Consider the following 112,549-nt stretch of genomic DNA (forward strand, 5'->3'; position numbering starts at 1 on the left):
ATCACGGCCGGTTCGGTGACGTACTGGAGCCCGGACGGCAACTACCGCCCGTACGTGCAGGGTCTGCTGAACCACGACGACTCGGGTCTGACGCTGAAGGCCGGTGACACCACGGTGACGCTGGAGAACTTCGTCGTGAACCCGGGCTCGTCCAAGCTCTACGGTGACGTCCTGGTCAACGGTGAGGTCGCCGCGTCGAACGCGTACCTGTTCTCGCTGCACGGTGGCACGCTCAAGCCGCTCCAGCTCGAGGGTGACAACGCGATCCTGACCGGCACCACCGTCCACGTCTCCGACGACGCTGCGGGCCTGCTGAACCAGACCTTCAAGACCGACGCCGTCAAGGGCGGCCTCCTGGTCGGCACCGCGACCATCACCGCCCAGATCAAGTAAGCGCAGATCGGGTAACACCCCCGCGGGACACCACCGCACCCCACGACGCGAAGGCGCCGCCCCCGACCACGGGGACGGCGCCTTCCGCGCGTCGTGCGGGGCGTGCGGGTCAGGCCCGACGCCACCACCGACGCGGCCGTGCCGCCTGCTCCGCAGCCGCGCGGTCGGCAGCCGCGCGCTCGTCCGCGGCACGACGGGCGTCCCGCCGCTCGCGCCAGCGCTCGACCTCGGCGTCGACGTCGCGCATCGGCGTGACGACCGGCGGCCCGCCGAGCAGCTGCCGCCGCGCCTCCTTCACTCGGGCGTTGAAGTCCACGAGCACCGCACGGACGTCGTCCTCGGTGGTGAGTGCGTCGAGGTGGTCGTCGAGCTCGGCGTCCTCGGTCCGCAGCGCGAGGGCCGGAGGAGCGATGCCGCGGATGTCCTCGCGCTCGATCTTGGCCTTGATCCACCAGTCCGGGTCGTGCCGTCCGTCGTTGCCCGGCAGCGGCTTGCCGTGGTAGGGGTTGCCCTCGAAGACCCCGCGGCGCTCGGCCTCCTCGATGCGGGCGCGGGCGTGGCGCTCGACGTCCTGCAGCCGGAGCAGGCGGCGTTCCTCGCGGACCTCGTCCGGGTCGAGGGAGCCGCGTTCGATCTCGCTGTCCACCAGCTGCTGGTACCGGTACCGGGCAGCTCGTCGCAGCCGGTCCATGCGTGCGTCGACGTCGTTCATCGCACGTCCATGATGCCCCCGACCGCCGACGCGGTGCCCAGGAGCCGGGCCGCGGCGCGTGAGGTCGTCGTGTCGGACGAGCCGTTCGGCGCACGCCTCGGAGCGTCCCCGGGTGCCGGGGGCCACGGTCGGTGCATGGGATCGCTGCCGCTGTGGGCGCTCGTCCTGATCTTCGTGGCCGGAGCCGCGGTGATCTGGGTCGCGGGCATCCAGCTCTCCAAGACCACCGACGTCCTCGACGACCGACTGCACCTCGGCAGCGCGCTCGGGGGGCTCATCGTGCTCGCGGTCGCGACGAACCTACCCGAGATCGCCATCACGGTGAGCGCGGGCCTGTCGGGCAACATCGAGGTCGCCGCGGGCAACATCCTCGGCGGCATCGCCCTGCAGACGGTCGTGATCGCGATCCTCGACGCCTTCGGCAAGCGGGGCAAGGGGGTGCGGCCGCTCACCTACCGCGCTGCGTCGCTGACCCTGGTGCTCGAGGCGATCGTCGTCGTGGCGGTCCTCGCCGTCGTCGTCGCGGGGAGTCAGCTCCCGCCGGACCTCGTCGTCGCGCGGCTCACGCCGGACGTGGTGCTCATCGCGGCCATCTGGGTCGTCGGGCTCCTGCTCGTGCAGCGCGCCGGCAAGGGCCTGCCCTGGCACGAGGACGGACGCGCCCCGGATGCCTCCCCGCACACCGCGGGGCACCGGACCCGGAAGCAGGACCCGCCACGGATGAGCACGAGGAAGGCGGCGATCGTCTTCACGGTGTCCGCCCTGGCGACGCTCGTGGCCGGTGTCGTCCTGGAACGCGCCGGCGACGCCGCCTCCGAGCAGATCGGGTTGTCCGGCGTGCTCTTCGGTGCGACGGTGCTCGCCCTCGCCACGAGCCTGCCGGAGATCTCCACCGGCATCCAGGCCGTCCGCCAGGGCGACGACAACCTGGCCGTCTCGGACATCTTCGGCGGCAACGCCTTCCTGCCGGTGCTGTTCCTCGTCGCCACCGTGCTCTGCGGCAAGGCCGTGCTGCCGCAGGCGAACGCGAGCGACGTGTACCTGACGGCGCTGGCCGCGCTGTTGACGCTCGTCTACGCGGTCGGACTGGTGTTCCGACCGAGGCGGCGCATCATCGGGATGGGTGTCGACTCGTTCGTCGTGGTCGTGCTCTACCTGGTCGGCGTGGCGGGTCTCGTGGCGATCACCCTCGGCTGAGCAGGGCGCGCGACCGTCGCGTCGAGCGGGTGGCCCGACCCGCTCACCCTGGCCCCAGCCAGCTCAGGACTCGGCCGCGACCTCCTCGATCGTCAGCGCTGCCTGGATGAGCGCGAGGTGCGACAGGCCCTGCGGGATGTTGCCCATGAACTCGCCGGTCTCCGCGCTCAGCATCTCGCTGAACAGGCCGACGTCGTTCGCCTGCGCCACCATCTCGTCCATCAGCGTCCGGGCGTCGTCCACGCGTCCCGTGCACGCCATCGCCGCTGCGAGCCAGAACGAGCAGGCGACGAACGGTGACTCCTCCTGGTCCATGCCCGTGTACCGGTAGACCAGGGGGCCGTGCTGCAGCTGCTCCTCGATGGCGCGGATGGTCGATGCCATGCGCGGCCCGCGGTCGAACGACGACATCGCGTGCAGCAGGATCGACGTGTCCAGCGCGTCGGAGCCCGGGTACATCACGTAGTGCCCGCGTTCCTCGTCCCACCCGTGCTCGGCCACCCACTGCTCGATGAGTTCGCGGTTCTCGATCCACTTGTCCCGCGGACCGTCGATCATGCCCTTGTCGTGGAGCTCCACCGCGGCGTCGAGGGCCTGCCAGCAGCCGATCTTGCTCGTCACGTAGTGCTGCGTGTCCGTCAGCTCCCACATGCCGGAGTCGGGTTCCTCCCACCGGTGGCAGGCGTCGTTCGCGAGTCGCTCGAGCACCGAGGCCGTCTGGCGGTCGAGCACGTTGCCCGCGACGACGTACTGGCGGAGGATCTCGAAGACGTCGCCCCAGACGCCGAGCTGCAGCTGGTCGCCCGCGCGGTTGCCGATCGTCACCGGGCCGATGCCCTTCCAGCCGGGGACGTCGCGTTCCTCGACGTCGTCGGTCTTCGAGCCGTCGAGCTCGTAGAAGATCGGCATCGTCTCGTCGTGCTCGGCGATGGTCCGCATCACCCACGACACCGCCGCGTGCGTCTCCTCGCGGAGCCCGAAGCGGGTGAGGGCGTGCACCGTGTACGACAGGTCGCGGACCCAGGCGAACCGGTAGTCCCAGTTCTTGCCGCCCGTCCGGTCCTCGGGCAGGCTCGTCGTCGGTGCCGCCGCGATCGCACCCGTGGGCGAGTAGATCAGCAGCTTGAGTGCGAGCGCACTGCGCTGCACGGCGTCCGACCACGGGCCGTCGTAGGAGAACTCCTCGGACCACGTCGCCCAGTTGGCGATGGTGCGGTCGACCGCGTCGAGCGTGCGCTCCGGCTCGGGCAGGAAGATCGGTTCGTTCTCGGTGCCGACGATCGTCAGGATCGACTTCGAGCCCTCGTTCGTGGTGAAGCGGCCGGAGAAGCGCGGCCCGTCGTCGTGCACCGGCTCGAAGCCGTGCTCGACGATCGCGATCGTGACCCCGTCGATGCCGATCACGGCACCGTTGCCGGTGTCGAGGCGCTTCGGCTCCGCGGTGTTCAGCAGGGTGCCGGGGACGACGGCCCACTCCATCTCCACCGTGCCGGAGACGCCCTGCACGCAGCGGCCGATCTCGGCCCACGGCAGACGACCGGCGACACCGGTGACCATCGCGTCGGTGACCGTGCAGGAGCCGGCATCGGTCGTCCACGTCGTGACGAGGACGTTCGTGCCCGGCAGGTACTCGCGCTCGACACTGGCGTCACCGATGGGACGCAGCGCGATGTGTCCCCCGTGCTCGGCGTCGAGGATGCTCGCGAACACCGGCGGTGAGTCCATCGACGGGATCGGCAACCAGTCGATCCGGCCGTCGCGGGCGACGAGCGCGACCGTGCGACCGTCACCGATCGCTCCGTAGGAACGGAGCGGGACGTAGCCGTCGGTCCGTTCCTCGTTGTCGGTCGCGTCGGGGGTGTCGCGGGTGCGCTCGGTCATACCACCAGCCTGCACGGGGGGACGAGGCGACCATCAGCCGGACGTACCCCGCTGTGGATCGGTGAGCCGCGCCTCCCCACCGTGCAGGAGCGACCGCAGGGGTGACCGCCGGAGCCCGCAGGAGCGCCCGCAGGGGCGACCCCGGAGACGCGCGTCACCGGCACCGCGGACGACGCGACACGCCCGGGTGACTTGTGCGGCCCGGGCGTGTCGCACTACTGTCGGTCCTCCTGCCCGACGGGCGGGACCGCCCGCCCCGGGCACCCGTGGAAGGACCGCGATGCGCGCCCAGCAGCACAGCAGCCGCACCGAGCACCAGCTCGATGCGCTCGTCGTGCTGCCCGCGCTGCAGTACGCGAATCAGTCCCTCCGCGAACCCGCGTAGGCACGCCGCCGTCTCCCGACGCTCCGTGCCCACCCGGCCCGGGGCGTCCCTCCCGTCGTTCCTCCACAGGTGCACCGCACCGGGTCGGAGGCGCAGGACCCGTCCGCCCCGGACCGTCACCACGACGGCCACCGGCCGTCACCGCGACGGCCACCCGGCCGTCGTCGACCGTCACGACGAAGGACGAACACCGTGGAGAAGATCACCGACCGATTGCTCAGCTGGGCCTCGATGCTCGAGGAGAACACCGAGCAGCAGGCCCGCACGACGGCCCGGATGCCGTTCGTGTTCCCGCACCTCGCACTGATGCCCGACGCGCACCTCGGGCTCGGCGCCACCGTCGGGTCCGTCATCCCGACCCTCGGTGCCGTGATGCCGGCCGCCGTCGGCGTCGACATCGGCTGCGGCATGATCGCCGTGCGCACGCAGTTCGGGAAGGCCGACCTGCCCGACGACCTGCAGCCCCTCCGCGAGCAGATCGAGCGGGCCGTCCCGCTGTCCGCGGGGGCCTCGAACCGGAAGATCGTCGCCACCGCCGCGCCGCGGATCGCCGAGCTCGAGACGATGGCCGAGGCCGCCGGCTTCGACCCCGCCGGAGCACACGGCGGCTGGCGGAACCAGCTCGGCACGCTCGGGTCGGGCAACCACTTCATCGAGGTCTCGCTCGACGAGCAGGACCGGGTCTGGCTCTTCCTGCACTCCGGGTCGCGCGGCGTCGGCAACAAGATCGCCCAGCGGCACATCACGGTCGCCAAGCGGATGATGCAGCGGTGGTGGATCGAGCTGCCCGACCCCGACCTGGCGTACCTCGTCGAGGGCACGCCGGAGTTCGACCGGTACATCGCCGAGCTCCGGTGGGCGCAGCACTTCGCCCTGCTCAACCGCGAGGAGATGATGGACCGGGTCGTGCGGCAGCTGTCCGAGGTGCTCGGCCGGCCCGTGGACGAGCAGGAGCGGATCAACTGCCACCACAACTTCACGCAGCGCGAGACGCACTGGGGCAAGAGCGTCTGGGTGTCCCGCAAGGGCGCGATCCAGGCGAAGGAGGGGCAGCCCGGCCTCATCCCCGGATCGATGGGCACCGCCTCGTACGTCGTCGAGGGGCTCGGCAACAAGCCGTCGCTCGAGTCCTCGCCGCACGGCGCCGGGCGACTGTTCTCGCGGTCCGCTGCCCGGCGGACCTTCACGCACGAGCAGCTGCGCGAGGCGATGGCGGGGATCGAGTACCGCGACACCGACGCGTTCCTCGACGAGATCCCCGCGGCGTACAAGCCGATCGACCAGGTCATGGCGGACGCCACCGACCTGGTGACGATCCGCCACACGCTGCGGCAGGTCGTCAACGTCAAGGGCGACTGACGGCGGACGGGAGGCGCGTGGCCGGGTCCGCCACGCGCCTCCCGTCCGACGCTCGTCCCGACACGCGGTGCGCCCCGCTGCGGACAGCGGTCCGTGCGTCGGGCACGCTCGAGGGGATGAGCGACCAGGCGGAACGAGCAGCACGCGAGACCGGACGACAGGCGAAGCGTGTCGCCGACAGCAGGTGGTTCGAGCTGACCGCGCGGGCCGGGTACGTCGGCAGTGGTGTGGTGCACCTGCTGATCGGGTACCTCGTCGTGCTCCTCGGGTTCGGGAACGCGTCCGGGGGCAGCGAGACCGACCAGTCCGGAGCGCTGCAGCAGCTCGCGGAGGTCCCCGGAGGCGTGGCCCTGCTCTGGGTCGTCGCCGTCGGGACCGCGGCGCTGGCCCTGCGGCTCCTGCTCGAGGCGGTCGTCGGCGGTCGGTCCGACAGCGCCCGCGCCTGGGCGGCACGGGCCAAGGACGTCGGCAAGGCGGTCGTCTACGGCGTCGTGTCGTACACGGCCGGGTCGTTCGCGCTCGGAGCCGGCAGGAGCTCCAGCGGGTCGACCCGGAGCGCGGCGGCGCAGGCCCTCGCGACGCCGGGTGGGGTGTTCCTGCTGATCGCCGTCGGTGCGGTGGCGATCGCGATCGGTGCGGCCCTGGTCGTGCAGGGGTGCCGTCGCTCCTTCTGGAAGCAGCTCGTGCGTCCGCGGCAGCCGCTCGACCGTGCCGTGACCGTGCTCGGGACGGTCGGGTACGTCGGCAAGGGGATCGCCGTCGCGGTCGTCGGGGTGCTGATCGTCGTCGCGGGCGTCCGCAGCGACCCGGACCAGGCGACGGGGCTCGACGGGGCGTTCGACGCGCTGCGCGACCTGCCCGCCGGGTCGGTGGTGCTCGTCGCGGTCGGCATCGGGTTCCTGGCCTACGGCGTCTACAGCTTCTTCCGGGCCCGGTTCGCGCGCCTCTGACGCCGAGACGCCGGCGTCCTGACCGATCCACACGGCCGCGAGACGCCGGCGTCAGCGCGAGACGCACCGAAGTCGCCGAGACGCCGCTGAATTCGAGGGCGTCTGGCGGCGATGACGTCGTCTCGCGGCGATGACGTCGTCTCGCCGCGACGGTGTCGTCTCGCGGCGACGGCGTCGTCTCGATGCGACGCCGGCGTCTTCGTGCACCGGGTCGCTGGTAGGTCGTGCACGCCGGCCCCGGTAGACGGGAGGGCATGACCACCGACGCCGTGACCGGGCCCGTGACCGTCTTCTGCGACGAGCAGGCGGTGCTCGCGGAGAGCATCGTCTGGGACCCGACCGCCGAGCGGCTCCGCTGGACGGACATCACCCTCGGGCTGCTCACCACCGCCCGCGCGGACGGCACGGTCGAGTCGAGCGTCGCACTGCCGCCGCCCCTGGCGAGCTTCCAGCCCCGTGCTGCGGGCGGGTTCGTCGCGGCACTCGGCGACACGGTGGTGCTCACCGACGACCGCGGCGTGGTGGAACGCGAGCTGGTCCGGGTGCACCACGCGACCACCGAGATGCGGTTCAACGAGGGCAAGTGCGACCCGTTCGGCCGGTTCCTCGTCGGCAGCATGGACCTCTCCGACCAGGACCCGGCGGGAGCGCTGTACTCGGTCGAGCCCGACGGCACGACGCGTGTGCTCCGCGGCGGCTTCGGCGTGACGAACGGCATCGAGTGGTCGGCCGACGGCAGCGTCATGTACGTCACGGACACGAGCACCTCGACGATCTACCGCGGCGCGTACGGCCCGGACGGCGAGCTCGGTGAGCTCGAGCCCTTCGTCAGCGGTGCCGCGCACGACGGGCTGGTCCGCGACGACGAGGGCTGCTTCTGGACGGCGGTCTACGGCGCCGGTCGCGTGGAGCGGTGGGACGCCGAGGGCCGGCACCTCGAGACCGTCGAGGTACCGGCACCGAACGTGACGTCCGTGGCGTTCGGCGGCCCGGACCTGTCGACGCTCTTCGTCGGCACCGCGCGTGAGAACAGCACCGAGGAGCAGCTCGAGCAGTACCCGCACTCCGGCGCGGTCTTCGCGGTGCCGACGCGGGTGCACGGCGCTCCCGCTTCCGCGTTCGGCGGCTGAACGGCGGGTACCGTGGGAGGTCGCCGATCCCAGGAGGCCCCGTGACCGAACAGGACGAACAGGACGACCGGACCCCGCCGCCCGCTCCCGACCCCGCCGGTGCGCTCGCGCGGGCCGAGGACGCCGACGTGCAGGTCGAGGTCGACCGGATCGCCGTCGACGGCACCTACGTCCGGGTGAGCTCGATCGGGCAGCCGGGCGACCGCGCGTTCGTCCTCGTCGCCGGGCTCGGGATCGCCGCGACCTACTACGAGCGGCTCGCGCCGCACCTCAACGAGAACGGCCCGGTGCACGCCCTCGACCTACCGGGCTTCGCCGGGGTCCCGCGGTTCCGCGGTGCCGTGTCGATCGAGCGGTACGCGGACGCGGTCGAACAGGTCATCCGCGAGCTCCGGCTCGAGGACCCGGTGCTCGTCGGGCACTCGATGGGCACCCAGGTGGTCACGGAGGTCGCCGCACGGAACCCGCACATCCGCGACCTCGTGCTCATCAGCCCGGTCGTCGACAGCCGCGCGCGGAGCATCCCGACCTCGGCGCTCCGCTTCCTGCGGTCCGCGCTGCACGAGCCCGCCGCGGTCCGGTGGCACGCCGTCACCGCGTACGCGCTCTGCGGGTGGCACTGGTTCCGGAAGGTGCTGCCGCAGATGATCGCGTTCCCGATCGAGGACCGCGCTGCCGAGGTGCAGGCCCGCACCCTCATCGTCCGCGGGGAGCACGACGCGATGGTGCCCCGCGACTGGGTCCGGTCCCTGGCGCGGGTGTTCCCGCACGCGGTGCTGCGCGAGGTCGTCGACGGTGCCCACTCCGTCATGCACGCGCAGGCGGACGCGGTGGCCCGGCTCGCCGTGGCGCTCGTCGACGGACGGATCACCGACCGTGGCGTGAGCTCCCTGCAGCGGGTGCGCGACGACACCACGTCGTCCGACCTGGCCCGGCTCGGCCCGAAGGACGCCTGGCTGGTCGTCAAGTCGCGCTTCATCGAGCTGTTCGGCATGGCGAAGGGCGACGACGAACAGCTGGAGCGGGCGAAGTCCGCACACGCGGTCGCGATGGCGGACGGCGACGGCATCCCCGTGGACCCGGACGACCGCCGTGCGGTCGTCGACGACGTCGCTCCCGAGGTGCGCGACCAGCACTGACGGCGCGCCCCGCGCACAGGGTGACGGCCTGGAGGCGCGACCCGACCCGTCAGGTCGGGCCGCGCCTCCAGGCCGTCGCGTCAGGACCCGCGCGTCAGGACCCGCGCGTCAGGATCCGCGCGTCAGGGTGTGATGCGGCCCGGCAGCATGTCCCGCGTCAGGCCGTGCGCCTCGGCGAGCACCTTCCGTGCCTCGTCGGTCTTGTCGGGGACGTTCCAGAGCAGCACGCCACGCACCGTGTCGTCGTCGTCCAGGTAGTAGACGACGCCGGTGGACAGCGGTTCCTGCCAGTCCTCCACGGTCTGCAGCTCGGTCGACACCTGGCCGACGGCCTCGTAGCCCGTGTCGAACACGTTCGAGTAGAACATCGGCGTGTGGTCGTACGTCTCGTCCGCGTCCGCCAGGTTCCGGCCGACCTGCCGGCCCTGCTCCTTCGCGTTGTCGACGTGCTCGACCCGACGCGTGCCGAGGATCCGGTCCGGGTACTCGGCGACGTCACCGGCGGCGAACACCGACTCGTCGTCGGTCACCAGCGTCGACGAGACCACGATGCCGTCGCGCACCGTCAGACCGGCGTCGGCGGCGAGCTGCGTCTGCGGCTCGATGCCGAGCCCGGCGACGACCGCGTCGGCCTCGAGGACGGACCCGTCGTCGAGCGTCAGGCTGACGCCGCCGTCCGACTCCGTGCCCTGTTCGACCCGTCGTCCGGTGCGGAGCTCGACGCCGTGGTCGACGAAGCGCTGCTGGAAGGCGTGCGCGAGGTCGTCCGGGAACATGTGCCCGCCGAGGACCTCGTCGGGCGTCACGAGGGTCACCCTGGCGCCGTTCTGCACGATGCCCGCGGCGATCTCGGTGCCGATGTAGCTGCCCCCGACGACGGCGACGTGCGCACCGGCATCGGCGAGCTCCCGCAGCCGGCGGTAGTCGTCGGCGCTGCGGAAGTCGAGGACCCGCGACGAGGGCGACAGACCCGGCAGGCTGCGCGGCTTCCCACCGGTCGCGAGCAGCAGGCGCTCGTACCCGTGGGTGTCGCCGGCCGAGGTCGTGACGGTCCTCGCCTCGCGGTCGATCGACGTCACCACGGTCCCGAGCACGAACGTCGCCCCGGTCTCCTCGGTGTGCAGGTCGACCTTCTCGTCCCAGCTGAACTCCGGGTCGGTCCAGAGCTTCTTGGACAGGGCCGGTCGGGCGTAGGGGCGGTCGGTCTCCTCGCTGACGATTCCGATCGAGCCGTCGGTGTCGATCTGCCGGATCCCGCGGGCAGCGGCGTCGGCCACCATCCCGCCGCCGACGATCAGGTAGCGGAAGTCGGTCATGGTCCTCCTAGATGGTGGCGACCGAGCCGGAGTCGACCCGGTAGTTCGACCCGTTGACGAAGCTCGCCAGGTCGGAGCAGAGGAAGGCGACGACGTTCGCGACCTCCTCGGGCTCCCCGCGGCGACCGAGCTCCATGTACGGACGCTGCTCGTCGAGGAAGCTCGAGATCGCCTCGTCGAACGAGGTCCCCTGCTCCTTCGCCCGCTCGTCCATCATCGCGTCGGTCATCGGGGTGTGGATGAAGGCCGGGCTCACGGTGTTCACGAGCAGGCCCTCGGACGCGTAGGACCGCGACAGGCCCTTCGCGAAGGAGAGCACGCCGGCCTTGGCGGCGCAGTACGGCAGTTCGTCGTCGTAGGGCTGGGATGCGTCCTCGGAGACGAGGTAGACGATCCGGCCCCACCCGCCCTTCCGGAGGTCGCCGATGAACTCGCGCGTGATGCGCACCGGGCCCATCAGGTCGACGTCGATGGTGTCGAGCCAGCCCTGCTCGTCGATCTCGTGGAACATCCCCTGGGCGCCCGTGATGCCGGACGACTGCACGAGGATGTCGATCTCACCGACGGCGTCGCGCACGCGCTCGTGCAACGTGGCGAGGCTGTCCGCCTTCGTCACGTCGGCGGCGAAGGCGAAGAGCTTGCCGTGCGGTGCCTCGAGCTGGTCGGCGCTCGTGTCGAGGCGGCCCTGGTCGAGGTCGGTGACGACCACGGTCGCACCCTCCGCCAGGAGGATGCGAGCCGTGTTCCAGCCGATGCCGGAGTCGCCACCGAAGACGAGCGCGACCTTGCCGGTGATGCCGAGGTCCACGTGTCGTCCCTACTCGTGCTCGGAGGCCTCGGCGACGGCCGGGGTCGTGGCGGCAGCCAGCGGGGTCCGCGGCTCGCGGTTCTCGGCGGAGACCATCCAGGCGAGCTGCTCGAGGCGCTCGATGAAGCCGTGGAGCAGGTCCGCGGTCGTCGGGTCCTCGTCGTCGACCTCGTCGTGCACGTCGCGCATGGTGCCGGTGGTCTGGTACAGCCGGAGCGTGATGGCGTCGATGGCGTCGTGCGTGTCGATCTCGCCGTCCGGGAAGGCGTCGAGGTGCGTGCCCGCAGCGACCGTGGCCGAACGGCCGTCCGGGATCGCGTAGAGCGCGCGCATGCGCTCCGCGGTGTCGTCGGCGAACTCACGTGCGGCGTCGACGATCTCGTCGAGCTGCAGGTGCAGGTCGCGGAAGTTGTGTCCGAGGATGTTCCAGTGGGCCTGCTTGCCCTGCAGGTGCAGGTCGACGAGGTCCACCAGGACGGCCTGGAGGTTGGCGGCGAGCTTGTCCGATGCGTGCATGATCGGCTCCTTTCGCGGTCGGTGACCCTTCTGGTCTACGCGGTCGCGTGGACGACGCTCTCAGTGCACGTGCACCCGGGCGTCCCCCGTGGGGCCGACGGTCGTGCTCCGGCGCCGACCGTCAGTGCTCGGGCGCGGGGTCCACCTGGTCGACGGCGTCGCGCATCCGCTCGAGGAAGGACGCGACGATGCGGGCGTCGTCGGCGGACAGCCCCTCGGCGATGGACATCATCCGCCGGTGCATCACCCCGAGGGTGGCGCGGACCTCGTCGTCGGTCTCGGTCGTGGGGGTGATCACGAGCGCGCGACGGTCGGTCGGGTGCGGGTCACGACGGACGTGGTTCGACCGCACGAGCCGGTCGATCAGGATCGTCGTCGAGGCCGACGAGATCTTCAGGTAGGCGGACAGGTCCTTCGGCTTGACCGTGCGACCGGCACGCTGCGCCTGCAGCAGGTAGCGGACGGCGAGCAGGTCGGTCTCGCCCATCCCCATCGAGTCGCGGGTCCGTCGCCGCATCGCGGTCTCGGCCGCCCGGTAGCGACGCAGGGCGTTCAGCACGGCGACGCCGCGCTGCGTGGCGTCGTCGTCGGGGAACCAGTACCCCGACGCCTCCGTGATCTCCTGCGTCGACATGCCGTTCAGGGTAACCCGTCTGGTATCTCGGTGGTCTAGCCGATCCGGATCCTGTGGACGGGTCGTCGCGGCCGTGCAGGACGGCCTGGAGGCGCGGCACCGTCCGGCACCGCGCCTCCAGGCCGTCTCGTGGTCACCGGGTGGCGACCCGGTCGCTCAGGCCGCGACGCGCGCGTCCGCCGCGTCCGCCAGGGCGCGGAGCGCGCCCTGCACGAGCTCGACGACCTCGGCGTCCTCGCGCGGGTGGGTCTCCGCGAACCGGACGACCGACTGCGGGATGGCGACCTTGACGTCCTCCAGGACCGTCGCGCCCGCGATGCCCGCGGACTTGCGGGCGTCGTCGTGCGCCCACACGCCGCCGTACTGGCCGAAGGCCGAGCCGATCACGGCGAGCGGCTTGCCCGACAGGGGCGACGAGCCGAACGGACGCGAGCCCCAGTCGAGCGCGTTCTTCAGCACGGCCGGCATCGTGCCGTTGTACTCGGGGGTGACGAGCAGGACGGCGTCCGCGGCGGCGACGGCGTCGCGGAAGGCGACTGCTGCGGCCGGCGGGGTGTCGCCGTCGATGTCCTCGTTGTAGAAGGGCAGGTCGACGATGCCGTCGAAGGTGGTGAGCGTGATCCCCTCGGGGGCGTGCTGCTCGGCGGCCTCGGCGAGCTTCCGGTTGATCGAGCCGGCGCGCAGGCTGCCGACGAGAGCGAGGACGTTCGTCATGGTGGTTCCCTTCTGTCCGTGACCGTTCGGTCACAGATGGTGTCAGGGACAACCAATGCGGACCCTGGACGCTGCATTCCCGGTCCGGAGCGGCTGGGTAGGTTGGCCCGGTGAGCACCCCTCGGACGCCCGCCAGCACCCCGCGCACCACCGACCCGGACTGGTGGCGCCAGGCCGTCGTGTACCAGGTGTACCCGCGGAGCTTCGCGGACACCGACGCGGACGGCCTGGGCGACATCGCGGGCATCACGAGCCGCGTGCCGTACCTGGCGTCGCTCGGCGTGGACGCGGTGTGGCTCTCGCCCTTCTACCCGTCGCCGCTCGCCGACGGCGGCTACGACGTCGCCGACTACCGTGACGTCGACCCGCGCCTCGGCACGCTCGACGACGTCGACACGTTCATCCGCACCGCGCACGAGCACGACATCCGCGTGATCGTCGACGTCGTCCCCAACCACACGTCCGACCAGCACGAGTGGTTCCGCCAGGCGCTGGCGGCTGCACCGGGGTCTCCCGAGCGTGCGCGCTACGTGTTCCGGGACGGGGCGGGGGAGTCCGGCGAGCTGCCGCCGAGCGACTGGGTGTCGAACTTCGGCGGCAGTGCGTGGACGCGGGTGCCGGACGGGCAGTGGTACCTGCACCTGTTCGCGCCGGAGCAGCCCGACCTCGACTGGTCGAACCCCGACGTCCGCGCGGACTTCGAGCACACGCTGCGGTCCTGGTCCGACCGCGGGGTGGACGGCTTCCGGGTCGACGTCGCGCACGGACTCGCGAAGGACCTGTCGACGCCGTACCGACCCTCGAACGAGCAGGCCCTGCCCCTCGACGGGTCGGACCCGCTGTACGACCGCGACGAGGTGCACGAGATCTTCGGGACCTGGCGCGCCGTGCTCGACGAGTACGACCCACCGCGTGCCGCGATCGCCGAGGCCTGGGCACCGGCGCCCCGCCGCGTGCTCTACGCCCGGCCGACCGAGCTCGGGCAGGCCTTCAACTTCGACCTGCTCGAGGCTCCGTACGACGCCCGGGCCTTCCGCACGATCATCGAGCGGAACCTCGCGATGTCGGCCGAGTCCGGAGCCTCCTCGACGTGGGTGCTGTCGAACCACGACGTGGTCCGGCACGCGACGCGGTACGGCTTGCCCGACGGTACCGACACCGACGCGTGGCTGCTGACCGACGGCACCTCGCCCGAGCTGGACCGCCGGCGCGGGGAGCGCCGGGCGCGCGCGGCGACGTTGCTGGTCCTGGCGCTGCCGGGGTCGACGTACCTGTACCAGGGCGAGGAGCTCGGGCTGCACGAGGCCCCGGCGATCCCGCACGAGCTGCTGCAGGACCCGAAGTGGATCCGCACCGGGCACACGGTGAAGGGCCGGGACGGCTGCCGTGTGCCGATCCCGTGGACGCGGACGGGCCCGTCGTTCGGCTTCGGCGACGTCGCACCGCACCTGCCGCAGCCGGAGGACTTCGGTGACTCGTCGGTCGAGGCCGAGGACGGCGACCCCACGTCGACGCTGTCGCTCTACCGCCGGGCGACGACCGCCAGGCGACGACTGCAGCAGGGTGAGGAGCTGACGTGGCTCGGTGCCGGTGACGACGTCGTGGCGTTCGCCCGGCACGACGGCTGGCGTTCGGTGTCGAACCTCGGGACGTCGCCGGTGCCGATGCCGTCCGGCTCCGTGGTGCTGGCGTCCGGACCGCTCGACGCGGGCGACGGGATGCTGCCGGGCGAGACCACGGTGTGGCTCGCCTGACCGAGGTGCGGCTCGGGTGTCCCCGGGCCATCCCTGCACAGCGTCGCTCAGAGGAGCCGTTCTCCCCAGGAGGACCCCACGGCCACTGACGAGGGTGCCCCGCTCGCGACGATCGGGGCATGACAGACACCTCGATCCCGACAACGGTCCACCCCGACGGCCGACGCCGCCACCGACGGCGCCCACGCAGCGCCCTCGTGAGCGGCCTCGTGGCCCTGACCGTCCTCGCGGCGCCGGCGCTCCTGCCGTCGAGTTCCTCCGCGGACGACCTCGCGTTCCCGTACGTGGACCGCTTCGACTCCGCGGCCGGCGGCACCCTGAGCGGGGATGCGCAGGTCGTCGGCGGGCGACTCCGGCTCACGGACCAGACGACCCACCAGGCCGGCGCCTGGTCGACGGACGACACCTTCCGGTCGGACCTCGGCCTCGACATCGAGTTCGCGTACTCGATGCACAACGACACCGGGGTGCCGGGGGCCGACGGGCTGCTGCTCTTCCTGGCGGACGGCCGTGCACAGCAGGGCGTCGGTGCCTACGGCGCAGCGCTCGGGTACGCCTGCCGGTCGAACGCCACCCAGGGCGGCGGGCCGCCGTGCGACCTCCCGGGGGTCCCGGGCGGGTTCGCGGCCGTCGCGGTCGACCACTACGGCAACTTCTCGCAGGACATCAACGGCTCGGGTCCGGGGCGTCGACCGGACTCGATCGTCGTGCGGGGGTCCGGTGACGGCACCACCGGCTACCGGTACGTCGAGGGGGTGCCGGCGCCGGGCGGCACACTCACCCAGGGGTCCGGGACGCGGCGGGTCCGGGTCAGCCTCGTCCCGGGGGCGAGCGGCGAACTGTTCATGACGGTCCGGCTCGAGGTCGACGGCGTGCTGCAGACCGTCCTCGACGGCGTCCCGCTCCACGGCCAGGGGCAGGCGCCGCTGCCGGACACGCTGCGACTGGGGTTCTCGGGCGCGACCGGTGACTACGCCGACGTCCACGAGATCGACGAGGTCCGGGTCTCACAGCCCGTCGACCTCGGCGTCGTGCAGGACCTCCCGGCGTCGGCCCGACCCGGAGACCCCTTCAGCTACACCGTCACCGCGTCCGACGCCGGTCCGAACCGATCCGACCCGAGCGCACTCCACGTGGACGTCCCGGACGGTCTGCGCGACGTGACGTGGTCCTGCAGCGCGACCGACGGGTCCGCGTGCGGCGCGGGTACCGGCACGGGCGACGTCGACGTCGACGTCGCGCTCGACCTGCTCCGGGACGGCACGGCCACGGTCACCGTGACGGGCACCGTCGCGGACGACGCCGTCGGGTCGCTCGAGAGCACCGCCACCATCACCCCGCCGGCGTCCCTGGCGGACGTCGACGAGTCGGACAACCGGTCCGTCGCCTCGAGTCGTCTGGACGCTGCACCTCGTCCCGAGGCGCAGCTCGAGACCGACAAGGCGGTGTCGCCCTCGACGGGCGTGGCACCGGGGGACGAGGTCGAGTACCGGGTGACGGCGCGGAACCGCGGGCCGGACGCTGCGCAGGAGGTCGGCGTGGTCGACGACCTGCCGGCGGCGATGCGGTTCGCCGGGTCCGACGACGACTGCTCTGCCGAGGGGCAGCACGTCACGTGTCGGTCCGACGAGGCGCTGGCGGTCGGCGGGACCCGCTCGTTCCGCTTCCGCGCCGTGCTCGACCCGGACTACCGGGGTGACGGCTCCGACGTCGTGAACGTGGCGACCGCGACGTCCCCGACGGACCCGGACGGCGGGGACCCCTCGCCGGAGGTGTCGATCGGCGTCACGGTACCCGGCGACGGCGACGGCGACGGCGACGGCGACGGCGACGGTGACAGCGACGGCGCGGGCACACCGCCGCCGACCCCGGTGGCGAGCGCGTCGCCCACGCCGGCTCCGGCCGCGTCGACGGGCGCCGGCGACGGACGGACCGCAGCTCGGGGGAACGGCACCGGAGCCCTCGCGTACACCGGAGCAGAGGGGCTCGTGCTCTTCGCCGCCCTGGCTGCTGCTGCTGTCGGACTCGGGGCCGGCGGATGGTGGGTCGCACGGCGCCGACGTGTGACCGACGACACCGACTGACCGACGACGCCGCCGGTCGAGGGCTGCTGGACCTCGGCCGGTGGCGGCGCTCCCGGTCGGGTCCGCTCCCGGTCGGCTCCTGGTCGGGCTCGCCTCCGGTCGGACGTCCGGGGCACCGGCGGTAGACTCGGACCACGATCCGCATGCCCGAAAGAGGTCCTGTGTCCGACTCCGTGGACGACGCCGGCCAGCGCGCGCGGTACTGGCCGATCCCCGTCCTCCGGGCCGTCCCAGCCGCGGTCGTGGCCCTCGTCATCACCTTCTCGTCCAACCACGCCGCCGGCTACGGCCTGCTGCTCTTCGGCGCGTTCGTGGTCGTCGACGCCGTCGTCCTCGGGTGGGCTGCCCTCCGCCGGATGCCCGCAGACGGGCGGTCCCGGGCGACCACGCTCGTGCAGTCGGTGGTCTCCCTCGTCTCCGGCGTCGCCGCACTCGCGACGAACGGCGTCGGGCTCCCGGCGTTCATCACGGTCGTCGTGGGCTGGGCCGTGCTGACCGGCGCCGTCGAACTGGCACAGGGCATCCGCGCGCGCGGTCGATCGCCGTTCGCCCGCGACTGGACGACGATCGGTGGCCTCACGCTGCTGCTGGCCGTGGCGTTCCTGCTGACACCGCCGGACTACTCCCAGCAGCTCGGCGGCGTCGAGCAGGTCACCGGCACCCTGGACGCCGCCGTCGTCCTGGTCGGGCTGCTCGGCGCCTACCTCGCCATCGCGGCGGTCTTCCACGTGATCGCCGGACTCTCGCACAAGTGGGGCACGACGGCACCTGCCGCAGCCCCGGACGGAGCACCACACGCATGAGCACCCCCAGCCGTCGCGACCGCCTGCGCCCCGCCGAGCTCCTCGTGATCTCGGCGGTCGTCGCGGTGTTCACCGGAGCGGTCGTGCTCTTCTCCACGCGGGAGCTCGAACTCTCCCTGGTGTTCCTCGGCGTCGCGTTCATCGTGGTCGTCGTGATCCTCGCGATGCTGCAGCTCGCGGCCTCGAGCGACCAGGACGACAACGACATGCTGGGCGGCCACCGGTCGCCGGGTGAGCGGTCCGAGGGCGACGACTTCCACTGACCCCGCTGCGGCAGTCGTCGGCGTCCGCGCCGACACGCCCGGACGTCCTGGTCCACGCCCTCCCTGTCAGGATCGGCACGCCGTCCGACACCGCTGTGTGAAGGGGGGACGACCGATGGACGTGACCGCGCAGACGGACGAGGAGATCGTCCGTGCGTTGGCGGCCGGTGACCGGGCTGCGTTGGCGCAGGTGTTCGACCGCCACGCCGCGGCGATGACCCGCTACGTCTGGGCGATCGTCGACGACCGGCACGACGTCGAGGAGGTCGTGCAGGACGCCTTCCTCCTGCTGTGGCAGCGGGCGGGGACGCTCGAGCTCCCCGCGGAGAGCCTGCTGCCCTGGCTGCTCGTCGTGTGCCGCAACCTCGCGCGGAACGCCGGGCGGAAGCGCTCGCGGCACCGCGCCGACGAGCTGCCCGAGACGCTCGCCGCCCCGGCCGAGCACGCCGACGCGGTCGAGACGCTGCGGTGGGTCCGGTCCGAGATCGCGGCCCTGCCCGAGCTCGACCGACGGATCTGCGAGCTCTGCCTGCTCGAGGGGCGCTCGTACGCCGAGGCCGCGGCGGCGCTCGGCCTGACGGTGGGAGCGGTGACCCAGCGGGTCTCGCGCAACCGTCGACGACTCGGGAAGGTGGTGATGCGCGATGGACACTGAGCCTCCCGTGGGCGACGAGCTGCAGCGCATGCTCGTCACGATGAAGCAGAGCGTGCTCGAGCACGCCGACCCTCGTCCGGACCGCCGTCGCGGGCGCACCGGGATCGTCGTCGGCGTGGTCGCCCTGCTCGCGCTGGGGACCGCTTCGGGTGCGGTGGCCCTCACCCTGACGCAGCAGGACCGCCCGGCCGCCGCTCCGGTGCCGACGCAGGAGCCCGCACCGGCGCCGTCGGCGACCACCCCGACGTCCGCGCCCATCACCGGTCGGCCGACTCCGCGCCCGGTGCCGTCCGCGACCCCCATGACCCCGGCGGTCGTGACGATCCCCACCTCGTGCCGTGCAACCGTGCCGGCGGGGGACTACGACCGGTTGTTCGGCGACACCCCGGTGCAGGAGTCCGTCGGGACGGAGGAGACGCCCGTCGGGACGGACAGCGCGGACGTGGTCGGCATCGCCCGGGCCGGCCGCGACATCTCCTGCCTGTGGATGGATCCGCGCGCGGACATCAGCGGACTCGACATGCGGATCGGACCGGCGCTCCCCGGTGCTGCTGACCGGTTGCGCGCGGGCCCGCTCGACTGCACGGAACAGGACGGCGGCCTGGTCTGCCGGATGTCGGTCCCGGCCGATCCGTACCCGGTCGACCGCGTGACGACCTGGTTCGTGCGGGACGACACCTACGTGGTCATCCGGCAGACCAACTTCCCGACCAACGGCCTCCTCGATGCCGTCGTCGGGGAGATCTGGGGGGACTGACGGCCGGGAGGCACGGGGCGGACCCGTCCCGTGCCTCCCGTCCGCCGGTGGGCTGCGTCCGAAGCCTGCAGGCCCTCAGGGCACGCGGGCCGCGACGACGTCGCGGGCCAGCGTCCGCGTCGCGCGGTTCGGCTCCGGATCGGTGCGCATCGCCAGGCCGATGCGCAGGGGCTCGACCGCGTCCTCGAGCTCCAGGACGGCGCCGTCGTGCCGGACGCCCGCGTCCGGCACGACACCGACGCCCAGTCCGGCCGACGCGAAGCGGACGACGGCGGGCATGTCGTTCATCTCGGCGACGACGCGTCGGCGGATGCCCAGCCGGTCGAGCGCCGTGTCGAGGATGGTCCGGTTGCCGAACCCGTGCGCGGTGTCGACGAACGGCTCCGCGGCGAGTTCGGCCAGCGACACCGACCGGCGACGTGCCAGGGGGTGGTCCGCCGCGGTGAAGACCCGGAAGGGCATCTCGCGCAACGGTTCGACCACCAGCCCCGACGGCACCGTCGGCAGCGCCGCGTACGCCAGGTCGAGCCGCCCGGCGACCAGGTCCTGCACGAGACCCGTCGTCCCCGTGGGTGACGTCATGAGCTCGACCGCCACGAGCGGGTGCCGCTGCCGGAACCGTCGGAGCACCCCGGTCAGGTCGACGACGTCCATGCTCGTGAAGATCCCGAGGCGCACCCTGCCCCGCAGGTCGGCGTCGTCGACGGTCGCCAGGTCCCGCATCCGATCGAGCGAGTCGAGCACGGACCGCGCGTGGGGGAGCAGGTCCTCGCCGGCGGTGGTGAGCACGAGACGGCGACCCGTGCGGTCGAACAGCCGCACGCCGAGCGCTCGTTCCAGGGACGCGATGCCGGCGGAGACGGTCGACTGCGCGGCCCACAGCCGCTCGGCGGCCCGCGTCACGCTCCCCTCGGACGCGACGGCCACGAACTGTTCCAGCAGGCGGGTCTCCACCGGACGAGTATCGACCGGATCGATGTCGATCATCAAGAGCGCCCGTTGGACTCGATGACCGGATCGGAGCACCATCGGAGCATGTCCTCGACCACCACCGCAGTCCCGGCTCCGCAGACCGGATCCCGCACCGTGCCCGCTCCGCGAGGGCGACGCGCGCACTCCCGCCGCCGCCACGGGTTCGGCTTCTGGGCCGTCGCCTTCGCGTTCCTGTCGGTGATGGCCTTCGCGACCGTCCCGGCGCCCCTCTACGTCATCTACCAGGCGCGTGACGGGTTCCCGACCTTCACCACGACGGTCGTCTTCGCCGCCTACGGTGTGGGGGTCGTCGCCTCGCTCTTCCTGGCCGGACACCTCAGCGACGTGCACGGGCGACGTCCGCTGATCCTGGTGTCGATCGCCCTCGAGCTCGTCGCAGCCGTGCTCTTCCTGCTGTGGTCGGACGTCGCCGGGCTCGTCGTGGCGCGGTTCGTGACCGGACTCGGCGTCGGCCTGCTCACCGCGACCGCGACCGCGCACCTGGGGGAGCTCCGGGTCCGTGCGACCGGCTCGTCGACGTCTGCGCAGGGAGCGAGCGTCGCCGCGGGCGCGGTCAACCTCGGCGGGCTGTCGCTCGGCGCCCTGGTCGGCGGGGCGCTCGCCGAGTACGTCGGACAGCCGCTCGTGGTGCCCTACGTGGTGTTCGTCGTCGCCCTGGTCGTCGCCTTCGCGGTGGTCCTCGCCGCGCCGGAGACCGTCGACCGTCCGGAGCAGCCGGTGCCGTACCGACCGCAGCGGATGGCTGCGCCCGACGGACAGGCCGGCGTGTTCTGGGCCGCCGGTACCGCCGCCTTCGCCGCCCTGGCGGTGCAGGGGCTCTTCACCTCGGTGGCGCCGACGTTCCTCGGCACCACGTTCCACGTCACCGACCGGCTCGCCGCGGGCGCCACCACGTTCGGGGTCTTCGCCGCGAGTGCCGTGTCGCAGATCGTCTTCGCGAAGCTGTCCCAGCGACGCCAGGTCCGGCTCGGTCTGGTGCTGCTCGTCGGCGGTCTCCTCGTGCTCGCGGTCGCCGCAGTGCTCCTGCAGGTCGCGGGCTTCATCGGTGGCGGGGTCGTCGCGGGTGCCGGTGTCGGGCTGCTCTTCCGGGCGTCGATCGCCCGAGCGGGGTCGCTCGTCGGGCCGGAGCAGCGCGGCGGCGTGCTCGCGGCCACGTTCCTCATCGCGTACGCGGGACTGACCGTGCCCGTCGTCGCCGTCGGCGCGGCGCTCCTGGTCGTGCCGACGCTCCCGGTGCTCCTCGGGTACGTGGCGTTCGTGGTCGTGCTCGCCCTGGTCGCCGGTCTGCGCCTGGCCGCCCACGCGGAGTAGCCCGCCGCGACGCGCTGTGCCGCGGAGGTCCGGCGCCGTGAAGGAGGGCACCCCTCCCGACCGGCGTCGGTGCCGCGACCGCCCGACCATCCCCTCGTGTCCCGGCATACTGGGGCGCATGTCCCAGCACCGCCGGCGCCCGGCCGTCACCGTCGTCGCCGCGGTCGTCGCGGCCGGTCTGGTCGTCGGCGGCTTCGCCCTGACGGCACAGCGCAGCGGTGAGGACCCGGTGGTCGGCGGCGGGACCCCTGCCGGCACCCCGGGCACCACCGTCGACCGCAGCGCACCCGCCGCCGACCGCAGCGCACCCGCCGCCGGTGGGACGACCCGCGACGGCACCGTCACCATCGAACGGACCGGCCCCGACCTGCCCGGCGCCGACGTGCTCGACCGCTGCGACTCCGACCGCCGCGCCGTCGTCGCCCGGTACGAGACCGCCGCCCTCGGACCGGTCGAACTGCAGTGCGGCACGTCCGGCCAGGGCTACGAGCACATCCGCGTCCGGCACACCGCCGACTGGCAGGACGTCGTCCGGGGCCACGGCTCGCGGGACTGGGACGACGCGATGCTCACCGCCGTCCGGTCCGTGCTCGAGTCGCCGCCCGACGGGTACCCGCAGGACGCCGGGGACGGCAAGGTCTGCTACGCCGCGGCAGTGCGCTTCGACGACGGGTCGCGACCGGCAGCGGAGCCGAACGTGCGGGTGATCGTGTCGGAGACGACCGACCGGGTGATCACCGCGTTCCCCACCGACGACGGCGGCTGCTGACCGCACCGCACCGCGCAGCTCGGTGCCGCGCCGTCCCTACGCGTGCACCTCGTGCTCGTGCCGCTGGTGCGACGCGGGCTCGAGCTGGAAGGTCGAGTGCTCCACCGGGACGTCGAAGTGCTCGGCGACGCACTGCTGCAACGCGTCGAGGATCCGCGGCGCGTGGGCGGTCGAGAAGCAGTGGTCGTCCACCACGACGTGCGCGGTGAGGTTCGGCACCCCCGTCGCCACGAGGGTCGCGTGCAGGTCGTGCACGGCGATGACGTGGTCGAGCTCGAGGATGTGCGCGCGCACGTCGTCCAGGTCGAGCCCGGGCGGTGTCGACTCGAGCAGCACGTTCGCCGTCTCGCGCAGCAGCCGGACCGCGCGCGGCAGGATGAGCAGCCCGATCAGGATCGCCGCGATCGAGTCGGCCCGCTCCCACCCGGTGACCGCGAGCACGACGGCGGCGGCGATGACCGCGACGGACCCGAGCGTGTCGTTGAGCACCTCGAGCCGCGCCGCCCGCGAGGTGAAGCCCTCGCCCGACGCCCGGGCGAGCACCGCGTAGGCGACGAGGTTGCCGACGAGTCCGACCACACCGAACACGAGCAGCGGGCCGGCGTGGACCTCGGCGGGGACGAACAGCCGCTGGATCGCCGAGACGACGACGAAGACGCCGACCGCGAGCAGGATGGCTGCCTGCGCCGTGGCACCGAGCACCTCGGCGCGCTGGTAGCCCCACGTCCGTTGCGCCGTCGGTGAGCGGCGCGCGAGCCGGGTGGCGACCAGCCCGATGCCGAGGCCGCCGGTGTCGACGACCATGTGCCCCGCGTCGACGAGCAGCGCGAGGGAGCCGGTGACGACCGCGCCGACGACCTCGGCGAGCAGGATCCCCGCCGAGATGCAGAACGCGACGAGCAGTGCCCGCTCCGAGGCGCCGGCGTGCCCGTGCGCGTGGTCGTGTCCCATGCCTCGATCGTAGGGAACCGTGCCGACACCGTGCCAGGATCGGCAGCGTGACCCGGTCGCCCTACGAGCTGACGACGCCGGAGGACGTGCTCGCCCGGCTGCACCCACGACTGCGCACGTACTTCGGGGCGGTGCCGTCCGGTCACGTCGGTCGCGGCGAGGGCGTGTTCGCCGTCGTCGGGACGCCACGGCGCTGGATCTGGCCGCTCCTCGCCGTCTTCGCGCGGGACGCCGTGATGTTCCCCGTGTGGGAGCGGGACGTCCCCTTCACGGTCGAGAACCGCCCGGCTCGCGTCGGCCGCGGCGCCGTGGACGGCCGGGAGGCATCGGTCGCCGTGCGCGCGCACCGCACCTTCCGCTTCCGCTCCGGGAGCCGCACGATGGTGGACGCCATCGCCGCCGGACCGCACGGACTCGTCGACCACCTCGGTCGCCGTGGGCGCGTCAGCGCCCTGCTCCGGGCGGAGGTCGACGCGGACGGGCCGGACGCGGGCGCCCTGCGCCTGGTCTCCACCCGCGTGACGGTGCGTGCGCTGGGACATGACCGGAGCCTCCCGGCCGTCGTCGCCCCGCGCGTGACGCTCGTGGAACGATTCGATGACGATGCCGACGTGCAGCGCGTGTCCCTGCGGCTCTCGGCGCCGCTGGTCGGCACGCTGTACCGGTACGAGGGCTCCTTCCGCTACCGGGTCGAGCCCGATGCGAACGGGCCGGACACCGGACCAGGCCGGACACCACGACGGGGGCAACGATGAGCGACGACACGACCGGCGCACCCAGGGGTCGCGCCGTGATCGCGGGAGCGGGCGGCTTCGTCGGGCAGTACCTGCAGCGCGCCTTCCGTGACGAGGGGTACGAGGTCGTCACGGTCGGACGCACCGGCGACGCGGTGTGGGGCAACACGCTCCGCATCCGCGAGCTCGTCGACGGCGCCGCGATCGTCGTGAACATGGCGGGGAAGAGCGTGAACTGCCGCTACGGCCGTCGGAACCGGGCGGAGATCATGCGCTCCCGGGTCGACACCACGCTCGAGCTGGCCGAGGCGATCCGCACCGCCGAGCACCCGCCGCCGCTGTGGCTGAACGCCTCGACCGCGACGATCTACCGGCACGCCGACGACCGACCGCAGGACGAGGTGACGGGGGAGCTCGGCGAGGGCTTCTCGGTGTCGGTCGCCAAGGCGTGGGAGGACGCCCTGTTCAGCGCGGACCTGCCGCACACCCGTCGGGTCGCGCTGCGGATGGCGATCGTGTTCGGCGACGGCAGCGCGCTCGTCCCGCTGCTCCGACTGGCCCAGGCCGGCCTCGGCGGGCCGCAGTTCGACGGGCCGTGGTTCCCGACGCGTGCACGGCTCCGGGCGGGTACGTACCACCACGACCGGCACACGCGTGGGCGGCAGCGGTTCAGCTGGGTGCACATCGCCGACGTCCTCGGGGTGATCCGGTTCGTGCGCGACCACGAGGACATCGACGGACCCGTGAACGTCTCGAGCCCGGAGCCGTCGGACAACCGGACCGTGATGGCGACCATCCGCGACGCGGTCGGGCGGCGCTTCGGCCTGCCGACGTGGCGGTGGATGCTCGAGATCGGGTCGTTCGCGATCCGCACCGAGACCGAGCTCGTGCTGAAGAGCCGGTGGGTCGTCCCGACGCGCTTGCTCGAGGCGGGCTACGAGTTCCGGTACCCGCACCTGCGCGGCGCCCTCGCCGGGATCATCGCGGAGCGCCGGCAGCACCGGGGCTGACCGGCTGCGGCACGGGTGTGCCGCCGGTCTCGGGCGCCCCGTCGGGCTCGGCGGTGATCGCGGCCCCGTGAGACGCCGGCGTCCTCGCGAGACGGTCCGGAGCAGCCGAGACGGTCCCGGAACCGGCGGCGTCTCGACGCGACGGCGGCGTCTCGGCGTCGGCGGCCGGCACCAGCCTCGAGGTCCGCGACGACCACAGCACGGCGACCACCACCACGGCGCCCGCCACGACCTCGACCACATCCGGCACCTCACCGAACGCCGCCCACGACGCGAGCACCCCGATCACGGGCACGAGCATCGAGAACGGCGCGACGGTGCTCGACGGGTACCTGCCCATCAGGCGCGACCAGATCCCGTAGCCGACCAGGCTGCCCGCCACGACGATGTAGAGCAGGCCGAGGTCGGCCGGCAGCGCCGACGCGGTGAACGCCGTGCCGAACGCCTGCCCGACCCGCGCCGGACCCTCGACGAGCAGCGACAGCGCGAACATCGGCACCGGCGGGACGACCGCCCACCACAGGGTCAGGTGGAGCGGGTTGACCGGCCCGGTCCGCCGCGTCGCGACGTTGCCGAGCGCCCAACCGAGGGCCCCGCAGAGCACGAGCACGACCGGCAGCAGCGCCGCGGTCTGCGCCCGGTGCACCGCGATGACGCCGAGGGCCGCGACGGCGACGGACACCCCGACGACCTGGCGCGCGGTGAGCTTCTCGCGCAGCAGCACCCCGGCGAGCACGACCGTGAACGGCGCCGACGCCTGGATCACGAGCGACGCGAGGCCCGTCGGCATCCCCGCTGCCATGCCGAGGTACAGGAACGCGAACTGCAGCACGCCGAGCGTCGCGCCGACGAGCACGATCCACCGGAACGGGACCTTCGGGCGCGGCACGAACAGGATCGTGGGCAGTGCAAGCAGGGTGAAGCGCACGGCGGCGAGCAGGAACGGCGGCCAGTGGTCGAGGGCGATCGCGGTCGCCGGGAAGTTCAGGCCCCACGCCACGGCGACGACGAGGGCGAGGATGCGGTCGCGGAAGAGCACGGATCGATCGTCCCGCACCCGACGCGGTAGCACCAGCGCACGGTCCGACAGTGTCGTTGTAGGGTCCCTGCATGGTCGGCTTCGACATCGCCCTGCTGCCGGTCCTCCGCGAGCTCGCCGAGCGCGGCAGCGTCACCGCGGTCGCCGCCGCCACGCACCGCACGCCGAGCGCCGTGTCGCAGCAGCTCCGCACCCTCCAGCGCCAGGCCGGCGTGCCCCTGGTCGAGCGGGTCGGGCGCGGTGTCCGGCTCACCGCGGACGGACGGGCGCTCGCCGACATGGCCACCGGTGTCGCCACGGCGCTCGCCACGGTGGAGTCGGCGTGGTCCGAGCACCTCGCCGGGGTGGGCGGGACGGTCGACCTGGCGGTGTTCCCCTCGGCGGCCGAGCTGCTCCTGCCGGGGCTCCTCACCCGGATGCGAGCACACCCGGGCATCGTCCTCGAGCTCTCCGACGTCGACGTGAGCGAGGGGGAGTTCGCCCCGTTGACCGCCGACCACGACGTCGTGATCGGCCACCGCCCGGACGGCGCCCGACGCGCCGATGGTGCCGCTGTCGAGACGGTCGCCCTGCTCCGAGAACCGCTCGACGTCGCCCTGCCGCTCGACCACCCGCTCGCAGGCCGGGAGCGCGTCGGCATCGAGGACGTCGTCGACGAGACCTGGATCGGCGTGCCCGAGGACTACCCGATCGACCGCGTGCTCACCGCGTTGGCGGAGGCGTCCGGCACCCCGCCGTCGGTGGCGTTCCGCACGATCCACCTGCCGGTGATCGAGAACCTCGTCGCCGCGGGACACGGGATCGCCCTGGTGCCGCGGTACACGTCGGGGACGCGTGCGGCGGGACGCTTCCGGTTGGCGACGCTCGCCGACGTGCGGGCCGGGCGGCGCATCGAGGCGCTCGCCCGGCCGGACCGCGCGGTCCGACCCGCGGTCCGCACCGTCCTGGAGGCGCTGGTCGCCGAAGCGCGCTCCGTCACCACCTGAGGTGGTGCGGTGCGCGGCGGGGCCGCCCCGCGCCTCCCGTCCGCCCCGCCCGCTCGCGCTCTCGCGGGACGCAACGTCGGCGGCTGCTCGCAGGGGTGTACCGCTGCGAGGAACCGCCGACGTTGCGTGTTGCGGAAGGGTGCGGCCTAGACGTCCAGGCGGTCGACCAGCTCGTCGGCCAGCCCCGTGTAGGTGCCGGGCGTCAGGTTCGTCAGCCGTGCCTTGGCACCCGACGAGATGTCGAGGCCGTTCACGAACGCGACGAGCTCGTCCTGGCCGATGCGCTTGCCACGCGTCAGCTCCTTGAGCATCGCGTACGGGTCCTCGATGTTCGACTGCCCGGCGGTGACCTCGGCGCGGATGACCGTCTGGATCGCCTCGCCGAGCACCTCCCAGTTGCCGTCGAGGTCCTCGGCGAGCCGGCCCTCGTTCACCGCGATCTCGCCGAGCCCGCGACGCAGGTTGTCGAGCGCGAGCAGCGAGTGGCCGAACGCGACACCGATGTTCCGCTGCGTCGTGGAGTCCGTCAGGTCGCGCTGCAGGCGGCTCGTCACGAGGGTCTCGGACAGCGTCGAGAACAGCGCCGACGAGATCTCGAGGTTCGCCTCGGCGTTCTCGAACCGGATCGGGTTGATCTTGTGCGGCATCGTCGACGACCCCGTGGCACCGGCCACCGGGATCTGCGTGAAGTACCCCATCGAGATGTAGGTCCACACGTCGGTCGCCAGGTTGTGCAGGATCCGGTTCGCGTGGCGCACCCGGTCGTACAGCTCGGCCTGCCAGTCGTGCGACTCGATCTGCGTCGTCAGCGGGTTCCACGTCAGGCCCAGGCCCTCGACGAACTCCTTCGACAGCGCGGGCCAGTCGGCCTCGGGGTCGGCGGCGAGGTGCGCCGAGAAGGTGCCCGTCGCGCCCGAGAACTTGCCGAGGTACTCGCCGTGCTCGATCTGCGTCAGGACGCGCTCGAGGCGGTACACGACCACCGCGAGCTCCTTGCCGAGGGTGGTCGGCGTCGCGGGCTGGCCGTGCGTGTGCGACAGCATCGGCACGGCGCGGAGCTGCTCCGCCATCGTGCGGAGCGTCGCCAGGACGGCGCGGTAGGCGGGCAACCAGACCTGGTCGACGGTGTCGCGCACGGTCAGGGCGTACGACAGGTTGTTGACGTCCTCGCTGGTGCACGCGAAGTGCGTCAGCTCGGCGATCGCGTCGAGCCCGAGCTCGGACAGGCGACGGCGGACGAAGTACTCGACGGCCTTGACGTCGTGCCGCGTCGTGGCCTCGATCTCGGCGAGCTCCGCGATCTGGTCGTGGCCGAACGTCTCGACGACCCGGCGCAGCGCGGCCTTGTCGTCGATGCTCAGCGGCGAGGTGGTGAACATCGCGTGGTCGGTCAGGAAGATGAGCCACTCGACCTCGACCACGATGCGCGCGCGGTTGAGGCCGGCCTCGGAGAGGTGCTCGCCCACCGTGTGCACGACCGGGTAGTACCGCCCGTCGAGCGGGCTGATCGGCTGCGGGGGAAGGGGGGTCATGGGGCTCCCTGACGGACTGCCGGTTCGAGTTGGCGGAAGAGCGCCCGGCAGGCCCGCTCGACGGTCGAGAGCACTCGGTCGAACTCGTGCCGGTCCGCGTAGTACGGATCCGGTACGTCGGTCTGCTGGGGCCAGGCGTCGTCGTACCGCAGCAGGAGCGTCACCTTGGCGGCGTCGTCCATCGTCGGTGCCCACGAGCGCAGGACGCGTTCGTGGGAGCGGTCGAGTGCGACCACCAGGTCGAGGTCCGGGAACCGGTCCGGGTCGAACTGGCGGGCGCGATGCCTGCTGCCATCGTATCCGCGCGCTGCGAGCGCCGCGATCGTCCGCTCGTCCGCGGGCTCGCCGACGTGCCAGTCGCCGGTGCCCGCCGACTCGACGACGAAGCGGTCGGCCATGCCGGCGTCGGCGGCGACCTGCGCGAAGACGATGCCGGCCATGGGAGATCGGCAGATGTTGCCGCTGCAGACGAACGAGACGCGGAACGGGGCGTCGGCGTCCGGGCTCATGTGCACATCATGGCGCACGGACGTGACGTCCGCGACGGTGGTCACGGACGTCGGCGGTCCAGCACCGGGCGCACGACGAGTCCGATCAGCCACGAGAACACGGCGAGCACGAATGCGCCGACGATGCCCCAGCCGAAGGACTCGACCTCGAGCCCGAAGCCGATCGCGTCCGAGATGCCGGCGACGATGAGCAGCAGCACGGCGTTCACAATCAGCGAGATCAGCCCGAGCGTCAGGACGTACAGCGGGAAGGCGACGATCCGGATGATCGTGCCGATGACCGCGTTCACGAGCCCGAACACGAACGCCACGAGCAGGAACGTGAGCACGACGGCGGTGGTGTCGCCGTCGCCGAACGGGGTGACGGTGACGCCGCTCACGATCAGGGTGGTGAGCCAGAGCGCGACGGCGTTGACGACGAGGCGGACGAGGAATCGCATGCCGCCATGATGCCCGTCGCACCCCGGACGGTGCCCGGTAGCCTGTGCGCGTGACTGACGAGCGCGTGCACATCCGGCCCGAGGTGGCCGTCCTCCCCGCGTACAAGCAGGGTCGGCAGGCCGCGCCCGACGCGTTCAAGCTCTCGAGCAACGAGAACCCGTTCCCGCCGCTGCCGGGTGTGGTCGAGGCCGTGCAGGCGCAGACCGCCTACAACCGCTACCCGGACGCCACCGCCCTGGCCGTCCGGGCCGTGCTCGCGAACCGGGCCGGGCTCACCGTCGACGAGGTCCACGTCGCGCCGGGCAGCGTCGCGATCCTGCACGAGTTGGCGAAGGCGACGAGCGGCCCCGGCGACGAGATCGTCTACGCGTGGCGCTCCTTCGAGGCCTACCCGGGTGTCGTGACGGTCGCCGGTGCCACGAGCGTGCAGGTGCCGAACCGACCGGACGGCGGGCACGACCTCGACGCGATGGCCGACGCGGTCACCGACCGGACCCGCATGGTGATCGTCTGCACGCCGAACAACCCCACCGGTCCGGTCGTGACGGGTGCCGAGTTCGAGGTGTTCATGGCGCGGGTGCCGTCCACCGTGCTCGTGGTGCTCGACGAGGCCTACGCCGAGTTCGTCACCGAGCCCACCGCGGTCCGCGGGACGCCGCTGCTCGAGCGGTACCCGAACCTCGTCGTCCTCCGCACGTTCTCCAAGGCGTACGGACTCGCGGGCCTCCGTGTCGGCTACGCGTTCGGGCCGTCGTACGTGCTCGACGCCGTCCGTGCCTGCGCGATCCCGTTGTCCGTGACGGCGCAGGGCCAGGCGGCCGCGCTCGCGAGCCTCGAGCGCGAGACCGAGATGCTCGACCGGGTCGCCGAGCTCGCCGCGAGCCGGGACCGCATCGTCGCCGCGCTGCGCGGCCAGGGCTGGGACGTGCCGGACGCGCAGGGCAACTTCGTCTGGCTGCCGACGGGGGAGCTGACCGCACACGCCGCAGAGCGGTTCGAAGCTGCCGGCATCATCGTCCGGGCCTTCGGGAACGAGGGGATCCGGGTGTCCATCGGGGAGCACGAGGCTGTGGAAACGCTCCTCGAAACGGCGGGGTCGCTTGTGGGGGACCTCCAGGCGGCCCGGTAGGCCCTGGCGTTACGCTGACCGACATGTCATTCCACGCCGCGGCCCCCGCGACGGCCACCGTCCGGATCCTCGACCTCGAGGGCCGGTTCGTGGAGACCGACGAGAACGCCGAGTACGCCGCCGTCGCGCGGGCGATCCCGGACGAGACCCTGCTGGCGATGCACCGCCGCATGGTGCTCACACGTCGGTTCGACCACGCGGGCCACAACCTCCAGCGCACCGGTCAGCTCGGCCTCTGGGTCCCGAGCCACGGACAGGAGGCCGCGCAGGTCGGCTCCGTCTTCGCCCTCCGTGCACAGGACCACGTCTTCCCGTCGTACCGCGAGCACGCCGTCACGATGCACCGCGGTGTCGAGCCGATGGAGATCATCGCGATGTACCGCGGCCAGACGCACGGCGGCTGGGACCCGGACGAGCGCGGCAACACGCACATCTCGACGCTGGTCATCGGTTCGCAGACGCTGCACGCGACGGGCTACGCGCTCGGTCAGCAGCTCGACGGCGACGTCGGCACCGGCGACCCCGACCGCGACGCCTGCACCATCGTCTACTTCGGCGACGGCGCGACCAGCCAGGGCGACGTGAACGAGGCGTACGTCTTCGCCGCGTCGACGAAGGCCCCCGTCGTGTTCTTCCTGCAGAACAACCACTGGGCGATCTCGGTGCCGGTGTCGGTGCAGTCGCCGACCCCGCTCGTCGACCGCCCGCGCGGCTTCGGGATCCCGAGCGTCCGCGTCGACGGCAACGACGTGCTGGCGTCGTACACGGCGTCCCTCGTGGCGACCGACCACGCCCGCTCCGGGAAGGGCCCGGCGTTCGTCGAGGCCGAGACCTACCGCATCGGCGCGCACACGAGCTCCGACGACCCGACCCGCTACCGCCTCGACGACGAGCTCGCCTCGTGGGTCGAGCGCGACCCGATCGCCCGTTCGGCCGCGTACCTGCGCAGCCGCGGCGTCACGGACGAGCAGCTCGCACGCTTCGACGAGGAGGGCGAGGACATCGCCGCCGACGTCCGGCGGGCGACCGTGGCGCTGACCCCGCCGTCGGTGGACGTCATGTTCGACAACGTGTACCGCGAGCCGCACCCGGTCACCACCGCGCAGAAGGCCTGGCTCGAGCAGTACGAGGCCGGGTACGAAGGGGGCTCCCACTGATGAGCACGACCGAGCAGCTCTTCGACTACACGCTCCGCGCCCACCCGGGTGCCGGCGAGGTCCCCAGCGAGCCCGTGCAGACCCTGCCGATGGCCAAGGCGCTCAACGCCGGCCTGGCCGCCGCCATGGCCGCCGACGACAAGGTCCTGCTGATGGGCGAGGACATCGGCCAGCTGGGCGGCGTCTTCCGCATCACCGAGGGCCTGCAGGAGCGCTTCGGCGCCGAACGCGTCCGCGACACCCCGCTCGCCGAGGCCGGCATCATCGGCACCGCGATCGGCCTGGCGCTGCGCGGGTACCGCCCGGTCGTCGAGATCCAGTTCGACGGCTTCGTCTGGCCGGGCTTCGACCAGATCACCTCGCAGCTCGCGAAGATGCAGAACCGCCTGCCGCAGCACATGTCGCTGCCGGTCGTCATCCGCATCCCCTACGGCGGCCACATCGGCGCCGTGGAGCACCACCAGGAGTCCCCGGAGGCGTACTTCGCGCACACCCCGGGTCTGCGCGTGGTCAGCCCGAGCACCCCGAACGACGCGTACTGGATGATCCAGGAGGCGATCGCGTCGAAGGACCCGGTCGTGTTCCTCGAGCCGAAGTCGCGCTACTGGCCGAAGGGCGAGGTCGACCTCGTCGACGGCCACGTCCCGATGCACACCACGCGCGTCGCCCGCACCGGCACCGAGGTCACCCTCGTCGGCCACGGTGCGATGGTGGCGACCCTCATGCAGGCGGCGGACATCGCCGAGGCCGAGGGCACCAGCTGCGAGGTCATCGACCTCCGCTCGATCTCCCCGATCGACTGGGAGCCGCTCCTGGCATCGGTCCGCAAGACCGGTCGCGTCGTCATCGCACAGGAGGCCTCCGGCTTCGTCAGCGTCGGCAGCGAGATCGCCGCGACCGTCGCCGAGCAGTGCTTCTACACGATGCAGGCGCCGCCGATCCGGGTGTCCGGCTTCGACGTCCCCTTCCCGGTGTCGAAGCTCGAACACCTCCACCTGCCGGACGCGGACCGTGTCCTCGAGGCCGTCGACCGCGCCCTCGCCTACTGACCGAACCGTCCGAACGTTCGAAGGAGCCGCAGTGCCCGCCGCCGAATTCCCCCTGCCCGACGTGGGCGAAGGCCTGACCGAGGCCGAGATCGTGCAGTGGCGCGTCGCGATCGGGGACGAGATCGCCGTCGACCAGGTCCTGGTCGAGATCGAGACCGCGAAGTCGCTCGTCGAGCTCCCGTCGCCGTTCGCCGGCACCGTCACCGGGCTGCTCGTCTCCGAGGGCGACACGGTCGAGGTCGGCAAGCCGATCATCCGGGTCGACTCGGACGTGCAGGTCGCGTCGAGCGCTCAGCCGGGAGGCCCGACCCCCGTCGCCGACAGCGTCCCGGCCTCGCCGGACGTCGCCGCCACCCCGCCTGCCGCGCCCGCCGCCCCGGCTCCCGTCGCGCAGACGCCACCGGCGCCCGCCCAGCAGGCCCCGGTGCAGCAGGCCCCGGTGCAGCAGACGCCGCCGGCCCCGGCCACCGCAGCGGCGTCCGCGCAGCCGCGGCACGCCGCACCGGTCGCGGACCACGCGACCGTCGTCGGCTCCGACGAGTCGTCCGGTGCCGTCCTGGTCGGGTACGGCTCCGCGACCACGTCCCCGTCCCGCCGGAAGCCGGGCGCCCGCCGGGCCGCAGCGCTCGCGGCCGAGGCGAGCCGTGCCTCCAGTGCGGACGCCGTCGCCGCGGCCGAGGCCGCTTCGGACCCGGGCGAGGACACCATCTCGCAGGCCGTCGGCGAGCAGGGCTCCCGACCGCGCAAGGCCGTCGTGTCGGGCATCGTCCTGGCGAAGCCGCCCATCCGCAAGCTCGCGAAGGACCTCGACGTCGACCTGACCGAGGTCGTGCCGACGGGTCTCGCCGGCGAGGTCACGCGCGACGACGTGATCCGCCACGCGAAGCAGGCCGGCGTCTTCCGCAACATCGAGACCCCCGAGTGGGGCGACGTCCGCCGCGAGACCATCCCGGTGAAGGGCGTCCGCAAGGCCATCGCGAAGGCGATGACCACGTCGAAGTTCACGGCACCGCACGTGTCCCTGTTCGTCGACGTCGACGCGACCCGCACGATGGAGTTCGTCAAGCGCCTGAAGTCCTCGCCGACGTTCGCCGGCGTCAAGGTCTCGCCGCTGCTCGTCTTCGCGAAGGCGGTCATCTGGGCCGTCCGCCGGAACCGGTCGGTGAACTCGACCTGGACCGACCAGGAGATCATCGTCCACCACTTCGTGAACCTCGGCATCGCCGCGGCGACCCCGCGTGGGCTGATCGTGCCGAACATCAAGGACGCGCAGGACATGTCCCTGTTCGAGCTCGCCAAGGCGCTCGAGGACCTGACGCTGACCGCGCGTGACGGCAAGACCACGCCGCAGCAGATGGCGGACGGCACCGTGACGATCACGAACATCGGTGTGTTCGGCATGGACACCGGGACGCCGATCCTCAACCCGGGCGAGGTCGCGATCGTCGCCATGGGCACGATCAAGCCGAAGCCGTGGGTCGTCGACGGCGAGGTCCGCTCGCGCATGGTCACGACGATCGGCGCGTCCTTCGACCACCGGGTCGTCGACGGTGACGTGGCCTCGCGCTTCGTGCACGACATCGCCTCGGTGATCGAGGAGCCGGCGCTGCTGCTCGACTGAGCACGCGTCCCGACGGTCCTGGTCCGGCCCGGTGCTGCGGGAAGCCGCAGGACCGGGCCGGATCGCGCGGACGTCGCGTGGTGTCCACCCGCTTGTCGGGGGTGCGGGTGATGATCGGAGCATGGCCCACCAGCTCCTGACCCCACAGCAGGAGATCCGGACGGATCGCCTGGTGCTGACACCGCTCACGCCCGCCGACATCGACGACGTGCACGCGGTGTTCTCCGACGCGCGGACGTGGGGGCACCTGCCCTCCGGACGGCACGCCGACCGGGCGACGACGGTCGACCTCGTGCAGCGCAAGATCGGTGGGCGAGCTCGCCACGGCCTCGGATCGTGGACGGTCCGCACGACGGACGGTGCGTTCGTCGGCGTCGGCGGCGTCGACATGACGGCTGCGGGGGTCTGGAACCTCGGCTACCGGTTGGCTCCCGCGGCCTGGGGGAACGGGTACGCCGGAGAGGTCGCGCGCGCAGCCGTGGCCGAGGCGCACCGCGTAGCCCCCTGTGCACCGGTGACCGGTCGGGTGCTGACCAACAACCCGGCGTCGGCAGCGGTGCTGCGGAAGGCCGGACTGTCGCTCGTCTGGCAGGGGCCGGCGTCGGTCGCTGCCCCGGACGGCGTGCTCCGTCAGGTGTGGACCGACCGCGAGCTCTCCGACGACCAGTTCGCCTGGCTCGTCCGCAACGCCTGAGACGCGCTCCCGTCACCCCGCTGCGGACAGCGCGTCCGCGAACGGCCCGACGTACGACCGGAACGACCACTGCACGGTGTTCCAGTCGTGACCGCTGCCCGGCGCCGACCCGATCTCGACCCGGGCCCCGGCAGCCCGTGCGGCCGCACCGAGCTTCTGCGCGTTCTCGCTGAACTCCCGGTCGGACGACCCAGCGGTCAGCCAGAGGGCGTGTCCGTCGAGCCCGTTCTCCCGCATCTGCGCGATCGGCGCCGCCGCCCGCCATGCCGCCACGGACCCGCCGAACGCCTGGTCGGCGCTGTGCTGCGGGCCCTGGTCGGTCGGTTGGAGCTCGCTCGACACGGCCAGCGCTGCGCCGAACTCCGACGGGTGTCCGGTGAGGAACTGCATCGTGCACGTGCCGCCCTGCGAGAACCCGGTCAGCCCCCAGGCCTTGCGGTCGGTCGTCACGGGCAGGTGCCGCTCGATCCACGTCGGCACGTCGTGCATCACGTAGGTCGCCACGTTCCCGAGCCGTGAGTCGACGCACATCGTGTTCTTGCCCGGCGCGGAGAGCTGGTCGACGCTGACGACGATCGGTGCCCGACCGTCGTGCGCGCGGGCGTACGCGTCCAGGGGTTCCGCCAGACGACCGGCGGTGAAGAGGTCCCCGGGGGCGCCCGGCTGCCCCGAGAAGGCGATGACGACGGGCAGCGGGCGCGGGTCGCGCACCAGGGCTGCCGGCGGCAGGTAGACGACGGCCGGCCTCGCGTCGAAGTGCGAGCGGGTACCGGGGATGCGCGCGGTGCGGACGACCCCGGCGGTGGGCATCGTGTCGAGGGGAGCGGCTGCCCGGTCGTAGGCGGGCCACGGGTCGCTCTGCACGACGGTGCCGAGCGTCGGGTACTTGCCGAACTCGACGTTGATGCCGAGCGCGGGCACGACGAGCGCTGCCGGCACCAGGACGATCGCGATCGCGCGACGCCATCGTCCGCCCTGCACCAGGCCCGTGACCGCCAGGGCGAGCGCTGCGCCGGCGAAGGCGCTCCACATCTGCGTGATCGGGCTGAGCGCGACGCCGAACAGGTCGACGACCTGCGTGGTGAACCAGCAGGCGACGAGCACGACGAGCGCGGCAGCGGCGGCGATGCCGGCGCGCAGGGCCGCCCGGCGCCACGCCTGCCGCGACCGCCACTGCCGCACCGCGGGAAGCAGGACGGCGACCGCGAGCACGGCGAACGCCAGGTCGGCCGGCACGAGCTTGTTCGGTGCCTGCAGTTGTGTCGCGAGCAGCCACTCGGAGGGGCTCACGAGCGGGTGGCCGGCTGCTTCGCCACCGGTGCGACGTGGGCCTGGCGGAGCGCCCACAGGTGCTTCGGTCGGAGCCCGGGCACGTACGCGCTGGTGAGCGCTCGGGCGACCCGGGGTGCCTGCAGTGCGCTCGGGACGACGAGCCAGAGCGGTTCGTGGCGCGCGCCGAACTTCTCCTTGAAGCGCTGCAGCGACCGGAAGCCGTACACGGGCTCGAGCGCCCGGGCGAGGAGCGCCGACCCGCGGGCCACCCACGACCCGGCGTCGGTGTGCGGTGCGAGCGGCGTGCCGGAGAGGCTGATGGTGGTGAGGCCGGCCTCGCGGGCACGCAGGGCGGTGCGGGCGATCAGGAACTCCATCACCCCGGGCATCCCGTCCTCGCCGCGCCGCATGACGTCGAGCGTGTACCCGGTCAGGGCACCGTGCTCGTACACGGGCAGCCAGCTCGTCACCGCGGTCACCCGACCCTCGGCGGTCACGGCGAGCAGCAGTCGGACGTCCGGGTCCTCGAGCTCGCGGAACCCACCGAGCGTGAAGCCCATCTCCGGCAGACGGCGATCGGCTGCCCAGCGGGTGCAGATCGCCTCGACCTGCGCGCGCTGGTCGGCGTCGAGGGCGGCGAGCGTCGTCCACTCGTCGCGCAGCCCCTCGCGGTCGGCGCGGTTCGACGCGGTGCGCAGGTCCTGGCGCTTCTTGCCGCGCAGGTCGAACGTCGTGACGTCGAGCACGGACTCCACGCCGACGGGGAAGGACGCCCACCCCTCGGCCGCGAGGATCGCCCGCACGGGCTCGTGCACGCTCGTGAACGCGGGGGTCCAGCCGTTCCGCTCGCAGGCTCGGGCGAACGCAGCGACCACATCGGCCCGGTCCGCGGCGGCGCACGCCGGGTCCGACACGGTCAGGGCGACGTCGCCGTGCACGCGGTAGGCAACGGCACCGAGCCCGTCGGGGTGGGTCCAGGTCGCGTTGCCCTGCCAGGTGCCCATGTGCCCGAGCGTGCCGGCGTCCCCGTCGCGGAGCATGCCGAGGTAGTCCTCGCCGCAGGTCGGCGTCGCACGGAAGCGGGCCCGCACCAGCTGGCCGCGGAGCACCACGATCGCCAGGAGCACGGCGGCGGGGACGGCCCAGGCGCCGAGGAGCGTGACCTGCCACTCGACCTCGTCGGTGGTCATGCCCTGCCACTGCACGAAGCCGTCCTGCAGCGGCTCGATGAGGAACACGTCGGCGAGCACGGCGGTGAGCGTCACGAGCAGGCCCGCCGCCAGGACGATGCCGGTGCGACGGCCGCGCTGGACGAGCCACGCGGCCCCGACCAGGAGCACCCCGACGAGCACGGTCGCCCGGTCGCTCATGGCACCGGCGAACGGCGACAGGACGCCGTCCGGCTCCGGCACGACGAGCGTCACCAGGGTGCCCGCACCGAGGGCGACGAGCGTCGCGACGACGATCGACCGCGGGTGGGCGGCGACGGTCCGGTCGGTGCGCGGCGCGGTCGGGGCCGGTCGGGAGGCGCGGCGCACCACGAGCGCTCCGGCGACGGTCCCGAACAGGGTCGCCAGGGCACGAGCGGTGTCGGACCCGTGGCCGGCGAACAGCACCAGGGTGAGCACCACCGTCCACAGGACGGCTCGGACGCGACGCCGACGTGCCGGCGGCATCGTGGCGGAGGCCGCGGCGAGCAGGGCGGTCGCGACGGCGGACGGGGCGAACAGCGGTTCGCCCGCGGCGGCCTCGGCGTGGGCCTCGCCCATCGCCGACCCGACCGTCACCGCCAGGAAGGTGACGCCGACGGCCGCGAGGGGGGCGCCCACGCCGACGAGGACGGTGCGCAGCGACCCGAGCGTGCGTTCGGCCAGCACCGTGACGGCCACGACGACCGCGAGGGCGGCCCAGGCGACCGGTGGGTGGTGCGGGAAGTCCGGCTCGGCGTGCGCGACGCGTGCCGTGACGGCGAGCAGGACCGAGGCGACCCCGACGCCCACGGAGACGGGGTGTCGACGGATGCTGGCGACGAGAGCTGACTGGACCACGCTGCCATCACAGCCGAACCTGCTGGGCCGGTGCATCGGGCGGTGGCGTGAACACCGGTGGCCGATCGGCCACCGGCCGTCCTCCGGAGGGCTGGCCTCCGTCGTCCACCGCCCGCTCGCCCCGTCGCTCAGGGGACGGGGGCGATCGGTCGGTGCTCGACGGGCAGGCGCAGGTGCAGCGCGAAGCCGTCGCCGGGCTGCGGGCCGGAGTCCAGCCGTCCGCCGAGGAGCGAAGCACGTTCACCGAGTCCGATGAGCCCCAGCCCGGACCCGGGCAGCTCGAGGCGGTCGGCACGTGCGGGGCCGTTCACGAGGTCGACGAGGACCTCGTCGCCGTGCAGCCGTCCGCTGATCCGGACGACGGCGCCGGGGGCGTGCTTCCGGACGTTCGTCAGGCCCTCCTGCACGAAGCGGTAGACCGCGCGCTGCACGGGCAGGGGCAGGGTGTCGGGCAGGTCGACGGCCGCCTCGGTCTCCAGTCCGCTCGCGGTGACGAGTCGCGGCAGGTCGGCGAGCACGGGCTGGGGCGCGATCTCACGGTCGGTGCCGCCGGAGGCCCGGAGCACCTGGACCATCTCGCGCAGCTCCTGCAGGGTCACGACGCACAGCTGCCGGATCGTCCGTGCGAACGCCCGCTCCTGCTCGTCGCGCCCGGCCATCTGCACGCCGCCGGCCTGCACCGCGATGAGGGTCACCTGGTGCGAGACGACGTCGTGCATCTCGCGTGCGAGCAGGGCGCGTTCGCGCGAGAGGGCGACCTCGGCGGCGCGGCGTCGTTCCTCGGCACGGGAGGCGCCGAGTTCGGCGATCCGGTCGACCAGGACGGCCCGGGTCCGCACGAGCAGCCCGATCGCGAGCGGACCGAGCGCGAAGATGAGGGCGTAGACGACGGACACGACGATCTCGTCGAGCTGCTGCGGTGGCCCGACGACGAAGCCGCTGAAGCCCACGAACTGCACGACCGCGGCGACGAGCATGAGCCACCGCCGGTCGGTGCGCTCACCGAGCGTGAAGAGGGCGATGCTCGCCGCGACGACGCCGGAGCCGATGAACAGGCCGGGCATCGTCAGCGCGAAGGTCAGGACGGGCAGGCGCCGACGGAGGACGAGCGCACCGGCAGCGACGAGCGACAGGGTGATCTCGGTCGTCGTGGCACCCGCGATGTCGAGGACGGCGTCGACGACCGCGGCGGCGAGGAAGAGCGCGTCGACCAGCCACCAGGGGGCGGGGTGGGCCCGTGCGCGACGCAGGCCGGCGTCGACGAGTGCGTCGAGCCTCCCGTCCGCCCGCACCAGCAGTCGGCGGAGGCGACCGGTCGTGGTCGGCTCAGCCATCGAGCAGCCCGGCCTCCGCCGCGCGGAGCGCGAGCTGGACGCGGGTGGTGACACCGAACGCGGCGAGGAGGGCGCGGACGTCCTCCTTGACGGTGCCGGTGCTGACGCCGATGCGCTGGCCGATCTCGGGGTTGCTGGCGCCCTCGGCGACGAGCCGCACCACGGCGTGCTCCCGGTCGGACAGCTCCGGTGCCGGCGTCGTCGGCCGGTGGGCGAAGAGCCGGGTCCGGTCCACGCCCGGCGCCAGGACGATGCCGCCGCGGGCGAGCGCCCGGACGTACTCGGCGAGTGACTCCGGGTCGGTGTCCTTGAGCAGGAAGCCGGCCGCCCCGGACTCCATCGCCCGGGCGACCACCTGGGTGTCGGTGTCGAACGTGGTCAGCATCGCGACGGCCGGGGGCTCGGGCAGCTGCCGGAGCGCGGCGAGCACCTCGAGCCCGTTCACCCGCGGCATGCGCACGTCGAGCAGGACGACGTCGGGGGCGTGCCGTTGCACGGTCTCGACGGCGTCGACGTCACCGCTCGTCGCGACGACGTCGATGTCCGCCGCTGCGCCGAGGATGAGTTCGAAGCCGTACCGGACGAGGGTCTCGTCGTCCACGATCACCACCGAGGTCACGGGCGTCATCTTGTCACGGCGTTGGCTTCTCGCACCCCGGTCGCTACTGTGAGGACGACTGGTCATGTCCGCGCAGGACCAGCTGGGCGACCACCGCCTTCGAGCCGACGAGCACCGGAGCACGAGGACCGCATGACGAGCCGCATCACCGAGGGCGCTGAGCCGAAGCACCAGCAGCTCCGGCGGATCCTGCTCGACCTCGCGACCACCCGGCTCGCCCCCGGCGCCGCGATCCCCTCGGAGCGGCAGCTCATCACCGAGTACGGGGTGTCCCGGATCACGGTGCGCGAGGCCCTCGGGCAGCTCGTCAACGAGGGCTACCTGGAACGTGTGCGCGGCAAGGGCACCTTCGTGGCGCACCGGCCCGTGCAGTCCACGCTGCACCTGGCGTCGTTCACCGAGGAGATGCGCTCGCTCGGGCACGTGCCGACGACCGTCGTGCTCGTCCGCGAGGAACGGGTCCCGCCGGCCGACACCGTGGCGGCGCTGCGGCTCGACGCCGAGGACACCGCGTACCACCTCAAGCGCCTGCGGATGGCGGACGGGGCACCGGTGTCGGTCGACGACGCGTGGCTCTCGGCGTCGGCGTTCCCGGGGCTCCTCGACCAGGACCTGTCCGGGTCGGTGTACTCGCTCGCGGCGGACACGTACGGCACGCCGATCGACCGCGCGCAGCAGACGGTGGCGGCGAAGCCCGCGGCCGACGACGTCGCGACGCTGCTCGGGACGCGGACCGGGGCGCCGCTGCTCGAGTTCGACCGGGTGTCGTACTCGGCGGACCGGCCGGTCGAGCACGCCCGCTCCTGGTACCGCTCGGACCGCTACCGGGTGCAGATGGAGGTCACCGCCCGGCGCACGGTCGCGTAGCCCGCTGGCCCGCCCGCCCGGTCGCCCGGTCGCCCCCGAGTCTCGCGTGCAGCGACGGTTCTCGCGCTGCCCCGCCCGAGATCGGTCGCTCGAGCCGAGACTCGGGCGCGGCGGCGACCGGCCCCTGCCGTCAGACCGTGTAGAGCGTGGCGCCCTCGGCCAGCGTCGTGCCCACCGTGGCCTGCTCGACCGAGTCCGGCGAGCTGCCGAGCACGACGACCGGGCAGACGGGGGAGAAGCCGGCGGCCTCGATCACGCTCGGGGTGAACCGCACGACGGGGTCCCCGGCGTGCACGGTGTCGCCCTCGGCGGCGAGCAGCTCGAAGCCCTCGCCCTTGAGCTTCACGGTGTCGATGCCGACGTGCACGAGCACGTCCGTCCCCGCCGAGCCCTGCAGCGCGAACGCGTGCGGGTGCAGCTTCACGATCGTCCCGTCCACGGGGGCGACCGCCGTGACCGCGCCCTCGACGCCCGACGGGTCGACCGCGACCCCGGCGCCGACGAGCTGCCCGGCGAACACCGGGTCGGGCACGTCGGCGAGTGCGACGACCGGGCCCGCGAAGGGGGTCCGGACCGCGGTCACAGTTCGTCGCCGTCGATCGAGTCGTTGATGTCCTGCGCGAGGTTGTCCGCGATCGGGCCGACGATGACCTGCCACCCGGTGCCTCCACCGACGACGGCCTGGGCGCCCGCGGCCTGCAGGGCGACCTTGTCCACGAGGTCGCCGTCCTCCACCTCGACGCGGAGGCGCGTGATGCAGCCCTCGACCTCGTCGATGTTGTCCGCGCCACCCAGTGCGGCGATGATGTCGGCTGCCTTGATGTCGGCCATCGTTTCCTCCTCGTTGCGGATTCCGTGCCGGGTTGACACGCATCTGGTCACCGGTTCAGACTACGGAACTGGTCATGACCGGACAGGACCGCTCCCGGCGGTACCGCCGAGGCTACCCGGGCCGTGCACGTGACTCAACTCCCCAGTGCCCCAGCTCCACCCGATGACGAGAGGAACGCCGATGAGCACCGCTGCTGCAACGGACGTGCCGGAGAAGAAGACCCCGAAGAAGCAGTCGAAGCTCTTCGCGAACGCCCAGCGCCTCGGTCGGAGCCTGCTCCTGCCGATCGCGGTCATGCCGGCCGCGGGCATCCTGCTCCGCCTCGGACAGTCCGACATGCTCGGCGCGATCCCCGGCTTCGCGCAGGGCGCGTCCATCATCGCCGCGGCCGGCAACGGTGTCTTCACCTGGCTCCCGCTCCTCTTCGCGGTGGGCATCGCGATCGGCTGGGCGAAGAAGTCGGACGGCACGACGGCGCTCGCCGCAGTGGTCGGCTACATGGTCATGTACCAGGTCTTCGCCGCGATGTCGCCGATCGTGCTCGCCGGCGTGAAGGACGCGAACGGTGAACAGGCGACCATCAACTTCGGTGTCCTCGGCGGCATCGTGATGGGTCTCGTCTCCGCCGTCCTGTGGCAGCGGTTCCACCGCACGAAGATGCCCGACTTCCTCGGCTTCTTCTCCGGCCGTCGCCTCGTGCCGATCCTGACCGCCGCCGCCGCACTGGTCATCGCCGTCCTGATGTCCTTCGTGTACCGCTACTTCGACATCGCGCTGTCCGCCGCCGGCCAGGCCGTCGCCGACAACGCCGTGCTCGGCGGTGGGATCTTCGGGTTCGTGAACCGCATGCTCATCCCCGTCGGCCTGCACCAGCTGCTCAACTTCTTCCCCTGGTTCCAGCTCGGGAGCTTCACGAACGCGGCCGGGGACGTCGTGCACGGCGACATCCCGCGCTTCCTCGCCGGTGACCCCACCGCGGGCATCTTCCAGACCGGCTTCTTCCCGATCATGATGTTCGCGCTCCCCGCCGGTGCCCTCGCCATCTGGCGCAACGCCAAGCCGCAGAACCGCAAGCTCGTCGGCGGCATCATGCTCTCGGCAGCGCTGACCTCGTTCGTCACGGGCATCACCGAACCGCTCGAGTACTCGTTCATGTTCGTGGCGTTCCCGCTGTACGTCATCCACGCGGTCCTCACGGGCACCTCGCTGGCGCTGGTCAACGCGCTCGGGATCCACGACGGCTTCTCGTTCTCCGCCGGCGCGATCGACTACGTGCTCAACTTCGGCAAGGCCGACGGGGCGATCTGGCTCATCCCGATCGGTCTGGCGTACGCGGTCGTCTACTACTTCCTGTTCAGCTTCGTCATCAAGAAGTGGAACCTGCGGACCCCGGGCCGCGAGGAGGACACGATCGCCGACAACACGATCGACGCGGCCACGAAGCCCTGACCGCCCACCTGTCGGTCTGGAGGCGCGGTGCCAGCTGGCCCCGCGCCTCCAGACCGTCGGGCGATTGATTTTGACAACCGTTATCAGCAAGCCGTACGCTCGCAGCATGCAGAACCGCCGCCTCCTCGCCCTGCCGCTCGTCGTCGGCGCCGCAGCCCTCGCACTGACCGGGTGCGCCACGTCCTCCGCCTCCGGTGACGCCTCGGGCGACGGGACGGTCCGGGTCGTCGCATCGACGAACGTCTACGGCTCGATCGCGCAGGAGATCGGCGGCGACGACGTCGAGGTCACGAGCATCCTCGACGACCCCTCGCAGGACCCGCACTCGTTCGAGTCGAGCGCGAAGACCCAGCTCGCGGTGTCGAAGGCCGACCTGCTCATCGAGAACGGCGGCGGGTACGACGACTTCATGACCACCCTGGCGAAGGCATCGGGCACGACGGCCGACACGATCAACGTGGTGGACCTCTCCGGGCTCGACAAGGGCGGCGACGCGGAGTTCAACGAGCACGTGTTCTACGACTACCCGACCATGGTGAAGCTCGTGGCCGACCTCGAGCAGCGCCTGACGAAGCTCGACTCCGCGCACGCCGACACCTTCGAGCGGAACGCGAAGGCCCTCACCACGAAGCTCGACGACCTCGAGTCGCAGACCGCCGCGGCCAAGGAGAAGGTCGACGGTCAGAAGGTGTCGTACACCGAGCCGGTGCCCGGGTACCTGTTCGACGCGATGGGCCTGGACAACGTCACGCCCGAGGCCTTCTCGGAGGCGATCGAGGAGGGCGACGACGTCCCGCCGGCGGCGCTCAACGACACCCTCAAGCTGTTCACCGAGAAGCAGGTGGAGCTGCTCGCCTACAACGAGCAGACCTCCAGCGCGGAGACCGAGCAGGTCAAGAAGGCCGCCGAGCAGGCCGGCATCCCGGTCGTCGGTGTGACGGAGACGCTCCCGAAGGGGGAGGATTACGTCTCGTGGCAGCAGGCGAACATCGACGAGATCACGGGGGCGCTCACGAAGTGACCGCGGTCCAGACCCCCTCGCGAACCGCTGCGGCCCCCGGCCGTGGCGGTTCCGCCGTGCTCGCCCTCCGCGACGCCGCGCTGTCGTACGGCTCCCGCGCGCTCTGGTCGCACCTCGACCTCGACCTGGCGCCGGGTGAGTTCGTCGCCGTGCTGGGGCCGAACGGCGCCGGCAAGACCTCGCTGCTGCGCACGGTCCTCGGGCAGCAGCGCCTGACGAGCGGGACGATGTCGTTCCTCGGGCAGCCCGTCCGGCGCGGACACCGGAGGATCGGGTACATCCCGCAGCAGCGCCTCATGGAGTCCGGCACGCCGCTGCGCGCGCGGGACATGATCGCCCAGGGGGTGACCGGCTCGCGGTGGGGCGTCCTGCCCGCCAGTCGGGCCGAACGCGCTCGGGTCGACCGGATCCTCGACGAGGTCGGTGCCACCGCGTTCGCCGACGCCCCGGTCGCCGAACTGTCCGGCGGCGAGCAGCAGCGCACCCGCGTCGGGCAGGCGATCGCCGCCGACCCCGCCCTGCTGCTCTGCGACGAGCCGCTCATCTCGCTCGACCTCCGCCACCAGCGCGGCGTCACCGAGCTCATCGACCGGCAGCGCCGACAGCAGGACGCCGCCGTGCTGTTCGTCACCCACGACGTCAACCCGATCCTCGACGTCGTCGACCGCGTCCTCTACATCGCCGGCGGACGCTTCCGCATCGGCGCCCCCGACGAGGTCCTGCGCGCCGACGTGCTCACCGACCTGTACGGCACGCCCGTCGACGTCGTCCGCACCATGGGTCGGATCGTCATCGTCGGCGCGAACGAGGCCCACGACCAGACCGGTGCGCACCACCACTGCGACCCCGACCCGCACGCCACCACCCCGGACGAAGGGCGCATCTGATGGACGTGCTGTCGACCGTCTTCTCGTTCCAGGACTACGGCGAGCTCCTCGTGCTCGTGCAGAACTCGATCTGGGCCGGCGCCGTGCTCGGCATCGTCGGCGGGCTCATCGGCCCGTTCGTCGTCGCCCGCAACATGCCCTTCGCGGTGCACGGCATCTCGGAGCTGTCGTTCGCCGGGGCCAGTGCCGCCCTGCTGTTCGGTGTGAACGTCGTCACCGGGTCGCTCGTCGGCTCGGTCGTCGCCGCGCTGCTCATCGGCCTGCTCGGCTCGCGGGCTCGGGACCGGAACTCGATCATCGCCGTGCTCATGCCGTTCGGCCTCGGGCTCGGCATCCTCTGCCTGGCGCTCTACAAGGGCCGGGCGGCCAACAAGTTCGGGCTGCTCACCGGGCAGATCGTCTCGGTCGACAACCCGCAGTTGACCTCGCTGATCGTCGTCTCCGCGATCGTCGTCGTGACGCTCCTGGTCATCTGGCGCCCACTGATGTTCTCGTCGGTCGACCCGGACGTCGCCGCCGCTGCCGGGGTCCCGGTGCGGACGCTCGCGATCGTGTTCATGCTCGCGCTCGGGCTCGCCACGGCGGTGTCCGTGCAGATCGTCGGCGCGCTGCTGGTGCTCTCGCTGCTCGTCACCCCGGCCGCCGCAGCACTCCGCCTGACCTCGCACCCGGTGGTCGTCCCGGTGCTCTCGACCGTGTTCGCGGTCGTGTCGGTCGTCGGTGGCATCCTGCTGGCACTCGGCGGTGGGCTGCCGATCAGCCCCTACGTCACGACGATCTCGTTCGTGATCTGGGTGGTGTGCCGGATCGTCGGCAGCCGCAGGGACAGGCGCGGACGCGACCGCATCGCGGACCGTGAGCAGACCGACGGGGGCGGGACGCGCCTCCAGACCGCGACCGACGCGTCGACCGACGCGACCCGCAGGGAAGGAGTCACCGCGTGAACGCCGTGCAGAAGCCGAAGCGGAACACCTGGCAGCGTGAGGCCGTGCGCAGCGCACTGTCCGGCACCGAGGGGTTCGTCAGCGCGCAGGCGCTCCACCAGCACCTGCGGGACGGCGGCTCCACGATCGGACTGGCCACCGTGTACCGGGCACTCGCCGACCTGGCGACGGAGGGCGACGCGGACTCCCTGCAGCAGGACGGCGAGTCGCTGTACCGGGCCTGCACGACCGACGCGCACCACCACCACCTGATCTGCCGGAACTGCGGCCGCACGGTCGAGATCGAGGCGGACCCGGTCGAGCGGTGGGCACAGGAGGTCGCGGCCGCGAACGGCTTCACGAACGCCAGCCACGTCGTCGACATCTTCGGAGAGTGCGCGGTCTGCACCGCGGCGCGCACCGGCGAGTAACCTCCCGCGCATGCACGTCATCCTGGTCCCGGGGTTCTGGCTCGACGCGAGCGCGTGGGACGAGGTGGCGCCCGTCCTGCAGGAGGCCGGGCACTCCGTCCAGGCGATCACGCGGACCGGTGACACGCTCGACGAGCAGGTCGCCGGGATCGTGGCGGTCCTCGACGCCGTGGCGACGCCGGACGAGCCCGTCGCGCTCGCCGGGCACTCCGGTGCCGGCCCGATGGTGCTCATGGCGGCGGACCAGCGGCCGTCGCTCGTGGCGCACCTGCTCTACGTGGACACCTTCCCCGGACCGGACGGAGCCGTCGTCAACGACGAGCTGCCCGTGGTGGACGGGGTCGTGCCGCTGCCGTCGTGGGACGTGTGGGAGCCGGCGACGATGCGTGGCATGACGCCGGAACGGCGCGAGGCGTTCGAGCGGCGGGCGGTCCCGGAGCCCGCGGCCGTGCCCACCGATCCCTTCCACTACGCCGACCCCGCACGGCACGCGATCCCCGCGACGGTGGTGTCGTGCGAGATCCCGGCGGAGGACCTCGCGGCCATGGTGGCCGAGCACCACGCGTGGACGACGGAGCTCGTCGCGGTGGAGGACCTGACGATCCTGGGGCTCGAGACCGGGCACTGGCCGATGTTCACGGCCCCGAGGGAGCTCGGCGCGCTGCTGGTGCAGGCGCTGGCGCCGCGGCCCACCGCGGGGCCGTAGACGCCAGCGCGGCTGGTCGGCTGGTCATCCGGTCGTCCGGTCGTCCGGGCTTCCGGGTGCGGTGCTGCCGAGTCGCCGGGCGGCCGGCACCGAGCGAGCACGACATGCCGTCGGTGACCCGTCCCGCGGGCAGAAAGCGTCGGTGGAGACGGTCGAGCGCGACGGAAGGTACCCACTCGGTGGGCCGACGGGCCGGACCGGAACCGGCGTGACGGGGCCGAGCCGCGCCTCCAGGCCGGTACCGGTGCGACCCGGACGGGAGGACCGGCTTGCGACACGCGCGGCCGTCCCGTAACGTTGACCCCTGGTCCGCCGCGTCCGCGTGGCAGACCCAGTTGTTCCAAGCCCTCCGACCGTCGCGTACGCCGCGGTCGCGCGGTGTCCGACGGTCCTTCGACAGGGTCAGCGGGCCTGGGCGGCGCGCACAACCCCCTCGCTGCGGTCACCTCCGGTGACGAGCGCGTGTGCGCCAGGCAAGTGACCTTGGGAGCGGCCGTCCGGTCGCTCGGTACCTCAGGAGGAAACCATGGCAGCAGTGTGCCAGGTGACCGGAGCCACCCCCGGCTTCGGACACAACATCTCGCACTCGCACCGCCGGACGAAGCGCCGCTTCGACCCGAACGTGCAGAAGAAGACGTACTACGTGCCCTCGCTTCGTCGTAACGTCACGCTCACGCTCAGCGCTAAGGGCATCAAGGTGATCGACGCACGCGGCATCGAGTCCGTCGTCAAGGATCTCCTCGCCCGTGGGGAGAAGATCTGATGGCCAAGAAGGGTCAGGACGTCCGTCCGATCATCAAGCTCCGCTCCACCGCGGGGACCGGGTTCACCTACGTGACCAAGAAGAACCGTCGCAACAACCCGGACCGCCTCGTGCTCAAGAAGTACGACCCGGTGATCCGCAAGCACGTCGACTTCCGTGAGGAGCGCTAAGCATGGCGAAGAAGAGCAAGATCGCGAAGAACAACCAGCGCGCCGAGGTCATCGCGCGCTACGCCGAGCGTCGTCTCGAGCTGAAGAAGGCCCTCGTGGACCCGAACGGTACCGACGAGTCGCGTGAGGCCGCCCGCGTCGGCCTGCAGAAGCTCCCGCGCGACGCGTCGCCGGTCCGCTACCGCAACCGCGACGCCATCGACGGTCGCCCCCGTGGCCACCTCGGTGAGTACGGCATCAGCCGTGTCCGCTTCCGTGACATGGCCCACCGTGGCGAGCTGCCGGGCATCACGAAGAGCTCCTGGTAAGCACCAGCTCCACCGAACGCCCCGTCCCTGCAGAGGGACGGGGCGTTCGTCGTCCCGGGCCGAGCGGGGTACACGGTCGCCACATCCGTCACTCGGACCCCTCCAGACCCTCGACAACCCCGGAAATCCGGGCGAGTCGGTCGTCCGCACCCCGCTCGGCTGGTAGGTTCGCTGACGGTTCCGCCGGGCGTGCTCGTCCTCGGGACCACCACGTCCAGGGCACCCCGCTCCGGGCGGGCGGGCGTCCCGACGTCCCACCGACACTGCAAGAAGTCCGAGGAGGACATCCATGGCTGACAAGTCACTGAACCGCACCGAGCTCGTCGCTGCCGTCGCGCAGGAGTCCGGCCAGAGCCAGGCCACCGTCAACGGCGTCGTCGACGCGCTGTTCAGCGTCGTCTCGTCGTCGGTCGCCGACGGCACCAAGGTCACGATCCCGGGCTGGATCGCCTTCGAGAAGACCCACCGCGCCGCGCGCACCGGCCGCAACCCGCAGACGGGTGACGCCATCGAGATCGCCGCGAGCGACTCGGTCAAGGTCAGCGCCGGCTCCAAGCTCAAGGCCGCCGTCAAGTAAGACCGCTCAGCAGCACCGGAAGGGACGGCCTCGGCCGTCCCTTCCGTCGTTCCCGGGGCCGGTGCGTCCGCCGGCCGGTCCTCCCGTACAGCCGGGAGGCACCGCCCACCGCCCACAGGTCGGCCCACCGGCGTGCCGTGGTCGGCCGGGCACCGCCTAGGCTTGTCGGGTGGACCGGATCGCACGCATCGCCGGCCCCGCCGTGCTGCTGCTCGTCGGGTTCGTCTCGCTCCTCGTCGCCCTCGTGATCGGCGGCGGGGCGGATCGTGCACTCATCGCGGACCCGGGAGCGGTCGTCCGCTTCGGCCTGCCGATCGCCCGGCTGGTCGTCGACCTCAGTGCAGCAGCGACGATCGGCGGCCTCGCGCTCACCGTCGTCGGACTGTCGCGCACGCGCCCCGAGTGGAACCGTGCGATCGACGTCGCGGCCGGTGCCGCCGGGGTCTGGACCGTCGCCGCCGCGGCCACGACCTTCTTCACGTTCCTGTCCGTCGCCGGTTCGGCCCTGAGCCTCGACGAGCAGTTCGGGCAGTCGATGGGGGTGTTCCTCACCGGGACCGACCTCGGTACCTCGTGGCTGGTCTCCGTGCTCGTCGCCGCCGCCGTGACGGTGCTCTGCTTCGCGGTCCGCGGGCGCGGCATGGTCGCGCTCACCGCCGGCATCGCGATGGTCGGGCTCGTGCCGCTCGCGCAGCAGGGGCACGCCGCCGGCACCGCCAGCCACGACTCGGCCGTCACCGCGCTCGGGCTGCACCTGGTCGGCGCCGCACTGTGGGTCGGCGGGCTGCTGCTCGTCGTGCTCCTGCGGGGCGTGCTGCCCGGTGACCGGCTGCCGCTCGTCGTCGCGCGGTACTCGAGCATCGCGCTCGGCTGCTTCGTGCTCGTGGCCGTGTCGGGAACGGCCTCCGCGATCATCCGTGTCGGCACCCCGGCGAACCTGCTCACCCCGTACGGGGTGCTCGTGCTCGTGAAGACCGCGGCGCTGGTCGGCATCGGCGTGCTCGGCGCGGTGCAGCGTCGGCGGGCGATCCGGTCGCTCACCGACGCCCCGGAGCGCCGCGGCCCGTTCTGGACCCTCGTGCTCGTCGAACTCGCCGTCATGGGGGTCGCGAGCGGGTTCGCCGCGGCACTCGGGCGCACCGCGACCCCGGTCGGCGAGGTCGCCCTCAGCAAGACCACGAACCCGACCCCCGCCGAGCTGCTGACCGACGACCCGCTCCCCGGCGACCCGGGGTCGTGGGGATGGCTCACCGCCTGGAACGTCGACCTGTTCTGGCTGATGGCCGCCGTCCTCGTCGCCGCCGCGTACGCCGCCGGCGTGGTCCGACTGCGGCGTCGCGGCGTCTCCTGGCCGCTGCAGCGCACGATCGCCGCCGCGATCGCCGTCGTGACGCTGGTCCTGGCGACGTCCGGCTCGCTGCACACGTACGACCGCTTCCTGGTGTCCGCCAACGTCGGCGCGCACGTGCTGCTCGGGCTCGTCGTCCCCGCACTCCTCTGGGCCGCGGCGCCCGTCCGGCTGATCCGGGCCGCCGTGCACCCGCGTGACGACGGGTCGACGGGCGTCCGCGAGTGGACGGGCCTGCTCGTCGACAACGGCGTCGTCCGGTACCTCGCACAGCCGTTCCCGTCGTTCGTGCTCCTGGCAGCGGTGTGGTGGGGGCTGTACGCCACCCAGGTCCTCCGGTGGTCGGTGAGCGATCCCTCCGGCCGCACCCTGGTCGACGTGGGGCTCCTGGTCGTGGGGCTGCTCGCCGTGCCCACGCTCCTGACCCCGTTCGCCGCCGGAGCCCGGACGGCGAGCACCGGTGCGGCGCTCGTGCGGATCGTCGGCGCGGTCGTCGTGGCGGCGGGCGCCGTCTCGCTCGGCCTCGCGATGCAGGGGCCGGTCGGGCTGCTCCAGGCGTCGTGGTTCGGCGCGATGGGCCGCGAGTGGGGTCCCACCCCGCTCGTGGACCAGGCACGGGCCGGCATCGTCCTCGTCCTCGCGGGGGTCGCGCTGCTCGTGACGGTCGTCGTCGTGACGCTGGTCCGACTGCGCGGTGACCACGACCCGCACGACCCGCACGACCGCGCGCCCTCGGCCGAGCCTGCCGTGGTGGGCGCCGACACCACGCCGGCGCCGGGGACGGCCGGACGGTGAGCGTCGAGCTCAGCGCCGAGCAGCGGGCGGTGTTCGAGTACATCGAGCACACCCGCGACCACGTCTTCATCACCGGTCGGGCCGGGACGGGCAAGTCGACGCTCCTCAACCACCTGTCGTGGAACACCGAGAAGCAGGTCGTCATCTGCGCCCCGACCGGTGTCGCCGCGCTGAACGTCGGCGGTCAGACGATCCACTCGCTCTTCCGGCTGCCGATCGGGCTCATCGCGGACGCCGAGCTCCGGCAGGGCCCGGAGACCCGGAAGCTCCTCAACACCATCGACACCCTGGTCATCGACGAGGTCTCGATGGTCAACGCCGACCTGCTCGACGCGATGGACCGGTCGCTCCGCAAGGCCCGGGGGCGGCAGTTCGAGGCGTTCGGCGGCGTCCAGGTGGTGATGTTCGGCGACCCGTACCAGCTGCCACCCGTGCCCGGCGACGGGGACGAGCGCGCGTACTTCACGGACCACTACCGGTCGATGTGGTTCTTCGACGCGAAGGTCTGGCTCGAGGCCGAACTGCACATCGTCGAGCTCGCGACCGTGCACCGGCAGCGTGACGACGCCTTCGCCGCGATGCTCACGGCGGTGCGGCACGGGCGGGTCACCGCCGACATCGCCGGGCAGCTCAACACCGCCGGTGCCCGACCGGCTCCGGACGACGCCATCACCCTGGCGACCCGGAACGACACGGTCTCGCGGATCAACAAGGCCGCGCTCGACCGGTTGCCCGGCAAGGTGAAGACCGCCCGTGCCGACGTCAACGGTGACTTCGGGGGACGGAACTTCCCGGCGGACGAGGCACTCGAGCTGAAGCCCGGCGCGCACGTGATGTTCCTGCGCAACGACCCGGACCAGCGCTGGGTGAACGGCACGCTCGGTGTCGTGACGGCGATCCGGGACACCGTGTGGGTCGACGTCGACGGGGAGTCGTTCGAGGTCCAGCCGTCCGTGTGGGAGAAGTTCAAGTACTCCTACGACCCGGACAAGAAGGAGCTCAAGAAGGACACCGTGGGGGAGTTCCAGCAGTTCCCCCTGCGCCTGGCCTGGGCGGTCACGATCCACAAGTCGCAGGGGTCGACGTACGACCGCGCGGTGGTCGACCTCGGCAACCGGGTGTTCAGCGCGGGGCAGACCTACGTGGCGCTCTCGCGCTTGACGTCGCTCGAGGGGCTCTACCTGACCCGCCCGCTGCGGCCGCAGGACATCATCGTCGACCTCGACGTCCGACGTTTCATGTCCGAGGCGCCGCGGGTCGTCGCGACCGAGCTCGAGGCGTCCCCGCACCCCGACGACGCCTGACGCCCGCCGGCGCCCGACGCCCGCCTGCGCTGACGCCCGCCTGCGCTGCACCGAGCGGGCCAGATCCGTCACACTCGGCGGCCGGCACCGACGGATCGCACCCGCGCGGCGGTCTACCTACGGCATGTCCTGCCCGGTCGGCGAGCGTGCAGCGACCCCGGTCGACGGCCGCGCTCGGTTCACCAGCCCGACGACCGTGCCCTACCCGCACGACGACGCCCCGCCCACCGAGCGGTGGACGGGGCGTCGAGGACGAGCAGCGGGAGCGTCAGGCGCGCTGGGCCGCCCGGATGGCACGCACGTTCTCGTGGTCCGCGCCGAAGGCGGTGAGGAGCAGGACGACGCCGATGATCGCGTGGAACAGGTTGTCCGCGAAGGTCAGCGCGAAGACGTTCGCCGAGGTGTCACCGAGCACGAAGCCGTACACCGCCATGACGACGAGCACGACGCCGACCAGACGGTTGCCGTTCCGCGCTCCGATGGTGGTGCCGAGGCTCGTGATGAGGAGCACGACGGCGAGCAGGATCCAGAGCAGGCACATCGCCGGGTTGACGCCGAACGCGTTCCAGAGCATCCCGCCCTCGCGGCTGAAGAAGCCCGGGTCGCCGTCGGCGGCGAAGAAGAAACCGAGGAAGCCCCAGAGCGCCAGGAGCGATCCGGCCGTCAGGGCGAGGCCCCGGTTCGGCGACGCCGTGATGCTGGGTTCCTTGATGGCCACTTCGGTCTCCTCCTGGTACAGGGTGGTCGCACCGGACGGACCGGCGACGGGAGCCGGAGCGCCTGCCCGTGCCGTACGGGCGGCGCGGCCGTCGGATCCTGAGGTGGCTGACCCCTGGTTCACAGGCGCGGACCGGCGGACCAACGGTATCGTGTCGGACCCCGACCGTCCGAATCGCCCACGCGGCACCAGCCGGACGAGGAGACCGATGATCGCCACACCGAGGAGGACCACGCCGGTGACCCGAACGCCCGAACGCACCGCGCCCGAGTCGCGCGGACCGTTGGTGTCGCGGCGGTTGCGGTGGGGCCTGCTGGCGGCTCTGGGGTTCGTGATCGTGCCTCTCGTCTACGCCGTCGCCGTGCTGACGCCGGTCGGGCAGCGGGTCGAGGACGCCGCGTTGGGCGGGGTCCGGGAGTCCGACCTGTTCGGGTCGGACACTGCACTGAACGTCATCTCGGTGCCGGTCATCCTGTTGCTGGTGGTCGTGATCGCCGCCGTCGCACTCGCCCGACGTCGGCTCGCGGTGGGACTCGGAGCGGGCGTCGTGGTGCTCGCGTCGGCAGCCACCTCGACGCTCGTGAAGCGTATCGCCGAGCGCCCGGAGATCGCCCAGTCGGAGACGCCCAACTCGTACCCTTCCGGGCACGCGACGATCGCACTGGCAGCACTGTTCGCCGTGCTCCTCGTGACGCCCCGGCGCTGGCGACCTGCGGTGACGATCGTCGGGGCGGGGTACGCGGTCTTCGTGGCGAACCAGACGGTCGTGTACGGCTGGCACCGGGTGAGCGACATCGTCGGCGCGTGCGCGATCGCCCTGTTCTGGCTCGGGCTCGTCCGTGCGGTCGGTCCGGTGGTCGACCGTGGTGAGCGCGGAGACCGGGACGGCCGACGGGGTCCCCGGCGGCTGGTGACGGCGCTGCTCCTGCTCGCGACCGGTGTCACCTTCCTGGTGGGGGTGGTCGCCGTGGTCGCGGGCCTGTCCGGCGTCGCCGACCTGCACGGCGCCGTGCTGGTCGCTGGCCGCATGGCCTCGAGCGTGAGCGTGCTGGCGGTCGTCACGGTCGTGTGGCTCGCCGACGGGCTCCACCACGCCGCGCAGACCGACGAGCGCGCCCTGCCGCCGCGCCGCTGAGCGCACCGACGTCACCCGACCCTGGCGGGAATGTCCGCGGCTGCGGTACGTTGTACGGAGCAAGTCGATGCAAACGCATCGAAACGGCAGTACCACCAGCCAGCACCAGGAGGCGGGCACCATGCAGTTCGGGATCTTCACCGTCAGCGACGTCACGACGGACCCCACGACCGGCACGACACCGGACGACACCACACGCGTCAAGGACATCCTGACGATCGCCGAACACGCCGACCAGGCCGGGCTCGACGTCTTCGCCACCGGCGAGCACCACAACCCGCCGTTCGTCGCGTCGAGCCCGACGACGATGCTCGGCTACCTGGCCGGTCGGACGAAGCACATCACGCTGTCGACCAGCACGACCCTGGTCACGACGAACGACCCGGTCCGCATCGCCGAGGAGTACGCGATGCTCCAGGTGATCAGCGACGGTCGCATGGACCTGATGATGGGTCGCGGCAACACCGGCCCCGTCTACCCGTGGTTCGGGCAGGACATCCGCCAGGGCGTGAACCTGGCGATCGAGAACTACGCGCTCATCCGCCAGCTGTGGGAGAACGACGTCGTGAACTGGCAGGGGAAGTTCCGCACCCCGCTGCAGGGCTTCACCTCGACCCCGCGTCCGCTCGACGGCGTCGCGCCCTTCGTCTGGCACGGCTCGATCCGCACGCCGGAGATCGCCGAGCAGGCCGCCTACTACGGCGACGGGTTCCTGCACAACAACATCTTCTGGCCGATCCAGCACACCGAGCAGATGGTGGGGCTGTACCGCCAGCGCTTCGAGCACTACGGACACGGCACCGCCGACCAGGCAATCGTCGGCCTGGGCGGGCAGTTCTTCGCCCGGAAGAACTCGCAAGACGCGTGGAACGAGTTCCGGCCCTACTTCGACAACGCCCCGGTGTACGGCCACGGCCCGTCGATGGAGGACTTCACCGCCCAGACCCCGCTCACCGTCGGCTCGCCGCAGCAGGTCATCGACCGCTACGCCACCATGAAAGACCACGTCGGGCACTACCAGCGCCAGATGTTCCTCATCGACCACGCCGGGCTGCCGCTCAAGACGGTGCTCGAGCAGATCGACATCCTGGCCGAGGACATCGTCCCCGAGCTCCGGAAGATCAACGAGGCGGACCGCCCGGCCCACGTGCCGTCCGACCCGCCGTCGCACGCCGACCGCGTGGCCGCGGCACTCGCCGCGGGGACCGCCGGCAGCGACCACGTCGCAGCCGAGGACGAGTGGACGGGCGCGTCCGTCTGATCACCTGACCCCGCGACGGACGGGAGGCGCGGTGCCGGCCGGCTCCGCGCCTCCCGTCCGTCGCCACGTGCGTTCCGGCCCATCGCACCCGACCTGGGATGCCGTTCCGCGCGAAGGAGGTCGGAACTTCCGACCCGCTACGCGCGGAAGAGTCTCCGACGCGCGGAAGTGCCTCCTACGCGCGGGATGACTGCTGCGGAGCGGTGGTGACCCCGGGCTCCGGGGTGGGGGCGGCCGGGCGGGCGGGGACCAGCTTGAGGCCGACCACGCAACCGACGATGCCGGCGATGAACAGCAGGCGCAGGAACGTGACGGGCTCGGCGCCGGTCGCCATGCCCCACAGGACGGTGAGGGCCGCGCCGGTGCCCGTCCACACCGCGTAGGCGGTGCTGATCGGGATGTGCTTCAGGACGTACCCGAACGCGGCCAGGCTCACGACGATGGTGACCGCGAAGAGGGCCGTCGGCCCGGCGACGGTGAAACCGTCACTCGCGCCGAGGGCCGTGGCCCACACGGTCTCGAGCGCGGCGCTGACGAACAGGACGAGCCACGCCATCTCAGCTCACCACCTTGAGGCCGACCACGCAGGCGACCAGGCCCAGGACGAGCGCGACGCGGGCGACGGACGCGGCCTCCTGGCGGCGGAGGATCGCCACCACGACCGTGAGTGACGCCCCGATGCCGACCCACACGGCGTAGGCCGTGCCGACCGGGATCGCCTTCATGGCGAACGCGAGTCCCACCATGCTGAGCACCATGCCGGCGACGAACACGATCGTCGGCACCACCTTCTTGAACCCGTTCGACGCGCTCAGAGCGGTGGCCCACACCGCCTCGAGCACGCCGGACAGGACGAGCACGACCCATGCCACGACGGTCTCCTTCCCTCGTCGCGAGTCGCACGACTGTGCGACTCTTGCCGGCCCGACGCTAGCACGAGTCGCACGAGCGTGCGAGTATGGCGTGGTGACCACCCGAGAGGACCTGGAGCAGCGGCGTCTCGACGTCTCGGACGCTGCGTGCCGGGTCCTCGCGCGGGACGGACTCGGTGCCCTGAGCGTCCGCGGGGTCGCAGCCGAGGCCGGCCTGCCACCGAGCACCGTGCGCTACGTCTTCCCGACCCAGGCCGCGATGCGCGAGCACACCATCACCCTCGTGTTCGACCGGACCCGGGAGCGGATCGACGCGATCCCCGTTGGGCTGCCCGACGGCGAGACCGCGCGGCGGGTGCTGCTCGAGCTGCTGCCGCTCGACGACGAACGGGTCGTCGAGCTCGACGTGTACCTGGCGCTCGGCAACGCCGCCCTCACCGACGCCGCGCTCCGGCCGGCCCTGGACCGGGTGGTCGCCGAGATGCGTGCGTGGTGCGACCGGATCGTCGCCCTCGTCGGGGTGCCCGAGAGCCTCCGGGCCGACGAAGCGTGCCGGCTCCACGCGCTCGTCGACGGGCTGGCGGTCCACGTCACCCGCCTCGCGCCGGGGGAGTCCGGCGAGTGGGCGATCGACCTGCTCGACCGGCACCTGGCAGGACTCCCCACCACCTGACAACCGTCCGCCGGACACCGGGTGCCGTGCGCCGTGTGCCGCGCGGCTCGGAGGGGGCGGGCACGCTCCTCGCCTATCCTGTCCCGGTGACGAGCGCTCCCACTCGCCCCGCCCCCACCCGCACGCTCACCGGCCCCGGCCTGGTGCTCGGTGCCGTCGTGGTGCTGCTCGGCGTGCGCGTGGTGTCACCGACCGTGGGGACGGCCGGACTCCCCGACGTCGTGCAGGACTTCCTGACGCTCGCGATCAGTGTCGTGGTCGAGTCGCTGCCGTTCGTCGTGCTCGGCATCGTGCTGTCCATCGTCGTCGAGGTCTGGGTGCCGGCCGGCGCGCTCGAGCGGATCCTGCCCGAGCGACCGATGCCCCGGCGTGCCGTCATCTCGCTCATCGGCATGCTCTTCCCGGTGTGCGAGTGCGGGAACGTGCCGCTCGCCCGTGGCCTCATGATGCGCGGGTTCACCCCGGCCGAGGCCGTCACCTTCCTGGTCGCCGCGCCGATCCTCAACCCGCTCGTGATCATCAGCACCGCGCAGGCGTTCGGGTGGTCCGGGTGGATCCTCGTCGTCCGCATCGTCGGCGGCTTCGTCCTCGCGAACCTGGTCGGGTGGATCGTCGCCGCACACCGTCGCCCGACCGAGCTGCTCCTGCCCGCGTTCGAGGCCCGGTGCCGTGCCGCCGTCGGGGCACCGCGCTCCCGCAACCGCTGGCGTGAGAGCGCATCGCAGTTCGGCGGCGAGACCGCGACCATGATGCCCGCGCTCTTCGTCGGCGCCGGGCTCGCGGCCGCGATCCAGGTCGCGGTGCCCCGGTCGACGCTCGTGGCGGTGGGCGCGAACCCGGTGCTGTCGGTCGCCGCGATGATGCTCCTGGCGATGACGATCTCCCTCTGCTCGAACGTCGACGCCTTCTTCGCGCTGTCGTTCGCCTCGACGTTCCTGCCGGGGTCGATCACGGCGTTCCTGCTCATCGGGCCGATCATCGACGTCAAGATGATCGCCCTGCTCCGGACCACGTTCCGCGCGCGCTTCCTGGTGCTGCTCGCCGTGGTCTGCGTCCTGTTCACCGCGGCGGTCGGGTTGGTGATGAATGTCCTCGTCTGAGAAGGCTCCCGCGTACCTCGGGCTCGGGTCGGTGCTCGCGGTGGCGCTGTGCACGCTGTGGCTCGCCCTGGTCGGACACCTCGACCTGTACATCAACCCGCGGTACGACCTGTTCACGGTCGTCCTGGCCGCGATCGCGGTGCCGGCCTCGGTGGCAGGACTCGTCGCGGTGGCGCGCGGGCACGGGCACGCCCACGACGACGAGCACGACCACGCGCACGCCACCCACGACGACGAGCACGCCGCGCACGCCGGCGGGCGCGACCGCTCGCGCACACCCGACGACGAGACCGCCTACGAGCACGGCTCCGACGCCGCCCGGGCCGTCCGACGCCGCGCCCCGGGAGCCGCCCGGATCACCCGCGGCGTCCTCGGCGGCATCGCGGCAGCGGCCACCGTCGGCGTCACGGTCGCCATGCTCGTGCTCCCGCCGACCACGCTCTCCGCCCGCACCGCCCAGCAGCGGAGCGTGGACACCCCGACCCTGTCGAACGCCACCGGCACCCAGGACGTCGCCCTGCTCGGCAGCGAGGGCGTGGACACCTCGGAGTACGGCGTGAAGGACTGGGCGGCGCTCATCCGCCAGACCACGGACACGACCGCGCTGGTCGGCAAGCCGGTCGAGCTCTCCGGCTTCGTGGTGCCCAGCTCGGACGGGTCCTTCACGCTCACCCGCTTCGTGATCAGCTGCTGTGCGGTCGATGCCCAGCCGGTCGGCCTCGGCGTGGTCGTCGACGGTCCCGTGCCCGACGCCGACCAGTGGGTCCGCGTCACGGGGAAGCTCGCCGCCAACCCGGACCAGTCCGCCGACGCACGGATCGTCATCCGCGCCGCGACCGTCCGCGACATCGACCAGCCGACGGACCCGTACGAGTACTGATGCCCGCCACGCCTGCACCCACGACCGCGCCCACGGACCCCCGGGGCTCCGGCCCGCTCCGCCGCCGCCCGCGCGACCGCTTCCGCCGCCGCCTGGTGGCCTCGATCACCGTGTTCGTGCTCGTCGGCGCCGTGGCCGCGGTGGTCGGCTCGCAGCAGGGCCCCCGGCTGCGGGACGTCACGTACGACGCGTCCGGGCTCGTGTCCCGACCGGCGCAGCGGGTGATCCTGACGGCGAACCAGGCCCTGCAGCGGGTCCCGGCCGAGGCCGTGACGGTGCGCCCGTCCGCCCCGCACACGGTCACGTCGAGCGGCAACACGATCGCGGTGGAGTTCGCCGGGCCGCTCGCCTACGACCGCACGTACGAGATCGCCGTCCGGGACGTCCGCGCCCCGGGGCAGCCCGCCACCTCGGAGCTCCGCACGACGATCACGACGGGCAGCACCGACGTGCTCGCCCTCGTGCCGGGGACGTCCGGGACGAAGGACCGGATCGTCCGGCGCTCCCTCGACGCCGGCGGCGCCACCACCGTCTTCGAGGCCACCGGCATCACCGAGTACGCGCGCCTCGGTCGCTCGCTCGTCGTCGTCCGCGGTGCCGACGGCCGGTCGACGGTCGAGATCGTGCCCCTCGCCGGCGGCGTGCAGGACGACCGCACCCCGGTCGAGCGCCTGACCCTGCCGAGCGCTGCCGGACGGGTCACCGCGCTGCACGTCGCCGACGACGGCGCGTCCTTCGGCTTCGAGTACGCCGACACCTCCACCGGCCAGTCGCGGAACGTCGGGCTGTACGTGGTCGACATGACCGGCACGCACCTGCCGACGGCGATCGCGGCCGACGGGAAGCCGACCACCGGTGCCGAGCCGTTGACCGTCGCGCAGTGGGCCTACGTGCCGCGCACCGAGAGCGCCCTGGTGCGCACCGGCTCCGACGACCTGGTGCTCGTCGACATGAGCGGGCGCAACGACCCCGTCCGGCTCGGCAGCGCCACCTACCTGCACGGCTTCGTCGGCAGCGGCACCACGGCGGTCGTCGAGACCGGGACCGGGATCGTCCGCCTCGACCTGACCGACGGGCAGCGCGAGGACCTGGCGGCGCCGGCGGGCAGCACCGACGCGCCCTACCTCGGCCGGATCGCCCCGCTGACCGACGACACGTACGTGCGCGTGGTGGGCGTCGTGCGGACCGACGGCACCCTCGCCCAGTCGATGGTGCGCGTCGACGCGAGCCGGGCCTCCCGGCTGCCCGTCAGCGTGCCGGAGGACGCGAGCGTCACGGCGGTGTGCCCGTCGCCGAACAGCCAGTTCCTCGCCGTGACCACGCGGTCGGCCTCGGGTGACCTGGTGAGCGTCGTGGACGCGGCCTCCGGCGCGCTCGAGGCGAGCGTGCAGGCGTCGTCGGTCGACTGGTGCGGCGCGCTGCCGTCCGGCGACGAGATCGGCTGACCGCAGGGCGACCGACGGCAGGCGCGGCCCAGGGCCGTCGGCCCGCCGCCACCGGACCGGACGTCAGCGGCGCAGCGTCTGCTTCGGGTACTCGCCGAACCGGCGCAGGTACTCACCGGAGAACCGTCCCATGTGGGTGAAGCCCCACCGTGCCGCGATCTCCGCGACCGCCACCGACCCGGGCTCCGCTCGGAGCAGGTCGTCGTGTGCCCGCCGTAGCCGCACCTCGCGCAGGTACTGCATGGGCGTCCGGTCGAGCGTCCGCTGGAACGACTCCTGCAGGCCGCGCACGCTCAGACCGGCGGCGCAGGCGATGTCGGACACCGTCAACGGCTCGTGCGCTCGCGAGTGGATGGTCTCGACGGCGGACCGCACCCGCGCGTTGCGGTGCTCACCCCAGCCGACGGGTGCCGGCTCGCCGTGGAACCGGTAGAGGTCGAGGAGCGCCCGGGCGACCTCGCGCTGGGACTCGTGCCACGCGAGCGACCCGGCCCCCTCGTCGCGGAGTGCCCGGACGGAGGAGCCCACCGACGTGCGCCACCGCTCGACGGCCGCCGCCGTGGGCGGGGTGAAGCGGTCGAAGGCGAGCGTGCCGTCGACCAGGAAGCGCTCGGCAGCGACGTCGAGGACGAGCTCGCGGTCCAGGTGCACGAGCCGCTGGTCCCAGTCGCGGTACTCCATGTCGAAGCGCTGTTCGATCGGGAAGAGCGCGGGGACGCCGGGCTGCATGCGGATCGCGTTGCGTCCGGTGTCGACGGTCGCCGTGCCGGAGTCGATCCACTGCACGACGACCTCGCCCTCGACGGCGACGTCGCCGCGCAGGGCGCCGTGCATCTGCGACCGGCGGATGCTCATCCGCTCGTCGCCGACGGCCACGTAGCGGTACCAGAAGTCGTCGTCGACGTGTGCCGAGTGCCAGGCCTTGCCGGCGTACATGCCGGCGAGGTCGGCGATCGCGCCGTCGGTGTCACTGCCGGACACCGACACCAGGGAGCGGAGTCCCTCGTTCGTCGTGTCGTCCATCGAACCAGCCTCTCCCCTCGTGCTGTGGACGCGGGCGCGCCGCGTGACGCGGACGACGCGCTCGCGTTCTGCGGACAGGACGGGACACGGTTGCATCGCTCTGACGCAGACGGGAGGCGCGGCGCCAGCTGGCACCGCGCCTCCCGTCCGACGGTCAGGCCGTCAGGCCGTCAGGCCGTCAGCCGCTCAGGCCAGCGTCGCCGTGTCGATCACGAAGCGGTAGCGGACGTCCGACGACAGGACGCGCTCGTACGCCTCGTTGATCTGGTCGGCGCTGATGAGCTCGGTCTCCGGCAGGATCCCGTGCTCGGCGCAGAAGTCGAGCATCTCCTGCGTCTCGGCGATGCCACCGATCGCGGAGCCCGCCCAGCTCAGACGGCGGGGGATGAGGGCGAACGCCGGGACGTCGAGGGGCTCGGCCGGTGCACCGACGTTGACGAGCGTGCCGTCGACCTTGAGCAGGCCGAGGTAGGCCTTCATGTCGAGCTTGGCCGAGACGGTGTTGATGATGAGCTCGAACGACTGCGCGAGCTCCTCGAACGTCGCCGGGTCCTTCGTCGCGAAGTGGGCCTTCGCGCCGTAGCGGAGCGAGTCCTCCTGCTTGCTGGTCGTCTGCGACAGGACGGTGACCTCGGCGCCGAGCGCGACCGCGATCTTCACCGCCATGTGGCCGAGGCCACCCATCCCGACGACGGCGACCTTCGAGCCGGGGCCGACCTTCCAGTGGTGCAGCGGCGAGTACGTGGTGATGCCGGCGCAGAGCAGCGGTGCCACCTTCTCGATGTCGAGCGACTCGGGGACGCGGAGCACGAAGTCCTCGTTCACGACGACGGCCTCGGAGTACCCGCCCTGCGTGATCGAGCCGTCGGCGGGGTCGACGCTGGCGTAGGTGCCGATGTTGCCCTTCAGGCAGTACTGCTCCTGCCCGGCGACGCACTGCTCGCACTCGCCGCAGGAGTTCACCATGCAGCCGACACCGACCCGGTCGCCGACCTGGTGCTTCGTGACGTCCGAGCCGACGGCCGAGACGTGACCGACGATCTCGTGACCGACGACCTGCGGGTACTGGATCGGGCCCCACTCACCGCGGACGGTGTGGATGTCCGAGTGGCAGATGCCGGCGTAGGCGATGTCGATCTCGACGTCGTTCGGGCCGAGGTCACGGCGGGTGATGGTGGTCTTGACGAGCGGCTCGGTGGCCGACGGTGCCGCGTACGCGTTGACGGTGCGCATTGGTCTCCTCGTGGGGGTGCTTCTCGGGCCGGGTGCGACCCGCTCCCCAGTGTGGTCCGGTGCCCTGGGGACAGGGAGGTTGCACCGGGGCACCCCTCGCGGGCCCGGCGGGCGTGTCGGGTGCGGTGCCCGCGCGCTCCGCCGCGTCCGGCATCGACGCCCGCCCCGGGCGCTCAGCCGACGAGCCGCGCCAACCGCTGCCCGGCGATCGTCGCGAAGCGCAGCGGGTCGCGGAGCGCGTCGTCCGGCTCCCCGGTCGTCTGCGTCGCGAGCACCTCGAGCGAGGCCGCCGCGTCGAAGTCGTCCAGCTTCGCCTCGATCGCCCCCGCGACCAGCACCACCCGAGCCGCCGGCGCGTGCTCCGTCGCGAGCGCCCGGACGACCGACGGCACCTTGCCCGCGGCACTCTGCTCGTCGAAGCGCCCCTCACCGGTGACCACGACGTCGGCACCGTCGAGCAGGACGGGCAGTCCGAGCACGTCCGCGACCGCCCGCGCTCCCGGTGCGAGCGTCGCACCCCAGGCGAGCAGCCCGAACCCGACGCCGCCCGCGGCACCCGCACCCGGTGTCGCGGGGTCGACCTCGGGCAGGCTTCGAGCCCACCCGGACAGTCGCTCCTCGAAGCCCGGCGCGGAGTCCGGTGTGATGCCCTTCTGCGGTCCGAACACCGCGACCGCACCGGCCGGCCCGAGCAGCGGCGACGTCACGTCGGACAGGACCGCCACTCCGCCCGCGGGCAGGGGCCGGAGCCCCGAGCGGTCGACCGCGCCGGAGGCATCGACGGTCAGCCCGAGCGCCTCGAGCACCGGTCGGCCGCCGTCGGTCGAGGCGCTGCCCCCGATGCCCAGCACGAGCCCGGTCGCCCCGGCGTCGAGCGCGGCGGCGATGGCCTCTCCGAAGCCACGGCTCGTCGCGGTCTCCGGGCGCAGTTCCCCGCCGAGGAGCGGCAGTCCGCTCGTCGCCGCGAGCTCCACCACGGCCCGGCCGTCGGGCAGGCGCAGCCAGTGGGTGTCGACGGGCGTGCCGTCCGGCCCGGTCACCGTCACGGGCTCGCGTGTCGCGGTCGGGTACGCCGAAACGAACGCGTCGAGAGTCCCCTCGCCGCCGTCGGCCATCGGCACGGTGACGACGTCGTCCTCCGGCCGTTCGTCGAGCCACCCGGCCCGGACCGCCCGCGCGGTGTCGGCCGCGGTCGCGGTGCCCTTCAGGGAGTCGGGAGCGATGACGACGCGCACCCGACCACCGTAGCGGGACGGTGCACGGTCAGAGGGCGAAGCGCGGGTGCGGCTCGCCTCCGGTCGCCAGGTCGGCGAGGAGTTCCCCGAGCAGCGGCGCGAACTTGAACCCGTGCCCGGAGAACCCGGTCGCGACGGTGAGCGGCCCCCGCCGGTCGATGACGAAGTCCTCGTCCGGGGTGGTGTCGTACAGACAGCTGATGAAGGTCGGACGGGTCGCGTCGACGCCCGGCACGTACCGCGCGACGTACGCCTGCAGCCGTTCGGCCTCCTCGGGCACGGGCCGCTTGTCACGGGCGTCGGGGTCGACGACCGGTCCGGTGCCGTGGAAACCGACCTTGACCCCCTCGCCCGGCGTCAGTAGTCCGTAGACGTCGTCGCCGTCGGCCCAGTGCACGAACGACGGCCAGGCCTCGTCCGGCAGGTGGCTGGGGAAGTGGGCGGGCTGCTCCTGCGTGACGCGGACGGCCGGGAGGACCGCCCCACGTCCGGCGAGCACGTCGCCCAGCAGCGTGGGGGCCCAGGACCCCGCGGCGGCCACCACGCTCGCGGTCCGGACCGCCGTGCCGTCGCCGAGGGTCACGGTGACGTCGTCGCCGTGGTCCGTGATCGCCGCGACCCGGCTGCCGAACCGGAGCTCGGCGAGGCCCGTGCGTTCCGCCAGCGTCAGGAAGAGCTCGATCGCGTCGGCCGAACGGATGCGCCCGGCGGTGGCGTGCGTCAGGACGTGCCCCTCGAACGCGATGCCGGGCCAGCGCGCAGCGGCGTCGTCCGAGGTCAGGGTCTCGTGGGGGATCCCCGCGTCCGCCAGCGCCGCGGCGATCGCGTCGACCACCTCGGGCCGGCCGTGGTCGACGGCGCCGGTCCGGTCGAGCAGCGTCGTGCCCGTCGATGCCTCGAGCGCGTCCCAGAGCGCGAGTGCCCGGGTCGTCAGCGCGACGTACTCCGGGTCGCTGTAGCCCTGCCGGAAGATCCGGGTCGCGCCGTGCGACGACCCCTCGAGGTGCCCGCGGCCGTGCTGCTCCACGAGCAGGACGCGCTCGCCGCGGGCGGTCAGCGCCCAGGCAGCGGCAGCGCCCACGACGCCGCCGCCGATCACCACGTGCCCGTCGAACCGGGTCCCGCCCGGTTGTGTCCCGTCCATCACCGCAGCGTAGTGCGGCGTGGTGACGACCCTGCGCTCAGCCGACCGGCACCGTCTCGCGTCGCTTCTGCCGCCAGGGCGTCGCCGGTACGTCCTCCCCGTTCCACACCTGCACGATGCCCCACGCCGCGGCGATCAGCGGCACGGCGAGCAGCGCACCGGTCACCCCGCCGAGCACGGTGCCCGCGGTCAGGCCGACCAGGATGACGAGCCCGTGCAGGCGCAGCGTCTTCCCCATCAGGACGGGCTGCAGGAAGTTGCCCTCGATCTGGTTCACGAGCACGACGATCGCGACGACGACGACCGCCTTCACCGGTCCGAGCGCGACGAGGGTGACGAGCGCCGCGAGCGTGCCGGCGATCGGTGCGCCGATCATCGGGATGAAGGACGTCACGAAGGCCACCACGGCCAGGGGGATGGTCAGCGGGACGCCGAGGACCGCGAGTCCGGTCCCGATCGCGACCGCGTCGAAGGCAGCGACGGCGGCCGTCCCGCGCACGTAGCCGCCGAGCGTCGTGACCACGCGGCCCCCCATCCGACGAGCGCGGTCGTACTGCTCGCCGGTGAACGGGCGGAGCAGGAACTCCCAGAGCGCCGGTCCGTCCTTGAGGAAGAAGAACAGGATGACCGCCATCAGCACGGCGCCGGTGACGACGTTCGTCACCGCGGAGATGCCGGCGATCGCACCCGCCCCGAAGCGTGCGCTCGTCACGAAGTCGACGATGCCGGACACCGCGTCCTCGATCTGCCCGTCGGTCACCCGGACGGGCAGCTCGTGCAGCAGGTCCTGCACCTGCTGGAGCCCGTCGACCGCCGAGGCCTGCAGCGTCGGCCACTGCCCGGCGAACGCGGCGACGAGCAGCCACAGGACACCGGCGAGCACCGCGAGGACACCCACGAACGCGATCGTCGTGGCGAGCACCGAGGGCACGCCGTGCCGACGCAGCCATGCCACGACGGGGTGAAGCGCCGAGGCGATGATGAGCGCGAGCAGCACGGGGATCGTGACGAGGCTCAGGGTCGTCGCGGCGGTGACGATCCCGCCGATCACCACGACGATGACGACGGTCTGCAGGCACCGCACCGCGAGCCGGCCGTACGGGTCGGTCCAGGTGCTCGGTCGGACGGTGGGTGCGGGGCGGCGGCGCAGGTGCATGACGGGGTCTTCCGGGTCGGATCGGCACGGCCGTGACCCCGTCGGCAGACCAGGGGGAGCAAGTGGAGCGAGTGACGGGAATCGAACCCGCGCTACCAGCTTGGGAAGCTGGAGTTCTACCATTGAACTACACTCGCGCATCCCGACCAGCGGGACGGAGCAAGCCTAGCGGATTCTCCGCTGGATGCCAGCCGAGTCTGCGCCGCACGCCGCGTGGCGGCGGTGATCCGTGCCTCCCGGCCGTCGCCGTGTCTCCCCTGTGAGGTCCGTGCGCCGACGGACAGCCCGTGCGGCCGTGTGTACCGTCCAGGGGGTTCCGTCGCCCCTACCCGGAGGAGGACCCGGATGGTCAGGCATCCCCTCATCGACGACGTGGTCGGCACCGCCATCGTGGTCCGCTCCGCATCGCCGGTCGTGTGGCTGACGGAGTCGCTCGCCTCGCTGCTGGGTCGTGCGTCCGAGTCCGGCCGCACGGTCGTGCTCCGCACCGACCGGGAGGCCTCGGTCACCCCCGCCCTGCGGCACGCCCTGGGCGTGCACCACGCTGCGTGGGCCGTGGACGGGCCCGACGGCAGCCTGCGGGACGGCCGCACCGGCGTCGTCGCCTCGGGGATCGAGGACTTCGTCCGCCGCGGGCCGGAGCTCACCGGTCCGCCGTCGCCGGAACACCGCGCGTCCGCGGACTCCGTGCGCCAGATCAGCATCGACCTGACCCTCCGCCACCACGCCGACCGCGCCGTGGACATCGGTGCCGCGATCGAGGCCCTGTGCGACACCGTCGGCACCTGTCCGACGCACTGGGGCACCAGTGAGCCGCTCACCATGCCGTGGGACCGCTGGGTCGTCACGCAGTACGCCAAGCACGAAGCCCCGGACGTCTCGACCTCGTACGCGCACGGCGAGGGGTTCTCGGCGACGATGACCGCGCACCTGCTCGACGGCGTCGTCGTCGAGACGATGTCGGCGGTGCTCACCATCCCCGAGGACGGCACCGACCCGGCGCTCGCGTCGCGGCTGCTCGACGCCGTGCATCGCGTCGCCGACCAGGTCGAGCCGGTGTTCGGCGTCGTGATGGAGCGCCGCGGGGACGCCGACCACCTCGTGCGCGCGGTCGCACACGAGGAGCCCACCCCGCTGGCCGTGGTCGTCGGGCCGGAGGCGGCGGAGTTCCTCGACCGCGACGGCGTGTGGCCACCGGCTCGCACGACGACGTCTGGCTTCGGCGGAGGCGGACTGGTCGTGCGGTTCGACGACGGGTGGGAGGCACTCGAGGCCTTCCTCGACCGGATCGACGAGGACCGCTTCCTGCAGCTCGTCGGCGGTGCGCCCCTCGACCCCGCGCACGACGAGGGCGCACTCGACGGCCACGACCGCGGGTCGCACGTCGCGTCCGGACGGAGCACGGGCGGTCAGGGTGCCGCGTGACGTGACGCTGCTCTGCCGCGGACCGGTCGAGACCCGGGACGTCGCGGAGGCACTGCTGCTGCACGACGAGACGTGGGGCGTCCGCGCCCTCGACGACGGACCGGTGCTGCAGGTCTGTCAGGACGCGACGCACCCGGTGATCACGGTGCTCGGTGTCCGACGGGTCGACTCGATCGACGAGGTCGCACGGATCCTGCCGGACGCTCCGACACTGTCCACACCGCTCTGGTGGGTGGACACGGTGACGCCGTTCGGGCCCGAGGGCGAGGCGGGCGTGACCGCTGCGCTCGAGGCGTCGATGGAGCTCGACGCCGTCTGCATCGTCCACGGGGACTGAGCCTCCCTCGGGACAGCGCCGATCGGACAGCTGTTCCGCCCCCAGTACGGGGGTGTCGGGCGCCGTGTCGGCGTCGTGCGAACGGGCGAGCCCTACGGTGTGAGGACCCGACGTCGACGAGCTGGGCTGCTGCTCCTGGTCGACACCCTCCTCACTGAACAGGGCTCCCTTGGCTCAACGACCTCAGGGGCGCGCCGTCGCGCGCGTCCGCAGCATCCTCACCGGCCTCGTCGTGACCGGTCTCGCCGGTCTCGCGTTCGTCGGCGCCGACGTCTCCGCGGCCGGCGCGGCGGTCCCGACGCAGACCACCTTCGCCGACCAGACCTTCCGCGGCGCCGACGCCGGGGACGGCTGGGTCCTCCCGGCGACACCGGCCGCGAGCGGCAACTCCGCCTGCCTCACCGGTGGCGACGGGAGCGGTTCCGTCCCGGCCTGCACCTCCGGGTCCGACGAGCCCGGTTCCGGCGCCCTGCGGCTCACCACCCAGGGCCAGGCGCAGATCGGCGCGGTCGGCGCGAAGCAGGCCGTCCCCACCGACAAGGGTCTCGACGCGACGTTCACGACGTACCAGTACGACGGCAGCGGCGCGGACGGGATGGTCTTCTACCTCGCGGCGACCGACCCGTACGACCCGGCCGTCCCCGCGAAGACCGGGTACACGGGCGGTGCGCTCGGCTACGCCGCGTACCCGGCCGGCGGCGTCCAGGGGCTGCAGCACGCGTACCTCGGTGTCGGTCTCGACACCTACGGCGGGTTCGCGGGCAACTACACCGGCTGCGTCGGTGACCAGAGCCGCGGTGGCGCGGACAACTCGGTCACCGTGCGCGGCGCGGGCGACGGCTTCTCCGGCTACTGCGTGCAGTCCGTCACCCCCGCCGACGGCTCGCTCCGCGGATCGGTGTTCGGCGACCGCAGCGAGGTCGCCGTGCCCGTCGAGGTCGTCGTCAACCCGACCGCATCGGCACTGACGGCGCGGCGGGCCCCGACCGTCTCGGTGCCGGCCGGCCGGTACGCCGTGGTCTTCACGAGCCTCGGCGCCGGTCAGCAGGTGGTCTTCGGTGACCTGCCGAAGCTCGACCCGTCGGGCAACGTCGCCGGCATCGACCCCTCGTGGATCGACCCGGCGACCGGCTACCCCTACAAGCTCACCTACGGCTTCACCGCCGGTACGGGCGGCGCGACCGACGTGCACGAGGTCACCGACCTGGTCGCGACGACCGCCGCCGGTGCGGTCCCGGTCCTGACCGCTCGCACGGGAGGCACGACCGACGTCGCGCACGCCGGTTCCGGCACCGTCACGGTCACCCCAACCGTCTCCGCCGACGGTGGCACCGAGACGCGCGCCGTGCGCACCACGATGACCTTCCCGGACGGCGTCACCCCGTCCGTGGACGGCGCCTCCGGCGACGGCTGGACCTGCTCCGCCTCCGGCCAGGTCGTCACGTGTGAGCAGGCCGCGGCCGACCGCGCACCGGGCACCGACCTGCCGACGCTCACGATCCCGTTCACGGTGACCGGCACGGCCCGCACCGCGACGGTGTCGACGGTCGTCTCGTCGGTCGACGCCGAGGCGATCACGGTCACCCGTGACGTCACGGTCGCCCCGCAGCCCACCACGGTCGCCGTCGACGACACCACGGTGTCCGTCGGCGAGGACGCGACGCTCCGCGCGACGGTCGCCTCGTCCGAGACCACCGACCCCAGCGTGCCGACCGGCACCGTCCGGTTCACCGACACCGCGACCGGCGCCGAGCTCTGCACCGCCGAGCTCACCGACGGGACGGCGACGTGCACGCTCGCCGCTCCCGAGGTCGGGCAGACGAGCGTCAGCGCGACGTACCTCGGTGACGCCGACCACGTCGCCGCCGAGGGCACCGGGACGCTCGTCGTGTCGAAGCTCCCGAGCGCCGTCACCGCGTCGCCGGACTCGACCGAGCCCGTCACGGTCGGCGACCCGGTCACCCTGTTCGTCGACGGACTCGGCGACGAGGACGGTCAGCCGACGCCGACCGGGACGGTCGCGTTCCGTGAGGGTGACGAGGTCCTGTGCACCGTGACGCTCCCGGACGCGAGCTGCGACGTCACGACGCTCGCCGCTGGCCGACACCGGATCGTCGCGGTCTACTCCGGCGACGCCGTGTACGCCGGGTCGACGTCGGACGCGTTCGACGTGACGGTGCAGGACGCCGTCGTCGTGCCGGTCCCGACGTCGGGTCCCACGTCGGCCGCACCCGCACCGACGTCCGCGCCGACCACACCGGCGCCCAGCTCCACCCCGGCTGCTGCGGCTGCGGCTCCCGCTGGACTGGCGTTCACCGGCTCGACCATCGCGCTCTGGACGGGCATCGCGCTCGCCGTGGCGCTGCTGGTGGCCGGGTTCGTGCTCCTGATGGTCCGTCGGACCCGGGCTGCCCGGGGGTAGTCGGGGAGTTCCCGGAACGAGAGAGCGCACCGTGCGGATCGCACGGTGCGCTCACTCGTTGCCGGCCGTCGGGCAGGCGCCCGCACCGACCTGCGGTCTCAGTCGCGCTCGCCCATCGCCGCGAGCCGCTCGTTGTACGCCTTGAGGTCGGCGTCACCGTCGCGGTCGGCCTTGCGGTCGAGTCGCTTCGCGTCGCGCTTGTCCGTCCGGACCCAGTTGCGCACGACGAGCAGCGCGACGAACACCATCGGCAGCTCGGACGCGCCCCAGGCGATGCCGCCGCCGGTGTGCTGGTCGGCGAGCAGGGCGCGGTCGTCGGTCTGGCCGAGGGCGTGGAACCAGTCGGCCGCGAACACCGACTGCGACGTCATCACGGCGACGCCGAAGAAGGCGTGGAACGCCAGGGTGGCGAGCAGCGCGATGATGAGGATCGGGTACTGCGGGCGCTTCGGCCCCGGGTCCACACCGATGAACACCCAGAAGAACAGGTACCCGCTGAAGACGAAGTGCACGACCATCACGACGTGCCACTCGTGCGACTGCATGGCGTACTGGAACGCGGGCGTGAAGTAGAACACCACGAGCGACCCGGCGAAGATGACCCCGGCGACGGCGGGCTTCGCGAGGAACTGCATCCACCGCGAGTGCGTGAAGAGCATGAGCCACTCGCGGGCGCCACGGGAGCCGTCGTTCCGAACGGGCAGCGTGCGCAGGGCGAGCAGCACCGGGCCGCCGAGGACGAGCGGCAGCGGCACGAACATCATGAGCAGCATGTGCTGGAGCATGTGCGACGAGAAGTGCACCATGCCGTAGACCGCCGGTCCGGCCGAGGTGGTCCAGACGAACAGCGCACAGCCGAGCAGCCAGGCGATGGTGCGGCCGACGGGCCACGAGTCGCCGCGCTGCTTGAGCTTGCGCACCGACAGCAGGTACCAGCCGGCACCGACGACGGCGACGGCGAGGTAGACCCAGTCGATGTGCCACTGCGTCAGGTAGGTCTGCACGGTCTGCGCCGGCGGGTACGCGAAGCCGAGCAGCCCGGACCGGGTGTCCTGCCCGGTCTCCGGCGTCTGCGGGATCGGCGGCTGCGACCGGGACACGGCGACCGAGACGCCGATCGCCACCGCCATGAAGACGATCTCGGCCAGGGCGAACCGGATGAAGAGCTTCCGGTCGAGCGGCGCGCGGAGGAGCCCGGGGACGAGCTTCCGGCGCTGGGCGACCCCGGCGAGCCCGAGCAGCACGAGGATGACCGCCTTGACCGTGATGAGCCAGCCGTAGGTCGTCGTGACGAGGTCGGCCGGTCCGGTCAGGCGGAGCGAGGCGTTGACGATGCCCGAGAAGGCGACGGCGGCGAAGGCCCAGCCCGCGAGGGTCGAGTAGCGGGCGACGACCCGACCGGTGGCACCCTTCGTCCGGGTGCGCAGCAGCAGCACGGCGACGAGCCCGCCGGCCCAGACGCACACGGCGACCAGGTGCACGGCGAGTGAGTTCACGGCGTTCGCGTGCTCGAGTGACCCGGCGGCGTGCCCGGACAGTGCGAGCGGCAGCAGTGCGAAGAGCCCGGCGACCGTGGCGACCGCGAGCGTGGTGACCCGGGTGGCGAACGCGGCGACGAGCGTCGCGACCAGGATCGCCGCGGCGGAGACGACGAGCGACTGGCCGATCTCGACCTGGAACGCGAACAGCAGGAAGTTGCGGGCGAACACCGGGCTGGTGAGCGGGACGCCGAGGGTGTTCGCGCCGGTCAGGACGATGCCGACGACGGCTGCCAGGAACCACACGGCTCCGGCCGCCGCCCCCCAGCGCGCGGCGCGGTGCTGCACGCTCGACATCGCGCCGTGGTCCGCCTTCTTGGCGGGCAGCGCGAACGCGGCGACGATGAGCAGACCGATCGTCAGGGCCGCGGTGGTGTCGTGCACCACGCGCGCGACCGGCAGGCCGTACTCGACCAGGTCGCCGGCGGAGACGAGCTGCTGCGACGGGGCGAAGGCGCCGGTCACGGTCATGCCGAGCACGGCGCACGCCACGGCGAGCGGGACGGCGATGACCAGGACCGTCGCGACGGTGGTGGAGCGCGCGGAGGTGGGGGCGGGGTCGGGTGCCGTGTCCCCGGGCTGCGTGGCGGCTGACGTGACGGTCATGACCGTCCAATGGTAGGTCGCCCGCCTGACACCCCGCTCCCGGCTCCGGACGCCCGATCGCCCGTCAGTCGCGGTGCTCCCAGATCCCCTCGCTGCCGACGCCGACGAACCCGACCGCCTCGTTCACGTCGAGCATCGGCCGGTTCTCCTCGGCGTTGAAGGTGACGATCGACGGCCGGCCCGGGAAGTCCCGCTCGACCGTCTCGATCCCGACCACCTTGAGCAGCCACCCCAGCCGGTGCCCGCGGTGCTCGCGGAGCACGAGCGTGTCCCACTGCATGACGGCCCGCTCGGGCGCATCCGGGATCTTGATCTGGCTGAAACCGGCCAGGGTGGTGCTCTCGACGTGCTCCACGGCGACCGTGAGCATCGTGTGCGGTCCGGTCGCGAGCTGCTCCTCGGACTCGCGGACGCGCTCCGCCGTCCAGACGTCCTCGGGCTCCTGCATGTCGCCCTCGGGGGCGTCGGTGCTCATCCGGGTGTGCAGCAGCGCGAGGTCGTCGAGCCACCGCTCGGGGGTCGCGCCGGTCCAGGTGTGCACGCGGTACCCCGGGCCGGCCGCCGTCGCCGCGCGCTCGTGGAGCTCCCGCACGACCGACGCGTCGGCGGGGAGCCCGAGCCGACTGATCCGGTTGACCTGCCCGAAGTGCCAGCCGCGATCGGTCAGGAACCGCACCGCCGCCTCGTCCTCGGGGACGGCCCCGGCCCCGGTCGGCGCCTGGCGGTACCCGGGACCCGTGCCGGGGCCGACCTGCCGCGAGACCGCGTACGTCTTCCACTGGGTGCGTCCCTCGGCGCGGGCGAGCTGCTCGAGGTGGTCCGCGAGCAGCGTGCCGAACCCCCGGCGCTGACGGTCGGGGCGGACGCCGAGCGACAGCCAGCAGTTCGTCGTGCCCAGCTCGGTCTTCGAGTCGTACGCGCCGGCGGCGACGACCTCGCCGGTGTCGTCGCGCACGACGAACAGGCGGCTCGGTGACCCCGGCTCGTGGCACATCGGCAGGTACTCGGCCGGGGTCCACGACAGTTCGGGCAGCCCGTGCACGGCGACCTCGGCCGCGTCGGACACCGCGAGCCAGTCGCAGAACGCCCGCACCAGCTCCGGGTCGTCGTCCATCGTCGCCGGCACGACGAGTTCCTCGACGGTGTACGTGCTCACGGTTGCCCCCTGTGGTCGGCCGGTCGGACGGCCGTCGTCCGCCGCCCGGCAGGGCAGCCTCGCAGCATATCGGTGGCCGCACCCTGCCGCTAGGCTTCTGCGCGTGCTGCTCTCCGACCGCGACATCACCGCCCAGCTCGCCGAGGGGCGGATCGGCCTCGACCCGTACGACCCCTCGCTCGTCCAGCCGTCGAGCATCGACGTCCGGCTCGACAAGTACTTCCGACTGTTCGACAACCACAAGTACCCGCACATCGACCCCGCCGAGGACCAGCCCGAGCTCACGCGCCTGGTCGAGACCGACCCGGACGAGGCGTTCGTGCTGCACCCGGGGGAGTTCGTCCTCGGATCGACGTTCGAGGTCGTGACGCTGCCGGATGACATCGCCGCCCGGCTCGAGGGCAAGAGCTCGCTCGGGCGCCTCGGCCTCCTCACGCATTCGACCGCGGGCTTCATCGACCCGGGCTTCTCGGGCCACGTCACGCTCGAGCTGTCGAACGTCGCGACGCTGCCCATCAAGCTCTGGCCGGGGATGAAGATCGGGCAGCTCTGCTTCTTCCAGCTGTCGAGCCCGGCGGAGAAGCCCTACGGCTCTGCCGAGTACCAGTCCCGCTACCAGGGCCAGCGCGGACCGACCCCGTCGCGCTCGGCGCTCAACTTCCACCGCGCGGACGTCTCGCAGCGCGACTGACAGCGGGCGCGGCCGAGCGCGTGCACGCGGGTGACGGTGCTCGGGCAGTGATGTACCACCACGGTGCGAAATGTCGCACTCTGTGTATCGTGGCGACATGGCCGAAGCACCGACCCGTGCGCCGCAGCCGGTGGTGGCGTCCGAGATCATCCGCGACGCCCGGCTGCGCGCCGGCCTGACGCAGGTCCAGCTCGCCGCGCGTGCCGGGGTCACGCAGAGCGTGATCAGCACCTACGAGAACGGTCGGCGCGAACCCTCGCTCGCGGCGCTGCAGCGACTCGTGCGCGCGGCGGGGTTCGAGGCGTCGGTCGACCTGCTGCCGGTGGACCCGCCGCTGCCGCTGCTCGACCGGATCACGGCCGTCCGTCAGGCCCTGGTCGCCGCCGTGGAGCGCAACGGCGGCGCTGCGCCACGCGTCGTGTGCACCACCGGGTCACGGCGGCGACGCGAGTCCGTCGGACTGCTCGTGGACCTCGAGCGTGGCGCCGGCATCTTCACGCTCATGCGGATCCAGGACGAGGCGGAGCGGCTGCTCGGCGTCGACGTCGAGGTGCTCGACGCCGCGTGTGCCGGCCCGGACAAGCACCACGCAGCGGTCCCGCTGTGACCGGTACGGGCGTCGGCGCGGACGTGGACGAGCGCCTCGAGGAGGTCGTGCGCGCCTGCGAGGCGATCGAGCGCTACGTCGAGGACACGGCCCCGTCGGACGTCGTGCTCGACGCGGTCCGGATGCGGCTGGTCGAGATCGGCGCGGTCGTCGCGGCACTGCCCGGCGTCCTCACCGCGGCCGAGCCCGACATCCCCTGGGCGCGGCTCGCGGGGGTGGAGGACCGGCTGACCGGCCGAGGCCGGGCGGTGAGCCCGTCGGTGCTGCTCTGGACGGCACGCACCGACGTCCCGCGGCTGCGGGAGGCGGCGGAGCGCCTCCGCTCGTCCGCGCACGCGACCCCGGCCGACTGACGGACGGGAGGCCCGTGGCGGCCGCGCCCCGTGCCTCCCGTCCGGCGCGCGCACCGTCATTCGGGACGGGGGCGTCTGCGCGAGACGCACTGCGGTCCGCGAGACGCCGCCGGAAGCGGAGGCGTCTCGCGGTCGTGGCGGCGCCTGACGGGGACGCCGGCGTCTCGCGCCTGCCTCGGGACGCGGGAAGGCCCCGTCTCGCCGGAGCGAGACGGGGCCTTCCTGTGCTGTGGTGCTGTGGTGCTGCTGCGGAGGGGATCAGCCCTTCTTGGCGAGCTCCTCGAGGGTGTCGTTGCCCTTGTAGGCCTCGACCGCGTTCTCCTTGGTGACCAGGACCGGGGTCAGCTCGACGGCCGGCACGATCTTCTTGCCGTTGTCGTTGTTCTTGTCCTCGGTGGTCTTCGGGGTCTTGCCGTCGGCCAGGTCGGAGACCAGGTCGATCGCGGCCTGCGCCTCTTCGGTGGTGTTCTTGTAGATGGTCGAGTACTGCTCGCCCTGCATGATCAGCGGGATCGAGGCGGTCTCGGAGTCCTGACCGGTGACGACCGGGTTCGGCTTGCCGGCGGCCTTGGTGGCCGTCAGGATCGCGCGGGCCAGGGTGTCGTTCGGCGACAGGACGCCGTCGAGCTCGGTGTTCGTGTACGACTTCGTCAGGATGTCGGTCATGCGCGACTGGGCGTTCTGCGCGAGCCAGCCCTGCGTGTTGGTCTCCGAGAAGCTGGTGCGACCCGAGACGACCTTGAGCGTGCCGTCGTCGATCTTCGGCTGGAGCACGTCCATGGCGCCGTTGAAGAAGACCTTCGCGTTGGCGTCGTCGGGCGAGCCGGAGAAGAGCTCGATGTTGTAGGGGCCGTTCGGCTTCTTGGCCTTGAGTCCGTCGAGCAGGGCCTGACCCTGCAGCTGACCGACCTTGAAGTTGTTGAACGCGACGTAGTAGTCGACGTTGTCGGTGTTCAGGATGTTGCGGTCCCAGGCGATGACGACGGCGCCGGACTTCTTGGCGGCGGCGACCTGCGTGCCGAGCTGCGAACCGTCGGCGGCACCGATGATGATCGCCTTCGCGCCCTTGGTGACCATCGACTGGATCTGGGCCTGCTGGTCCGGGACCGGGTTGCCGGCGTTGGCGTACTGGATGTCGGCCTTGAAGCCGGCGTCCTCGATCGACTTCTCGAACGCGGCGCCCGCGAGGACCCAGTTCTGCGAGGTCTTGGCGGGGAGTGCGACGCCGATCAGGGCGCCCTTCTCGATCTTGACGTTCGACGCGCCGTCGGACGACGAGCCGGAGCCGGTGTCGTTGCCACGGGCCGAGCAGCCGCTGAGGGCGAGGCCCGCGACCAGTGCCAGACCGATGCCGGCGATGAGCTTCTTGCGCATGAGATTGCTTTCTCTTCGTTGAGGAGTGGTGCTGTGTGGTGCAGGGATCGTGCGGGCGGCCACCGGAGCGGCCGCCCGCCACGTGTTACTGGACGTTGACCTTCTCGGGCTGGTCCTCGATGCTCCGCGGCTGCTGCGCGGCCACCGTGTTCTGTTCGGTGTCCTTCCGCTGGAACTGCTTCAGCATCCCGCCGATCAGGGACGGACGACCCTGCGACTTCGAGTAGACGTCGAAGGCGACGGCGACGAGCAGGACGAGACCGCGGATGATCTGGACGCGGTTGGACTCGAGGCCCACCAGCGACAGACCGTTGGACAGCAGGGCCATGACGAGACCACCGATGATCGATCCGGAGATCGTGCCGATGCCACCGGCGACCGCGGCACCACCGACGAACACGGCGGCGATCGCGTCGAGCTCCCAGCCGGTGCCGTCGGCGGGGCCCGAGGCGCCCGAGTAGCCGACGAAGACCATGCCGGCGACGGCGGCCAGGACGGACATGTTCATCATGACGAAGAAGTTGACCTTGCGGGCGCTGACACCCGACAGGACGGCGGCGTTCGCGTTGCCACCGACCGCGTAGACCTGGCGGCCGAAGATCGTGTTCTTGGTGAGGAAGCCGTACAGGATCGTCAGGACACCGAGGATGATCGCGACGATCGGGATCGACGTACCGGCCGGGCCGGCACCGAACAGGTAGGTCGCGACGAGGGTGACGGCGACCAGGATGCCCGTGCGGACGATCGAGACCCAGAGCGGGACGACCTCGGCCTGCATCTTCTTGCGACGCTGGCGACCGCGGAACTCGAGGAAGACCAGGACGAGGCAGGTGACGATGCCGAGGATGAGCGTGCCGTTCGAGAACCCGAAGTCCGGGCCGAAGTCGGGCAGGAAGCCCGAGCCGATCTTCGCGTAGTCGTCCGGCACCGGCTGCGAGGTCGAGTTGCCGATGATCTGGTTCGCACCGCGGAAGATGAGCTGGCCGGCCAGGGTCACGATGAAGGCCGGGACCTTCACGAACGCCACCCAGAAGCCCTGCCAGGCGCCGACGGCTGCACCCACGGCGAGGCCGAGGATGATCGCGGCCCACGCCGGGAAGTTCCACTGCGCCATCGACTGGGCGACGATGATGCCGGTGAACGCCGCGACCGAACCGACCGACAGGTCGATGTGCCCCGCGATGATCACCATGACCATCCCCAGCGCCAGGATGAGGATGTAGGAGTACTGCAGGAACACGTTGATGATGTTCGTCGGCTCGAGGATGAGCCCGTTCGTCAGGATCGAGAACAGGATCAGGATCGCGATGAGCGCGATGATCATGCCGTACTGGCCGATGCTGTTGCCCTTGCCGAAGAGCAGTTTCAGGTTCTTCATGAGATCAGTGCGCCCTTCCGCGCGGAGGTCATGCTGCGCATGAGGGTTTCGGGGTCGGCCTGGTCCGCAGGGACGTCGGCCGTGATCTGGCCCTCGAAGATCGTGTAGATCCGGTCGGAGAGGCCGAGGAGTTCGGGGAGCTCGGAGGAGATGAGGATGATGCCCTTCCCCTGCGCCGCGAGCTGCTGGATGATGCCGTAGATCTCGAACTTCGCGCCGACGTCGATGCCGCGGGTGGGCTCGTCGAGGATCAGCAGGTCCGGGTCGGTGAACATCCACTTGGACAGGACGACCTTCTGCTGGTTCCCGCCGGACAGCTTGCCGACGTTCTCCTCGACGGTCGGCACCTTGGTGCGGAGCATCTTGCGGTAGCGCTCGGCGACGTCGTACTCCTCGAGGGAGTCGACGACACCGGCCTTCGAGATCTTCGGCAGGTCGGCGGCGACCGTGGACCGCTTCACCGTGTCGAGCAGGTTCAGGCCGAGGGCCTTGCGGTCCTCGGAGACGTAGCCGAGGCCGTTCTGGATCGCCTGCTGGACGTTCGCGATCTTGATCTCGCGGCCGTCCTTGATGATCTGACCGTCGATGAAGTTGCCGTAGGAGCGACCGAAGATGCTCATGGCGAGCTCCGTGCGGCCGGCGCCCATCAGGCCCGCGAAGCCGACGATCTCGCCGCGGCGGACGTGGAAGTTCGACCCCTTGGCGACCAGGCGGGACGCGTCCTGCGGGTGCTGGACGGTCCAGTTCTTGACCTCGAAGAAGACCTCGCCGATCTTCGGCGTGCGGTCCGGGAAGCGGCTCTCCAGCGAGCGGCCGACCATCCCGCGGATGATGCGGTCCTCGTTGACGCCGTCGCCCTTCACGTTCAGCGTCTCGATCGCCTTGCCGTCACGGATGATCGTGATCTCGTCGGCGATCTGCTCGATCTCGTTGAGCTTGTGGCTGATGATGATGCTCGCGATGCCCTTGGACTTCAGCCCGACGATCAGGTCGAGCAGGTGCTGCGAGTCGTTCTCGTTCAGGGCCGCGGTCGGCTCGTCGAGGATGAGGAGCTTGACGTCCTTGTGCAGGGCCTTCGCGATCTCGACGAGCTGCTGCTTGCCGACACCGAGGTTCTTGATCTGCGTGTCCGGGTCCTCGTCGAGACCGACGCGGGCGAGCAGGTCCTGGGCTCGGAGCTGGGCGCTGGTCCAGTCGATGACGCCGAAGCGGCCGGGCTCGTTGCCGAGGAACAGGTTCTCGGTGATCGACAGCTCGGGGATGAGCGCGAGCTCCTGGTGGATGATGACGATGCCGGCCTGCTCGGACTGCTTGATGTCCTTGAAGCGGACCTCGTCGCCCTCGTAGACGATCTCGCCGCTGTAGGTGCCGTACGGGTAGACGCCGGACAGGACCTTCATGAGGGTCGACTTGCCGGCGCCGTTCTCGCCGCAGATCGCGTGGATCTCGCCGGCGCGGACGCTGAGCGACACGTCCGAGAGCGCCTTGACACCAGGGAACTCCTTGGTGATCGACCGCATCTCGAGGATGGTCTCGGCGCTGGTGACGGACCTGGTGGCCAGGTCCGGTCCCTGTGGGGTTGACGCCACGGTGCATCTCCTTCTGCCGCTGCGGTGCGGCAGTCCTTCGGGTGGTGAGGTGCGGCATCGGGGGCGCAGGAGTGCCTGCGTGGACCTCGTTGTCGCGTCCGGTGTCCTGCTCGGTGTGACGGTCATGTGACCGTTCACATCGGCGGAACGGAGGTAATTTACGCACAGCCCCGTCGCGGCTGTCAATTCGGTTCGGTCGCGTTTCTGTAACGGCCCGCGTGATCCGGCGGAATCCGCGTGCTGACGCCCCCCGAGGTGGGGTGGTCGACCGTGCTGCAGGGCGGACGGGAGGCGCGGGGCGGCGCCGCCACGGGCCTCCCGGCCGACGCGTGGTCGGGTCAGCGACGCCGGGGCGCGCCCGTCGACCCGCGCACCACGAGCTGCGGCACGAGGTCGACCGGGCGGAGCGCGTGGCCCTCGGACGGCAGGAGCAGCTCGACGCAGCGACGACCGAGCTCCGGGAAGTCGACCTCGACCGTGGTCAGCGGCGGCCAGAGGTGCTTCGCCTCGGGGATGTCGTCGTAGCCGACGACGGACAGGTCACCCGGGACGTCGAGCCCGTAGGACCGCGCCGCGTGCATGACCCCGAGCGCCATCGCGTCGTTCGAGCAGAAGATCGCCGTGCAGTCGCGGTACCGCAGGAGCTCACGGCCGGCGTGGTACCCGAAGTCCGCGGTCCAGTCCCCGAGGATCGGCGGGACGACCGGCATGTCCCGGTCGGACATCTCGCGCAGGAACCCCTGCATCCGGGCCTCGGCCTCGATCCAGTCCTGCGGGCCGGCGATGTGCCGCACGTACTCGTGGCCGAGGTCGAGCAGGTGTGCCGTCGCCAGCCGGGCGCCCTCCATCTGGTCGATGAAGAGCGTCGAGCGCTCGTCCCCGCCGCTGGTGCGGAGCGCCACGTAGGGCGTCCGCATCCCGAGCTCCTCGATCAGGTCGAACACGCGCTGCTGCGGCGCGATGACGATGATGCCCTCGACGTCCTGGTCGAGCAGGTGCCCCAGGCCGTCCCGGACCGCCTCGTCGGTGGCTGCCGCGATGTTCGAGGTCGTCACCGAGTAGCCGCGCGTGACGGCGGCGTCCTCGATGGCCTGCATCGTCGCGGCCGGGCCGTAGTGCGACCGCTGGGCGGTGAGCACGCCGATGGTGTGCGTCCGACTCGTGACCAGGGCCCGCGCGGCGCGGTTCGGCCGGTACTGCAGCTGCTCCATCGCGGCCAGCACGCGGTCCTTCGTCTCCGCACGGATTGCGTCCGAGTTGTTGAGCACACGCGACACCGTCTGGTGCGAGACGCCGGCGACCCGCGCGACGTCGCGGATGCTGGGCGAGCGCGGTTGCTGTGTCCGCGGTGACGCCATCGTTGCTCTCTCCCGCCCGGGGCCGTGGCACCTCGATGTGCACGTTCACATCCCGAGCCAGATCATTATGCACGTCCCCGGGCTGCACACCAGCCGTGCCCCGGTCAGAGCCAGTTGCGCTTCCGGAACACCAGCCAGAGGATCCCCGCCAGGGCGAGCATCGCCACGATCGCGACCGGGTACCCGTACTCCCAGTGCAGCTCCGGCATGTGGTCGAAGTTCATGCCGTAGACGCCCGCGATGAGCCCCGGCGCGAACAGGATCGCCGCCCACGACGAGATCTTCTTGACCTCCTCGCCCTGACGGTGGGCGGCCCGGGCGAGCTGTCGGCTCTCCTCGCCCTGCGCCAGGGACGCGCTCGTCATCCGGCGCATCGCCTCGTTCTGCTCCTGCGTGACCAGGGTCGAGTGCAGCGTCAGGGCGTTCTCGAGCAGCGCCCGGAACGAGTCCACGCGCTCGGTCACCCGCAGGGCGTGGTCGAGCACGTTGCGCAGGCGGTGCTGCACCTCGTCGTCGACGCCGTACTTCTCGGCGCCCCGGAGCAGCCCGCGCACCATCGCCGGCACCGGTGCCGTGGCGCGCTGGAACCCGAGCACCTCGCTCAGCAGCTGGTAGATGCGCTTCGAGACGCCGGGGTCGACCTGGCCCGCGAAGAGCTGGTCCTCGATGGCGTCGACCTGGTCCTGGATGACCTCGACGACCGGGGCGTAGCCGTCCACGACCTCGTCGAGCACGGCGGCGGTGACGGCCTCGGACCCCATGGCGAGGAACTCCGGGTCCGCCTCGGCCCGGCAGCGCACCGCGGCGAGGTCGGGTTCCTCCGCGTGCCGGACGGTGACCACGAACTGCCGTCCGACGAACAGGTGCACCTCGCCGAACTCGACCTCGTTCGTGTCCGCGCGGTGCCGTGCGGGGCGGAGCACCAGGAAGAGCGTGTCGCCGTACCGCTCGAGCTTGGCGCGCTGGTGTCCCTTGCGGGCGTCCTCGACGGCGTTCTCGTGCAGGTCGAACTCGGCGGCGACGGCCTCGAGCTCGGCGTCGTCGGGGCGCAGCAGTCCGATCCAGGCGAGGTCGCCCCGGGTGTCGGGCGACAGGGTCGACGGACTGCCGATGCGACGTCCTGCGACGTAGACGGCGTTGTCGATGCATGCCATGTCGTGCTCCTCGTGTTCGGGAGCAGGCCGGCGCGAGACCCGGGCGGACCGGGACGGGGGCGTGCACGTGCCCGGGCTCCACGGGGGAGCCAGGACGTGCGTCAGCGAACGGGCAGGGCGACGACCGGGGCGGTCGTCCGGCCCGATCGAGGATGGTCACCCGACATCGCGCCTCACCTGCCCTTCCGGTCGTCCGTGGTCGCCGGTGCGCGACCAGCGGGCCACGTTACCCGGCGACGGGACGCGCGTCGAGTGAGCGATCGCTCAGCGGGTGACGCGCAGTCCCTGCTGCTCGAGCTCGGTGAGCTGCCACCCGAGCCACGGGCTCCACGCGAACGGTGCCGCGGCGACCGAGGCCCGCAGTTCGTCCTCGGAGAGCCAGGCGTACTCGGCGACCTCGTCGTCCGCGGGCGCCGGGACGTCGTCCGTCACGGCGCGGAACACCGGGCAGACCTCGTTCTCGACGATGCCCGAGGCGTCCACCGCGCGGTACCGGAAGTCGGGCAGCACGAGTTCGACGTCGCGGACCGTGATGCCGAGCTCGCGCGAGGCGCGGCGGGCGACGGCGTCCTCGAAGGCCTCGTCCGGCCCGGGGTGCCCGCAGAACGTGTTCGTCCACACCCCCGGCCAGGTCTTCTTCGACAGGGCGCGACGGGTCACGAGGACCTTGCCCTCGGCGTTCCGCACGTGGCACGAGAAGGCGAGGTGGAGCGGGGTGTCCTCGGTGTGCACCGCGAACTTCTCGGCGGTGCCGATGGGAGTGCGGTCTTCGGCGAGCAGGACGACGGATTCCGGGAAAGTGTTCATCTGCCCCGATAGGTTAGGCCAATGAGCGAGGAAGCGGCCACCGTGGCGCAGATCGACCTCGCACTGGTCGACGACTGCATCGAACGCTTCTTCGCGGTGTCGTCGGCCCGTGCGCGTCGGTTCGGCAGACCGTCCGAGGAACTCTGGCGGGTGCTCCGTCGAGCGAGCATGGGCGGCAAGCGCTTCCGCCCCCGCATGGTCCTCACGGCGTACGCCGGGCTCGGCGGCACGGACGCCCGCGCCGCCGCGAACGTCGCCGCGGCCTACGAGCTGCTCCACACCGCGCTCGTCGTGCACGACGACGTCATCGACCGCGACTGGTCGCGCCGCGGGGAGCCGAACGTCGCCGGGTCCTTCCGCGACACCGGCACGACGGGCGGCCTGGCGCTGCCCACCGCCGAGCACCGCGGGCTCAGCGCCGCCGTGATCGCGGGCGACCTCGCCCTCGTCGCTGCCGCACGCTTCGTCGAGGCGTCCGGTGTCACCGGCGACCGTCGCGCGCGCCTGCTCGAGATCCTCGACGACGCGGTGTTCGCGAGTGCCGCGGGTGAGATGACCGACGTCGACCTCGCGCTGGGCGTCATGCCGACCGTCGACGAGGTCCTGGCGATGGAGCGGGCGAAGACGAGCGTGTACTCGTTCGAGGCGCCGCTGCAGTCCGGGGCCGTGCTCGCCGGCGCGGACGAGTCCGTCGTCGAGGCCCTCGGCGCCTTCGGCCGCGAGATCGGCATCGCCTACCAGATCGTCGACGACCTGCTCGGGGTCTACGGCGACGAGACCGTGACCGGCAAGTCCGTGCTCGGCGACCTGCGCGAGGGCAAGCGCACCATGCTCATCGCCTATGCCGCGACCACCGACTGCTGGGACGACATCGCGCCCTACCTCGGTGACCCCGACCTCAGCGAGGGACGCGCGGCCGAGCTCCGTGCGACCCTGGAGACCTGCGGCGCGAAGTCGGCGGCCGAGTCCCGGATCGCCGAGCACGCCGCCCTCGCCCGCGCCGAGCTCGCGGCCCTGCCCTACGAGCTCGCCGAACGACTGGAGCACCTGGTGTCCGAACTGCTGGAGCGCGTGCGGTGACCCAGACCGCACCTCCGCGTCTGCCCCTGTACGACGCGACGGCCGAGGCTGCCTCCGGGGTCGTCATCGAGCGCTACTCGACCTCGTTCGGCCTGGCCAGCCGACTGCTCGCCAAGGACACCCGCGAGCACATCCGCAACGTCTACGCGCTGGTCCGCGTCGCCGACGAGGTCGTCGACGGCCCCGCGACCGAGGCCGGGCTCGACCACGACCTGGCCCGCACCGTGCTCGACGAGCTCGAGGCCGACACCGAGCGTGCGATGGCGCTCGGCTTCTCGGTGAACCCCGTCGTGCACGCCTTCGCCCGCACCGCCCGCACGACGGGCTTCGGGCCGGAGCTCACGAAGCCGTTCTTCGCGTCGATGCGCATGGACCTCGAGCGCACCGAGCACGACCAGGAGTCGTTCGACCGGTACGTGTACGGCTCCGCCGAGGTCGTCGGCCTGATGTGCCTCCGTGCCTTCGTGTACCGCGCCGGTCGGCCGACCTTCGACGACGCCGTGCTCGTCGACGGGGCCCGGGCGCTCGGGGCGGCCTTCCAGAAGGTGAACTTCCTGCGCGACCTGCACGCCGACTTCGAGGTGCTCGGCCGCTCGTACTTCCCGGGCGTCGACGTCCGCACGTTCGACGAGGCGACGAAGGACCGCCTGGTCGCCGACGTGCAGGCGGACCTCGACCGCGCCGCGCTGACGGTCCCGCTGCTCCCGGTCGACGCCCGCAAGGCGGTCGGTCTCGCGCATGCCCTGTTCCAGGAGCTCAACGACCGGATCGCCGCCTGCCCGGCGGACCGCCTGGTGACGACGCGCGTGCGCGTCCCGAACCCGGTCAAGGCGCAGCTCGCCGCGCGCGTGCTCGCCGGCCGAGCACCGCTGTCGTCCCGTGCAGCCCACCACCGGTCTGGAGGCCGTGCATGACCCCGCCCCGCGCCTCCCGTCCGTCCACCCCCGCGTCGCAGCGCGCGGTGCCGGCCCGACGTGCCGTCGTCGTCGGCGGCGGCATCAGCGGACTCGCGTCCGCCGCCCTGCTCGCCCGCGACGGCTACGCCGTCACCGTGCTCGAGCAACGCGACCAGCTCGGCGGCCGCGCCGGGTCGTGGGAGCGGGACGGCTTCCGGTTCGACACCGGCCCGTCCTGGTACCTCATGCCCGAGGTGTTCGACCACTTCTTCCGACTGCTCGGCACCACGGCCGAGGCCGAGATGGACCTCGTCCGGCTCGACCCGGGGTACCGCGTGTACAGCGAGGGCGACGACGAGCCCATCGACCTGCGCGCCGACCGCGAGGCGAACATCGCGCTCTTCGAGTCGATCGAGCCCGGAGCCGGTGCGCGGCTGCGGAAGTACCTCGACTCCGCCGAGGACACCTACGCGATGGCGGTCCGTCGCTTCCTCTACACGACGTTCCAGGACCTGACGAAGCTGGCCGCCCCGGACGTGCTCCGTCGTCTGCCGAAGCTCGCCCGGCTCCTGCTGCAGCCGCTGTCGACGTTCGCCTCGAAGGCCGTGCGGGACCGCCGGCTCTGGCAGGTGCTCGGGTACCCGGCGGTGTTCCTCGGCACGAGCCCGTACGCCGCGCCGAGCATGTACCACCTGATGAGCCACCTCGACCTGGCCGACGGCGTGCTCTACCCGAAGGGCGGCATCACCGAGGTGATCTCGGCCGTCGAGCGGGTCGCCCGTCGCGAGGGCGCGGCGATCACGACGGGTGCCACCGTCGAGCGGATCGTCGTCGAGGACGGGCACGTCACGGGCGTCGTGCACCGTGACGCCGCAGGTGCGTCGCACACGGTCCCCGCCGACCTCGTGGTGAGTGCTGCCGACCTGCACCACACCGAGCTGCACCTGCTCGACGCGGAGCACCGGACCTACCCGGAGCCGCACTGGCGGAAGCGCGACCCGGGGCCGAGCGCCGTGCTCGTCTACCTCGGCGTCGACGGTCCCGTGCCCGGGCTGCTGCACCACACGCTGGTCTTCACCGCCGACTGGGAGGCCAACTTCGGCGCGATCTTCGGCAAGGACCGGCACGTGCCGGACCCGGCGTCGATCTACGTCTGCGCGCCCTCGCTCACCGACGACACCGTCGCGCCCGAGGGGGCGAGCAACCTGTTCGTCCTGGTGCCGCTGCCCGCCGACCTGTCGATCGGCAAGGGCGGGATCGACGGTGCCGGCGACGCCGAGGTCGAGCGCATCGCCGACCGCGCGATCGACGTCATCGCGGAGCGCTCCGGCGTCCCGGACCTGCGCGACCGCATCCGCGTGCGCCGCACGATCGGCCCGCAGGACTTCGCCGACGACTACAACGCGTGGAGCGGGTCGATGCTCGGGCCGGCGCACACGCTCGCGCAGAGTGCGTTCTTCCGCGAGGCGAACGTCTCCCGCAAGGTGGACGGCCTCTACTACGCGGGCGCCTCGACGACCCCGGGCATCGGGCTGCCGATGTGCCTGATCAGCGCCGAGGTGCTGCTCAAGCGCATCAACGGCGACACGTCGACCGAACCGCTGCCGACGCCGCTGCCGGCACCGGCGTCGGTGCCGGCCGGGTCGTCGACGGCGGGGTCCGCCCGGACCGCGGGCTGATGCCGGGGACCTACCTCGCCGGACTCCTGGTGTCGATCGCCGGCATCGCGGTGCTCGACGCCCGGTACCGGCTGTTCTTCTGGCGGAGCCCGCTGCGCGCCGCCGCGGTGATGGCGATCGGCCTCGTGTTCTTCCTGGTGTGGGACGTCGCGGGCGTGCACCTCGGCATCTTCTTCATCGGGCGGAACGACCTGCTGACGGGGGTGCTGCTCGAGCCCGAGGTCCCACTGGAAGAGGTCTTCTTCCTCGTGCTCCTGTGCTGGACGACGATGGACCTGTTCGGCGCCCTGCGTCCGGTCGTGGCCCGGCGGCTCGACCGTGCCGGCTCGCCGGACGCGGTCGACGAGGAGTCGCACGCATGACCGGGACGGCGACGTACGCCCTGCTCGCGGTGCCGTTCCTGACGTTCGCCGCGCTCGTCGCCGTGGTGGCCGGCGTGGTCGCCGCCCGTCGCCGTGGAGCCGGTCGGCGGACCGGTGCTGCCGTCGGTGTCGTCGGTACGGTCAGCGCCGTCGCGGCCGGCGTGGTGCTGCTCGTGATGACCGGCGTCTTCAACAACGTGATCGTCGGGCTCGGCATCGTCGCCTACGACGACGCGCTGGTCTCCGGCGCCCGGGTCGGACTGTTCCCGGTCGAGGACCTGGCGTACTCGATCGGCGCCGCCCTGCTGCTCCCGAGCTGCTGGGTCCTGCTGGAGCGCCCGCGCGGTCGGGCACACGACCGCGCGCGCGACCGGTCGTCCGACCACCCGACCGTCCACGGGGCGGGACGCGGGACCGGTACGGTCGGAACGCCGACCCAGCCACCCCGTCGACCGGAGGAGACCCCGTGACCGTGAGCAGTGCCTCCAGACCGTCGACCGCGCGCGCCCTGTTCGTGTCGTCGCGTCCGATCAGCTGGGTGAACACGGCCTACCCATTCGGTGCGGCGTACCTGCTCGGCAGCGGGGTCGGTCTCGACGGTGGCGGCGGGTTCTCGCTCGTCGCGTTCCTGGTCGGCGTCGTGTACTTCCTCGTGCCGTACAACCTGGCGATGTACGGCATCAACGACGTCTTCGACTACGAGTCGGACCTGCGGAACCCGCGGAAGGGCGGGGTCGAGGGTGCGCTGCTCGACAAGAGCGTGCACCGCACCACGCTGTGGGCTGTCGTCGTCACGAACGTGCCGTTCCTCGTCGCGCTCGTGGTGCTCGGCGCCCGGAGCGGCAACGGACCCTGGTCGTGGCTCGTGCTCGCGATCAGCGTGTTCGCGGTGATCGCGTACTCGGCGCCCGGGCTGCGCTTCAAGGAGAAGCCGTTCCTCGACTCGCTGACCTCGTCGACGCACTTCGTGTCCCCGGCCGTCTACGGTCTGGCCCTCGCCGGACCGCACTGGACCGGGGCGCTCGTCGCCGTGTGCGTGGCGTTCTTCCTGTGGGGCGTTGCCTCGCACGCGTTCGGGGCCGTGCAGGACGTCCTGGCCGACCGCGCGGGGGGCATCGGCTCCGTCGCGACGGTGATCGGCGCCCGGGCGACGGTCCGGTTGGCGTTCGTGGCGTACCTCGTGGCCGGTGTCGCGCTGCTGTTCTCGGACTTCCCGGGGCCGATCGCGGCGATCGTCGTCGTTCCGTACGCGCTCAACGTGCTGCCGTGGTGGAACGTCACCGACGCCGGGGCCGAGGCGGCGAACGCGGGGTGGAAGCGGTTCCTCTGGATCAACTACCTGGCGGGGTTCATCGTCACGATGGCGCTCATCGCCTACGCCTGGACGCACTGACGCAGCGCTGCCGACTCGTGCGTGGCCGACGTGCATCGATGGCGCAGAAGACGTCGGGTCGGTCGCGAGCACCCGACACTTCCTGCTCCATCGACAGGGCACCGGCGGTCCTGCACGACAGCCGTCGTCGGCCTGACAGACTGGACGCACGCGCCGCGGGAGTCGTGGTGCGCCGGTCACGAAGGAGTGCACGCATGACGGTCCGCATCATCCACGTCGGTCTCGGAGGCTGGGGCGGCAACTGGGCCCGCACCGCCATCCCGCAGGTCACCGAAGTGGAGGTGGTCGGGCTCGTCGACCCGGTCCCCGCGACGCTGGACGCCGTGCGCGAGGACCTCGGCCTGCCGGCATCCGCCGCGTTCGCCTCGCTCACCGAGGCGCTCGCCGGGGTCGAGGCCGACGCCGTCGTCATCACCGCACCGGCCGTCACCCACGTGCCGCTCGCGCTCGAAGCCCTCGAGGCCGGCAAGCACGTCCTCGTCGAGAAGCCGTTCGCGAACTCCACCGACGAGGCGCTCACCGCCGTCCGCCGTGCCGAGGAGCTCGGGCTCGTGCTGCAGGTCAGCCAGAACTACCGCTGGTACCCGGCGCCCCGGGCGGTCAAGGAGCTGCTCGCGGCGAAGGAGCTCGGCGAGCTGTCCGCGATCAGCATCGACTTCCGGCAGTGGGACAACGACCAGCCCGTGGAGACCTACCCGCACTACCGGTTCCCGCACCCGATGATCAACGACATGGCGATCCACCACTTCGACCTGCTCCGGATGATCACCGGGCTCGAGGCCGTCCGCGTCTACGCCCGCGCGTCGTACCCGAGCCACAGCAAGTACCAGGACGAGGCCGTGACGTCGATGATCATCGAGCTCGATGACGGGCTGGTCGTGAGCTACCGCGGCAGCTGGCTCTCGCGGGCTCCCCGCACCGCCTGGGCGGGGGAGTGGAGCATCCAGGGCGAGGACGGTGAGATCTGGTTCACGAGCCGTGACGGCTCGCCGAGCGAGATCGCCGGGGACCGGGTGACGCTGCGCGCCGACCAGGACGCCGAGGCCGAGGCCGTCGAGCTGCCGACCCTCGAGCACACCGACCGGCAGGGTGGACTGCAGGCCTTCGCGCGTTCGGTGGAGGGCGGTGCGGCGCCGGAGACGAGCGGCCGCGACAACCTGCGGAGCCTGGCGCTCATGGAGGCCGCGGGCCGCTCGGCAGCGTCCGGTCGCCCCGAGGACGTGGTCCTACCCGAGTAGGGCGCTCGCGTTCCGCGCGGAGGAGACTGTTCCGCGCGTAGGGGGCCGTTCCGCGCGGAGGAGGACGTTCCTTCCTGCCTCCTACGAGCGGAACGACATCCCAGGTCGCGCGCGATGGGACGGAACGCACGCTGCGACGGACGGGAGGCGCGTGGCGCGGCCGCCACGCGCCTCCCGTCCGTCGGCCGCCCGGCACCACTGCCGCGAGACTCGCCCTGTGCGACGGTCCTCGTGCCCTCGGGTGCGAGGACCGTCGCCGGGCCCGAGTCTCGGGTCCGTTCCGCCGCGCTACGCGGCGCCGGCCGCGCGCCGGGCCTGGGCGACCGCCGCCCGCACGCCCCGGTCGAACGCGGGGCCGTGGCCGGGCAGCACGTGCCGCGCCTCGGTGTCCTCGAGCCGACCGAGCGACGCGACCGCCTCGTCGACGTCCGACGTCGCGGCCGGCGCCACCACCCGCGGGCCGATCCCGCCCGTGTACGGGTCGAACGTGACGAGGGCGTCGCCCGCGATCAGCGCGTCGCGGTCGGCGAAGTGCAGCGCCACGTGCCCGTCCGTGTGCCCGGGCGTCTCGATGATCCACGGGTTGCCGGGGACGTCTGCGCGGGACGCCAGCGGCTGCGTCTCCGCGATCCCGTCCACCGTCGCCGCACCGGCGAGCAGCATCCGTCCGAGCGGCGCGAGCCCTCCCGGGTGCATTGCGACGAAGCCGAAGCGGTTCGTCTGCGGCCGGTACGAGTACGGGTGCGCCGCGAGGTCGCGGTCGCCCGGGTGCACGAACACGGGCGTGCCCCACTCCCGGTGCATCCGGGCGGCGGTCCCGACGTGGTCGAAGTGCCCGTGCGTGAGCAGCAGGCCCTCGACGCGGTCGGGCGAGTACCCGAGGTCGTGCACGGCGAGCAGCAGGTGCGGCCAGGCGGCCGGTAGCCCCGCGTCGACGACGAGCAACCGGTCACCCGTCTCGACCAGGTAGGTGTTGGTGTGTGCGATCTCGAGGCGGTGGATCCCCTCGGCGACGTCCCGGAACAGCATGGCCTGCACCGTAGACCGCGGTCGCTCGGTGCCATGCCGGGGACCGCCTGGTAGGCACGAGGCATGGCCAAGGACAGCATCCCCGAGCTCGAGCTCGCGAACGTGCGCACGCGCGAGCGCCTGACCGACAGCGTCAGCGAGATCAGGAGGCGCTCCGACGTCCCCGCGCGCACCCGGCTCGCGGTGGCGAAGGCCAAGCAGCGGTGGCACCGTGACCCCACGCCGCTCATCGCGATGGGCGTCACCGCGGTGACCGGCATCGCGGCGATCGTCCTCGGGACCCGCATCGGGCGGACCGACGCCGGCCACCTCGACCGTCCGGCCGCCTCGACGGCGTTCACCGCGCTCCTGCCGTTCGGTGCGCGCGGCGAGCTCGACGCCGACCAGGCTCGCGGCGGTCGGAAGGGGCGGAAGGCCCGTCGCAAGGCGGCCGAGGAGTCGCTCGAGCGCGACCCGGTGCACAAGAACCGCGTGAAGCAGCGCGCCGGCATCGCCGCGGTGCAGCGCCGCGCGACGAAGAACCGGAAGCAGGCCGCGAAGCGGTCCAAGGCGGCGGCGAAGGCCCTCGCGAAGGCGAAGGGCTAGACCATGGCGCACAAGGACAAGAGCCTGCAGCAGGAGATGCAGCACAAGCCGGCGCCGGACGACCCCCGGAAGCCGGACAGCCCGACCGACCTCACGAAGCCGTCGTTCACGTACACGCTGAAGAAGACCCTGCGCGAGTTCACCAGCGACCAGTGCACCGACCTCGCCGCGAGCCTGACGTACTACACGGTGCTCGCGCTCTTCCCCGGTCTGCTGGCGATCGTGTCGATCCTCGGCCTGGTCTCGAACCCGCGGGACACGATCGACACCCTGCTCGACGTCGTCACGAACGTCGGCGGTGGTCAGGTCGCCGAGCTCCTCCGTGACCCGGTCGAGGGGCTCGTGCGTTCGCCCGCGGCGCCGATCACGTTCATCGTCGGTGTGCTCGGTGCCCTGTGGTCCGCGTCGGGCTTCGTCGGCGCCTTCGGCCGTGCGATGAACCGCATCTACAACGTCCGCGAGGGCCGACCGATCTGGAAGCTCCGGCCGACCATGCTCGGCGTCACGGTGTTCACCGTCGTGCTGCTCGTCCTCGGGCTGCTCGTGCTCGTCTCCGGTCCGCTCGCCCGGACGTTCGGCGACGTCATCGGCCTCGGCGACGCCGCCGCGCTCGTGGTCTCGATCGTGCAGTGGCCGATCCTGCTGGCGATCATGATCGTCGTCGTCGCGGTGCTGTACTACTGGGCGCCGAACATCCGCCAGTCGAAGTTCAAGTGGGTGAGCGGCGGCGCGTTGGTCGGCATCACGATCTGGATCATCGCGAGCGTCGGCTTCGGCTTCTACGTCGGGAACTTCTCGAACTACAACGCGACGTACGGCTCCCTCGGTGGCGTCATCGTCTTCCTGCTCTGGATCTGGATCACGAACAACGCGCTGCTCTTCGGTGCGGAGTTCGACGCGGAGCTCGAGCGCGGTCGCCAGCTGCAGGCCGGCATCCGGGCCGAGGAGGACATCCAGCTCCCCGAGCGCGACACCCGCCAGATCGAGAAGCAGGACGAGCAGCACGCCAAGGACGTGCTCGAGGGGATCAAGATCCGCGAGAGCGCGGGGCGCACGAAGGACTGAGCAGGTGGCCGGCCGGTCCTGCACACCCCGCTCGGTGGGCGTCACCGTCCACAGCCGGGAGGCACGGCACCGGCCCGTCACGGCCGCTCCGTAGGGTGGGACGCATGACCGACACCGCACCTGCCGCTGACCGTCCGACCGCACTCGTCACCGGGGCCACCCGCGGCATCGGCCGCGCGATCGCGCTGGAGCTCGGACGCACCCACCACGTCCTGGTCGGTGGCCGATCCGCCGACGCGGTCGCCGCGCTCGTGGCCGAGCTCCCGAGTGCAGCGCCGTTCGTCGGCGACCTCGGCGCCGGCGACGTGCCGGAGCTTCCGGGGTCGCTCGACGTCCTGGTGCACAGCGCCGGGGTCGAGCAGGGTACGCGGATCGCCGACACACCGCGCGATGTGTGGGAGCAGGTGTTCGCTACCAACGTCTTCGCGGTCGCCGAGCTGACCCGGCTGGCGCTCCCCGCGCTCCGGTCAGCGCGGGGCATCGTCGTGCCGATCAACAGCGGGTCCGGGTTCACCGCAGGCCCCGGAGGCGGCGTGTACGCGGCGTCGAAGTTCGCGCTCCGGGCCTTCGCGGACGCCCTGCGCGAAGAGGAGCGGGCGAACGGCGTCCGGGTCTCGAGCGTGCACCCCGGCCGGACCGACTCGGACATGCAGCGGGCGCTGACCGAGAAGCTCGGCGAGGACTACGACACCGCCTACTACCTGGCGCCCGAGGACGTCGCCGCGGCCGTCCGGACCGTGGTCGACCTGCCGGAGCGCGGCACGATCGAGTCGCTCGCGATCCGGCCGACACGGAAGCGCTGACCCCGGCTACCCGAGCTCGATCCTCGTCGTCAGCGACAGGCGGTCGAGGAACGTCTCGTCGTGGCTGACCACGACGAGGGCGCCGCGGAACGCCCGGAGCGCATCCACGAGCTGGTCGACGCTCGTCAGGTCGAGGTCGTTCGTCGGCTCGTCGAGCACCAGCAGCTGCGGCGGTGGGTCCGCGAGCACCAGGGTCGCCAACGCCACCCGGAAGCGCTCGCCGCCCGACAGGGACGCGACCGGGCGGTCGACCGTGTCCCCGCGGACCAGGAGCCGAGCCAGCTGGTTGCGGAGCTCGGCGTCGGCCACGTGCGGGGCCGCCCGACAGAGGTTCGTGAGCACGGTCGCGTCGTCGTCGAGCGAGTCCCGCCGCTGCGGCAGGTACCCGATGCGGTCCGAGTGCGGCGCCGCCGAGGTCTCCGGGAGCGGGTGCTCGCGCGCCTGCGGCACCCCCACGAGCTGCTCGAGCAACGTCGTCTTGCCGACGCCGTTCGCGCCGGTCACCGCGATGCGCTCGGGGCCCTGCACGACGACCGACCGCCCGCGCACGGTGATCGTCGCGATGCGCCGCGACGCCGGGACCTCCGGGTCGGGCAGCGTGACGTGCAACGACTCGTCGTCGCGCAACCGCAGCTCGGCCTCCTGCACCGCGGCCCGCGCCTGCGCCTCGGCCGACCCGTGGGCCGAGCGCAGCCGTCCGGCGGTCTGCTCCGCCTGCTTCCGCTGCTCGTTCGCCAGGATCTTCGGCACGGACCGAGCGGCCTCCCGCCCCGCACGGGCACGGCGGGCGATCTTCGTCTCCGCCTCGATGCGCTGCCGCTGCTCGGTCCGGTGGCGCTGCTCGGCCACCCGGACCTCGCGCTCGACGGCGGCCTGCTGCACGGCGAGGTGCTCCTCGTACGCGCGGTACGTCCCGCCGAACACCGTGGCCGATCCCGAACGCAGCTCGACGGTCTCGTCCACGTGCTCGAGGAGCTCCCGGTCGTGGCTGACGAGCACGAGCGTCCCGGTCCACCGGTCGACGAGCTCGAAGAGCGCCGCACGGGCTGCGCGGTCGAGGTTGTTCGTCGGCTCGTCGAGGAACACGATCGGAGCCCGACGCATCCGGATGCCGGCCACCGCGGTGAGCACGGCCTGCCCGCCGGAGAGCGACGTCACGGGCCGGTCGAGGTCGGTTCCGTCGAGCCCGGGCACGGACGCGAGCGCGGCGGCGGCACGCTCCTCCACGTCCCAGTCGTCGCCCACGGCGTCGAGGTGCTCCTCGGTGGCGTCACCGCCGAGGACGGCCCGCAGTGCGGCGAGCGTCCTGCCGACGCCGAGCAGGTCCGTCACGGTGTCCCCGGGGCGGGCGTGCAGCCGCTGGGGCAGGTGGTCCACCGGACCGGAGGTGCGGACGGAGCCCGACGTGGGGTGGAGCTGCCCCGTGGCGAGCCGGACGAGCGTGGACTTGCCGGCCCCGTTCCTCCCGACCAGGCCGGTGCGGCCGCGTCCGAAGGCGGTGGTGAGGTGGTCGAGCGCGACGGAGCCGTCGGGCCAGGTGAAGGTGAGGTCGTCGAGGACGACGGACGGTGTTGCGGGCATGGGTGTGCCTCCCGGATCGTGAGCTGGGCGCACGACACCGGACCCGCGGCGACCGGAGGGGTCGGCACGCGGCGCGCCCGACGGGGCGCGACGATCACGGTGTCAGCGCGAGGACTGCGCGGTACCGGTGATCGACTGCAAGGCTGCTCGTTCCGTCGGGGACCCCCGTGTCCGCCACCCGTGCTGCCGGTCGGTCTCCCGCCCCGGCGGCCCCGCGTGACGACGAGGTGTCACCCACCGTAGGGGTGACGCCGCTCCTCGGCAAGAGGTGACAGGCTGGGGGCATGCCGGAGAACCTGCTGCCGAACCCGACCGCGAACCCCGCGACACTGCTGCCGGAGGAGCCCGAGGTGACCGCCGCGCTCGCCGCCGACGCCCCGGTGTCGAGCGTCGTCGTGTCGCACCCGTCCTCGAGCCTGGCGTGGGCGCTCCTCGCCGACGAGGCCTGGGCGCGCGGCGCGACCCTGGAGTCCTACGCCTACGCCCGCGTCGGGTACCACCGCGGCCTCGACGCCCTGCGGAAGGCGGGCTGGCGCGGTGCCGGGCCGGTGCCGTGGTCGCACGAGCCGAACCGCGGCGTGCTCCGTGCGCTGTTCGCCCTGCGCCGCGCGGCGTCCGCGATCGAGGAGCCGGGCGAGCCCGAGCGCCTGACGGAGTTCCTCGACGCGTCGGACCCGGAGGTACTGCGCGCCCTCTCCGCGGGGGAGTAGCCCGGCCGCCGCGCGGCCGTGCGCCGCGGCGCTGCGGGCCGCAGCACAACGCGAAGCACCTCGCGCCACGGAAGCCCGTGGCGCGAGGTGCTCCCGGTTGTGCGCGAGCAGGTCGCACCACGGAGCGCCGTGCCCCGCCGCCCGCTGCCCGCGCGCCGCTGCCCGCGCGCCGCCGCCCGCGCGGCGCCGGCGGCGCTAGCCCAGCACCACGCTCCACGAGAATGCCTGCGGCCACAGCTGGTGCTCCGGCAGCACGTCGAGCCCGCACGCCCGCGACCCCAGCCCGTGCTGCGCCGCGTCGAGGTACAGGTACGCGTGCTCCGGCGTCGGCAGCTCGTACGGGTGCATCGCACGCCCGAGCTCCTGCGCGGTCCACGGCGAGAGCGTGAAGCCCGCCCGGTGCGCCCCGACGGTCGACACCGTGAACGGCCCGACCGACAGCGTCCGCAGCTCCGGCCGGTGTCCGGTCTCCTGCGGCATCGAGTAGTCCACGGTCAGCGCCCGCACCGGCGCACTGAACCGTCCGACCCGAGCGGCCCGCGACGAGTCCGCGTACGACTCCGCCGGTCCGGTCCCGAACCACGAGGCATCGTCGTCGAGCACCGACGCCGGCAGGTCGAACCGCACGCCGATCCGCGGCCAGGTGACGTCCCACGCCCCGAACGGCACCGAGTCGGTCTGCAGCAGCAGTCCGTCGTCGGTCAGGGTCCAGCGGTGCGTGACGTCGACGCCCCACCCGCTGTTCGCCGCGGCGACCCGGACCCGTTGCTCCAGCCCGTGCTCGCTGCGGGTCACGGACACGAGCCGGTGCGTCAGCCGGTCGAGCCCGCGTGCACGCCAGCGGACCGCCGACGCGGGAGCGGTGGGGTCGCCGACGCCCTTCGTCAGCACCGGGTCGGCCGTCTCGTAACCGCCCTGCGAGGCCAGGCTGTCGTTGTCCGTCGGCGCCCGCCACAGCTCGAGACGCGGCCCGGCGACCTCGTGCCCCTTCCAGGACACCAGGTCACCGCGCGCGGTGAAGGTGCCCTCGCCGAGACGGTCGCCGTCCCAGCCCTGCCGGGAGGCCCGGGGCACGTCCGCCGCGCGGCTCGCCACGAGCCGCTGCGTGCGTGCGACGACGTGGCCGGTGTCCGCCCACGCGGTCGGCCCCGCCAGTTCCGCCGTCACGTCGAACCACAGCTCGTCGCCGGGGGCCAGCGACCCGGTGTCCGCGGCGGCCGCGAGCACCTCGTCGGGCACCGGGACGGTCGCCGACTGCCGCGCCGCGACGACGCCCGGGGTGAAGCGGCCGCCAGACTCCTCGACGCCGTTCCGCGACAGGGTCCAGCGGAAGCGCAGCCCCGCGGTCGAGGCGGAGTGGTACCGGTTCTCGACGAGCACGGTGGTGTCCGACACCGAGAACCGGATCGGGGCGACGACGGCCGCGAACTCCGCCAGCCCGGGGGTCGGGGTGTCGTCGGGCAGCACGAGGCCGTCCATCACGAAGTTCCCGTCGTGCACGACCTCGCCGAAGTCGCCGCCGTACGCGTAGTAGTCCTCACCTGACGCGGTCTGTGCGAGGAGCCCGTGGTCCCGCCACTCCCAGACGAACCCGCCGTGCAGTCGCGGGTACGTGTCGACCAGGTCCTCGTACTCCTGGATCTGCCCCGGTCCGTTGCCCATGGCGTGGACGTACTCGCAGTGCAGGAACGGCTTCGACCGCTGCCGCGCGGCCTCGGCCGGACCGCAGCCGAGCAGCGGGGTCTCCGGGCCGCCGCCGATCGACTCGGTCTCCTGCAGCGTCGGGTACATCCGCGAGTACACGTCGGTGTAGGCGCCGGTGTAGTCGCCCTCGTAGTGCACGGGGCGCTCGTCGTCGCGGTCGTGCACCCACTGCGACATCGCCGCGAGGTTCCGCCCGGTGCCGGACTCGTTGCCGAGCGACCACATCACGATCGACGCGTGGTTCTTGTCGCGCTCGACGGTCCGGGCGATGCGGTCGAGGTACGCCTCGCGCCAGGCCGGGTCGTCGGAGGGGTTCCCGACCCAGTCGGTGAACAGGAAGCCGTGGGTCTCGAGGTCGCACTCCAGGACCACCCAGAACCCGAGCTCGTCGGCCAGGTCGAGCACGCGGGGGTGCGGCGGGTAGTGCGAGGTGCGGATGGCGTTGACGTTGTTCCGCTTCATGAGCGCCATGTCCGCGCGGGCGTGCTCCTCGTCGAAGACGCGACCGCGCACGGGGTGGGTCTCGTGCCGGTTCACGCCGTGGAACACCACGCGCTCGCCGTTCACCAGGAACCGGTCGCCCTCGATCGACACCGTGCGGAAGCCGAGGCGCAGCGAGACGGTCTCGCCGCCCGAACGGCCGCCGGCGTCGGTGCCGGTGGAGACGGTCGCGTCGTACAGCCTCGGGACCTCGGCGCTCCACGGCTCGACGCCCTCGAGCGTGATCGGCGCGACCTGGTCGGCTGATGCCCACGTCACGTCGACGTCGAGCTCCGGCACCCGGAAGCGCACCGGGAACGCGGCGTCGAGTGTCGGGAACGTGATCGTCCCGGAGCCGGTCTCCGGCCGTCCTGACGCCGCCGTGCCGGCCGTGGCGGCGTTGCCGATCGTCGCGGTCCAGCCGGCGCGGACGAACACGTCGTCGATCGGTGCGGTCGGTCGGGCGAGCAGGGTGACGCTCCGGAAGATGCCGGGCAGCCACCACTGGTCCTGGTCCTCGAGGTACGAGGCCGCCGACCACTGGTGCACCCGCACGAGCAGCTCGTTCGACCCGGGCACGAGCAGGTCGCTCACGTCGAACTCGGTCGCGAGCCGCGATCCCGTCGACCACCCGACGAGGGAGCCGTTCAGCCACACCCGGAAGTGCGACTCGACCCCGTCGAAGCGGAGCAGCACCCGAGCCGCGCCGTCGAACGTCGAGGGCACCTCGAACGTGCGGCGGTGGTCACCGGTCGGGTTCTCCTCCGGCGGGTGCGGCGGGTCGATCGGGAACGGGTACTGCAGGTTGGTGTAGCTCGGCGCGCCGTGCCCGTGCAGGACCCAGTGCGACGGCACGGGGAGGCTGCCCCACCCGTCCTCCACCCCCGGGAGCGGGACGTCCGCGACCGGCGACCACCGGAAGTCCCACTCCCCGTCGAGCGACAGGGACGGGGCGTCGGTGTGCAACCAGGCCCGCGGCGCGAGCCGGGTGTCCGAACCCGGTGCGGTCGAGGCCAGCGCACCGAGCGCATCGGGCGTGGTGCTGGTGGAGGACGAGTGAGCAGCGATGGTCAACCCTTGACCGATCCTTCCGTGAGGCCCCCGCGCCAGAAGCGCTGCAGGACGATGATCGCGATCACCAGCGGGATCACCGAGACGAGCACGCCGCCGGTGGTGAGCTGGTAGAACTCTGGCAGACGATCGACCTGTGCCCGCCAGTTGTTGAGTCCCAGTGTGATCGGGTAGAGCTTCTGGTCCGCCAGCATGATGAGCGGCAGGAAGAAGTTGTTCCAGATGCCGACCACTTGGAACAGGAACACGGTCACGAGCGCCGGCGTCATCTGACGGAGCACGATCGTGTGGAAGATCCGCAGCTCCCCGGCGCCGTCGATGCGTGCCTGCTCGAGCAGCGCGGTGTCGACCGAGGCCGCCGCGTACACCCGGCACAGGAACAGGCCGAACGGCGAGACGAGGCTCGGGATGAGCACGCTCCAGTAGGTGTCCGTCAGGCCCATGGTCGAGAAGAGCAGGAACAGCGGCAGCGCCGTCGCGGTCCCCGGCACGAGCACGCCGCCGAGGATCGTGCCGAACACGAGCTGGCGCCCGCGGAACTCGTACTTCGCGAGCGCGTACCCGCCGGCAGCGGCGAAGTACGTCGCCAGGACCGCGCCGACACCCGAGTACAGGATGCTGTTCGCGATCCAGCGGACGAAGATGCCGCCGTCGTACGAGAACACCTGCTGGATGTTGCTGAACAGCGCGAACTCGCCGCCGAACCAGAACCCGTTCGTCGCGAACAGGGCGCCGGTGGTCTTCGTCGCTGCGATGACGACCCAGTACAGCGGCACCAGGAAGTAGACCGCGACGATGACCAGGATCGCCGTCACGACGATCTGCGAGCGGGGGGAGCGGTCGAGCTTCCGGCGCTGGTGCGCCGTGATCGACGTGGTGTCGACGGGCTCGGCGGCCTGCTTGGTCACCGGCGCCTCGATGGCTTCACTGGTCATGCTTCCGCCCCCTTGCTGTCGGCCTGGAGGCGCGGCGCGGCTCCGGTGGTGGTGCTGCGGTCCGCGACGCCGGTGGCGGGTCGCGACCCGGTGGCGGACGTGCCGCGCGTCTGGAGCGCACGCCGTGCCTCCAGGCCGTCGCGCTTGGCCCGCTTCCTCTGGTCGCGCTCGTTCTTGGGCGCGCGGTTCGTCAGCGCGAGGAACGCGAACGACAGGATGAACGCGGCCAGCGCGATGATCACGGCCTGCGCGCTCGCGACGCCGTACTCGTTGAACGCGAACGCGTTCGTGTACGCGGCGTAGTTCGGCGTGTACTCGGTGTCGATGGCCGGCGCGACCGTCGACAGGATCTGCGGCTCGGCGAAGAGCTGCAGCGTGCCGATGATCGAGAAGACCGTCGTGAGCACCAGGGCCGGCGCGATGAGCGGGATCTGGATCCGCCACGCCACCTGGAAGGCGTTCGCGCCGTCCATCTTCGCGGCCTCGTAGACCTCGCCGGGGATCGACTTGAGCTGCGCCACGATGATGAGCATGTTGTAGCCCGTGTACGTCCACGTGACGATGTTCGCGATCGACCAGAGCACGCTGTTCGCGCCGAGGAAGTCCGGCTGCAGCCCCATCGACTGCAGCAGCGACACGATCGGCGACAGGCCGGGCACGTAGAGGAACGACCACAGGATCGTCGCGATGACGCCGGGGACGCCGTACGGCATGAAGTAGACCGCGCGGAAGAAGGCGGGCCAGCGGGCGCTCGCCGACTCGAGCAGCAGCGCGAGGATCGTGCAGAGGACGATCATCACCGGCACCTGCACGATGCCGAACAGGAGCATGCGCCAGATCGAGCCGACGAAGCCGGCGTCGTTCAGGGCGGTGACGTAGTTGTCGAACCCGGCGAAGCGGCCGGTGACGCCGTCCTCGCCGAACAGGCCCTCGCGGTCGACGGTCGTGAAGCTCTGGAAGAGCGCACTGATGATCGGGATGATGAACGTCAGGACGAACAGGGCGAGGAACGGGGCGAGCAGGATCCACGGGGCACGCTTCTGGGCGCTCGTGGCCTTGGTGCTCGTGCGGAAGCCGGATCCGGGCTGCGTGGCGGTCATCGTGCGGTCCTGACGCTGAGGCCCTTGTCCTTGAAGGACTGGACGATCTCCTGCTGGGCGAGCTCGACCGCGTCGGTGAGCTTGAGCCCACCGGTGAGCTTGCGGCGGAACTGGTTCTGCAGGCTGGTGAAGGCCGACTGGGTCACGGGCGACCACGACCACTCCAGGTTCTGCTCCTTGGCCGAGGGGGCGAAGACCTCCTCGTTGTAGTTCTGCCCGGAGAACCACTCGGACGGCTGCTGGCGCGCTTTGCCGATGTAGTCCTTGGCCGGCGACCACCCGATGCCGCAGTACTTGATCATCGCGTCGACGCCCTCCTTCGAGGTGGTCATCCACGTGATGAACTCGAGCGCCTCCTTCGGGTGCTCCGCGTTCGCCAGCACGGCGGCCGTCGAACCACCGATCGAGCTCGAGCCGTAGCCGGTGTCGCCCCACGTCTGCATCGGCGCGACCTTCCACTTGCCCTCGCCGCCCTGCACGGACTGGATGAGGGCGTCGCCCCAGCTCGCGCTCGTGACGGCGGCGATCTTGCCGCTCGCTGCGGCCGCGTACCAACCGGGGGAGTAGGCGCCGGCGCTGGTGTCGACCAACTCGTCGTCGATCACCCCGTCGAAGAACTCGGCGACCATCATGGTCTTGTCGTCGGTCATGTCGACGACCCACGCGTCGCCGTCCGTCCTGAACCAGCGCGCGCCGGCCTGCTGCGCGTACGCGGCGAAGGGCGATGCGTCGGCGACCGGGAACACCTCGAGGTAGTTCCCGTTGCCCGTCCCGCGCACCTTGTCGGCGAGGTCGCGCCACTCGTCCCACGTCGTCGGGGGCTGGCCGCCGGCCTGCTCGAGGATCGCGGTCTGGTAGTAGAAGCCCATCGGGCCGGTGTCCTGCGGGATGCCGTAGACGCCGTCGACGAACTCGACCTGCGACCACGCTGCCTCGTCGTACTTCGACTGCACGTCCTTCGCGCCGTACCGGGCGAGGTCGACCAGGCCGTTGGCGAGCATGAACTCCGGGATCTGCCGGAACTCGACCTGCCCGATGTCCGGACCACCCCCGGCCGCGAGCGCGGAGTACATCTTCTGGTACCCGCCCGCGTTGCCCCCGGGGATCCAGTTCGCGGTCACCTGGATGCGCGGGTTCTTCGCGTTCCAGACGTCACAGACCTTCTGCAGGTCCTTGAGCCACGCCCAGTAGGTGATCTGGACGGTCTCGCTCCCGGCGGCCGCGGGGACCAGCGGCGCCCGGTTGACGTTCGTCGACCCGGGCACGGCGCACCCGGCGAGCAACCCCGCCGCAGCTGTTCCGAGTCCGAGTCCGAGCAGGTTCCGTCGCGACAGGACGGTTCTCGATGGGATGGGTGTCATCACGGCTCCGGTTCGTCGTTGAGCGGGGTCGGAGCCAGCAAAGCACGAAACCGAGCGATGCTGTGCATTCCCGCAGTATCCACAGAACGTCGTGACCGAACCGTGGCCGGGCCCGGTCGGTCGCGCGGTCTGCCGACAGTGCGAGCGCTGCTGGCTCCGGTCTCCGCCGCTGGCTGCGTGTTCGCTCCGATCTCCGAACGTGGTCAGTACGGAGCGCGCACCGTGGACGGACGCAGAACACCGAAGCCGCAGGCGGCCCGACAGCGTCGTCGGCGGCACTGATGCAAAGGGGCAGGCGATGACCGATCGCGGGAACAGCACGCACGGACCGGAGCTCGACGACCAGCTCGCGCACGAGGCGCAGAGCATCGTCCAGGGACACGGCAGCAACGCGCACGTCGAGGAGTTCCGGCAGTCCGAACCGGTGCCCGACGACACCGACGACGCCGAGACGGTCACGGCCTCCGGGTACGGCGGCGAGCTCGAGGGTTCGCTGCAGGACGATGCCACCGACACGACCGCGGACGGGTCCGGCTCCGATGCCGTCTTCACGACCGAGACCGACGAGGAGGGCGAGCGCTGATGGCCCAGACCACCCGCGAGACCAGCGCCCTGCAGCCCGAGGTCGTCCAGGCGCTCCAGACACCGGGCACCTGGACGTGGGCCTACGTCGATGCTTCGGGCAACCGCGAGGACCCACGGCGCATCGCCGCGCTGCAGCGCCGGACCGTGTCGGACGCGCTCGCCGGGCAGGGCTGCTCGGAGCGTGCCGCGCAGATCATCGAGGAGGAGCTCGTCGAGCAGCCCGGTGTCCCCGCACCGGTCGCCCGGTACGTGCTCGTCCGCGACGACGAACTCGTGCTGAGCGAGGTGCTCCCGGGGCACCTGCACGGGCAGGAGTCCGTCGGCACCGGCGCCGTCCCCGACCTGCTGCCCCTGCTCGCTCACCGGCCCTTCGACCTGCCCTTCCTGGTCGTCACCGTCGGACGCGAGGGCGGCGGGTTCCGCAGCTACCGACTCGGGCACGCACCCACCGGCGCCGCCGAGGACGAACAGCGCGTGCAGGGCCGCACCGACACCCTGCACAAGGCGAAGTCCGGCGCCGGGTGGAAGCAGCCGCACTGGCACCAGCACGCCGAGGAGATCTGGAAGCAGACCGCCGGCGAGGTCGCGGCAGCGATCGAGGAGACCGTCCGCGCGACCTCGCCCCGCCTGATCGTGCTCGCCGGGGACATCCGCGCCCGGGAACTCCTGCGCGGCGAGCTCTCCACGTCGACGCGCGCACTGGTCACCGAGGTCGCCGTCGACCCGCGCGCCGACGATGCCTCCGAGAAGGCGCTGGTGCAGCACGTCGACCTCGCGCTCGCCCGGGCCCTTGCGTCGCGGCGGCACGACGTGCAGGACCTGCTCCGCACGCACGAGGGCCGCGGGGACAACGAGAGCGTCAGTGGGCTCGGGTCCGTCGTGTCCGCGCTGCAGCAGGCGCAGGCAGCGGTCGTCGCGCTCGACGCCGGAGCCCTCGGCGACCGGACGCTCCACGCGCTCGACGCCGCACCGTGGGTCGCCACCGCTCCCGAACAGGCCGCCGGTGCCTCGGTGCTCGGGCAGGTGCCCGCCGTGTGCGCCCTGGTCCGCGCGATCGTCCTGACCGACGCCGAACTCGTGCTGGTCAACGCCGCGTCGCTGCCGAGCGGTGCCCCCGCGTCCGCGCTCCTGCGCTGGCCCGTCGGCCCCGCGGTCCCCGCCTGACCCGGCCGTCCGTCTCGTAGAACGCAACGTGGGCGGCTCCGCGCAGCGACATCCCGCTGCGAGGAGTCGCTCCCGTTGCGTCTTGCGGGGGTGCGGGCGCGCCGGACCGGACGCGTCAGTCGTGGGAGCGGTCGGTGCGCGGCACGATCGGGAGCGCGAGCAGGGGCAGCGCGGCCACGATCGCGAACGACGCCGCGAAGCCGAGCACCCCGACGAGCGCGCCGACGCCCGGACCCACGGCGCTCGCCGCGATGAACTGCCCCGTGTTCTGCGCCCCGAGCGCCCGGCCCGACCACGCGGGACCCGCCGCCTCGGCGACCGAGGTGTACGCCAGGCCGTTGTCCGCGACCGTGACGCTCGTGGCCACCACGAGGAACACGGCCGCGGCCGCCAGGTGCGACACGTCGACGAGTGCGAGCACGCCCATCACGACCGCAGCCGCGACGGCGACGATCCGCAGCGGCCCGACCCGGGAACCCGCGCGGTCGCTCCAGGCCCCGACGAGGATCCGCCCGACGGCGCCGACGAACTGCGACGCCCCGACGAGGAGCCCGGCGGCGGGGGTCGACCACCCGAGGCCCACGAGCCAGACCAGGCCGTAGGTCGAGAGCGTGAACTGCGGCACCACGAGCAGCACGGACACCAGGTGCACCCGCCACAGGAAGCCCGAGGCGCGGTAGGGGTTCACCCGCGCAGCGGCACCGGCGTCGGACCCGCGCGCCGCACGAGGCGGGTCCGCGATGCCGACGGCGCACAGCACGGTGAGCACGGCGCACAGCACGAACGGCAGCACCAGAGCGCTCCGGATGCCGTCCGTCTCGGCGAGCACCGGCACGGTCACCGCGGCGAGCGTCACCCCGAGCGGCTGCGACATCTGCCGGATGCCCATCGCCAGGCCCCGGCGCTCCTTCGGGAACCACCCGACCACGACGCGGCCGCTCGCGGCGTTCGTCGACGCACTCGTCATGCCGGCGGCCAGGAACGCGAAGCCGAGCAGCAGCGGGTCTCCGGCCGTGACCCACGCGGCGACGACGGTCAGCGTGGTGAGCGCTAGACCGCCGGCGATCACCACGCGCTCGCCGACCCGATCCGTCACCGCGCCCCAGGCGATCAGCGTGAGGACGAGGCCGATCGTCGGCGCGGCGGCGAACAGCCCCGCCGACGCGAACGGCATCCCCTGCGCCAGCAGGTGCGGGATGAGCAGCGCCGGCGCGGACACGACGAGGGTCCCTGCGGCCTGCGCGGCGACGCCGAGCGCGAGCATCGTCCACGCCCTGGCGGGGACGACGGCCGGAGCTGCGGTGGAGGTCTGCGCGGGCACGGCGGTCCGATCGGGGAGCGGTTGGTGTACCAGGACGGTATACCAACAGCGGTCGATCTGCACTACGCTGGTCCGCCGTGACCGAGACGACCGAGACCGCCGTGCCCGTGTCGCAGACGAGCCAGCTCTACGACAACCTGCGCGCGGCGATCCTCACCCTCGACATCGCCCCCGGGGAGCGCATCTCGGAGCGCGGACTCGAGGGGCGCTTCCACGCCTCACGGACCCCCGTGCGCGCAGCGTTGTCGCGGCTCGAGCGCGAGGGGCTGATCCTCCACGAGGGGCGGACCTGGACGGTCACGCCGATCGACCTCGACGAGATCGCCTCGCTCGCGGAGCTCCGCGGCGTGCTCGAACCCGCCGCCGCGCGCCTCGCCGTCGAGCGTGCCTCGGCCGAGCAGCTCGACGAGGTCCGAGCGCACCTCGACGAGCTCCGGAGTACCCCCGACCGCGAGGCCGGGATCCGCATGGGCTCGACGTTCCACGTCGACCTCGCGGCACTCGGTGGCAACCGCTTCGTCACCGACGCCATCGCCGACGCGCTCACCCGGCTCGAGCGGACACGGTGGATCGAGGTCCGCACCGCCGAGGCGCGCGAGGCCGCGTGGGACGAGCACAGCGCGATCCTCGACGCCGTGCGCTCCGGAGCGGCCGACCGTGCCGCTGAGCTGCTCGCAGCCCACGTCGCCGGGACCAACGACCGTCTGCTCGCGTTCATCGCCCAGGAGCGACGGCGCCTGCGCGGCGCGGGCATGGCGATCGTCGGCAGCCCGGAGCTGCTCGGCGAGGGTGAGCCTGCCGCCATCCAGCCGGACTGACCACCGGGCGCACCGATCACCAGTCACACACGAGGCGCCGGCCAGGACGCACCAGCCAGGGGGGACCGGCCGGACCGACGAGGCGGACTCGACCCGTGCCTCCCGGCCGGTCAGGCCCTGGTCGTGGGTTCCTCGGACCCGTCGATGCCCTGGGCGGACGACGCCGCCCCGTGCTCGGTGTGGTCGAGGAGCGCGTCGCGCACCTCGGCCTCGTCGGTGGTGAGTCGGATGGCGTGCTTGCTGCCGGACCGCGTCTGCTGGGACATCGAGAGTTCCTCCTGTGTGCGTGGGCACCGTCGTGGTGCGCTTCCTCACGGGACGTTCTGAGGTCGCAACAGTCTGCGCCCGCCCGTCCGCGGAACGCAAGGGTGTCGGCCAGCCTGTGGAGGAGTGGGAGCCGGGCCCGTGCCTAGGATGGTCCGGCCGCGCACCGGCGCGGAGGCCGGGGTGGACGTCGGACGGGAGGCACGGCATGAGCGCGCAGCGCACCGCACCTCCCACGGTCTACGACGTCGCGTCCCAGGCCGGCGTCTCCATCGCCACCGTCTCCCGCGTGCTCCGCACGCCCGACGCGGTCCGCGAGGGCACCCGTGACCGGGTGCAGGCGGCGATCCGGAGCCTCGGCTACGTACCGTCCGGCAACGCACGGGCGCTGGCCGGCAAGCGGACCGGCGTGGTCGGTCTGCTGCTGCCCGGGTTCGACGTCGTGCCGGACGAGCGACCCGACCTCGTCACCGACGGGGGCGTCCGCGTGGTCGACGACCGCCGGCACGTCACGCAGCCGTTCTCCTCGAACCTGTACTTCGACGAGGTCCTGCGCGGCGCCGAGACCGAGGCGTGGCAACGGGGACTCGCCCTCATGGTGGCCGCTGGGCGAGGGTCCTCGCGGGACGTCATCGTGAACGACGTCGCGGGCCGCGTCGACGGCCTGGCGGTGCTCGCGCAGACGGTGCCCGACGACCTGCTCGAGCACGTCGCCCGACGCATCCCGGTCGTGGTGCTGGCGGACGACCGTCGCTCGCACGGCTTCGACTCGGTGAGCGTCGACAACGCCGCGGGCATGCGCACGCTGGCGTCGCACGTGATCGGTCGGCTCGGGATCCGGTCGCTGGCGTACCTCGCGGGGCCGATCGACTCCCCGGACGACATGGAGCGGTCGGCGGGCTTCCGGCAGGCGCTCGCTGACCACGGACTGGCGGCGTCGGACGTCCGGGTGGTGCACGGCGACTTCGGGCGTGCGCGCGCTCGTGAGCTCGCGTCGGCCCTGTTCGACGGTACCGCGATACCGCGCGCGGTGATCTGCTCGAACGACCAGTCCGCGCTCGGCGTGCTCGACGCCGCCGGAGCGCGGGGGCTGCGGGTGCCCGAGGACGTCGTGGTGACCGGCTTCGACGGCATCGACGCAGGACGGTTCTCGGCGCCGCCCCTGACGACGGTGCACCAGCCGATGGGGGAGCTCGGGCGCGCGGCCGTCCGGGCGATCGTCGACCGGTTCGAGCGGCGCGAGGGGCCTCCGCGGGCCGTGCGGCTGCCGGTCGAGGTGCTGCTGCGCGAGAGCTGCCCGCCCGCGATGTAGGGCGGTCGCCGGGTCGGGGCCTGGCCGTCGAGCGGCGCCGAGCGGGCCCGATCTGTCACGTTCGGGTCCTCCTGCCGACGGATCGCACCCGCGCGCGAGACATGAGCGGCATGTCGTGCACGCTCGTCGCGCGACGCGATGCGATGCGATGCGATGCGATGCGATGCGATGCGATGACGACGGCGACCGGCCGATCGTGTGCTGCCCGCCGGCGCGCTCGGGGGCGCCGGCGTTCCGCCCCGGCACGGAACCCACGTGTTGCGGAGCGTGATGTAAGCGCATACATTGGGCGCAGCACCCACTCGACACGGAGGTCGACCGAGCAATGACGCTTCCCCCACAGCGCACGCGCGGGCACCGCGACCCGCGCCCGGACGGACGGCGGACGCCACCGGCGCCCCGCACCCCCACCCGACGCCGCGGCCGCATCGCCGCCGCCATCGCCGGACTCGCCGTCGTGGCCCTCGTGGCCACCGGCTGCAGTGTCCAGGTCCGCTCCCAGCCGGACCCGAGCATCGGCAAGGACACGATGCTCATCAACGCGGACCGGGGCAACCCGCTGTTCGACCGCAACTTCAACCCGTACATCCCGAACGCCCGCACCGCGAGCAAGTGGATGTACGAGCCGCTCATCGAGATCAACCCCCTCGACGGCAAGGGCATCCCGTGGCTCGCGAGCTCGTGGGAGCTCCCGGACGCCCGGACGATCGACATGACGATCCGGAAGGGCGTCGAGTGGTCCGACGGAACGAAGTTCACGCCCGAGGACGTCCTCTTCACGTTCGACCTGCTCAAGAAGTTCCCGGCGATGGACGTCAAGGGCGCCTGGCAGCACATCGACCGCATCGAGCGGAAGGGCGACCACCTCGTCTTCCACCTCAACGGCGACGACGTCCCGAGCCTCAACATCATCGGCGCGACGTACATCCTCCCCGAGCACCACTACGGCGGGGTGAAGGACCCGGTCACCTGGCGCGACCCGAACCCGGTCGGCACCGGCCCGTTCGTGCTCGGCAACTACTCCGACCAGCAGTACTCGATGGACAAGAACCCGACCTACTGGCAGGCCGACAAGATCGCGATCGAGCACCTGGTCCTGCCCGCGACGAACACGCAGCTCGACACCGTCACCCGCGGCTACGACTGGGCGTACTCGTTCATCTCGGACGTCAAGGGCACGTGGGGTGCCGCGTCCGACACGAACCAGTGGTGGTTCCCGGCCGGCGGCGTGATCGGGCTCATCCCGAACCTGACGAAGGCGCCGTACGACGACGTCAACGTGCGCAAGGGCATCTCCTACGCACTCGACCGCGACGGCATCGCCGAGACCGCCTCCGAGGGCAACCTCAGCGCCGCGGGCCAGACCGGCCTGATCCTGCCGAACCAGGAGCAGTACCTCGACCCGTCGATCCCCGACAAGGGGATGATCACGCAGGACACCGACCGCGCCCTCGCCGAGTTCGCGAAGTCCGGCTACGTGCAGCAGGGCGGCAAGCTCGTCAAGGACGGCAAGCAGCTCGAGATCAACCTCATGACCGCGAACGGCTACTCGGACTGGCTCCGGGCCGCACAGCAGGTGCAGCGCGACCTCGGGAAGATCGGCGTGAAGGTGCAGATCCAGGCACCGCAGCCCGCCGGCTACCAGCAGAACATCAACAACGGCAAGTTCGACATGGCGATGGGTGGCATGGGGAACGGCGACGTCTTCCAGGCCTACAACTCGCTGCTGTCGAGCGACTTCTACCAGCCGGTCGGCAAGTCGACGGTGAACAACTTCGAGCGGTACCGGAACGCCGACACCCAGAAGCTCCTCGACGAGTACCGCGGGACGACCGACCGCGCCGAGCAGCAGCAGATCCTGAACCAGCTGCAGGCGATCGTGTACGACGACCTGCCCGTGATCGGCATGTACTACGGCGGGCTCTGGGGTCTGTTCAACACCGGCAAGTTCGTCGGGTGGCCGAGCGCGGAGGACCCGTACATGGCGCCGCAGAACTACGACTCCGCACCGCTGCTCATCTTCACGAAGCTCCGACTCCGTGACAGTGAGGCCGGCCGGAAGATCCTCGAGGAGCAGGCCAAGTGAAGTACATCCTGCAGAAACTCGTCCTCTTCGTCCTGACCCTCTGGGCCGCGGTCACGCTGAACTTCGTGCTCCCGCGCCTCATGCCGGGCAGCCCGTCCGACGCGGCGCTCGCGAAGCTCAGCCAGAACGGCCCGGTCACCGACGCCACGAAGAAGGCCATCGAGGCCCAGCTCGGCGTCCCCTCCGGCAACCTCTGGGACCAGTACGTCAGCTACCTGCACCAGGTCGTCACCCTCGACTTCGGCACGAGCTACACGTTCTACCCGCAGCCCGTCGGCGACCTCGTCGGCCGCGCGCTGCCGTACACGCTCGTGCTCGTCGGCACGGTGACCATCCTGGCGTTCGTCATCGGCACGCTGATCGGGGTCGCGGCGGCGTGGAAGCGCGGGACCTGGCTCGACTCGCTCCCGACGCTCTCGGGCAGCTTCATGTCGACGTTCCCGTACTTCTGGACGGCGCTCCTGCTGCTGTTCTTCCTCGGCTACGTCCTGCACTGGTTCCCGACGACCGGGGCGTCGTCCGCGACGAGCGTCCCGGGCTGGAACGGCACGTACATCGGCGACGTCCTGCGGCACGCGATCCTGCCGGCGGTGACGATCCTGGTGACGAGCCTCGGCGGCTGGATCATCGGCATGCGCAACGCGATGATCAACACCCTCGGCGACGACTACGTGACCTTCGCCGAGGCGAACGGCCTCCGTGGTCGCACGGTGGCCGTCCGCTACGCCGCGCGGAACGCCATCCTGCCGAACCTGACCGGCTTCGGCCTGGCGCTCGGTGGCGTGGTCGGTGGCTCGGTGCTGGTCGAGCAGGTGTTCGGCTACCCGGGCATCGGCTACCTGCTGTTCAACGCCGTGATCGGGCAGGACTACCCGCTCATGCAGGCCCTCTTCCTGATGATCACCGTGTCGGTGCTCATCGCCAACTTCATCGTGGACGTCCTCTACGGCGTCCTGGACCCGAGGACGCGCCGATGACCAACACGCGCACACCCAACGAGACCGTCGCCGTACGGACCCAAGACGAGCAACAGCAGAACAACGACCAGCAAGCCCCCTCCAAGTGGAGGGCGGCAGCACGCCAGTTCGGCGTCGTCTGGAGCAACACGAAGGCCCGCGTCGGCCTGTGCATCCTCGGCTTCTTCGTCCTCGTGGCGATCGCCGCCCCGCTCCTCGCCCCGTACGGCGGCAGCCAGAACGGCTTCGAGCGGAACGCCGACGCCAGCTGGGCGCACTGGATGGGCACCACCGCCGCCGGCGAGGACGTCCTCTCCCAACTGATCTACGGCGCCCGGGTCTCCGTGCTCGTCGGCGCGGTCGCGGGCTTCCTGTCCACGCTCGTCGCCGTCGCGATCGGCCTGAGCTGGGGCTACATCCGCGGCTGGGTCGCCGAGGTCATCGGCTTCATCGTGAACCTGTTCCTCGTCATCCCGGGCCTGCCGCTCATGATCGTCATCGCGGCCTACCTGCAGAACGGCGGCATCGCGGTGATCATCGCCGTGATCGTCGTCACCGGCTGGGCCTGGGGTGCGCGCGTGCTCCGCAGCCAGACGCAGTCGCTCCGCAGCCGCGACTTCGTCACCGCCGCACAGTTCTCCGGCGACGGCGCGACGCGCATCGTGTTCCGCGAGATCCTGCCGAACATGACGTCCCTGATCGTCGGCAGCTTCTTCGGTGCCGCGACGAGCGCGATCCTCGCCGAGGCGGGCCTCGAGTTCCTCGGACTCGGCGACTCGTCGATCGTCAGCTGGGGCACGATCCTCTACTGGGCGCAGAACTCGAACGCGCTGCTCACCGGTCAGTGGATCCTGCTGTTCGCCCCGGGTCTCTGCATCGCCCTGCTGGCGATGAGCCTCACCCTGATCAACTTCGGCGTCGATGCCGTGTCCAACCCGCGGCTGCGCGAGGGCGCGCGCCGCAAGAAGGAGGCAGCAGCATGAGCGGCCAGACACCCGACGTGACCGGCGACGGTCTGGAGGCCCGTGGCGGCACCGCCACGCGCCTCCCGTCCGACGGCACCCAGACCGACGTCCTGCTCGACGTCCGCGACCTGTCCGTCGTCTACGAGTCGGCCGGCCAGACGGCCGTCCAGGCCGTCGACCACGTCTCGTTCAGCCTGCGCAAGGGGGAGTTCGTCGGCCTGGTCGGGGAGTCCGGCTCGGGCAAGTCGACCCTCGGCTACGCGTTGACCCGGCTGCAGAAGCCGCCGGCGCGCACCAACGGCGGCAG

Annotated in this window: 107 protein-coding genes, 1 tRNA gene and 2 pseudogenes (1 of these 110 cut by a window edge); 66 read left to right on the forward strand and 44 right to left on the reverse strand. The window is 72.1% G+C overall.

Features of this window, described 5'->3' with window-relative positions; all coding sequences use genetic code 11:
- Positions 1–393 (forward strand): annotated as a pseudogene (locus tag ACIPEQ_RS04250) (hypothetical protein); the annotation flags it as partial.
- A 109-nt stretch (positions 394–502) separates the two neighbouring features.
- Here ACIPEQ_RS04250 and ACIPEQ_RS04255 read toward each other — a convergent pair.
- Positions 503–1,105 carry a DnaJ family domain-containing protein gene (locus tag ACIPEQ_RS04255; protein WP_209824514.1) on the reverse strand — a complete coding sequence of 201 codons (603 nt, stop codon included), beginning with the start codon at positions 1,103–1,105 and terminating at the stop codon, positions 503–505.
- Positions 1,106–1,240: 135 nt separating this feature from the next.
- Between ACIPEQ_RS04255 and ACIPEQ_RS04260 the strand changes: the two genes are divergently transcribed.
- Positions 1,241–2,302, forward strand: coding sequence for a sodium:calcium antiporter (locus tag ACIPEQ_RS04260; protein ID WP_402714219.1), 1,062 nt, complete (start codon positions 1,241–1,243; stop codon positions 2,300–2,302).
- A gap of 63 nt (positions 2,303–2,365) precedes the next feature.
- Here ACIPEQ_RS04260 and ACIPEQ_RS04265 read toward each other — a convergent pair whose 3' ends face one another.
- Entirely contained in the window at positions 2,366–4,183 is a 1,818-nt protein-coding gene (locus ACIPEQ_RS04265; RefSeq protein WP_402714220.1) for a glycoside hydrolase family 15 protein, read from the reverse strand.
- A gap of 577 nt (positions 4,184–4,760) precedes the next feature.
- Between ACIPEQ_RS04265 and ACIPEQ_RS04270 the strand changes: the two genes are divergently transcribed.
- The 4 genes from ACIPEQ_RS04270 (at position 4,761) to ACIPEQ_RS04285 (ending at position 9,146) form a co-directional block, all read left to right on the forward strand.
- Positions 4,761–5,927, forward strand: coding sequence for an RtcB family protein (locus ACIPEQ_RS04270; RefSeq protein WP_250367810.1), 1,167 nt, complete (start codon positions 4,761–4,763; stop codon positions 5,925–5,927).
- Positions 5,928–6,043: 116 nt separating this feature from the next.
- A complete protein-coding gene (locus ACIPEQ_RS04275; protein ID WP_402714221.1) occupies positions 6,044–6,877 on the forward strand; it encodes a DUF1206 domain-containing protein in 834 nt (277 codons plus the stop codon).
- 254 nt (positions 6,878–7,131) lie between these two features.
- Positions 7,132–8,007, forward strand: a complete 876-nt coding sequence (locus ACIPEQ_RS04280) for an SMP-30/gluconolactonase/LRE family protein (RefSeq protein ID WP_250367812.1) — start codon at positions 7,132–7,134, stop codon at positions 8,005–8,007.
- A 41-nt stretch (positions 8,008–8,048) separates the two neighbouring features.
- A complete protein-coding gene (locus ACIPEQ_RS04285; protein WP_250367813.1) occupies positions 8,049–9,146 on the forward strand; it encodes an alpha/beta fold hydrolase in 1,098 nt (365 codons plus the stop codon).
- Between the two features lie 122 nt (positions 9,147–9,268).
- On the opposite strand, the gene ACIPEQ_RS04290 is transcribed toward ACIPEQ_RS04285, so the two are convergent.
- The 5 genes from ACIPEQ_RS04290 to ACIPEQ_RS04310 all read right to left on the reverse strand — a co-directional run bounded on the left by ACIPEQ_RS04290 (position 9,269) and on the right by ACIPEQ_RS04310 (position 13,134).
- Positions 9,269–10,462 carry an NAD(P)/FAD-dependent oxidoreductase gene (locus tag ACIPEQ_RS04290; protein WP_402714222.1) on the reverse strand — a complete coding sequence of 398 codons (1,194 nt, stop codon included), beginning with the start codon at positions 10,460–10,462 and terminating at the stop codon, positions 9,269–9,271.
- Positions 10,463–10,469: 7 nt separating this feature from the next.
- Positions 10,470–11,270 (reverse strand): SDR family oxidoreductase, encoded by an 801-nt coding sequence (locus ACIPEQ_RS04295; protein WP_250367815.1) that lies wholly within the window; start codon positions 11,268–11,270, stop codon positions 10,470–10,472.
- Between the two features lie 9 nt (positions 11,271–11,279).
- Entirely contained in the window at positions 11,280–11,786 is a 507-nt protein-coding gene (locus ACIPEQ_RS04300; protein WP_250367816.1) for a DNA starvation/stationary phase protection protein, read from the reverse strand.
- 121 nt (positions 11,787–11,907) lie between these two features.
- Positions 11,908–12,420 (reverse strand): MarR family winged helix-turn-helix transcriptional regulator, encoded by a 513-nt coding sequence (locus ACIPEQ_RS04305; RefSeq protein ID WP_402714223.1) that lies wholly within the window; start codon positions 12,418–12,420, stop codon positions 11,908–11,910.
- A 156-nt stretch (positions 12,421–12,576) separates the two neighbouring features.
- Positions 12,577–13,134, reverse strand: coding sequence for an NAD(P)H-dependent oxidoreductase (locus ACIPEQ_RS04310; protein ID WP_250367818.1), 558 nt, complete (start codon positions 13,132–13,134; stop codon positions 12,577–12,579).
- Between the two features lie 110 nt (positions 13,135–13,244).
- On the opposite strand from ACIPEQ_RS04310, the gene ACIPEQ_RS04315 reads away from it, so the two are divergent.
- The 6 genes from ACIPEQ_RS04315 to ACIPEQ_RS04340 all read left to right on the forward strand — a co-directional run bounded on the left by ACIPEQ_RS04315 (position 13,245) and on the right by ACIPEQ_RS04340 (position 19,450).
- Positions 13,245–14,888: a glycoside hydrolase family 13 protein gene (locus tag ACIPEQ_RS04315; RefSeq protein ID WP_402714224.1), complete on the forward strand. Its 1,644-nt coding sequence runs from the start codon at positions 13,245–13,247 to the stop codon at positions 14,886–14,888.
- A gap of 119 nt (positions 14,889–15,007) precedes the next feature.
- Positions 15,008–16,972 (forward strand): hypothetical protein, encoded by a 1,965-nt coding sequence (locus ACIPEQ_RS04320; RefSeq protein WP_402714225.1) that lies wholly within the window; start codon positions 15,008–15,010, stop codon positions 16,970–16,972.
- Between the two features lie 161 nt (positions 16,973–17,133).
- On the forward strand, positions 17,134–17,775 hold the full coding sequence (locus ACIPEQ_RS04325) for a DUF308 domain-containing protein (protein WP_402714226.1): 642 nt from the start codon (positions 17,134–17,136) through the stop codon (positions 17,773–17,775).
- Positions 17,772–18,038 carry a hypothetical protein gene (locus ACIPEQ_RS04330; protein ID WP_126892032.1) on the forward strand — a complete coding sequence of 89 codons (267 nt, stop codon included), beginning with the start codon at positions 17,772–17,774 and terminating at the stop codon, positions 18,036–18,038. The genes ACIPEQ_RS04325 and ACIPEQ_RS04330 overlap by 4 nt, the downstream gene beginning before the upstream one ends.
- 115 nt (positions 18,039–18,153) lie before the next feature.
- The gene (locus ACIPEQ_RS04335) at positions 18,154–18,693 is read left to right on the forward strand and encodes a sigma-70 family RNA polymerase sigma factor (RefSeq protein WP_250367822.1); all 540 of its coding nucleotides are present in this window, start codon (positions 18,154–18,156) and stop codon (positions 18,691–18,693) included.
- Entirely contained in the window at positions 18,683–19,450 is a 768-nt protein-coding gene (locus ACIPEQ_RS04340) for a hypothetical protein (RefSeq protein ID WP_402714227.1), read from the forward strand. Before ACIPEQ_RS04335 ends, ACIPEQ_RS04340 begins: the two co-directional genes overlap by 11 nt.
- A gap of 75 nt (positions 19,451–19,525) precedes the next feature.
- Here ACIPEQ_RS04340 and ACIPEQ_RS04345 read toward each other — a convergent pair whose 3' ends face one another.
- The gene (locus tag ACIPEQ_RS04345; protein ID WP_402714228.1) at positions 19,526–20,437 is read right to left on the reverse strand and encodes a LysR family transcriptional regulator; all 912 of its coding nucleotides are present in this window, start codon (positions 20,435–20,437) and stop codon (positions 19,526–19,528) included.
- Between the two features lie 48 nt (positions 20,438–20,485).
- Between ACIPEQ_RS04345 and ACIPEQ_RS04350 the strand changes: the two genes are divergently transcribed.
- Together ACIPEQ_RS04350 and ACIPEQ_RS04355 are read left to right on the forward strand one after the other, a co-directional pair.
- Entirely contained in the window at positions 20,486–21,754 is a 1,269-nt protein-coding gene (locus ACIPEQ_RS04350; RefSeq protein ID WP_402714229.1) for an MFS transporter, read from the forward strand.
- Positions 21,755–21,872: 118 nt separating this feature from the next.
- Entirely contained in the window at positions 21,873–22,523 is a 651-nt protein-coding gene (locus ACIPEQ_RS04355; protein WP_402714230.1) for a hypothetical protein, read from the forward strand.
- Between the two features lie 36 nt (positions 22,524–22,559).
- Here ACIPEQ_RS04355 and ACIPEQ_RS04360 read toward each other — a convergent pair whose 3' ends face one another.
- Entirely contained in the window at positions 22,560–23,474 is a 915-nt protein-coding gene (locus ACIPEQ_RS04360) for a cation diffusion facilitator family transporter (RefSeq protein ID WP_126892028.1), read from the reverse strand.
- A gap of 47 nt (positions 23,475–23,521) precedes the next feature.
- Between ACIPEQ_RS04360 and ACIPEQ_RS04365 the strand changes: the two genes are divergently transcribed.
- Together ACIPEQ_RS04365 and ACIPEQ_RS04370 are read left to right on the forward strand one after the other, a co-directional pair.
- Positions 23,522–24,229 carry a DUF4166 domain-containing protein gene (locus tag ACIPEQ_RS04365; protein WP_402714231.1) on the forward strand — a complete coding sequence of 236 codons (708 nt, stop codon included), beginning with the start codon at positions 23,522–23,524 and terminating at the stop codon, positions 24,227–24,229.
- Positions 24,226–25,218: an epimerase gene (locus tag ACIPEQ_RS04370; protein WP_126892026.1), complete on the forward strand. Its 993-nt coding sequence runs from the start codon at positions 24,226–24,228 to the stop codon at positions 25,216–25,218. Before ACIPEQ_RS04365 ends, ACIPEQ_RS04370 begins: the two co-directional genes overlap by 4 nt.
- On the opposite strand, the gene ACIPEQ_RS04375 is transcribed toward ACIPEQ_RS04370, so the two are convergent.
- The gene (locus ACIPEQ_RS04375; RefSeq protein WP_402714232.1) at positions 25,187–26,257 is read right to left on the reverse strand and encodes an EamA family transporter; all 1,071 of its coding nucleotides are present in this window, start codon (positions 26,255–26,257) and stop codon (positions 25,187–25,189) included. The two genes, ACIPEQ_RS04370 and ACIPEQ_RS04375, sit on opposite strands and share 32 nt — an antisense overlap.
- A 71-nt stretch (positions 26,258–26,328) precedes the next feature.
- On the opposite strand from ACIPEQ_RS04375, the gene ACIPEQ_RS04380 reads away from it, so the two are divergent.
- The gene (locus ACIPEQ_RS04380) at positions 26,329–27,243 is read left to right on the forward strand and encodes a LysR family transcriptional regulator (protein WP_402714233.1); all 915 of its coding nucleotides are present in this window, start codon (positions 26,329–26,331) and stop codon (positions 27,241–27,243) included.
- A gap of 146 nt (positions 27,244–27,389) precedes the next feature.
- On the opposite strand, the gene purB is transcribed toward ACIPEQ_RS04380, so the two are convergent.
- From purB to ACIPEQ_RS04395, 3 genes are read right to left on the reverse strand one after another with little or no spacing between them, the layout of a single operon-like run.
- On the reverse strand, positions 27,390–28,775 hold the full coding sequence (gene purB, locus ACIPEQ_RS04385) for an adenylosuccinate lyase (protein WP_126892023.1): 1,386 nt from the start codon (positions 28,773–28,775) through the stop codon (positions 27,390–27,392).
- Positions 28,772–29,284, reverse strand: a complete 513-nt coding sequence (locus tag ACIPEQ_RS04390) for a low molecular weight protein-tyrosine-phosphatase (RefSeq protein WP_126892022.1) — start codon at positions 29,282–29,284, stop codon at positions 28,772–28,774. Before ACIPEQ_RS04390 ends, purB begins: the two co-directional genes overlap by 4 nt.
- A 41-nt stretch (positions 29,285–29,325) precedes the next feature.
- Positions 29,326–29,724, reverse strand: coding sequence for a phage holin family protein (locus ACIPEQ_RS04395; RefSeq protein ID WP_402714234.1), 399 nt, complete (start codon positions 29,722–29,724; stop codon positions 29,326–29,328).
- 50 nt (positions 29,725–29,774) lie between these two features.
- Here ACIPEQ_RS04395 and ACIPEQ_RS04400 point away from each other — a divergent pair, with 50 nt between their 5' ends.
- The 5 genes from ACIPEQ_RS04400 to ACIPEQ_RS04420 all read left to right on the forward strand — a co-directional run bounded on the left by ACIPEQ_RS04400 (position 29,775) and on the right by ACIPEQ_RS04420 (position 35,375).
- A complete protein-coding gene (locus ACIPEQ_RS04400; protein ID WP_402714235.1) occupies positions 29,775–30,854 on the forward strand; it encodes a histidinol-phosphate transaminase in 1,080 nt (359 codons plus the stop codon).
- 23 nt (positions 30,855–30,877) lie between these two features.
- A complete protein-coding gene (locus ACIPEQ_RS04405) occupies positions 30,878–32,011 on the forward strand; it encodes a thiamine pyrophosphate-dependent enzyme (protein ID WP_402714236.1) in 1,134 nt (377 codons plus the stop codon).
- An 89-nt stretch (positions 32,012–32,100) separates the two neighbouring features.
- On the forward strand, positions 32,101–33,060 hold the full coding sequence (locus tag ACIPEQ_RS04410) for an alpha-ketoacid dehydrogenase subunit beta (RefSeq protein WP_209676581.1): 960 nt from the start codon (positions 32,101–32,103) through the stop codon (positions 33,058–33,060).
- A gap of 31 nt (positions 33,061–33,091) precedes the next feature.
- The gene (locus ACIPEQ_RS04415; protein WP_402714237.1) at positions 33,092–34,681 is read left to right on the forward strand and encodes a dihydrolipoamide acetyltransferase family protein; all 1,590 of its coding nucleotides are present in this window, start codon (positions 33,092–33,094) and stop codon (positions 34,679–34,681) included.
- Between the two features lie 121 nt (positions 34,682–34,802).
- Positions 34,803–35,375, forward strand: a complete 573-nt coding sequence (locus tag ACIPEQ_RS04420) for a GNAT family N-acetyltransferase (protein WP_402714238.1) — start codon at positions 34,803–34,805, stop codon at positions 35,373–35,375.
- A gap of 12 nt (positions 35,376–35,387) precedes the next feature.
- Here ACIPEQ_RS04420 and ACIPEQ_RS04425 read toward each other — a convergent pair whose 3' ends face one another.
- The 4 genes from ACIPEQ_RS04425 to ACIPEQ_RS04440 form a co-directional block, all read right to left on the reverse strand.
- The gene (locus ACIPEQ_RS04425; protein WP_402714239.1) at positions 35,388–36,665 is read right to left on the reverse strand and encodes an alpha/beta hydrolase; all 1,278 of its coding nucleotides are present in this window, start codon (positions 36,663–36,665) and stop codon (positions 35,388–35,390) included.
- Positions 36,662–38,695 (reverse strand): bifunctional lysylphosphatidylglycerol flippase/synthetase MprF, encoded by a 2,034-nt coding sequence (locus tag ACIPEQ_RS04430; RefSeq protein ID WP_402714240.1) that lies wholly within the window; start codon positions 38,693–38,695, stop codon positions 36,662–36,664. Before ACIPEQ_RS04430 ends, ACIPEQ_RS04425 begins: the two co-directional genes overlap by 4 nt.
- Positions 38,696–38,823: 128 nt before the next feature.
- Positions 38,824–40,029 (reverse strand): sensor histidine kinase, encoded by a 1,206-nt coding sequence (locus tag ACIPEQ_RS04435; protein WP_402714241.1) that lies wholly within the window; start codon positions 40,027–40,029, stop codon positions 38,824–38,826.
- A complete protein-coding gene (locus tag ACIPEQ_RS04440) occupies positions 40,022–40,657 on the reverse strand; it encodes a response regulator transcription factor (RefSeq protein ID WP_126891730.1) in 636 nt (211 codons plus the stop codon). Before ACIPEQ_RS04440 ends, ACIPEQ_RS04435 begins: the two co-directional genes overlap by 8 nt.
- 123 nt (positions 40,658–40,780) lie before the next feature.
- Here ACIPEQ_RS04440 and ACIPEQ_RS04445 point away from each other — a divergent pair, with 123 nt between their 5' ends.
- Positions 40,781–41,515 (forward strand): GntR family transcriptional regulator, encoded by a 735-nt coding sequence (locus ACIPEQ_RS04445; protein WP_402714242.1) that lies wholly within the window; start codon positions 40,781–40,783, stop codon positions 41,513–41,515.
- Positions 41,516–41,645: 130 nt separating this feature from the next.
- Here the strand turns inward: ACIPEQ_RS04445 and ACIPEQ_RS04450 are convergent, their stop codons facing one another.
- Positions 41,646–42,098: a PTS glucose transporter subunit IIA gene (locus ACIPEQ_RS04450; protein ID WP_354027778.1), complete on the reverse strand. Its 453-nt coding sequence runs from the start codon at positions 42,096–42,098 to the stop codon at positions 41,646–41,648.
- Complete coding sequence (locus ACIPEQ_RS04455) at positions 42,095–42,367, reverse strand: PTS transporter subunit EIIB (protein ID WP_402714800.1); 273 nt, start codon at positions 42,365–42,367, stop codon at positions 42,095–42,097. Before ACIPEQ_RS04455 ends, ACIPEQ_RS04450 begins: the two co-directional genes overlap by 4 nt.
- A gap of 160 nt (positions 42,368–42,527) precedes the next feature.
- On the opposite strand from ACIPEQ_RS04455, the gene ACIPEQ_RS04460 reads away from it, so the two are divergent.
- From ACIPEQ_RS04460 to ACIPEQ_RS04515, 12 genes are all read left to right on the forward strand, one after another.
- Positions 42,528–43,796: a PTS transporter subunit EIIC gene (locus ACIPEQ_RS04460; protein WP_402714243.1), complete on the forward strand. Its 1,269-nt coding sequence runs from the start codon at positions 42,528–42,530 to the stop codon at positions 43,794–43,796.
- Between the two features lie 106 nt (positions 43,797–43,902).
- Positions 43,903–44,817 (forward strand): metal ABC transporter solute-binding protein, Zn/Mn family, encoded by a 915-nt coding sequence (locus ACIPEQ_RS04465; protein WP_402714244.1) that lies wholly within the window; start codon positions 43,903–43,905, stop codon positions 44,815–44,817.
- A 56-nt stretch (positions 44,818–44,873) separates the two neighbouring features.
- Positions 44,874–45,704 (forward strand): metal ABC transporter ATP-binding protein, encoded by an 831-nt coding sequence (locus ACIPEQ_RS04470; RefSeq protein WP_250367841.1) that lies wholly within the window; start codon positions 44,874–44,876, stop codon positions 45,702–45,704.
- Positions 45,704–46,648 carry a metal ABC transporter permease gene (locus ACIPEQ_RS04475; RefSeq protein ID WP_402714245.1) on the forward strand — a complete coding sequence of 315 codons (945 nt, stop codon included), beginning with the start codon at positions 45,704–45,706 and terminating at the stop codon, positions 46,646–46,648. Before ACIPEQ_RS04470 ends, ACIPEQ_RS04475 begins: the two co-directional genes overlap by 1 nt.
- On the forward strand, positions 46,645–47,058 hold the full coding sequence (locus ACIPEQ_RS04480) for a Fur family transcriptional regulator (protein ID WP_081984565.1): 414 nt from the start codon (positions 46,645–46,647) through the stop codon (positions 47,056–47,058). Before ACIPEQ_RS04475 ends, ACIPEQ_RS04480 begins: the two co-directional genes overlap by 4 nt.
- A gap of 10 nt (positions 47,059–47,068) precedes the next feature.
- Positions 47,069–47,764 (forward strand): alpha/beta fold hydrolase, encoded by a 696-nt coding sequence (locus ACIPEQ_RS04485; RefSeq protein ID WP_402714246.1) that lies wholly within the window; start codon positions 47,069–47,071, stop codon positions 47,762–47,764.
- Positions 47,765–48,290: 526 nt separating this feature from the next.
- Positions 48,291–48,527 carry a 50S ribosomal protein L28 gene (gene rpmB / locus ACIPEQ_RS04490; protein ID WP_022903747.1) on the forward strand — a complete coding sequence of 79 codons (237 nt, stop codon included), beginning with the start codon at positions 48,291–48,293 and terminating at the stop codon, positions 48,525–48,527.
- Positions 48,527–48,697, forward strand: a complete 171-nt coding sequence (rpmG, locus tag ACIPEQ_RS04495; protein ID WP_022908193.1) for a 50S ribosomal protein L33 — start codon at positions 48,527–48,529, stop codon at positions 48,695–48,697. Before rpmB ends, rpmG begins: the two co-directional genes overlap by 1 nt.
- Positions 48,698–48,699: 2 nt before the next feature.
- Complete coding sequence (gene rpsN, locus ACIPEQ_RS04500; RefSeq protein WP_022903745.1) at positions 48,700–49,005, forward strand: 30S ribosomal protein S14; 306 nt, start codon at positions 48,700–48,702, stop codon at positions 49,003–49,005.
- A gap of 289 nt (positions 49,006–49,294) precedes the next feature.
- Positions 49,295–49,582, forward strand: coding sequence for an HU family DNA-binding protein (locus ACIPEQ_RS04505; protein ID WP_058727660.1), 288 nt, complete (start codon positions 49,295–49,297; stop codon positions 49,580–49,582).
- Between the two features lie 169 nt (positions 49,583–49,751).
- A complete protein-coding gene (locus tag ACIPEQ_RS04510; protein WP_402714247.1) occupies positions 49,752–51,725 on the forward strand; it encodes a cytochrome c oxidase assembly protein in 1,974 nt (657 codons plus the stop codon).
- A complete protein-coding gene (locus tag ACIPEQ_RS04515) occupies positions 51,722–53,029 on the forward strand; it encodes an ATP-dependent RecD-like DNA helicase (protein ID WP_402714248.1) in 1,308 nt (435 codons plus the stop codon). Before ACIPEQ_RS04510 ends, ACIPEQ_RS04515 begins: the two co-directional genes overlap by 4 nt.
- Before the next feature lie 268 nt (positions 53,030–53,297).
- Here the strand turns inward: ACIPEQ_RS04515 and ACIPEQ_RS04520 are convergent, their stop codons facing one another.
- Positions 53,298–53,747, reverse strand: a complete 450-nt coding sequence (locus tag ACIPEQ_RS04520) for a DUF4383 domain-containing protein (RefSeq protein WP_402714249.1) — start codon at positions 53,745–53,747, stop codon at positions 53,298–53,300.
- 238 nt (positions 53,748–53,985) lie between these two features.
- Between ACIPEQ_RS04520 and ACIPEQ_RS04525 the strand changes: the two genes are divergently transcribed.
- Together ACIPEQ_RS04525 and ACIPEQ_RS04530 are read left to right on the forward strand one after the other, a co-directional pair.
- On the forward strand, positions 53,986–54,882 hold the full coding sequence (locus ACIPEQ_RS04525) for a phosphatase PAP2 family protein (RefSeq protein WP_402714250.1): 897 nt from the start codon (positions 53,986–53,988) through the stop codon (positions 54,880–54,882).
- 121 nt (positions 54,883–55,003) lie between these two features.
- Positions 55,004–56,143, forward strand: a complete 1,140-nt coding sequence (locus ACIPEQ_RS04530) for a CE1758 family FMN-dependent luciferase-like monooxygenase (protein ID WP_402714251.1) — start codon at positions 55,004–55,006, stop codon at positions 56,141–56,143.
- A gap of 175 nt (positions 56,144–56,318) precedes the next feature.
- Here the strand turns inward: ACIPEQ_RS04530 and ACIPEQ_RS04535 are convergent, their stop codons facing one another.
- Together ACIPEQ_RS04535 and ACIPEQ_RS04540 are read right to left on the reverse strand one after the other, a co-directional pair.
- Entirely contained in the window at positions 56,319–56,699 is a 381-nt protein-coding gene (locus ACIPEQ_RS04535; RefSeq protein ID WP_402714252.1) for a DMT family transporter, read from the reverse strand.
- Position 56,700: 1 nt separating this feature from the next.
- On the reverse strand, positions 56,701–57,015 hold the full coding sequence (locus tag ACIPEQ_RS04540) for a multidrug efflux SMR transporter (protein WP_326497166.1): 315 nt from the start codon (positions 57,013–57,015) through the stop codon (positions 56,701–56,703).
- A gap of 94 nt (positions 57,016–57,109) precedes the next feature.
- On the opposite strand from ACIPEQ_RS04540, the gene ACIPEQ_RS04545 reads away from it, so the two are divergent.
- The 4 genes from ACIPEQ_RS04545 to ACIPEQ_RS04560 all read left to right on the forward strand — a co-directional run bounded on the left by ACIPEQ_RS04545 (position 57,110) and on the right by ACIPEQ_RS04560 (position 61,113).
- Positions 57,110–57,688, forward strand: a complete 579-nt coding sequence (locus ACIPEQ_RS04545; RefSeq protein ID WP_402714253.1) for a TetR/AcrR family transcriptional regulator — start codon at positions 57,110–57,112, stop codon at positions 57,686–57,688.
- 86 nt (positions 57,689–57,774) lie between these two features.
- Complete coding sequence (locus tag ACIPEQ_RS04550; RefSeq protein ID WP_402714254.1) at positions 57,775–58,788, forward strand: permease; 1,014 nt, start codon at positions 57,775–57,777, stop codon at positions 58,786–58,788.
- The gene (locus tag ACIPEQ_RS04555) at positions 58,775–59,668 is read left to right on the forward strand and encodes a TIGR03943 family putative permease subunit (protein ID WP_402714255.1); all 894 of its coding nucleotides are present in this window, start codon (positions 58,775–58,777) and stop codon (positions 59,666–59,668) included. Before ACIPEQ_RS04550 ends, ACIPEQ_RS04555 begins: the two co-directional genes overlap by 14 nt.
- The gene (locus tag ACIPEQ_RS04560; RefSeq protein WP_402714256.1) at positions 59,668–61,113 is read left to right on the forward strand and encodes a hypothetical protein; all 1,446 of its coding nucleotides are present in this window, start codon (positions 59,668–59,670) and stop codon (positions 61,111–61,113) included. Before ACIPEQ_RS04555 ends, ACIPEQ_RS04560 begins: the two co-directional genes overlap by 1 nt.
- Before the next feature lie 63 nt (positions 61,114–61,176).
- On the opposite strand, the gene ACIPEQ_RS04565 is transcribed toward ACIPEQ_RS04560, so the two are convergent.
- From ACIPEQ_RS04565 to ACIPEQ_RS04590, 6 genes are all read right to left on the reverse strand, one after another.
- The gene (locus tag ACIPEQ_RS04565; protein WP_402714257.1) at positions 61,177–62,136 is read right to left on the reverse strand and encodes a helix-turn-helix transcriptional regulator; all 960 of its coding nucleotides are present in this window, start codon (positions 62,134–62,136) and stop codon (positions 61,177–61,179) included.
- Positions 62,137–62,322: 186 nt separating this feature from the next.
- Positions 62,323–63,369, reverse strand: coding sequence for an NAD(P)-dependent alcohol dehydrogenase (locus ACIPEQ_RS04570; RefSeq protein ID WP_402714258.1), 1,047 nt, complete (start codon positions 63,367–63,369; stop codon positions 62,323–62,325).
- 173 nt (positions 63,370–63,542) lie between these two features.
- The gene (locus tag ACIPEQ_RS04575) at positions 63,543–64,604 is read right to left on the reverse strand and encodes a glycerate kinase (RefSeq protein ID WP_402714259.1); all 1,062 of its coding nucleotides are present in this window, start codon (positions 64,602–64,604) and stop codon (positions 63,543–63,545) included.
- Between the two features lie 28 nt (positions 64,605–64,632).
- Positions 64,633–65,748: an FAD-dependent oxidoreductase gene (locus ACIPEQ_RS04580; protein WP_402714260.1), complete on the reverse strand. Its 1,116-nt coding sequence runs from the start codon at positions 65,746–65,748 to the stop codon at positions 64,633–64,635.
- 37 nt (positions 65,749–65,785) lie between these two features.
- Complete coding sequence (locus tag ACIPEQ_RS04585) at positions 65,786–66,904, reverse strand: AI-2E family transporter (RefSeq protein WP_402714261.1); 1,119 nt, start codon at positions 66,902–66,904, stop codon at positions 65,786–65,788.
- Positions 66,905–66,967: 63 nt separating this feature from the next.
- Positions 66,968–67,041, reverse strand: a tRNA-Gly gene (locus ACIPEQ_RS04590).
- Positions 67,042–67,249: 208 nt separating this feature from the next.
- On the opposite strand from ACIPEQ_RS04590, the gene ACIPEQ_RS04595 reads away from it, so the two are divergent.
- The 3 genes from ACIPEQ_RS04595 to ACIPEQ_RS04605 all read left to right on the forward strand — a co-directional run bounded on the left by ACIPEQ_RS04595 (position 67,250) and on the right by ACIPEQ_RS04605 (position 71,088).
- Positions 67,250–68,329: a DUF6177 family protein gene (locus tag ACIPEQ_RS04595; RefSeq protein WP_402714262.1), complete on the forward strand. Its 1,080-nt coding sequence runs from the start codon at positions 67,250–67,252 to the stop codon at positions 68,327–68,329.
- A 1-nt stretch (position 68,330) separates the two neighbouring features.
- Entirely contained in the window at positions 68,331–68,666 is a 336-nt protein-coding gene (locus ACIPEQ_RS04600) for a hypothetical protein (RefSeq protein WP_126891545.1), read from the forward strand.
- A gap of 169 nt (positions 68,667–68,835) precedes the next feature.
- Positions 68,836–71,088 carry an Ig-like domain repeat protein gene (locus tag ACIPEQ_RS04605; protein ID WP_402714263.1) on the forward strand — a complete coding sequence of 751 codons (2,253 nt, stop codon included), beginning with the start codon at positions 68,836–68,838 and terminating at the stop codon, positions 71,086–71,088.
- Between the two features lie 98 nt (positions 71,089–71,186).
- Here ACIPEQ_RS04605 and ACIPEQ_RS04610 read toward each other — a convergent pair whose 3' ends face one another.
- Both ACIPEQ_RS04610 and ACIPEQ_RS04615 read right to left on the reverse strand, forming a co-directional pair.
- The gene (locus ACIPEQ_RS04610) at positions 71,187–73,232 is read right to left on the reverse strand and encodes a cytochrome c oxidase assembly protein (RefSeq protein WP_402714264.1); all 2,046 of its coding nucleotides are present in this window, start codon (positions 73,230–73,232) and stop codon (positions 71,187–71,189) included.
- 64 nt (positions 73,233–73,296) lie between these two features.
- Positions 73,297–74,388 (reverse strand): GNAT family N-acetyltransferase, encoded by a 1,092-nt coding sequence (locus ACIPEQ_RS04615; RefSeq protein WP_402714265.1) that lies wholly within the window; start codon positions 74,386–74,388, stop codon positions 73,297–73,299.
- Between the two features lie 103 nt (positions 74,389–74,491).
- Between ACIPEQ_RS04615 and dcd the strand changes: the two genes are divergently transcribed.
- The 3 genes from dcd to ACIPEQ_RS04630 all read left to right on the forward strand — a co-directional run bounded on the left by dcd (position 74,492) and on the right by ACIPEQ_RS04630 (position 76,039).
- Positions 74,492–75,079 (forward strand): dCTP deaminase, encoded by a 588-nt coding sequence (gene dcd / locus ACIPEQ_RS04620; RefSeq protein WP_111226833.1) that lies wholly within the window; start codon positions 74,492–74,494, stop codon positions 75,077–75,079.
- 97 nt (positions 75,080–75,176) lie between these two features.
- On the forward strand, positions 75,177–75,686 hold the full coding sequence (locus tag ACIPEQ_RS04625; RefSeq protein ID WP_402714266.1) for a helix-turn-helix domain-containing protein: 510 nt from the start codon (positions 75,177–75,179) through the stop codon (positions 75,684–75,686).
- Positions 75,683–76,039 (forward strand): DUF86 domain-containing protein, encoded by a 357-nt coding sequence (locus ACIPEQ_RS04630; RefSeq protein WP_402714267.1) that lies wholly within the window; start codon positions 75,683–75,685, stop codon positions 76,037–76,039. The genes ACIPEQ_RS04625 and ACIPEQ_RS04630 overlap by 4 nt, the downstream gene beginning before the upstream one ends.
- Positions 76,040–76,297: 258 nt before the next feature.
- Here ACIPEQ_RS04630 and ACIPEQ_RS04635 read toward each other — a convergent pair whose 3' ends face one another.
- The 6 genes from ACIPEQ_RS04635 to idi form a co-directional block, all read right to left on the reverse strand.
- On the reverse strand, positions 76,298–77,413 hold the full coding sequence (locus tag ACIPEQ_RS04635; RefSeq protein ID WP_126891538.1) for a sugar-binding protein: 1,116 nt from the start codon (positions 77,411–77,413) through the stop codon (positions 76,298–76,300).
- Between the two features lie 85 nt (positions 77,414–77,498).
- Complete coding sequence (gene mmsB, locus ACIPEQ_RS04640; protein ID WP_402714268.1) at positions 77,499–78,791, reverse strand: multiple monosaccharide ABC transporter permease; 1,293 nt, start codon at positions 78,789–78,791, stop codon at positions 77,499–77,501.
- Positions 78,788–80,311, reverse strand: a complete 1,524-nt coding sequence (gene mmsA, locus ACIPEQ_RS04645) for a multiple monosaccharide ABC transporter ATP-binding protein (RefSeq protein WP_209676583.1) — start codon at positions 80,309–80,311, stop codon at positions 78,788–78,790. Before mmsA ends, mmsB begins: the two co-directional genes overlap by 4 nt.
- 407 nt (positions 80,312–80,718) lie before the next feature.
- Entirely contained in the window at positions 80,719–81,738 is a 1,020-nt protein-coding gene (locus tag ACIPEQ_RS04650) for a LacI family DNA-binding transcriptional regulator (RefSeq protein ID WP_126891536.1), read from the reverse strand.
- Between the two features lie 104 nt (positions 81,739–81,842).
- Positions 81,843–82,892, reverse strand: coding sequence for a magnesium and cobalt transport protein CorA (locus tag ACIPEQ_RS04655; protein WP_402714269.1), 1,050 nt, complete (start codon positions 82,890–82,892; stop codon positions 81,843–81,845).
- A gap of 264 nt (positions 82,893–83,156) precedes the next feature.
- Positions 83,157–83,699 carry an isopentenyl-diphosphate Delta-isomerase gene (gene idi, locus ACIPEQ_RS04660; RefSeq protein ID WP_066651866.1) on the reverse strand — a complete coding sequence of 181 codons (543 nt, stop codon included), beginning with the start codon at positions 83,697–83,699 and terminating at the stop codon, positions 83,157–83,159.
- A 21-nt stretch (positions 83,700–83,720) separates the two neighbouring features.
- Between idi and ACIPEQ_RS04665 the strand changes: the two genes are divergently transcribed.
- From ACIPEQ_RS04665 to ACIPEQ_RS04695, 7 genes are all read left to right on the forward strand, one after another.
- A complete protein-coding gene (locus ACIPEQ_RS04665; RefSeq protein ID WP_402714270.1) occupies positions 83,721–84,779 on the forward strand; it encodes a polyprenyl synthetase family protein in 1,059 nt (352 codons plus the stop codon).
- Entirely contained in the window at positions 84,776–85,693 is a 918-nt protein-coding gene (locus tag ACIPEQ_RS04670; RefSeq protein WP_209676339.1) for a phytoene/squalene synthase family protein, read from the forward strand. Before ACIPEQ_RS04665 ends, ACIPEQ_RS04670 begins: the two co-directional genes overlap by 4 nt.
- Positions 85,690–87,354 carry a phytoene desaturase family protein gene (gene crtI, locus ACIPEQ_RS04675; protein WP_402714271.1) on the forward strand — a complete coding sequence of 555 codons (1,665 nt, stop codon included), beginning with the start codon at positions 85,690–85,692 and terminating at the stop codon, positions 87,352–87,354. The genes ACIPEQ_RS04670 and crtI overlap by 4 nt, the downstream gene beginning before the upstream one ends.
- Positions 87,354–87,716 (forward strand): lycopene cyclase domain-containing protein, encoded by a 363-nt coding sequence (locus ACIPEQ_RS04680; RefSeq protein ID WP_402714272.1) that lies wholly within the window; start codon positions 87,354–87,356, stop codon positions 87,714–87,716. Before crtI ends, ACIPEQ_RS04680 begins: the two co-directional genes overlap by 1 nt.
- Positions 87,713–88,186, forward strand: coding sequence for a lycopene cyclase domain-containing protein (locus tag ACIPEQ_RS04685; RefSeq protein ID WP_402714273.1), 474 nt, complete (start codon positions 87,713–87,715; stop codon positions 88,184–88,186). Before ACIPEQ_RS04680 ends, ACIPEQ_RS04685 begins: the two co-directional genes overlap by 4 nt.
- Positions 88,183–89,109 (forward strand): prenyltransferase, encoded by a 927-nt coding sequence (locus ACIPEQ_RS04690; RefSeq protein WP_402714274.1) that lies wholly within the window; start codon positions 88,183–88,185, stop codon positions 89,107–89,109. Before ACIPEQ_RS04685 ends, ACIPEQ_RS04690 begins: the two co-directional genes overlap by 4 nt.
- Before the next feature lie 194 nt (positions 89,110–89,303).
- The gene (locus ACIPEQ_RS04695; protein ID WP_402714275.1) at positions 89,304–90,347 is read left to right on the forward strand and encodes a Gfo/Idh/MocA family protein; all 1,044 of its coding nucleotides are present in this window, start codon (positions 89,304–89,306) and stop codon (positions 90,345–90,347) included.
- Positions 90,348–90,635: 288 nt separating this feature from the next.
- Here ACIPEQ_RS04695 and ACIPEQ_RS04700 read toward each other — a convergent pair whose 3' ends face one another.
- On the reverse strand, positions 90,636–91,376 hold the full coding sequence (locus tag ACIPEQ_RS04700) for an MBL fold metallo-hydrolase (RefSeq protein WP_402714276.1): 741 nt from the start codon (positions 91,374–91,376) through the stop codon (positions 90,636–90,638).
- 63 nt (positions 91,377–91,439) lie between these two features.
- On the opposite strand from ACIPEQ_RS04700, the gene ACIPEQ_RS04705 reads away from it, so the two are divergent.
- The 3 genes from ACIPEQ_RS04705 (at position 91,440) to ACIPEQ_RS04715 (ending at position 93,829) form a co-directional block, all read left to right on the forward strand.
- Complete coding sequence (locus ACIPEQ_RS04705; protein WP_126892622.1) at positions 91,440–91,961, forward strand: hypothetical protein; 522 nt, start codon at positions 91,440–91,442, stop codon at positions 91,959–91,961.
- A 3-nt stretch (positions 91,962–91,964) separates the two neighbouring features.
- Positions 91,965–93,026: a YihY/virulence factor BrkB family protein gene (locus ACIPEQ_RS04710; protein ID WP_209824612.1), complete on the forward strand. Its 1,062-nt coding sequence runs from the start codon at positions 91,965–91,967 to the stop codon at positions 93,024–93,026.
- A gap of 104 nt (positions 93,027–93,130) precedes the next feature.
- Positions 93,131–93,829, forward strand: coding sequence for an SDR family oxidoreductase (locus ACIPEQ_RS04715; RefSeq protein WP_402714277.1), 699 nt, complete (start codon positions 93,131–93,133; stop codon positions 93,827–93,829).
- Positions 93,830–93,835: 6 nt separating this feature from the next.
- Here the strand turns inward: ACIPEQ_RS04715 and ACIPEQ_RS04720 are convergent, their stop codons facing one another.
- Positions 93,836–95,410 carry an ABC-F family ATP-binding cassette domain-containing protein gene (locus ACIPEQ_RS04720; protein WP_402714278.1) on the reverse strand — a complete coding sequence of 525 codons (1,575 nt, stop codon included), beginning with the start codon at positions 95,408–95,410 and terminating at the stop codon, positions 93,836–93,838.
- A 284-nt stretch (positions 95,411–95,694) separates the two neighbouring features.
- On the opposite strand from ACIPEQ_RS04720, the gene ACIPEQ_RS04725 reads away from it, so the two are divergent.
- A complete protein-coding gene (locus ACIPEQ_RS04725; RefSeq protein ID WP_402714279.1) occupies positions 95,695–96,120 on the forward strand; it encodes a DUF3151 domain-containing protein in 426 nt (141 codons plus the stop codon).
- A gap of 195 nt (positions 96,121–96,315) precedes the next feature.
- Here ACIPEQ_RS04725 and ACIPEQ_RS04730 read toward each other — a convergent pair whose 3' ends face one another.
- The 4 genes and pseudogenes from ACIPEQ_RS04730 to ACIPEQ_RS04745 form a co-directional block, all read right to left on the reverse strand.
- Positions 96,316–99,372 (reverse strand): glycoside hydrolase family 2 TIM barrel-domain containing protein, encoded by a 3,057-nt coding sequence (locus ACIPEQ_RS04730; RefSeq protein WP_402714801.1) that lies wholly within the window; start codon positions 99,370–99,372, stop codon positions 96,316–96,318.
- Positions 99,373–99,374: 2 nt separating this feature from the next.
- Positions 99,375–100,283 carry a carbohydrate ABC transporter permease gene (locus ACIPEQ_RS04735; RefSeq protein ID WP_209676590.1) on the reverse strand — a complete coding sequence of 303 codons (909 nt, stop codon included), beginning with the start codon at positions 100,281–100,283 and terminating at the stop codon, positions 99,375–99,377.
- A 209-nt stretch (positions 100,284–100,492) separates the two neighbouring features.
- A pseudogene (locus tag ACIPEQ_RS04740) lies at positions 100,493–101,410 on the reverse strand (carbohydrate ABC transporter permease); the annotation flags it as partial.
- Positions 101,407–102,771, reverse strand: a complete 1,365-nt coding sequence (locus tag ACIPEQ_RS04745) for an ABC transporter substrate-binding protein (RefSeq protein WP_402714280.1) — start codon at positions 102,769–102,771, stop codon at positions 101,407–101,409. The pseudogene ACIPEQ_RS04740 and the gene ACIPEQ_RS04745, both read right to left, overlap by 4 nt.
- A gap of 298 nt (positions 102,772–103,069) precedes the next feature.
- Between ACIPEQ_RS04745 and ACIPEQ_RS04750 the strand changes: the two genes are divergently transcribed.
- Both ACIPEQ_RS04750 and ACIPEQ_RS04755 read left to right on the forward strand, forming a co-directional pair.
- Positions 103,070–103,354: a hypothetical protein gene (locus ACIPEQ_RS04750; protein ID WP_402714281.1), complete on the forward strand. Its 285-nt coding sequence runs from the start codon at positions 103,070–103,072 to the stop codon at positions 103,352–103,354.
- The gene (locus ACIPEQ_RS04755) at positions 103,354–104,520 is read left to right on the forward strand and encodes a Vms1/Ankzf1 family peptidyl-tRNA hydrolase (protein WP_402714282.1); all 1,167 of its coding nucleotides are present in this window, start codon (positions 103,354–103,356) and stop codon (positions 104,518–104,520) included. The genes ACIPEQ_RS04750 and ACIPEQ_RS04755 overlap by 1 nt, the downstream gene beginning before the upstream one ends.
- A gap of 115 nt (positions 104,521–104,635) precedes the next feature.
- On the opposite strand, the gene ACIPEQ_RS04760 is transcribed toward ACIPEQ_RS04755, so the two are convergent.
- Entirely contained in the window at positions 104,636–105,784 is a 1,149-nt protein-coding gene (locus ACIPEQ_RS04760; protein ID WP_402714802.1) for an MFS transporter, read from the reverse strand.
- A 134-nt stretch (positions 105,785–105,918) separates the two neighbouring features.
- Between ACIPEQ_RS04760 and ACIPEQ_RS04765 the strand changes: the two genes are divergently transcribed.
- Positions 105,919–106,659 (forward strand): GntR family transcriptional regulator, encoded by a 741-nt coding sequence (locus tag ACIPEQ_RS04765; RefSeq protein ID WP_402714283.1) that lies wholly within the window; start codon positions 105,919–105,921, stop codon positions 106,657–106,659.
- 110 nt (positions 106,660–106,769) lie between these two features.
- On the opposite strand, the gene ACIPEQ_RS04770 is transcribed toward ACIPEQ_RS04765, so the two are convergent.
- A complete protein-coding gene (locus tag ACIPEQ_RS04770; protein WP_402714284.1) occupies positions 106,770–106,925 on the reverse strand; it encodes a hypothetical protein in 156 nt (51 codons plus the stop codon).
- A gap of 206 nt (positions 106,926–107,131) precedes the next feature.
- Here ACIPEQ_RS04770 and ACIPEQ_RS04775 point away from each other — a divergent pair, with 206 nt between their 5' ends.
- The 5 genes from ACIPEQ_RS04775 to ACIPEQ_RS04795 all read left to right on the forward strand — a co-directional run.
- On the forward strand, positions 107,132–108,235 hold the full coding sequence (locus tag ACIPEQ_RS04775; RefSeq protein WP_402714285.1) for a LacI family DNA-binding transcriptional regulator: 1,104 nt from the start codon (positions 107,132–107,134) through the stop codon (positions 108,233–108,235).
- Between the two features lie 325 nt (positions 108,236–108,560).
- Entirely contained in the window at positions 108,561–110,321 is a 1,761-nt protein-coding gene (locus ACIPEQ_RS04780) for an ABC transporter substrate-binding protein (protein WP_402714286.1), read from the forward strand.
- Positions 110,318–111,298, forward strand: a complete 981-nt coding sequence (locus ACIPEQ_RS04785; RefSeq protein WP_111226808.1) for an ABC transporter permease — start codon at positions 110,318–110,320, stop codon at positions 111,296–111,298. Before ACIPEQ_RS04780 ends, ACIPEQ_RS04785 begins: the two co-directional genes overlap by 4 nt.
- Entirely contained in the window at positions 111,295–112,260 is a 966-nt protein-coding gene (locus ACIPEQ_RS04790; protein WP_402714287.1) for an ABC transporter permease, read from the forward strand. The genes ACIPEQ_RS04785 and ACIPEQ_RS04790 overlap by 4 nt, the downstream gene beginning before the upstream one ends.
- Positions 112,257–112,549, forward strand: the 5' end (the start) of a protein-coding gene (locus ACIPEQ_RS04795) for an ABC transporter ATP-binding protein (RefSeq protein ID WP_402714288.1). It continues 1,492 nt past the right edge of the window; 293 of the gene's 1,785 nt are visible here — the first part of the coding sequence; its start codon is at positions 112,257–112,259; its stop codon lies off the right edge, out of view. The genes ACIPEQ_RS04790 and ACIPEQ_RS04795 overlap by 4 nt, the downstream gene beginning before the upstream one ends.

It is taken from the genome of Curtobacterium sp. NPDC087080, from assembly GCF_044745105.1.
Taxonomy (GTDB): Bacteria; Actinomycetota; Actinomycetes; order Actinomycetales; family Microbacteriaceae; genus Curtobacterium.

Bases quoted from the DNA above. Each gene is read 5' to 3' on its own strand.
- ACIPEQ_RS04255 (WP_209824514.1), bottom strand. From the start codon at position 1,105: ATGAACGACGTCGACGCACGCATGGACCGGCTGCGACGAGCTGCCCGG.
- ACIPEQ_RS04260 (WP_402714219.1), top strand. From the start codon at position 1,241: ATGGGATCGCTGCCGCTGTGGGCGCTCGTCCTGATCTTCGTGGCCGGA.
- ACIPEQ_RS04265 (WP_402714220.1), bottom strand. From the start codon at position 4,183: ATGACCGAGCGCACCCGCGACACCCCCGACGCGACCGACAACGAGGAA.
- ACIPEQ_RS04275 (WP_402714221.1), top strand. From the start codon at position 6,044: ATGAGCGACCAGGCGGAACGAGCAGCACGCGAGACCGGACGACAGGCG.
- ACIPEQ_RS04280 (WP_250367812.1), top strand. From the start codon at position 7,132: ATGACCACCGACGCCGTGACCGGGCCCGTGACCGTCTTCTGCGACGAG.
- ACIPEQ_RS04290 (WP_402714222.1), bottom strand. From the start codon at position 10,462: ATGACCGACTTCCGCTACCTGATCGTCGGCGGCGGGATGGTGGCCGAC.
- ACIPEQ_RS04300 (WP_250367816.1), bottom strand. From the start codon at position 11,786: ATGCACGCATCGGACAAGCTCGCCGCCAACCTCCAGGCCGTCCTGGTG.
- ACIPEQ_RS04305 (WP_402714223.1), bottom strand. From the start codon at position 12,420: ATGTCGACGCAGGAGATCACGGAGGCGTCGGGGTACTGGTTCCCCGAC.
- ACIPEQ_RS04310 (WP_250367818.1), bottom strand. From the start codon at position 13,134: ATGACGAACGTCCTCGCTCTCGTCGGCAGCCTGCGCGCCGGCTCGATC.
- ACIPEQ_RS04320 (WP_402714225.1), top strand. From the start codon at position 15,008: ATGACAGACACCTCGATCCCGACAACGGTCCACCCCGACGGCCGACGC.
- ACIPEQ_RS04330 (WP_126892032.1), top strand. From the start codon at position 17,772: ATGAGCACCCCCAGCCGTCGCGACCGCCTGCGCCCCGCCGAGCTCCTC.
- ACIPEQ_RS04335 (WP_250367822.1), top strand. From the start codon at position 18,154: ATGGACGTGACCGCGCAGACGGACGAGGAGATCGTCCGTGCGTTGGCG.
- ACIPEQ_RS04340 (WP_402714227.1), top strand. From the start codon at position 18,683: ATGGACACTGAGCCTCCCGTGGGCGACGAGCTGCAGCGCATGCTCGTC.
- ACIPEQ_RS04345 (WP_402714228.1), bottom strand. From the start codon at position 20,437: ATGATCGACATCGATCCGGTCGATACTCGTCCGGTGGAGACCCGCCTG.
- ACIPEQ_RS04350 (WP_402714229.1), top strand. From the start codon at position 20,486: ATGTCCTCGACCACCACCGCAGTCCCGGCTCCGCAGACCGGATCCCGC.
- ACIPEQ_RS04355 (WP_402714230.1), top strand. From the start codon at position 21,873: ATGTCCCAGCACCGCCGGCGCCCGGCCGTCACCGTCGTCGCCGCGGTC.
- ACIPEQ_RS04360 (WP_126892028.1), bottom strand. From the start codon at position 23,474: ATGGGACACGACCACGCGCACGGGCACGCCGGCGCCTCGGAGCGGGCA.
- ACIPEQ_RS04370 (WP_126892026.1), top strand. From the start codon at position 24,226: ATGAGCGACGACACGACCGGCGCACCCAGGGGTCGCGCCGTGATCGCG.
- ACIPEQ_RS04380 (WP_402714233.1), top strand. From the start codon at position 26,329: ATGGTCGGCTTCGACATCGCCCTGCTGCCGGTCCTCCGCGAGCTCGCC.
- purB (WP_126892023.1), bottom strand. From the start codon at position 28,775: ATGACCCCCCTTCCCCCGCAGCCGATCAGCCCGCTCGACGGGCGGTAC.
- ACIPEQ_RS04390 (WP_126892022.1), bottom strand. From the start codon at position 29,284: ATGAGCCCGGACGCCGACGCCCCGTTCCGCGTCTCGTTCGTCTGCAGC.
- ACIPEQ_RS04395 (WP_402714234.1), bottom strand. From the start codon at position 29,724: ATGCGATTCCTCGTCCGCCTCGTCGTCAACGCCGTCGCGCTCTGGCTC.
- ACIPEQ_RS04405 (WP_402714236.1), top strand. From the start codon at position 30,878: ATGTCATTCCACGCCGCGGCCCCCGCGACGGCCACCGTCCGGATCCTC.
- ACIPEQ_RS04410 (WP_209676581.1), top strand. From the start codon at position 32,101: ATGGCCAAGGCGCTCAACGCCGGCCTGGCCGCCGCCATGGCCGCCGAC.
- ACIPEQ_RS04420 (WP_402714238.1), top strand. From the start codon at position 34,803: ATGGCCCACCAGCTCCTGACCCCACAGCAGGAGATCCGGACGGATCGC.
- ACIPEQ_RS04435 (WP_402714241.1), bottom strand. From the start codon at position 40,029: ATGGCTGAGCCGACCACGACCGGTCGCCTCCGCCGACTGCTGGTGCGG.
- ACIPEQ_RS04440 (WP_126891730.1), bottom strand. From the start codon at position 40,657: ATGACGCCCGTGACCTCGGTGGTGATCGTGGACGACGAGACCCTCGTC.
- ACIPEQ_RS04445 (WP_402714242.1), top strand. From the start codon at position 40,781: ATGACGAGCCGCATCACCGAGGGCGCTGAGCCGAAGCACCAGCAGCTC.
- ACIPEQ_RS04460 (WP_402714243.1), top strand. From the start codon at position 42,528: ATGAGCACCGCTGCTGCAACGGACGTGCCGGAGAAGAAGACCCCGAAG.
- ACIPEQ_RS04465 (WP_402714244.1), top strand. From the start codon at position 43,903: ATGCAGAACCGCCGCCTCCTCGCCCTGCCGCTCGTCGTCGGCGCCGCA.
- ACIPEQ_RS04475 (WP_402714245.1), top strand. From the start codon at position 45,704: ATGGACGTGCTGTCGACCGTCTTCTCGTTCCAGGACTACGGCGAGCTC.
- ACIPEQ_RS04485 (WP_402714246.1), top strand. From the start codon at position 47,069: ATGCACGTCATCCTGGTCCCGGGGTTCTGGCTCGACGCGAGCGCGTGG.
- rpmB (WP_022903747.1), top strand. From the start codon at position 48,291: ATGGCAGCAGTGTGCCAGGTGACCGGAGCCACCCCCGGCTTCGGACAC.
- rpmG (WP_022908193.1), top strand. From the start codon at position 48,527: ATGGCCAAGAAGGGTCAGGACGTCCGTCCGATCATCAAGCTCCGCTCC.
- rpsN (WP_022903745.1), top strand. From the start codon at position 48,700: ATGGCGAAGAAGAGCAAGATCGCGAAGAACAACCAGCGCGCCGAGGTC.
- ACIPEQ_RS04505 (WP_058727660.1), top strand. From the start codon at position 49,295: ATGGCTGACAAGTCACTGAACCGCACCGAGCTCGTCGCTGCCGTCGCG.
- ACIPEQ_RS04530 (WP_402714251.1), top strand. From the start codon at position 55,004: ATGCAGTTCGGGATCTTCACCGTCAGCGACGTCACGACGGACCCCACG.
- ACIPEQ_RS04535 (WP_402714252.1), bottom strand. From the start codon at position 56,699: ATGGCGTGGCTCGTCCTGTTCGTCAGCGCCGCGCTCGAGACCGTGTGG.
- ACIPEQ_RS04555 (WP_402714255.1), top strand. From the start codon at position 58,775: ATGTCCTCGTCTGAGAAGGCTCCCGCGTACCTCGGGCTCGGGTCGGTG.
- ACIPEQ_RS04560 (WP_402714256.1), top strand. From the start codon at position 59,668: ATGCCCGCCACGCCTGCACCCACGACCGCGCCCACGGACCCCCGGGGC.
- ACIPEQ_RS04565 (WP_402714257.1), bottom strand. From the start codon at position 62,136: ATGGACGACACGACGAACGAGGGACTCCGCTCCCTGGTGTCGGTGTCC.
- ACIPEQ_RS04570 (WP_402714258.1), bottom strand. From the start codon at position 63,369: ATGCGCACCGTCAACGCGTACGCGGCACCGTCGGCCACCGAGCCGCTC.
- ACIPEQ_RS04580 (WP_402714260.1), bottom strand. From the start codon at position 65,748: ATGGACGGGACACAACCGGGCGGGACCCGGTTCGACGGGCACGTGGTG.
- ACIPEQ_RS04585 (WP_402714261.1), bottom strand. From the start codon at position 66,904: ATGCACCTGCGCCGCCGCCCCGCACCCACCGTCCGACCGAGCACCTGG.
- ACIPEQ_RS04595 (WP_402714262.1), top strand. From the start codon at position 67,250: ATGGTCAGGCATCCCCTCATCGACGACGTGGTCGGCACCGCCATCGTG.
- ACIPEQ_RS04610 (WP_402714264.1), bottom strand. From the start codon at position 73,232: ATGACCGTCACGTCAGCCGCCACGCAGCCCGGGGACACGGCACCCGAC.
- ACIPEQ_RS04625 (WP_402714266.1), top strand. From the start codon at position 75,177: ATGGCCGAAGCACCGACCCGTGCGCCGCAGCCGGTGGTGGCGTCCGAG.
- ACIPEQ_RS04635 (WP_126891538.1), bottom strand. From the start codon at position 77,413: ATGCGCAAGAAGCTCATCGCCGGCATCGGTCTGGCACTGGTCGCGGGC.
- mmsB (WP_402714268.1), bottom strand. From the start codon at position 78,791: ATGAAGAACCTGAAACTGCTCTTCGGCAAGGGCAACAGCATCGGCCAG.
- mmsA (WP_209676583.1), bottom strand. From the start codon at position 80,311: ATGCGGTCGATCACCAAGGAGTTCCCTGGTGTCAAGGCGCTCTCGGAC.
- ACIPEQ_RS04650 (WP_126891536.1), bottom strand. From the start codon at position 81,738: ATGGCGTCACCGCGGACACAGCAACCGCGCTCGCCCAGCATCCGCGAC.
- ACIPEQ_RS04655 (WP_402714269.1), bottom strand. From the start codon at position 82,892: ATGGCATGCATCGACAACGCCGTCTACGTCGCAGGACGTCGCATCGGC.
- idi (WP_066651866.1), bottom strand. From the start codon at position 83,699: ATGAACACTTTCCCGGAATCCGTCGTCCTGCTCGCCGAAGACCGCACT.
- ACIPEQ_RS04665 (WP_402714270.1), top strand. From the start codon at position 83,721: ATGAGCGAGGAAGCGGCCACCGTGGCGCAGATCGACCTCGCACTGGTC.
- crtI (WP_402714271.1), top strand. From the start codon at position 85,690: ATGACCCCGCCCCGCGCCTCCCGTCCGTCCACCCCCGCGTCGCAGCGC.
- ACIPEQ_RS04680 (WP_402714272.1), top strand. From the start codon at position 87,354: ATGCCGGGGACCTACCTCGCCGGACTCCTGGTGTCGATCGCCGGCATC.
- ACIPEQ_RS04685 (WP_402714273.1), top strand. From the start codon at position 87,713: ATGACCGGGACGGCGACGTACGCCCTGCTCGCGGTGCCGTTCCTGACG.
- ACIPEQ_RS04695 (WP_402714275.1), top strand. From the start codon at position 89,304: ATGACGGTCCGCATCATCCACGTCGGTCTCGGAGGCTGGGGCGGCAAC.
- ACIPEQ_RS04700 (WP_402714276.1), bottom strand. From the start codon at position 91,376: ATGCTGTTCCGGGACGTCGCCGAGGGGATCCACCGCCTCGAGATCGCA.
- ACIPEQ_RS04705 (WP_126892622.1), top strand. From the start codon at position 91,440: ATGGCCAAGGACAGCATCCCCGAGCTCGAGCTCGCGAACGTGCGCACG.
- ACIPEQ_RS04710 (WP_209824612.1), top strand. From the start codon at position 91,965: ATGGCGCACAAGGACAAGAGCCTGCAGCAGGAGATGCAGCACAAGCCG.
- ACIPEQ_RS04715 (WP_402714277.1), top strand. From the start codon at position 93,131: ATGACCGACACCGCACCTGCCGCTGACCGTCCGACCGCACTCGTCACC.
- ACIPEQ_RS04720 (WP_402714278.1), bottom strand. From the start codon at position 95,410: ATGCCCGCAACACCGTCCGTCGTCCTCGACGACCTCACCTTCACCTGG.
- ACIPEQ_RS04725 (WP_402714279.1), top strand. From the start codon at position 95,695: ATGCCGGAGAACCTGCTGCCGAACCCGACCGCGAACCCCGCGACACTG.
- ACIPEQ_RS04745 (WP_402714280.1), bottom strand. From the start codon at position 102,771: ATGACACCCATCCCATCGAGAACCGTCCTGTCGCGACGGAACCTGCTC.
- ACIPEQ_RS04750 (WP_402714281.1), top strand. From the start codon at position 103,070: ATGACCGATCGCGGGAACAGCACGCACGGACCGGAGCTCGACGACCAG.
- ACIPEQ_RS04755 (WP_402714282.1), top strand. From the start codon at position 103,354: ATGGCCCAGACCACCCGCGAGACCAGCGCCCTGCAGCCCGAGGTCGTC.
- ACIPEQ_RS04760 (WP_402714802.1), bottom strand. From the start codon at position 105,784: ATGCTCGCGCTCGGCGTCGCCGCGCAGGCCGCAGGGACCCTCGTCGTG.
- ACIPEQ_RS04770 (WP_402714284.1), bottom strand. From the start codon at position 106,925: ATGTCCCAGCAGACGCGGTCCGGCAGCAAGCACGCCATCCGACTCACC.
- ACIPEQ_RS04775 (WP_402714285.1), top strand. From the start codon at position 107,132: ATGAGCGCGCAGCGCACCGCACCTCCCACGGTCTACGACGTCGCGTCC.
- ACIPEQ_RS04780 (WP_402714286.1), top strand. From the start codon at position 108,561: ATGACGCTTCCCCCACAGCGCACGCGCGGGCACCGCGACCCGCGCCCG.
- ACIPEQ_RS04790 (WP_402714287.1), top strand. From the start codon at position 111,295: ATGACCAACACGCGCACACCCAACGAGACCGTCGCCGTACGGACCCAA.